The sequence below is a fragment of the Psychroflexus planctonicus genome (assembly GCF_014640195.1).
GTDB classification, from domain to species: Bacteria; Bacteroidota; Bacteroidia; order Flavobacteriales; family Flavobacteriaceae; genus Psychroflexus; species Psychroflexus planctonicus.
Genome location: NZ_BMGM01000009.1, coordinates 1 through 115,343, shown reverse-complemented (window position 1 = coordinate 115,343; position 115,343 = coordinate 1). Strand labels below are relative to the sequence as shown.

The window sequence follows — 115,343 nt, the reverse complement described above, 5'->3', positions numbered from 1 at the left end:
ATACCAATGGTTAATATTCCATCATTCGGAAATTGTATGTCAATAGCTAACCCAATGGTAGCATCGGCAACAGCAGCAGCTTTGGGTGTGTTGACACCACAGCCGTGTATACCTGTTCCAGCTGGTACTTGGTTACCAGGTGCAAAAAAAACAAGTATAGCTAATAAATAGTCCTGTTTTAACTGATAACAGCAAATTAATGTGTGCTTGGGCAGGTTCAATTTCAATTTTAAATCCTGGTCAATTAAAAATAGACTGTAATTAGCTTTAATTATTCTTACTTTATATAAATCATTTATTAACAGCAACTACAAATCTCATTTTCAATCATAAAACACAATAGGTATAAGAAATAAAAGTAAAGCCATTTTTTTATTGAATACAATTTACTGTTTTATCAACTTCTTATTCAGGCTTCTATCTTCAGTGTAGATTTTTAGGATATACATTCCAGCATCTAAATCGGTAATATTTATGCTTTCAAATTGAGAAGTTTGTGAAATTATCTTTTTTCCGTTCAGCGAGTAGACCTCAATTTTAGTGATTAGATGTTTCGTATTAATCTGAATTTTTTGGCTTGCGGGATTAGGAAAAATGTCAATTTCAAAAGAATCAAAATCAGAGGTATTTAACGGATAGTTTTTAAATACACCATACCCAAAAGGTGGAGTGGTTATGGTTAAAACCAAACCTTCTTCATCTGCTTCAATATTATAATCATTTAGCATTTGCAGATAATTGAAATATTCAGCTTCAAATGAATTATGTATAGCCACACCGCAATCTAAATCTGTGCTAGAAAAGGAAGTTGTCCAATTACTATAGGGTGAATTTGAATCTAAAGTTCCGTTGAATGAATTACAAGCAGCAGTGCCGCTGAATTCAAAATTTTCATCGATAGTTAAGGTTGGTGTAATTTCGGGAGTGATATCAGATACTATAAATGGCATTGGCGTGGCATCACTGGCCAAAACGCTATGCAAATACCAAGTTTGAAACAAATCAGAATCCGGTTCTTGAGCGAAACAATTTACAGAAAAAACTAATGAAATGAGAAGTACAAAATGCTTCATGCTTTTGGTTTTCAGTAAAGTTAGCTATTTTTTATTACCTGATAATCTGAAGCTGAATTTTTTCAAAAAGCTGTACAAGTTTCTTTTCTACTTCTGCGTAAGTCGGTTTTTCCTTACCGGTGAAGATGAAAAGCAAATCGATGTGATGAGGTGAAGTATTCAGTTGATGCTGATTTAACCGAAAAGCTTCCCGCATTAAGCGTTTTATGTGATTGCGATTGCTAGCTAAGGGAATGTTTCGTTTAGGAACGGCAATCAAAATCCGATGATGTGCTAAATGGTTTGGTAAAAACTTAGTTCGAAACGGAAAAGCCTTAGCCGATTTCCCATCTGCAAACAATTCGGCAATGCGTTTTTTATGAGTTAAACGCAGTTGCTTTGGAAATTTAAAATTGGCTTGGTGTTCGGTATTCAACATATAGCGAAAATACACAAATTCACCTGTTTATTCTGTTGAATTTTAATGTGTAATCACCTTTTTTACAACATTTCACTGAAAGAATATGTTAAAGTTTGATACTACATCGTTGTCGTAAAACCACTTACTTAAACGTTTAAGTAAAGTTTTTATAATTTTACATGAATTTAAAATATTGGTCTTATGAATAAATTTTTACTAAGTATAGGTTTTGTGTTTGCTTTTATGCTTTTTGGGTATGGGCAAACTTATGTTACTATTGCTGAAGATGATGCTAGTAATTATACTGGAGCTGGTGCACCTAATTTTGGATTAAATATTGGTGATAATGGTGGCTCGGGATTTAATCCATGGACTTGGAGTGATTCTGGCTCTAGTAAAAGTGCTTTTTTAGGTCACGGACCAAATGATTCGCATGGAGATATTGGTAATCCATCCTTTGGAATGTTTGCTCAGAATGATGGGTCATCTATTAATGCTTACAGAAGTTTTTCTGATTTACTGAACGAAGAAAGGTTGGAAGTAGAATTCACAATCAATTTTAGAGCAGGAGCTAAAGGTGTTGAAATCTTTCAAAATGGAATTGGAGTATTTCTTTTTCAAGCTGCTAGTTTTGGAGGAGACAAATATGAATACCGTGACCAAACTGGAACGTTTACCAATACCGGATGGCCATATCAAGCAAATTCAATTTTTAGGTTAACGGTTACCCAAGTATCAGCTACTAATGCCATAATATCAGTAGAAAGAACGAACTCTACAGGACATTCAGTAACTCTTACAAATGTGAATATTTCAGGACGAGTTGATGAAATTCGTTTCTTCAATGAGAATGCTGGTGGTGGAGAACAAAATTTTTACTTCAATAATTTAAGTATTGAACGTCCAACTTTTACCACCATAGCAGATGGAATTTTTTCGGATTCAACTATCTGGAATGATGGTATAGCTCCTGTAGGCAATGGTAATATTACAATTGCTCACGATATCAATTTAGATACAAATTTGAGCTTAAACGGAGAATTAAGTATAAATACAGGAAATACCCTATCGGTTAATGACAATGTTGTTCTCACTAACAACGGAAGCATCAACATTAATGGAGATTTAGTCTTTAAAAGTACAGCATCTGGTACAGCGCAATACGGAAATTCAACGGGTACAATTACCGGAGATGTAACGGTAGAACGATTTGTACCTGCAAAACGTGCGTTTAGAGTGCTAAGTTCTGCTGTAGGTGGTCAAAGTTTTGCAGACGCATGGCAACAAGATACGCACATCACAGGAACAAATGGAGCAACTAACGGTTTTGATGTTACAAGTACAAATACTCCATCTTTGTTTACTTTTGATAATAGTATTAATCCACAAACGAATGGTGCGGGATGGCAAGCCGTTACATCTACAACTAGTACAAATATCGTAGCAGGAACGCCTTATCGCTTATTTGTAAGAGGTGATCGCTCAGTAGCTTTAAACAGCAATACATCTCCCGCAACTGTTACAACTTTAAGTGCAGCAGGAGATATGCATACGGGAAGTTTTTCGCCAAGTTTAGCAACAGTAGCCAATAATTATAGTTTTGTGGGGAATCCTTACCAAGCTGTAGTAGATATCAATGCAACTACGCGTACTAATCTCACCGATTTTATCTATGTTTGGGATGCGTCTATAGCTGGAGATAATGGTAATGGAGGCTTTGTTACCGTTCCAATACCGGGAAGCGCAACTCCAAATCCGTTTAGTTCTGATGCTACTCAATATGTTGCTCCAGGCCAAGCTTTCTTTGTTCAAAATACTGCTTCAGGTAACGGAAGCATCACCTTTGAAGAAGCTCATAAAACTACGGCACAAACACAACAAACACCATTTAACGTAAATAATGAATTTTACATCAATTCACGTTTATATAAAACTTCAGCTCTAGCTAATAATGAGATAGAGAGTGATGCGATTGGTCTTCGTTTCAATACCAATTACACTACATTAGGAAGCGATGAAGATGCAGGCAAACTAGGAAACCCTGGAGAAAATTATGTTATATTGAATAATGGATTGAAAGCTTTAGACTTTCAAAACATGCCAACTAACGGTCATGTGGTGGAACTTGCGCTTGTCAATTACCAAGACAGTGCATACAGCTTAAGCTTTGATGTAAATCACCAACCAGAAGATTTGAAAGTTTACTTGAATGATGTTTATTTAGGAACACAAACTGAAATTACAGCGGGATTAATTTATGATTTTACAGTAGATGCGAGCATTTCAGAAAGTCTAGATGCATTCCGATTTAATATTAGTTTTGAACTAGTTTCTTTATCTGATGTAGATCTTGCCCAAAACAATTTCAGCATTTATCCGAATCCAGCTGAAGAGATGTTAAACATCAATTGGAACCAAGTTCCAAATGAAGAAACACAAATTACTATTTTCAACTTGGTGGGTAAAAAAGTAGCAGAATTTAGTCAAAGTGCTTCAGATGAAGTTACTTCTTTGCCTATTAATAGCCTAAATGCTAGTGTGTATTTATTGCAAATTCAAAATGAAGATGTAAATGTGACCAAGAAGTTTATTAAAAAATAAATTTCATTTCCTATTCATTAAGCATTGCTAAAATCAAAAAAGGCTCCTTTATTAGGGAGCCTTTTTTTATATAAAACTTTTCAATTTTGTTTATTCTAATGCTTTAATTCCTGGTAAGGTTTTTCCTTCTAGCATTTCTAACATCGCACCGCCACCTGTAGAAACGTAGCTTACGTCTTTATCAAAACCAAATTGCTTAGCTGCGGAAACACTATCTCCTCCACCTACTAAAGAAAATGCTCCTTTTTTAGTTGCTTCTACAATGGCTTTTCCTAAAGCAATAGTTCCTTGTGCAAAGTTTTCCATTTCAAAAACACCCAACGGTCCATTCCATAGAATAATTTTGGAAGCTTTGATCACTTCAGCAAACTGTTCACGGGATTTTTCACCAGCATCTAAACCCATCCAATCGTTTGGAATATTATAAATATCCTGCACCTTACGTTCGCCATCGTTACTGAATTCTTGCGTCATTACCGTATCAATGGGTAAATGCACTTCTACGTTTTGAGCTTTGGCTTTTTCAAGAATGCTCAATGCTAATTCTTGTTTGTCTTCTTCTACTAACGAAGTTCCTATATTTCCACCTTTGGCTTTAATGAAGGTAAAAGCCATTCCTCCACCGATAATCAAGTGGTCAATTTTGGGTAAAATATTTTCAATTACGGTAATTTTAGACGAAACTTTTGCTCCACCAATTACCGCAGTTACTGGTTTTTCTTTGGAGTTTAAAACTTTATCTAAGCTATCTATTTCTTTTTTCAATAAATAGCCCATGCATTTTTCTTTGGCGAATTTGGCAGCTATGGTGGTAGAAGCATGCGCGCGGTGCGCCGTTCCAAAAGCATCATTTACGTATACATCGCCCAAACTAGCAAGCGCTTTGGCAAAATCTTCGTCACCTGCTTTTTCCTCTTTATGAAAGCGTAAATTCTCTAACAATAAGACTTCGCCTGGCTTTAAATTCTCCGCCATTTTTTCGGCTTCTTCGCCAACACAATCTGAAGCAAATTTCACGCGAACACCAATAATTTCACTTACTGTAGTAACAATATGTTGTAATGAATATTTTTCTTCTCTTCCTTCAGGTCTTCCTAAATGCGACATCAAAACCGCAGAACCACCATCTTCCAAAACTTTTACAATACTTGGTTTAGCGGCATCAATTCGGCTGGTGTCGGTTACTTTTCGCTCTGCATTTAAAGGAACATTGAAGTCCACTCGAATAACGGCTTGCTTATTTTCGAAGTTTATTGAATCTATACTATTCATCTGCTTTGGTTTTATAATGAATTCAAAAATAAACAATAATTCAGAATAAGGAAGCCGATTTAAGATGAAGCCTTCTTTACTTTTTTGCATCTCATTTTCAATTGAAGTTTTACCTTATTCAACTCGTCTTATTTTTGAAGATAACCTATTTTTGTACAATGGATTTTTCACAAATACCCGGTTTACAACACATCAAAAAACACCTGCAATCTACTTTAGCAAATGGCAGAACAGCCCATGCACAATTGTTTGTAGGTAAACCTGGACACGGAACTTTAGCTACTGCAGCTGCTTTTTCACAAATGCTCATCACTAAAAACTTATCGGGGGATCAACTTACGAAGGCTGAACACCTTTGCCAACAGTTTTCTCACCCTGATATGCATTTCGTATATCCCATTAATTTATCTGAATTAGTGGAAAACAAAAAGCCGCTTTCAAAAGATTTTGCTATTTATTGGCGTGAGTTTTTACAAGAACAGATTTTTGAAGAATTGCATGATTGGTATAAAAAAGTTGGCATTGAAAAAAGACAAGGCATCATTAATGTTGCCGAAGCGGCCGATATCGGAAAACAACTTTCGTTGAAATCCTACGGAGGAAATGCTAAAGTAATGGTGATTTGGTATGCAGAAAAAATGAATACTTCGTCTGCAAATAAACTATTGAAGTTAATTGAAGAACCACCAGAAAATACCTATCTAATATTGGTATCGGAACATCCAGAAGATATTTTATTGACGATACGTTCGCGTTGTCAGATCTTAGAATTTCCACCTTTTAGTGAAGAAGCTATTGCAACCTACTTAGTTGAAAACTTAGATGCAAATTCTGCCGAAGCTCACCAAATTGCAGCTCAATCTGATGGTGACTTAGCTAAAGCCATCAAACGCATTTCCCATCAAACTGACGATCAAAAATTTGAAGCCTATTTTATAGCTTGGGTACGCAGCGCTTTTCAAGCAAAAAAGCAAAAATCTGCTGTAAAAGATTTAATGCATTGGGCAACGCAATTGGATAAAGAAAACCGAGAAACGCAAATCCGATTTATCGATTATTGCTTGCACTTTTTCCGTCAAGCTTTATTACAAAACTACAAAGCAGAATCTTTGGTTTACATGAAAACATACGATGAAAAGTTCAAGTTTGCCAATTTCGCTAAATTCATCAATGGTAATAATTTAGACAAGATCAATATTGCTTTACAAGATGCCAGTTACCATATTGAAAGAAACGCAAACGGCAAGTTGGTTTTTACGGATTTATCGTTGCAACTTACGCGGTTTATTCATCAGTAATATTTACTCATTAATATACTCAATTACTTCCAAGGTTATATCTTTCCCTCGTTTCGCATACAAAATATTTGCGCTATCGTTGGAACCAAAAATGTAGGTGTAACCGTTTTCTTCACCATATTTCTCTACTTTCTTGCGTACTTCTTTTACCAAAACATCTGCTGCATCTTGACTTTCTCGTTCCAATTTTTGGCTTTTTTGTTGCTGCTCTTTCTCGATTTTTTGACGTAAAGCAATGAGTCTATCTTCTTCTTTTTCGCGTTCTTCTATGCGCATTTTATCTGCGTTTTGTTGATAGCTTTGTATCTGCGATTGAAAATCCAATGCAATAGAATCCAACTCTTGGCTAAGTTTTTCATTTCTCTGCTCAAACTCAGCTTTTGCACTTTTCATTTTTTCGTAAGCCTGAATCAATTCTGTGTTATTTACGTACGCTGTTTTTTCCTGATCGCAGGAAGTAAAAATGAAACTCATTATTCCAATGAGTAAACCATACTTAAAGTTTATTGATTTCAAAATATTCATAATTAAAAACTATTTTATTTTTATTGAAATTGTTTTACGTAAGCGAATATATTTTATTTTCTATATAAACTACTACTGAAGAGTTAAAAAAGTCCCTAAATCGCTTTATTTGGCTGTTTTACCCTTTTTGAAGCACAAAAACTAAACCAGACCACTCTCCATTCTTTTCGGCTTTGTAATTTGATTTGAAACCTTGCCAAATCCATTTGAAACCTGAACTTCCTGTTTTGTATTTCTCAGATAACATGGAAACATAATAACTATCAAATTTTAGTGGATAGGTTTTTTTTAAGCTAAATCCATTATGCTCAGCTAGAATAGAAATGGATTTCCTGCTAAAATGATATAGATGTCTAGGAACATCAAATGCTGCCCAAAACTCTTTGTACTGCACTGCATCATATGATTTAAAGTTAGGCACTGCAATGAAAAGCTTTCCATTTTCAGTTAAGCTGTTGTTGATTTCTTTTAAAAATTCACTTGGTTGATGCAAATGTTCCAATACATGCCAAAGCGTAATGACATCAAATTTCTTTTCCTTGATCTCATTTAAATCTGAGTAGACTTCCAATTGATTATCTTTTGCAAGGTTTCGCGCCTTTTCATTGGGTTCAATTCCTATTGCTTTGAATCCTTTTTCATTTGCCCTTCTTACAAACCCTCCTACTCCACAACCAAAATCCAATAATTTCTTCTTAGAATTTACTTCCTTTTCAATCCAGTTGATTTTGGTTTTCAGCATGTAATTTCTTACCCAATTGTACACTAAATCTTTTACTGATTTTGATTTTTCTTGGTGAGAAATGTAATTATCACTCTCGTAATATTTTCCAATTTCCTTTAAATCAGGTTTTGGAAAAGTCTCATAACAATCCCATTTTTCATTCCATTTCAGCTGAAAAACTTCTTGGGTTTTGAAATGATCTTTAACGCTAAATGAATTCTTTTTCAATTCAATTCTTTTGATTGTTCCACGTGGAACATTAAATTTATCTTCCCATGTGAACCAACAAAACCGAAATATCACTCGGATTGACACCGCTTACGCGTGATGCTTGTGAGACGGTTCTAGGTTGAATTTTGCCAAGCTTTTCTCTAGCTTCAAAAGACATGGATTTCAGTTGAGAGTAATCAAAATTATTTGGAATTTTTACATTTTCCAAGCGATGTAATTTATCTGCATTCAACTTTTCCTTTTCAATATATCCTGCGTATTTCACCTGTATTTCTACTTGCTCCAATACTTCTTCGTCCACTTGGTTTTCTTCAGCAAAAGTTTTTACACTTTCCAATTGAAGCATGTCTTTCATCTCGATATTTGGGCGAGCAAAAATCTTGAATAGTTTCCCTTGTTGATTTACCGTAGCTGAATTTTTAGCTTCCAAAATTGGATTGATTTCAGTGGTAGTCACCGAAGTTTCTTTAAAAAATTCGACAAAAGCTTCAGATTTGGATTGTTTTTCTTCCAGTCGTCCCATTCGTTCAGCCGAAGCTAAACCGAGTTGATAGGATTTTTCTGTCAACCGAATATCAGCATTATCTTGACGTAGCAAGGTTCTGTATTCAGCTCTCGAAGTAAACATACGGTAAGGTTCTTCTGTTCCTTTGGTAATTAAGTCGTCAATTAATACTCCGATATATGCTTCACTTCTAGATAAAATGAATTCTTCCTTCTCTTGGTTTTTTAATGCCGCATTTATACCTGCCATCAAACCTTGTGAAGCTGCTTCTTCGTAACCCGTAGTTCCGTTGATTTGTCCCGCGAAATACAAGCCATCAACTAATTTAGTTTCTAAGGTATGTTTCAATTGTGTTGGTGGAAAATAATCGTATTCAATTGCGTATCCTGGTCTAAAAAACTTCACGTTTTCAAAACCTACCACCGAACGCAAAGCTTTAAACTGAACATCTTCTGGTAAGGAAGTCGAAAAGCCATTTACGTAAAATTCAACTGTTTTCCAACCTTCGGGTTCAATGAACATTTGGTGACGGTCTTTGTCTGCAAATCGGTCTATTTTATCTTCAATACTTGGGCAATATCTCGGGCCAATACTTTGGATTCTTCCATTAAACATCGGTGAACGATCAAATCCCTCTCGAAGTAAATCATGCACTTCTGGAGAAGTATACGTCATCCAACACGAGCGTTGCTTACTTAATTTTTGTGTTTGATTGGAATAAGAGAATTTTCCGGGTTGCTCATCACCGGGTTGTTCTACCATCTTTGAAAAATCCAACGAACGTCCATCTACTCGTGGTGGTGTTCCGGTTTTCATTCTTCCGGCTTCAAAACCTAATTCGATTAATTCAGCGGTAATTCCAGTTGAAGCTCTTTCTCCTGCTCTACCACCGCCAAAGTTTTTATCACCGATGTGAATCAATCCGTTTAAGAAAGTACCGTTGGTTAATACAACGGTTTTGGAATATATTTTTAGACCTAAAGAAGTTCTTACACCGATAATTTTGTTGTTTTCGACCAAAATTCCGCTAACCATTTCTTGATAAAAATCCAAGTTTGGAGTTTGTTCTAATCGATTTCTCCAGTGCTCGGCAAATAACATTCGGTCACTTTGCACACGCGGACTCCACATGGCTGGACCTTTTGATTTATTCAACATTTTAAATTGAATTGCCGATGTATCCGAAACCATCCCACTATATCCGCCCATGGCGTCGATTTCTCTTAGTATTTGTCCCTTTGCAATTCCGCCCATGGCTGGATTACAAGACATTTGAGCGATGTTCTGTAAGTTCATGGTCACCAATAAGGTTTTCTGCCCCATATTGGCGCTAGCGGCCGCTGCTTCGCTTCCAGCGTGTCCGGCGCCAACAACTATTACATCATATTGATCTGTAAACATGTTTTAGTTTTCTTTTTGTTCCACGTGGAACATTTCCATACATTCATCTTCTTTCTCCCGCATTGTTTGCTTTTCATCTTTGGTTTTATCAGAAAATCCGCAACAATGCAATATGCCATGAATCATCACACGCTTCAATTCTTGTTCAAATGGAAGCCCTAATTCGTTGGCATTTTCTTTAACACGATCTACACTAATGTGAATATCCGTTTGAATAATTTTACCAAAACTATGGTCAAAAGTGATGATATCGGTGTAAGTATCGTGAGCTAAATATTCGTGATTAATTTCGAGTAATTCTTCGTCTGAACAAAAATGATAATTGATTTCGGTATAGTCAAAACCCAGTTGACTAATCACCTTTTCGATCCATTGGATGTAACTTGTATTATCCGTTAAATCAAAATCCGTGGTCGATTCAAAATCAATTCTTTTGTTCATTGAAATACTGTTTAATCAGGTTTTTGTATTTGGGCTGCAAAGGTAATTGTTGTCGGTTTAATATTTCAATGGTATTGAAATATTCTTTTGCCCTATCCAATTCAGTTTCACCTTGATTTTCGAATTCTTTGGTGTTGGTAGTTGCTTCTCTTTTTTCTTCTTCACCTTGTTTTTGAGCGGCTTCTTTCAACTTCAATAATTGGTGATTGATGTTTTTCATCTGTTTCAATACATCGCTACTAAAACCTTTCATAAGCAATTCTTCTTCCATTTGCTCGATGCTTTTCTTTAGGTTGCCTGCATCCGACTCGATACCTAGTTCTTTAATGCGGTCTTCCAATTGTTGTTTTAAGGCTTGTTGTTTTTTGTAAATTTCATACAATTCGCCATTCATTTGTTCATTAGAACTTTCTCCTTCTCCTTGTTGTTTTCCGTTTTCTCCTTCTTGTGAATTATTTCCATTTGCACCATCTTGTCCTTGCTCACCATCTTGGCCGCTTTGACCTTCACCACGTTCATTTTGTCCGCCTTGAGATTCGCCACCTTCTTTTCCATCTTCGCCAGGACTGTCTCCTTGAGACTCGCCTTCTTTTCCTTTACCCGGACTTTTTCCCATGGCATTTTGCATTTCTTTTTCAAGCTCTTCATGAGATTTGATGATGTCCGAAAGTTGCTCGCCAGGATTGTCACCACTTTCGCCTTCACCGCTACTTCCGCTTCCGCCACCACCGCTCATTTGCTGCTGCATATTGTCTAAAGCGCCATCCAACATATTGGCCAAATCGTTGGCATTGGTCATCACGTATTGCTGATTGCTCTGCGCTAAATTGATTTTATTATCGGCTAAACGTTCTAAACTTAATTCTGTATTATATTGAATATCAGTTATTTTACTTGTTATTTTCTCAGTAATCATTTCATTTCTAAGCGCAAGCGAGAACAAACTATCGTCTATGTGTTTAAAGTTTTCTCTCAAGTCGGCTTGCTTTCGCAAGTTTTTCGCAAAGCTGGCGTCTGCATTGTTGTCTCGATCAAAAGCTTCGATTAAATTTTCTTGCTCAAAGGAAAAACGAATTAAATTCTGCAAAATTCGTTTTAAGGTTTCCGCATCTTCTGCTTGTTGAGCTTCTCCCCCAGCCATCATAGAAGCTCCCATTTTTTTGCTTAACTCCTTCATTTTTTCAGAAGCATCTTTTTGCTTTTGCTGTGGACTAGAATTGCTATCCGAACCTTTGCTGTCTTCTCCTTTTTCTTTCTCATCACCTTCTTCTTGCTCGCTATTTTCGGATTCTTCTTCGCCTTCGCTTTCTTCACTTCCTTCGCTACTTTCTCCTTCTTTTTTTTCTTCTTCTTTCTTTTTATCCAGCATTTCGCTGGCATCTTTCATGTCTTCTTTAATTTCTTCTTCGGTATATTCATCCCGAAACAACTCCATGGGTTTTTTCAAATTTTGGTTTTCTTTTTCCAACTCTTCTGAGTCTTCTTTAAGTTTATCAAATTCGTCATTCAACTTATCTTGCTCTTCGGTAGTTGCATTTTCTTCTTCGCTTAATTCTTCTTGCTTTTTGGCTAACTCGTTTAATTCTTCCGCTAATTGTTGGGTTTTTCGTTCTATATAATAGCGCTTGGTGAGTTCCAAAAGTTGCTCTAAAGTGCGTTCCTGTTTTTTGTTTTCGTTGGCGGCTTGCTTTAGCTTTTCGTTTAATTTTTCGTCTTCTAATTTGTCGCGGTACTTGTCCAACTCTTCCATGAGCTCTTCGTTTTGCTCTAAGCGTTCTTCATTTTCTTCTAAGCGTTCAATTAAATCTTCTTTTTTGGCATCCTTGCTTTCTGGTTCAAATTTTTCTAGATTTTCCTTCAGCTCTTTGCTGTAATCTTTCATCATTTGTCGCTGTTGTTCCTGGCGCTTCAAATAATTTTCAATTTTCTTTTTATCCGAAAAAGAAAGCTTGTTTTTTTCCTTTTGCATCTGTTCGATTTCATCTAAATCTTTGGCATCTTTCTTCTGTTCGTCCAAGGCTTTTTGCATGCCTTTGATGCTTTCGCTTTGCTGATTTAGCTTTTCTTTTTTGGCTTCTTGTTCGGTGTTTTTTCTAAAATTGAAATACTTCGACTTGGTTTTTTTACTTCCGTTCACACCGTCGTTGTCAAAAACTTCGAAATAATAGGTATAGGTTTCGCCTTCTTTTAAATTCAAATTTTGATTGGGGAAAACATAGAGAAATTCAGCATAATTGCTGCTGCTAATGGAAATGTTTTCCACTTGTTTCTCCTTGGGATTTTGTGAAGGATAATACACTAATTGCAACTTGGTTAAGCCATAATCGTCACTTGCTTTTCCTTGAAAATAAGTGGTTTTTTGTTGAACGCTATCTTTTTTGGAAGCGATGTCTAAATCGGGATATTCATCTTTGATTACGTCTAATTTGAAATTGAGCGACTCGTAATTTTTCCGTGCTTCATTTGAAGTAGAAAGTTGATAATTCAACGATTTTTTGACGTTTTGTTGAAGCTGAAAATTATCTCCAACTTGCTTTAGTTGATAGGTTGAATCTTTCATTTGAAGCGCGACCGCTTTGGTATTTGCCGTGCTCAACTTCCACTCTACCAAAGTTCCTTCGGGAATTTTTGCGTTGCCCGTTCCTTTGATTTTTTTAGATTCAAATTGCGTGTATTTTGGAAATTGTAAATCCAAACTCAAATCGATAATTTTGGGAACTTCAATTAAGTTGATTTGGTAGTTTGGTGAATTCACTTCATTTGCCTTCAACTGAAATTGCAAAGGTTTTTTGATGTTTTCGAATTCATATTCAAATTGACCCGCTTTGTTTTTTCGTAAAAAGTAGGATTGCCCTTCATATATAATTTGGGCTTCTTCTGGCATCACGTCGCCTTCGGTAAAGACCTTCAATTGGAAATCTTTGCCTTCTTCGGCTTCCAAATTGGAATTCATCACCACAAACCGAAACGGCGCAGGCGGTGTGTAAGCCGTTTTATAATCGACTACCCGTTGGTAACTTTCGTTGAAAAGACTCAGTTTTCCTGAAACCCAAATCACCAATAAAATAAGTACGGGAATCGCCAAATAGCGAGCGTATTTTACATTGCTCTTGAAATTGATGGCCAATTGAAACGGCACCGGCTGAATTTCCTTGGCTTTCTGCTCGATGCTGGCAATGATTAAATCCGAATCTGCTCCGCTGTCCTTGAGTTGTAAGATGTTGGTGAGTTTGTCGCTTACCTGCGGAAAATGCGCACCAATCATATTTGATGCCGTGTGAAAATCCAATCCTTTGGACAATTTGAAAAGCTTGAGCAGCGGGCGAATGATAAATTGAACAAACAAAGCCAACTCCACCACCACAAAAGTCCAAAACAATAAGCTTCTTCCTAGGGAAGTTAACCAGAAAAAATATTCCAATGCCACCACCAGAATAAAGTACAACAAGCCCAGGGCGAAGAACAAAATCCCGCCTTTAATGAGTTCATTGACGTAAAATTTACGGATAAACTTTTCTAACTTTTGAGTAACTTTTGAATAATTCTGCATGCAAATATTTGAAACTGCGTAAAATTACCAATTTAACCGCCACTAAAGATGAATTTTAGGATTTTGTTGGATTTGGCGGTTAATCCCGACTTAGAAAAACTCAAATTTGAGGTACGAAAATTCTAGTTTTTCTTAGTCGCAACAGGAAATAAATTTTTTTTGAAAGAATTTTTCGGGTTAACCGCCACTAAAGATGAATTTTAGGATTTTGTTGATTTTGGGTGATTGGTTGTGTGGATTTTGAGTTTTGACTTTCTTTATTGGTGAAGATGGTAGACTTCAGAGAAACTTCTTGAATACATCAAAATTCCTTTTCACTTCCAAAATATCCATTATATTTGTATCTAAATGAATACACTCTGAAGTGATAATTACGAAGAAAACATCTGAATTTGATAAGTGGATTAGAAAGCTGAAAGACATTCGGGCTAAATCTAAAATACTTTTCAGAATTCAAAAACTTGAAATGGATGAACACTTCGGAGATTGTAAACCTGTAGGAGAAGGAATTAGCGAAATGAGAATAAATTACGCTAAAGGTTACCGAGTTTATTTTAAGGAAAAGGACAACAAAATTGTTATTCTTCTAATCGGTGGAGATAAATCATCTCAACACAAGGATATCGAAAAAGCGAGGAAAATTTGGAACAAATTAAAAAATGATTAAAATGAAAACCACAAGATTTGACATAGCAGACTATTTGGACAGCGAAGAAATGATTGCTGAATATCTAAATACAGTTCTCGAAGATGGTGATAGTGCTGATTTAATAATAGCAATCGGACATATTGCAAAATCAATCGGCATGACCAAAATTGCAGAGAAAACAGGAATGAGCAGGCCAAGTCTCTATAAAGCATTATCCGACGGAGCAAAACCACAATTTGGTACAATAATGAAAGTATTGAAAGCTATTGGCGGACAAATTAATGTGAAACCAATGTCAGCATAAAAATGCAAATACAACCCAACAGCTCCACCAGCGAAAAAGATTCCCTTTATTTTGAACAGAACAAAGCTTTTTGTGCAGCCTTTGAAGATTTTGTTCTTGGAAAAAACGGCAAGGTAAAAGGAGATTTCAATGCATGGTCTTTTGCTGTAATTGGGAAAATAGAAAAACCCAAAGCTTGGACGTTGCAGTATAAAAAAGCAACTTTTAATTCAGGTAACATCTTTCTTTCTGCCAAGCATCAGAATTTACTAACTTCAGCCGAATGGAAGACAAAAAGCAACTTTGGTTTTGATTTTCGAATCAGAAGAAAATCGGCTAAAGATGTGTTTCGTTTTTCAGCTAAAGAATCGCATGAAGTTTTAGCCTTTTCTGATGCTTATTTTGTAGAAACCAATACACAAAATCTGGAAGCGATAAGTGAACTAATCAACATCTTGAAGCCGTTGTTTATATCAGATGAAGTTTACAAAATAGAAAACACCGACAGCGAACTTAAAATAGAATTGCTGACAGAAAAACACCATTTTGATGTTTTTGAGCAGTTGCTTGAAATGAAGTAATGTTGAAATAGCTACAAACAAAAACTTGTAAATTCTTTCAATTTCTGATGAAAAGTTCATGCAGTTGAGCCTTTGCTAATCGATAAAAGTAATGCACTTTTGTTTTAACTCACATAAAATTGAATACATGCCCAAATCAATAGATATCAACGAAGGAATTGTAAAAAAATTCGTCGCTTCTATTCGGCCTGAAGATCCAGAAATCCGAAAGCAAATTGACATTGGATATGTTTATATTGATAAAGTATTTAAATTATATACAGTCAGGCCTTCACATGATAATTCAGGACAAAAAATATACGAAGGATTTGCTAAAATTAGTTTCAATAAAACTAAAATTGAATGGAATTTGTATTGGATGCGTGCCAGTGGCCATTGGGAATTATACCAACCTTTTCCAACTTCTACACAATTGGATAAAATTATAGAAATCATTAAAGAAGATAAGCACGCTTGCTTCTTTGGCTAAAATAGAATAAAAATGGGTTTTGGAGCTGGACATATGCAGGACATGAACAATCGGATTAAACAAAACCGTGCAGCTCGGCCATCTAAACGCTCAAAGTTTAAAGAAAACAATCGCGAAGCTATTTTTTCTAAAGAAAAAGCTAGTGAAAAATTCATTCAAAAAGAGCAAATATCTGAAGAAGAATTAGCCGTACTAAAAAAACAGATTAGAGCAAAAGCTAAAAAGGAACATAATACCAATTTAACCATAAAATAACGTTATTAAACTCATTCATTTTTCCTTATATTTTCTTGTTCATCATTTCCGTAGCCCAGCTATGCAAATAATTGACAGCGTCATATAAGAAAAAAGCAATTTCGTTTTCTTAACGACATTGTATAATCAAATTGGTACAAAAAGGCATTTGTGATTTATGCGATTTTCATTTTTATGACGCTTGCAATTTTAACTTGGTTGTTTCTTACTTAGTATTAAAAAGCAAATGAACTTAAATTTTTTTCCAAAAAACATTCAATTTCTATTTTATTTAAAAATTTACTACATTTGGTAAATTGAATTTCTAAATGCCTAAAATTCAAATATTTCAGCTCATAATTTGGATAGAAATATCCGTTTACAAATGTTTATAAACGAAAATAAAGGAAAGTAAGTGGTTGTTAACCGAATCTAATTTATCTGCTGTTTCATCTTTGCAGTGTCGATTTGAGGTAAACATACCCACGGCAAAACGTAAAACTTTTTATTAACCATTAAATTTTTATATCATGAGCTTACGTAATCAAGTACAGTTAATCGGAAACTTAGGGAATGATCCAGAAATCATTAAATTAGAAAGCGGGAAAAAACTAGCTAAGTTTAGCATCGCAACGAACGAATCTTACCAAAACAAACAAGGCGAGCGCGTAACCGAAACCGAATGGCACAACATCGTGGCATGGGGAAAAACCGCAGACATTATTGAAAAATATGTAGGCAAAGGAAAAGAAGTTATTATAAAAGGAAAATTAACTACGCGTTCTTATGAAACTAAAGAAGGCGAAAAACGATACACCACAGAAATAGTTTGTGACGAACTGGTGATGTTGGGCGGAAAATAAATTTTGCCTTTATAATTTAGACTTTGCGTTCTTTGTGTTGCCGTGGTTTTGAACTGCCGCTAAAACACAAGGAGCGCAAATTCTTTTTTTAATTTGCCAACTCCACTATTCTTTTGATAGCTGCATTATAATCAATGCTGTCCATTACATTTTCATAGCCTTCAATCATTTTGTTACCGTAAATAGACATTGGTAGCAAGGGATATTTTTCTAAATCAGGCAAAAATTGATTTTCTTTTGGCTGTAAAAATGGAGCAAAGCCAGCAAACGGATGTGTTCCGCCCCAAAAAGTAAGTACAGGAACGCCATACATGGCTGCTAAATGTCCGTTACCACTATCCATAGAAAGCATAAGCTTTAAATTCGAAATCAGACTTAATTCTTCTTTAAACAAAAATTTTCCAGCGGCATTAATGGCATTTGGTAATTCATTTTCCAATTCGTTTAAATCGGCTGTTTCTTTATCGCCTCCGCCAAAAAGCACAATTTTGTAATCAGGCAATTTTTCATTTAATTCTTGAAGAATCCATTTGGTTTTTGCTAACGGAAGCCGTTTAGAACGATGCGCTGCAAAAGGAGCAAATCCGATAAGCTTTTCATTTTTATCTATGTTTAATGCTTCAACTACAGATTGGCTTATTGCTTTTTTGGGCTTTACATGTTCAGGCTTTAATTCAACTGGATAACCTAATTTTTCAAACACTTCTGCATAACGTTGATGCGAAGTTTTTAGTGGCTTAAAAACTTTATTTTGGGTTCGGGTAAGTGCTTTTTTGTCTCTTCTGCCCTTTCTTATTTGTTCATTTTTTAAACCCCGCATGCTGAGTACACGACGTAGAATTTTAGATCGAAGTACGTTATGTACATCGGCAATAACATCTATTCGGTTTGGAATTTCTGCAGCAAGGCGCAAAATACCTGGCAGACTTTTGTGTTTACCGCGTGTGTCTGCAATGTGAACTTCTACATCAGGAATGTCTTCAAAAAAAACAGAATACATTTCTTTAGTTAGTATATGCAAATGCAGATTGGAATACTTTTTAGTTAAAGCAATAATTACGGGAACAAGCATTGCAACATCTCCCATGGCAGAAAGCCGAATGGCTAAAATATGTTGCTTTGCTTCCATGTATGTTATTTTTTACTGCGTAAAACCGGATTCATTTCATCATCGTTATACATTTTCATCTGTTTGTAGACTTTCATGTATTTATCACCTTTTTCAATATCTTCAAGCAATTGATCTATGGCTGTAGATAAATCTTTGCGTTGTTCGAGTAAGATATTCAGTTTTGCTTTACAAGCCATTTGATGTTTTTGGCTGGCATCGCTTCGGTTGGCTTCTTCGTTCATGTGGTAAATCTTTAAAGCTAGAATAGATAAACGGTCAATTCCCCAAGCTGGGCTTTCGGTATTGATTTTGGCATCTGCTTTTGGATTTACTTCTTTGTATTTTTCTAAGAAATAACTATCAATATATTCAACTGTATCAGTTCGGTCTTGGTTAGAAGCATCTATTTTTCTTTTCAAAACCAAAGCTTCATCTGGATTTATTTTTGGGTCTCTAATTAAATCTTCATAATGCCATTGTACCGTATCTATCCAACATTTACGGTATAATAAATGTTCGATGGTCTGATTTTTAGCATTGTAAGGATTTTCAAAAGCTTGATCTACTTGATCAATTTCGTGGTATTTTTCAATTACTTCAATAAAAATTTGGTTCGCTTTTTCTGAAAACATAGAAAGAAATTTTGTTTAAAAACAAAGATAAACTAATTTGTTGTTTCCATGTATGGAATCCATTTTTAAGCCTAAAACTTGAAGTTTCTTTAACTATAATGCCAATTTAACCATAAAATGACGCAATTAAACTCATTCATTTTTCCTTATATTATCCTTGTTCATCATTTACGTAGCCCAGCTATGCAAATAATTCACAGCGTCATATAAGAAAAAAGCAATTTCGTTTTCTTAACGACATTGTATAATCAAATTGGCATAAAAAGACCAATTAAGCTAGCTACAAATAACAAAACGATAACAATTTCTTGAATAATTGGTTTTATTCTAATTTCTAGAGATGTGGAAGCAATCATGCTTAACGGAATAAACGCAATTCCTAACCCAGCGGCATGATTTTGACTTGAAAACATCCAACCCAAAAACACAAATACAAAAGCCAAAACCAATAATATTAAGCTTGCTTTTAAAGCGAGTTGCGCCTTACTGATTACTTTAGACACAGCAAAAAACACAAATAAAATTAGTGGAATTAGAATACTGAAAGTCAGTTTGTGATTTTGCCAGATTGCACTAAAATTATTCCAACCAAATTGAGAAGAATAAGTTTCATAGAAAAATATCCATTCATCGGTTTGCCATAGTTGAAAAGCGGTAAAAAACAAACCTCCGCAAACCCAAGCTACAATTGGAATAAAAAGATTTCTAGGACTGTACAAAGTATATTGAAGCACTCCTAAAAATGCCAAAACTATTAAAAGCGATAAATAAGGCTGAAACAGACTAGCTATAAAAAACCACAAAGAAGCATCGAATATTTTTTTCTTGGTATCGATTTGTGTTTTTAAACTGATGATTCTCCTTAAGCCTAAAACCACAAAAAAAGCAGGAATAAGGTAATTGAAATCTATATAAAATCTAGGAATAGCTGTACATAACAGCGAAAAAAATAATACAGAATACGCGTTTTGTTGCGAGATTTTATTGCGCTTTACAATAAAATTGATACCAAAAAACAAAAGCAAAAGCAAAATGTACTTACCTGCAACAGCAAACCCACTAGTAGAATTTGTTTGCAAAATCTTTACCCAAAAATGAATACTGATGTAAACCACCAAACTTAAAAACACAATGGGTTTTGATTTACCGAAAAACCTAGATAATAGCATTTTATTTTAATTGAATAAGAACAATAGTTTTTTTGTAAAATTCTTCATGAATAGCTCAATGTTAATTTTGAAGCGCAATTTATATCACATTTAAAAGTTCAATTGGTATTAATTCTTATTTTTGCAAGGTAATTATTAGTTTTAGAAATTATGAAAGATTTTTTTGAAGGAATAGCAAGTTTATTTGAAGATGTACTTTTTTTACCATTAGATGCGCTTAGAGAATTACAAGAAACTTCTTGGGCAGCGGCTAACGCTTTAAATTGGGTGTTTATGCTAATTGCTTTTGTAGCTTTTTTATATTGGATGAAGCAGCTAAAAAACTATTCTGATTCCAACGAAGAAAGAACAGACGTAAAAGCCCATTCTTACTTAGGAAAACAATAAAATTCTACTTATATAATTGAAAACAGACTTAGGCTAAATCTTTGCCTAAGTCTGTTCTGTAATATTTTCCTTCAAACTCAATTTTTTCTGCACTTGCATACGATTTCTGCAAAGCTTCACTATAATCTTTTCCAAAACTGGTAAGTGCTAAAACTCTCCCGCCGTTAGTAAGTAAATTTCCATTTTCGGCATATTTAGTCCCTGCGTGATAGACTTTAGTATCTTTAACTGAATTGATTCCTGTAATTACTTTTCCTTTTTCGTAAGCTTCTGGATAACCACCAGAAACCAACATTAAGGTAGCAGCTGTTCTTTCATCAATCTTTAAATTCACTTCGTTTAGCTTTTGCTCATCTAAACAAGTTAAAACTTCAACCAAATCGTTTTGAATTCTTGGTATCACCACCTCGGTTTCTGGGTCGCCCATTCGCACGTTGTACTCAATTACAAAAGCTTTATCACCTACTTTCATTAAACCGATAAACACAAAACCTTTGTAATCTATTTTTTCTTCCGCCAATCCACGAATAGTAGGTTGAACTATATCTTGGTCTACGTGTTTCATAAAGGCTTCATCTGCAAATGGAACTGGCGAAATAGCGCCCATTCCACCGGTATTTAATCCAGTGTCGCCTTCGCCAATGCGTTTGTAATCTTTGGCGTTGGGTAAAGTAAGGTAGTTTTTCCCGTCAGTGAGTACAAAAACGCTGAGTTCTATTCCTGAAAGAAACTCTTCAATAACTAATTTTTCTGAAGCTTTTCCAAATTTATTTTCGGTTAACATGGCTTCAATTTCACGTTTGGCTTCGGTTTTACCTTCGATAATTAAAACGCCTTTTCCTGCTGCTAAACCGTCTGCTTTTAAAACATAAGGAGATTGCATTTCATCTAAAAAAGCTTGAGCTTCTGTCACTTCATTTTTATTGAAACTTTTGTACTTAGCGGTTGGAATTTGGTGTTGTTCCATAAACTGCTTAGCGCGCTCTTTACTGCCTTCTAGCGCTGCACCTGCTTTAGACGGACCAACTACTTTTACGTGCTGTATGGCTTCATTTGCTTTTACAAAATCGGTAATTCCATTTACTAGCGGATCTTCTGGGCCGACCACAAGCATATCGATTTCCAATGCTAATAATTGCTGTTTTACTGCATCAAAATCGTTAACATTTAGTGGTATGTTGGTGGCCATGTCTTTTGTGCCTGCATTTCCGGGCGCTACATATAAATTTTTGCATAGCGGACTTTCAGCTAACTTTGTTGAGAGTGCGTGTTCTCTACCGCCACTTCCTAGTAAAAGAATATTCATTTTAAAAGCATTTTTCAGATTGCCCCAAAAGTAAATCTTTGTAAATTGGCAACGAATTATTTTTGAAGAAAATCTATATGAATCTGTTGAATTTCTCACTTCGCTTGAAAGGATTTCCTATGAAGGAAGCCCAAAAAGAGTTTCAACATATTTTATCAGTCTCAGATGAAGCTTACGCAAGTTATATTGAAGCTAAAAAAGCTGAAATTCTTCAATTTCATTTTGAAAATAATCCCACTTATAAAAAATTACTCGGCGGCAAACTTCCCAAAAACTGGGAAGATGTACCTGTCATGACCAAGCAAGATTCGCAACAACCGCTTCAACAGCGCTTAAGCAAAGACTTTGCTAAAAAAGATGTGTTTGTTAATAAAACTTCTGGCTCTAGCGGAAACCCCTTTATTTTTGCTAAAGATAAGTTTTGTCACGCCTTAACGTGGACGCATATTTTTTCTCGCTACAAACTGCATAACATTGTTCCTAATCAATCTTTTGAAGCCCGATTTTACGGAATTCCAAAAGATGTAATGGGTTACCAAAAAGAACGCTTAAAAGATAAAATGGCAGGGCGTTTCCGTTTCAATATTTACGATTTAAGCGATGCAATTTTGGCAGAATTTGTTGAAGAATTTAAACGTAAAAAGTTTGATTACATCAACGGTTACACTAGTTCTATTGTTCAATTTGCAAAATATGTTTTGAGTCAAAATATCGATATAAAGCAAATTTGTCCCACTTTAAAACTCTGCATTGTAACCAGCGAAATGCTTTTTGAAGAAGACACAAAAATTCTTGAAAAAGCCTTTCAAGTTCCAGTAGTAAATGAATACGGCGCAAGTGAATTAGATTTAATCGCTTTCCAAAATCCGCAAGATGAATGGGAAGTAAACAGCAAAACTTTATGGGTTGAAATTTTAGACAATGAAAATCAACCTGTTCCTTTAGGCGAAGAAGGAAATGTGGTAATTACTTCACTTTATAACAAAGCCCATCCGTTTATTCGGTACAAAATTGGCGACGTTGGTGTTTTAGATCAGTCCAGTACCGCTAAAAAACCCATTCTTAAAAAACTAATTGGTAGAACCAACGATTTTGCCATTTTACCCAGCGGAAAACGCGTACCGGGATTGACTTTTTACTACGTAACCAAATCGGTTATAGAAGATAAAGGTGTTGTAAAAGAAATAAAAGTGCTTCAAAAAACCACATCGCACTTTGAAGTACAATATGCTGCCGAAAGACAACTGAATCCAGAAGAAATCAAAGCAATTGAAAATGCAATGACCAAATATTTAGAGCCTGGTTTACAAATTGAATTTTCGCGACTTACTACTTTAGAACGTTCAAAAAGTGGTAAACTGAAACAATTTACTTCACTTCTTAGCTAGTCACCTTCACATCTGCGGCTTGCATAAATTCTTCTGCTTTTTCTACCATATTTTTGCTTCCACAGAAAAAGGGTGCGCGTTGGTGCAGTTCAGTAGGTTTAATATCTAGAATGCGTTGAAAACCATTGCTGGCTTTTCCACCGGCTTGTTCAGCTAAAAAAGCCATCGGGTTGCATTCGTATAACAAACGTAATTTACCATTTGATGCTTTAGCACTTTTTGGATACATATAAATTCCACCTTTAATCATGTTTCTGTGAAAGTCAGAAACTAAGGAACCGATGTATCTCGAGGTATAAGGTCGGTCTCCTTCTTCGGCTTGGCAGTATTTGATGTAATCTTTTACGCCTTGTGGAAAATGCACATAATTGCCTTCGTTAATGGAATAAATATTTCCATCTTCTGGAAATTGCATGTTGGGATGGCTCAAATAATAAGTGCCAATCGCTGGATTTAAAGTGAAGCCATTTACACCACAACCAGTAGTGTATACCAACATAGTTGAAGTTCCGTAAATAATGTAACCCGCAGCCACTTGTTTATTTCCAGGTTGCAAAAAATCTTCCATTTCCACCGGTGTGCCTTCTGGAGTTACTCTTCTGTAAATAGAAAAAATAGTTCCTACCGAAACATTTACATCTATATTGGAACTTCCGTCTAGCGGATCCATAAGAACAACGTATTTATTGTTGTGTTTTTCGTTGTGTCCTTGAATGGTGATGTAATTATCGTTTTCTTCGGAAGCAATACCACAAACAATTTCTCTATTGATTAAGGTTTGTATAAAGGTTTCATTTGCGTAGACATCTAATTTTTGCTGTTGCTCACCTTGAATGTTTTGTTCGCCTGCAGCTCCAGTAATATCTACCAATCCAGCTTTGTTTACTTCGTGGTTGACCACTTTAGCAGCTAAGCGAATAGAATTGATTAATCTAGATAATTCACCCGACGAATATTGAAAAGATTCCTGATTTTCAATTATAAATTCCCCTAAGGTTTGGTTAGTTTTTTCCATTTACGAAAACGATTTAGTTTCATGCAAAAATAGAAAAACCAATAGTTTATAAAACTTTTTAAATCCTTTAATTTTAGAAATTATGAATACAACAAAACAAACCCCAAAAAAGTTTTGAAAGCTTATATCAAGCTATGCCTTTTTTCGAAACGTATAATTTTTATAATTTTTTTCAGCATCTGTAAAAATATGCTCGATGTGTAGGTTGGCTTTACCTGCAAGCCATTCTACTACTCCATCGTCGTATTTTTGAGAAATTTCCGTGTGTATGCTTTCCCATTGTTTCAATTCTACATGAAGCTTGAGTTTTTTTAATTCAATTTCTTGTTGCACTAAGCTCACTAAGAAACTTTGGGCTGTTCCAGTTTCAGGATTGTAGGTTTCCCAATGTTTGAAGGTGGATAAATCGAAATTGGCTTGCAATTCTTTATTCATTCGTAAAAGCAAATTTTTGTTGAAAGCTTCCGTAATTCCATTTGGGTCGTTATAAGCATTCAATATTTTTTCGGGGTCTTTCTTTTGATCAAAGCCCATAAAAAGCAAATCGTTTTTGTTCATGCTTTTGCTGATTTTTCTCAGAAAGTCAATCGCTTCCGAATGCATCAAATTGCCAATATTAGAGCCCAAGACTAAAATTACCTTTTTCCGATTTGTATAGTTTTCAAACTGCTGAAGCACATCAAAATACATTCCTTGTTGCACTTGTATATCAACCTTAGGCAATTCCTTTTGAATGGATGTTTTCAGTTCATCCAAAGCGTTTTTACTGATGTCGATGGGTAAATAGGTAAAATCAGTTGGCAACTGACTAAGTTTTTTAAGTAAAATTTTGGTTTTTTTTCCATCACCTGCGCCCAATTCAATTAAGTCGAAACCATTTTTATCATCAAAAACAGCACAAATTTCATCGCAATTTTGTTGCAAAATTTCAAACTCACAATTGGTGAGGTAGTATTCTGGCATGGCCATAATTTGTTGAAAAAGTTCATCTCCACGTTTATCGTAAATAAACTTTGAAGCTATTTTTTTAGGATATTGGGTCAAGCCCTTTTTCACTTCTTTTTCAAATGCTGTTAATTCTTTTGTTGCGGGTGCTTCCATGTTATTTTGCTAATCTAATGCCAGTAAATTGCCATCGTAAGTGTGGGTGAAAAAAGTTTCGGTAGGTCGGTCTGCTGTGTTGAGGTGAAGTTACAATAGAATGACCCCGTAACACTTTTTGGTTCACCATAAATTTTCCGTTGTATTCGCCTAAAGCGCCTTCTGCTTTTTGGTAACCCGGATAAGGTTGGTAAGCCGATTCGGTCCATTCCCAACGAGCTCCATAGTTGAATTTTTTACATGCCACTTCCCATTCAAATTCGGTGGGCAGGCGCATTTTTTTCCATTGGGCAAAAGCAAAAGCTTCATAATAGGAAATATGCGTTACTGGCGAATGGGCTTCAATTTGTTGATAACCCGAAAGTTGGTAGCTGTAATATTCTCCTTCTTCTTTTTGCCAATACAACGGCAAGGAAATGTTGTTGTTTTGCAACCAATACCAAGCTTCTGCATGCCATAGCAATACATTTTGGTAACCGCCATCTTCAATAAATTCGATGTATTCTGCATTGCTTACCAAACGAGACGAAATAAAAAAATCATTTAAATATACTTGGTGTTGTGGGATTTCGTTGTCATAACAAAAAGTTTCATCAGCATGCCCGACGCTATACAAACCTTTTTCTACGCTAAGCCATTTTAAAGGCTCTTGTTGAATAGTTTCCTTAAACTTTTCATCATAAATAGGCTTTAAAGCTTGCGTTCCTAAGCTGTATTTTATGTCGGTGTACAGCAATTCTTGATGCTGCTTTTCATGATGAATACCCGTTTCTAAAATTTCTACTTCTTTGTCGGTCAATTCACTCTTTTGAAGATAATTCGACATGTGCTCATCTACATACTTTCGGTATTCCAATATCTTTTGAATCGTAGGCCTACTCAAATTCCCTCGTTCTGAACGAAGTATTTTTTGGCCCAAACTTTCATAGTAGCTATTGAATACAAATGAAAAATCAAGGTGAAATTCAGTATAACTTTCTTTTCTTTTCAAGAAAAAAGCTTCAAAAAACCAAGTAGTATGTCCTAAATGCCATTTGGGTGGCGAAACGAATTCAACAGGCTGCAAACCGTAATCTTCAATTGCTAAAGGCTTACAAATTTGAAGGCTATTTTTTCGCGTTTCTTGGAAAAGTTGAATAAGTTCATTTTTCATAGCCATAAATTTCGGATTTGTAAAAATAGAAGCATACTATTTTAACATTTAAAAATTTATGTGAAGTTTTTTTATTATTTTCTAAAAAGAAATGAAGCAATGTTATGATTCAAAATTCACAATAGATAAAATCCTTACTTTTGCAGCTTCAAACTTTTTACTATGGATTTTGAAATTCGCAGGGCGTTACCAGAAGATATTCCAGCCATTTTGCAACTTATTCAAGAATTAGCAGTCTATGAAAAAGAACCCGAAGCAGTTGAAATAAATGAAGCAACTCTACTACAATACGGTTTTAGTGAAGAAGCTTTTTTCAATTGTTATGTAGCTGAATTTAGAAAGGAAGTGATAGGCATGGCGCTGTTTTATCCCCGATTTTCTACTTGGAAAGGCAAAAGCATTCATTTAGAGGATTTAATTGTTACACAGAAAATGCGTGGTAAAGGAGTAGGAAGAGCTTTATTGGATAAAGTGGTAGCCTACGCGCATCAACAACAATTGAAAAGAGTAGAATGGGTGGTTTTAGATTGGAATACCCCAGCGGTAGAATTTTATAATTCCTATGGAGCCAACGTAATGCAAGAATGGAACACCGTTCATTTAGATGAACAAGGAATACAAAACGCAATAGAAAAAATAAATACATAAATAAACAATGCAGGTTTTTAAATTTGGTGGAGCGTCTGTAAAAGATGCAGAAGGAGTACAAAATGTTGCCCGTGTAATGCAACTCATGGGTGCAGAAAATAAAGTGATGGTGGTTTCTGCCATGGGAAAAACAACCAATGCTTTGGAGCATATCATCGATTTATATTTTGCCAAAGACAAAATGCTACACCAAGCTATTTCAGACTTAAAGGATTATCACTATAGTATTTTGAACAATCTTTTTGAAACCAAAGCTCATCCAGCCTATACCAAACTCAACTATTTTATGGACGAGTTGGAAGTTTTTCTCGATCGAAATAAATCGCCTAACTACGATTATGTGTATGATCAAATTGTATGCTTTGGCGAATTGATTTCAACTTCCTTGGTGAGTCAATACTTAAAAAGTGTCGGTATCAAAAATACCTGGTTAGATTGTCGAAATTTAATCGATACAGACGATACTTATCGCGATGCCAAAGTAAATTGGAAACGCACACAAACCAAAATCAAAGCTCATGTTGATGCAGGCGAATTGTTCATTACCCAAGGTTTTATCGGTTCAGATGAAAACAACTTTACCACTACGCTGGGAAGAGAAGGAAGTGATTACACGGCTGCCATTTTTGCCTATTGTTTAGATGCGGAAAATGTTTCTATTTGGAAAGATGTGCCTGGCGTTTTAAATGGCGACCCCAACGTGTTTAAAGACACGGTTTTATTGAATAAAATTTCCTATGAAGAAGCCATCGAGCTAGCCTTTTACGGAGCTTCCGTAATTCACCCGAAAACCTTGCAACCGCTTCAACAAAAAGAAATTCCGTTGTTTGTGAAGTCGTTTTACAATCCTGAAAATGCAGGAACAGCCGTACAAAGAGCCAGTTTAATCGAACCTTTGGTGCCGTGTTATATCGTGAAAAAGAATTTGGTATTGCTATCACTTTCTGCCTTAGATTTTTCCTTTTTTGTTGAAGAAAACATGAGCGAAATTTTTGCCTTGTTCCACAAATACCAAATCAAAGTCGACTTGATTCAGAATTCAGCCATTAGTTTTTCGGTTTGTGTAGACAACAAATTCAAAAACATAGACAAGCTGATTGAATTTTTGAAAGCGAAATTTAAAGTCACTTACAATAAAGGTGTTTCTTTGTACACCATCCGTCATTTCGACCAAGATGCTATTGATAGAATTGAAAAAGACAAAGAAATTTTATTGAAGCAAACCACCCGAGAAACCATTCAGTTTGTGGTGAATGAGTAGGTTTTTTGTTATATGTTATTTACTGTGGGTAAATTTCATTTTCAAATATAACCTAAAGATTAAATTATATCTGTAAAAAATTTGCCACTAATACACTAGTAATTATTAGTGGCATTTGTAAGTTCAAGTAATAAGTGCAACATGTAAGTTTTAAAAAAAATTAAACATTATCACTTGCAAACCACTCTGCAAAAGCCGTTTCGGTTTCTCTTAGTTTTAAGGAAAAGAGTTGCATTCCGTCGGGAAGTTTTGTTGAAATGCGTTCTGCAAAATCTTCAATCATTTTTTCGCTAGTGGGTTGATAATCTACTAAAACCACATCATTTCCAGAAGTTTTCAGTTGTTCAGCAAGTTCAATGTGCGGTGTATTTCTGTTCAAAATAATGGCATGATCCCAAACATCAACTACTTCTTTTTTTACAATTTGCTTTAAATCGCCAAAATCGATGACCATACCGCATTTTACATGGTCGGAATCATTTATAGGTTCGCCGAATACAGTCACATCTAGCTTATAACTGTGTCCGTGAATATTTTTGCATTTCCCATCATAACCATATAAAGCATGAGCGGTTTCAAAAGTAAATTGTTTGGTAATTCTAATTTTTGACATACAGTAATTTTGAGAATACAAAGATAGTAGTTTCAAATTGTGCACAAGAATATGATGCTTTTAAAAAATGAAGATTAGAAAAATTGATTGTGCTACTTTGGAAATAATGAGTTAAAAAAGCTCTGCGAAGTCTGAGACTTCGCAGCACGATTATATAAACTAAAGAAAAGATATGTTGAATATTTTGATTACCGCTGATAAAGCGAAGTTACAAACTTCGCTTAGCTGAGGTTTCAAATTGTGTAAAAGAAAATGAAGCTTTTAAAAAATGAAGATTAGAAAAATTGATTGAGCTGCATTGGAAATAATAAGTTTAAAAAAGCTCTGCGAAGTCTCAGACTTTTCAGCAATATCATTAAAACTAAAAATATGTTGAATAATTTGATTACTGTTAATAAAGCGAAGTTGCAAACTTCGCTTAGCTGAGTTTCATTAATTGTTGGGACTAACAAGTCATTTTTAATAGCAAAATCAATTAAACTCTTTGTTTCTTTTGCTTTGTTTTTGTGTTTTTCTTTAGCCATTGGGCTTGCTCTCTGGCTTGTTCTAAGGTGGTTGGCAACTGCTTGGATAACTGAATCATAGCTATGGCTGCTCTTTCCTGAAAGGATATTTTGTAATTCATTTCTTATTATTTTAGTGTTCATTATTGAGTAAAGCTATTATACATTATCAAAAACTTAAAAAAAGTTTTTTTTGCTTTAAACTAATAAAATTACAATTTTTTCTTCAAACGCTTCTTCTTATTCGAAAGATACACCCCGACCAAAATAATTCCACCGGCAGCCAATTGAAGCAAACTAAACTCTTCTCCATCCAATAATCCCCAAAACAAAGCGACTACTGGAATTAAATAGGTAACCGATGTAGAAAAAACAGGGTCAGATAATTGGATTAAACGGTTGAAAATAATCTTTGCCAGAGCCGTTCCTAAAATGGCAAGAACCGCCACGTACAATAAAGAAACTTGCACTTCTTCTTTCGCTAAAAAGGCTTCATTAAAGAAATCAGTAGCCACTAAAATTCCCATGGCTGGGAAAAACAAAATCACAAACGAACCTGTAGCAATACCCAAAGCAGAAATTCCACCGAGATAGGATTTGATGATGTTGGCATTAAACGCATACATCAATGAAGCGATGACCGGCAACACACCGTACCAATAATTTTGGTCTGGATTTAAAGATGCGCCTGCTAAAATCAACGCAATAGAACCCACTAATCCAACTACTACACCAATAAATTGTTTTTTAATGAATGCAGTTCCGAAGAAAAATAAACCTACAATTAAGGCTAATAAGGGAACAGTTGAATTTAGAATGGCAGCCACAGCCGAATCGATTTCCGTTTCTGCGTAAGCGAATAAAAAAGTAGGTAGGAGGGAACCAATTAATCCAGAAATGCCAATCCATTTCCATTGAGAAGATTTAATCTGTTTAATTTTTTTGAAGCCGATAATGATGAGCACAATTGCACACAAAGCCACTCGAAATGATCCCAATTGCAAAGGAGATAAACCAACTAATCCACGCTTAATCAAGATAAAAGAACTGCCCCAAAGCAAAGCCAAAGCAATAAGATAAAACCATTTTAATTGTTGATTTCCCAAATCTGATTTTTCTGCAAAAGTGAAGTTTTAATTATAAATGCAAACTTGAATTGCAACTTAATTAACAAAGCTTATTTCCAACTCAAAGTTTCCATGATATGGCGAATATCTTTTTTTAGGTATTCGGCTGCAGGTAGTATAGAATCATAGTTTGGTGCTGCTTCAAAATAAATAGAACCCGTTAGAAAATGTTGGATGCTATCGGTTAGATAAAACTGCGCTTGAGACGCCGCATCGCCTTCTACTTCGTAAAAAGTTCCGTATGTATTCTGCTTTGGATTTTGGTACTGGCTGGCTTCAATTTTTTCTGCTTTTATACTATGTTTTAAGGGTAATTTTTGAGCATCTCTTAAATAATCATCTAGATTGTTTTCAATAGAATTGTAGGTGATAAAAATAGTCGCTTTTTGTTTTGGATAATAAACGTTTGTCCAACACTCTTTTGGAGATTTTGGTTTTTTTAATCTCGCTGAAGAATTCATTTCAAATTGAAAAGGGCAATTTTCTATATCTAAAAATTTATATGAAGCTTGATCGTAAGTTAGTGCTAATTGTGCATCAGGTTTTGGTTGAAATTCTTTGTTGTTGCAAGCTAAAATTAGGCCTACAAAAAGTAAAGAAAGGTAAATGGGTTTAATTTGCATTACGGATTCACTTTTACTTTTATTTGTTTAATTCGTTTTTGGTCAAGTGCTTCAATAGTAAAGGTGTATTTTTCAAAATTTAAAATCTGATTTACTTTGGGGAAGCTCTTTGCAACTTCTAATACAAAACCTGCAATGGTTTCAGCTTCACCTTTGTAATCTTCAAAAAGACTTTCTTGTTCTTCTTCTAGTTTTAAGATATTGTAAAAATCTTTCAAAGTAGTTTTGCCTTCAAATACATATGTAGACTGGTCTAATTTTGAAAAAATAATGTCTTCATCATCAAATTCATCGCTAATATCGCCAACAATTTCTTCAATAATATCTTCTAAGCTAATCAAACCACTTGTTCCGCCGTACTCGTCAACTACAATGGCAGAGTGTATTTTTTTCTCTTTAAATTCATTCAGCAAGTCATCTAACTTTTTGTTTTCGGGTACAAAATAAGCTTCTCTAATAATGTCTTGCCATTTGTAATCTGTTTTGTGTATATGTTTCAGTAAATCTTTAATGTATAAAAGACCTTCAATTTCGTCTATGCTATCTTTGTACACTGGTACTCGGGAGTAGCCATTTTCCGTAATTTTATCAATAACATCAGTAAATTTTTCTTCTATATCCAATGCAAAAATGTCAAGTCGAGGTCGCATTACTTGCTTGGCATCTGTATTTCCAAAGGAAACAATGCCTTGTAAAATTTTCTTTTCGTCTTTAGAAGTATCTTCTTCTCGTGTAAGTTCTAGGGCTTGCGAAAGCTGATCGATACTTAAATTACTTTTTTGCTTTCCAAAGTTTCTTTCTAAAAAACGAGTGGTGTTGCGCATAGGAATACTCAACGGACTAATTAGTTTATCAAGAAACGATAACGGAAACGCCATAAATTGTGCAAATTTTACGCTGTTTCGGTTAGCATAAACCTTGGGTAAAATTTCGCCGAAAAACAAGATTAAAAAAGTAACTACAATTACGTCTATCCAAAAAACCAAACTAAAACCAAAGAGTAAGTAATCATTATTGCCATGAAGCAAGCTGCTTAACGAGCTGTACAAAAGCACAATAGCAATGTTTATAAAATTATTAGCAACCAAAATAGTTGCCAAGAGTTTTTTGGGCCGGTCTAGTAGATGAACCAATATTCTTTCTTTCTCAGAAAGTTCATCGGCTTGACTAAAGTCAGTGGGTTTTAAAGAAAACAAAGCTACTTCTGAGCCAGAAATTAGCGCAGAAGAAATCAATAAGATAATAAAAAGTATAATTCCAAAAACTTGCGAAAAGTCAATAACTAAAAGCAAATGATATGGTATGGGGTCAGGTTCCAATGGAGTAATATTTATTAAAAAGGAAGATCGTCTTCTTCTTCGTCATTTTGTAATGATGAAGATGTATTTTGCGAAGCAGGCTGAGATGTGTTTTGCGGTTGAGCAGTTTGATTATTTGCAGGAGCAGCCACGCCAGATTGATCTTTAGGCGTTAAAAAAGTAAATTCTGTACAATGCACTTCGGTGCTGTATCTATCCATTCCTTTATCGTCTTGCCATTTGCGCGTTTTTATTCTCCCTTCAATATAAACTTTATCTCCTTTTTTCAAGTATTTCTCGCAGATTTCGGCAGCTTTATTACGCACAACAACATTATGCCACTCGGTATTGCTCACGCGTTCGCCAGTAGATTTATTCACATAATCTTCGTTAGTAGCAAGCGGAAAGCGACCAATACAGGCGTTTTCATCAAAATAATGCATCTTAACATCATCTCCTGTATGTCCTATTAACATTACTTTGTTTAGTGTACCAGCCATAATATAATTTTAGGTAAAAGTAAGAAAAAGTTTTCAGCTGTTAAAGCAAGTAACTTTTTATAAAGTTAGCTACTAAAACAGGAACAGGAAATTTTTCTAAATCCTTTAAATTAATTAATTTTTGATTTTTTTGAATTGCTTTCTGTTGAATTTCTTGCGTATTTACCAAGTAAAAATCAGCTATTAATTTTCTATGCGAAAGCAAATGAACAATGGGTTTTGGGTTGGCTTTTTCAATGGAAGAAATATTCATTTTATAGTTTGTTTCCAACTCTTGTTGAAGCTTTTGTTGGCTGGGTTTTTGGGTAGATTCTAAAACTGGAAATTCATATAAATTCTCCCAAATACCTTTTCCTATTCTTTGTTGAATAAGGCTTTGTTGGCTTTCATCCTGAAAGATAAAATAAGCTAAATAACGCGTTTGTACTTTTGTTTTTTTAATTTTTACAGGTAGTAAATCTACTTTTCCTTGCTGAAAAGCAACACAATCTTTTTGCAGTGGACACAAATGGCAATACGGATTTTTAGGTTTGCATTGCAAGGCACCAAACTCCATAATAGCTTGATTGTGTAAAGCTGGATTTTTAGGATCTAAAACTTGGTTGGCCTTTTCTTTTATAAGTGTTTGTCCCGTTTTTTCATTTACAGGCAAGTCTATTCCAAAATAACGAGAAAGCACGCGATTTACATTTCCGTCTACCACGGCAACCGCTTCATTAAATGCAAAAGAAGCAATAGCACTTGCAGTGTAATCTCCAATTCCTTTTAAACCAAGTAATTCTTTTTTAGTTGTTGGGAATTTTCCATTTAAGTCATTACTAACGTATTTTGCCGTAGCATGTAAGTTTCTAGCACGAGAATAATAACCTAAGCCTTGCCAAAGTTTAAGCACTTTTTCTTCGCTTGCAGCAGCTAATTTTTCTACTTTAGGAAAAGCTTCTGTAAAGGCTAAATAGTAAGGTAAACCTTGAGCTACTCGGGTTTGCTGTAACATGATCTCACTTAACCAAATAGGATACGGATCTTTGGTTTTTCGCCAAGGTAAATCGCGCTTATGCAGTTTGTACCACGCTATAATTTGGGCAGAAAAAGACATTTTTGGGTGTTTTTTGATGCAATGATAAATCTTATTTATCTACTATTTAGCAAATTGAGTTGAAATATTGAATTATTATTACGTATATTTGCGCTCGCAAAATAAAAATAAACCCCTTAAAATTATAGATTATGACAAAAGCAGATCTTGTGCAAAATATATCTGAGAAATTAGGTTTAGAAAAAAACGACGTACAGGCCACTCTTGAGCACTTTATGGAAGAAGTAAAAGGCTCTTTAGAAAAAGGTGATAATGTTTACTTGAGAGGCTTTGGTAGCTTTATTGTAAAAACAAGAGCAGCTAAAACAGGAAGAAACATTTCTAAAAACACGACCATTAAAATACCAGCACACAATATTCCAGCTTTTAAGCCAGCTAAGGTTTTCTTAGAAGGCGTAAAAGAAAATGTTGAAGTAAAAGAATAAGTATTAATCTCTAAAATAAATTTATATGCCAAGCGGTAAAAAGAGAAAAAGACATAAGGTAGCCACACACAAACGTAAAAAGCGAAGTAGAGCTAACCGTCACAAAAAGAAAAAGTAGTTGGTTTCAACTACTTTTTTGCATTCCATAAGTTCATTGACATAGAAATTTTTGAAATAAAATTTCACCGGTTTCAACTAAATAAATTAGTTGATTAAATGTTTAATCCATTCCGATATATCGGAATAAAAATCTTATAAGCATGAAAAAGGAATTAATAGTTAGATCAAGTTCCAATGCTGTGGATTTTGCTTTATTGAAAGATGGAAGACTTGTAGAACTACACAGAGAAACCGAAGACAACAAATTTGCAGTTGGCGATATATTTTTAGCCAAAATTAGAAAGGCATTGCCTGGTCTAAATGCAGCTTTTGTTGATGTAGGTTACGAAAAAGATGGTTTTTTACATTACCATGATTTAGGTCCGCAAGTAAAAACAATGCTAAAATACATCAAAGGTGTAGGCGCGAATAAAATCAAAGACTTTTCGCTTAAAAATCACACTTTTGAAGACGATATTGAAAAAAATGGTAGCATAGCAGATGTGCTTCACTCCAATCAATCTATATTGGTTCAAGTTGTAAAAGAACCTATTTCTACTAAAGGTCCTAGATTAAGCTCAGAGCTTTCTTTAGCAGGTAGATATATTGTTTTAGTCCCTTTTTCTGATCGTATTTCAGTTTCTCAAAAAATTGAAAGCAAAGAAGAAAAAAGCAGACTAAAACGTCTTGTTAAAAGCATCAAACCAAAAGGATTTAGCGTAATAATTAGAACGGTAGCCGAAGGAAGAAAAGTTGCAGAAATAGACCGAGATCTTCAAAATTTGATGAATCGCTGGGAAAAACTCTGTAAAAAAATTCCGAAAGCAAAACCGCCTTACAAAGTATTAGGAGAACTTAATAAAGCATCTTCTATACTACGCGATATTTTTAACGACACATTTACATCTATTTGTGTAGACGAAGAAGATGTACACGACCAAATTAAAGATTACGTTAAAGATATCTCTCCAGACAGAGAATCCATTGTAAAACAATACAATTCTAAAATTCCCATTTTTGAAAAATACAATATAGAACGTCAAATCAAGACTTCTTTTGGTAGAACAGTTACCATGAAAAAAGGAGCTTACTTAGTTATAGAGCATACAGAAGCTATGCACGTGATTGATGTAAACAGCGGCAACCGAAGCAATAAAGCAAAAAACCAAGAAGATACTGCACTCGAAGTGAATATGATCAGTGCCAATGAAATTGCAAGACAACTACGCCTTCGCGATATGGGAGGCATTATTGTGGTAGATTTTATTGATATGCACAAATCCGAAAATCGTAAAAAACTCTTTGATTATTTACGTGATGAAATGAGCGACGATCGGGCAAAACACAAGATTTTACCTCCAAGTAAATTTGGCTTAGTTCAAATTACAAGGCAGCGTGTACGTCCAGAGATTGATATCAAAACAAGAGAAAAAAATCCAAATGAAGATGGTGAGATTGAAGCGCCAATAGTTGTGGTTAACAGAATAAATGTAGATTTACTAAAAATCATAAAAAAGAACCACAAAAATATAACGCTTACAACGCATCCATTTATCGCAGCTTATTTAACACGCGGATTTCCTTCACCCCGAAGTAAATGGTTTTTTGACCATAAAAAGTGGGTCAAAATTCAACCGAGAGATGCATATACGTATCTAGAATACCATTTCCATGATGCTTCTGGAAATATAATAAAAATATAAAAAAACCCTGTTCCAATTTTTGGAACAGGGTTTTTTTGTGCCCTAAATTGGTGTTATTTTAGTCTCATGAATTTCTCTGAACATAAAAACATAAAATCCTATACGGTAAAAGAAGCTTTAGCTGCTCTGATGAAGTATTGTGCTTACCAAGACCGTTGCCACAAAGAAGTAGAGGAGAAGCTGCAAAAAATGAACATGATTCCTGCGGCACAAGAGCAAATTATCATTCAACTTATTCAAGATGGATTTTTGAATGAAGAACGCTTTACTCGAAGTTTTGTACGTGGAAAATTTAATTTTAAACACTGGGGAAAGCAAAAAATTAGAATGCACCTGAAACAGAAAAACATCCCTGAACATCTCATAAAAATTGGAATGCAAGAAATAAATCAAGAAGAATATACAGCTACATTGAAGCAATTAGCCACTAAAAAGTGGAAGAGTTTAGGAACTGCGAAAGACGCTAAAACCAAACAAAAAGTAATACAACATTTACTATACAAAGGTTATGAATCGGAGTTGGTATATGAAATTGTGAATGGGTTGATTCAGTTTTAAGGTTATTTCGTGAAAAACCTGCAAGGTCTCGAAGACCTTGTAGGTTTGATTAATGATTTTACTCAACTCTGCAAGGGTTTTAAACCCTTGTAGAATTTCAATTAACTATTAATTTTTCTCAAATTAAGCTGTATAGTATAAAAAAAGTAAAAATAGTATAATGATGATAATTACACTTACTAACCAATTATTGCGCTTGTTTTTCTTTTTTTGTTTTTCAGCCTGGTTTAAATAAGCCTTTAGTTTTTTTCCAGGAGCATGTAAAGAAGATTGTTCATGCCACAATAAATCAAATTTTAGGTGACTTAATTTAGTTAAATAATCTAGGTCTTTATAGTAAGGGAATTGTGTACGTGAAACATCTGCAATTACTTGCTTAGTATTTGATTTTGTGTCAATAATTTCAGCTTTTGTCCAGTATTCATATCCATTGCTAAAATTATAATGAAAAACCAAATTGCCATTCAGTTTAGCGATTATTTTATGCCTGTATTTGGCTTCATATTTTATATAATATGATTCAATACTATGTTCAATACAGTTAACATTCTTTTCTTTTAATAGCTTAAGCAGTTCATCTGCCTTATTAAACACAAAAACAAAACTATGTTGATCTTTATGAGCTAAAATGTAAAAAGTAAAAGATTTTTTATTTGTGAAACAATGCAAGTTAAACTGATTGTAAGTAAATTTTTGATCAACTTGCTCATCATCAAATAAAATTGGCTGTTGATGGATTTTAAATAAATAGAAATTTTTCATAATGGAACACAGTTAATTAATTCGTCTACAAATTTTCTTCTATCACCTTAGCAATTTTAGCAGCTGATAATCCTACCAAATCGTATAATTCATCTGGACTTCCGTGTTCAATAAATACATCTGGAATACCTAGATTAATCACTTTTCCATGGTAGAATTCTTTTTGTGCAAACGCACTTACATCTTCACCAAAACCGCCTTTAATACTTCCATCTTCAACGGTGATAATGCATTTGTATTCATTAAAAAGACTTTCAAAAAATCCAGTTTGAAAAGGCTTGATAAACCGAACAGCATAATGTGCTACTGCTTTTTCATTTTTACCTAAGGCTTCAATGGCTTTTTCTACATTGCCACGCATAGTGCCTAAACTTATGATAGCAATTCGGTTTCCTTTTTTCAACTGTTGAAATTTCCCCAATTCAATCGCTTCAAAATCTTGTTGCCAATCGATGATGCTTCCTCGACCACGTGGATAACGGATGGCAATGGGTTGGCTAACTCCTTTGGAAACGGTGTAGAGTAAATTCCGCAATTCAATTTCATTAGAAGGTGCAGCAATCATAATATTCGGAATGCTTTTCAACAAAGCAATATCAAAAACGCCGTGATGCGTTGCGCCGTCATTTCCGACCAATCCAGCACGATCAATGCAAAAAATAACCGGCAAATTTTGAATAGCTACATCATGAATAACTTGGTCCATAGCGCGTTGCAAAAACGTACTATAAATAGCACAAAAAACCACGTAATTTTGCGTAGCCAAACCGGCAGCAAAAGTTACCGCATGTTGTTCGGCAATGCCAACATCAAAAGCCCTTTCAGGAAAACGCTGCATCATGTATTTCAGCGAACTTCCCGTTGGCATGGCAGGTGTAATGCCAATTATTTTTGGATTTTTTTCGGCCAATTCTACCAAGGTCAAGCCAAACACATCTTGGTATTTGGGCGGTAAATTTTCATTTGACTTGGCAATGATTTCTCCTGTAGATTTGTCAAATTTCCCTGGGGAATGATAGGTAACTTGGTCTTCTTCGGCTTTTTGTAGACCTTTTCCTTTTTTGGTAATGACGTGCAAAAACCGAGGTCCTTTTTGTTGTTTTAATTCGTTTAAAGCTTCAACTAAAGCAGGTAAATCGTGTCCGTCAATCGGTCCTTTGTAGTTGAAATTTAAAGCTTCAATCATATTGCTTTGCCGTGGTTTAAAACCGACTTTAGCTTTGGTTAAGTAGTTTTTTAAAGCACCTACACTCGGGTCTATTCCTATGGCATTATCGTTTAGAATCACCAACAAATTGGCATTGGTAACTCCAGCGTGGTTCAAGCCTTCAAAAGCCATTCCTGCAGCAATAGAAGCGTCACCGATTACAGCTATGTGTTGGCGTTCAAAATTTCTGTCCAATTGTGCGGCAATCGCCATGCCCAAAGCAGCTGAAATAGAAGTGGAGCTATGTCCAACGCCAAAGGCATCATAAATGCTTTCTGCCCGTTTGGGAAAACCCGAAATTCCATTAAGTTTTCGGTTGGTGTGAAACAAATCTCTTCTTCCAGTCAAAATTTTATGTCCGTAAGCTTGGTGGCCCACATCCCAAATCAGTTGATCATCTGGAGTGTTGAATACATAATGCAAAGCGACAGTAAGTTCAACCACACCCAAGCTTGCGCCCAAATGCCCTTCTTTGGTTGCCACTATATCGATGATGAATTCGCGGAGTTCTTTTGCTAAACTTAAAAGCTCGGCTTGGCTGCATTGCTTTACATCTGCAGGCGAATGGATTTTCGATAAAATTCTAGACTTCATTCCCACAAAGGTAAAGCTTGAATTTGTATTTTTAGCTTCTGTTAAGTATAAGGCAAGAAAAATCTAACACTTTTGAAGCATAAAGCTGATTTTTAATTGAATCATCTTGCGATTTACATTTGAAATATGAATCTAACCGAAATAAATAAAAGTGAAGTTTTGAGAAAAATTAATGACTATACTTTAGCATTAACAGTCGCTCAAAGTCACCCCAAACAAAGAGAAACCATTCAAAATTAATTATGAACTTAATTAAAAACTAAGCCTATTTAACTGTAAATAAGGAACTAAAGATAAAGTAAATATTAATTTAGCAACAAGTTGTGTGCAACTTTGAAAAAAAAACTGAGCGAAGTGTAGTTAATTTGGAATTTGATATACTAACTAAATAAACAGTTAATTTAAAACAGGATATCAAATGGAAAATTTAAGTCAAAATCAATCGAAAATTTTTAAGGGAGCGGGTTGGATATTAGGTACATTACTCGCAATAGTTACTGATCTCGTAGTTTATTCCTTATCTGACAGTCTACCCGCTGCTGTGTCAGCTGCCTTACCAGTTCTATTTTTTGCAGGATTTAGTTTAGAGAAAAAATTTCAGGCAGAGAATAAGCAAAATGACACTAAGAAAACTAAAATGATGATTAGTTCTTTATTATTTGGCTTTATCATTTTCGTTGCAATTTATATTGTACTACATCCTTAATACTTCTTTTTAACTGCGTGCAAAATCAAAGAGAAATAGAAAAAGAATTTATAGAACAAATCCTGAAACATCAAGGGGTTTTGCATAAGATTTGCTTTGTCTATTCAAATAGCAACGCAGATAAGGAAGACCTATATCAAGAAATTGTTTTGCAATTATGGAAGTCGTACCCATCATTCCGAAAAGAAGCAAAATTTTCAACTTGGATGTATCGGGTTGCTCTAAATACTGCAATCACCTTAAACAAGAAGGCTGCCTTATTTGAGAATCACAAAACACAACTAAGTGATGAGTATGCAATTGCTGAAGTTATTGACTATTCCGAAGACATTAAAATTCTTTATAAAGCAATTTCAAAACTTAGCAAAATAGAAAAGGCGATTATTATGCTATGGCTTGAAGAAAAAGCATATAGTGAGATTGCTGAAATTGTTGGAATATCGGAAAAGTATGTAAGCGTAAAATTAGTAAGAAGCAAAAAGAAGCTCGCAAAAATAATCAAAAAGATAAGCTGATGGAAGATTTAGATTTAAATAAATATCAATTAGCTTGGAAAAAGGAAAAATCATTTCAAGTAGAAAAACTTTCTGAAATCGAAATTCACAATTTTATGAAGTCTGCTTCAAAAATTTCGGGTCAATACAGAAGGTCTTTACTTTTCGATATAGCTTTTAAAACTATTTTACTCATTTCATTTATTGTATTAATTATTCTTCTAAAAAATCAATCAATTGCCATTATTGCTATTACATTTTTCATTTTCATAGCCGCCTTTGGTATTATTTGGCAGTCAAAAGTTTACAAAAGAGTTGATAAAATAAGTTTTACAAAAGAACATCTAAAAGATTTACTAAGAGCATATATTGACTTTTACAATGGGGAGTATGTTAAATCTATATTTGTGAGTGCCTTGTCGAGTACTTTATTTTTTCTTAGCGGCTCTCTTTTTTATCTGTACTCCAAATACAGGCAAATCCCGTCATTTGAATTAGACGATTTTATTGTTTTAACCATAGGAATTATTTTGAGTTATGGCGTTAGTGCTTTTGCTCAAATAAAACAAAATAATCATCAAATTAAGCAATTGGAAATTTGTTTAGTTGAAATTGAAGAAAATACAATAGACGCATCAAGCATTAAAAAATATAAAACTAAAAGGATAAAAAATATAGTAACGATTGGAATTGCATTGATTATTGGAGTGATTATTTTTTTGTATCTGACTTTTGGATTAAATATTTAAAAGGAATTTGAAATGAAATCACTAAAAAAACATTGGACAATTTCACGTACTCTTCTTTTTGTAATAATCGGATTAAAGAATACAGTTTTTATAAGACCCGAAGATATTGGGACTTGGAAGAATTATGTCGGTTATGGCGTTCTTTTAGTTGCAATAGTAGATATATTTTTTCTTGTCAAACAATATTTAAAAAGAAATAACAATGAAAAATAAATACTTATTTACTTTGCTTAAAGTATTGGCGATTGTAATTCCTTTTTATTTTATGTTTTATGGACCCCTTCACGATAATCCAGAAAATCCTAAAATGAAGATATTATGGAAATATGTATTTTCTGGTTTTTTTGCATATGCCCTAATAATAATTATGATTAAATATTTAAAATGATTTTTAGACAATGAAAAGCAGCACACAACAATGTATATAAAAAATAGGCGAAATAGTAGTAAATTCAAGGTTTTTGGCTCGTATCAAATTTTGTGCTTAACCGAAAGTCTCGTGCTTCGAAATCGCCTACTTTTCATATACTAAACGTTAAACCACATACTAAAATAAAAATTCGCCTTAAGATTACATTAAAAAATATTTTGGAAAAAGTAACTTTAAAGTTACCTTTGCCGAGTGGAAAAAGTTAGGCAAGTAATACAGTATAAAGATTATTTCGAGAAGTTTTTGCTTGCTCAACCGAAAAAAGTACAAGATAAGATATTTAAGGTCATTGAAATAATTGAAACTTATCAACACGTGCCGAAGACATATCTGGCACCGATGAAAACTCACAAAGGATTATTTGAAGCTCGAATAAAATTAGGTTCGAATATTTGGCGAGTTTTTTGCTTTTTCGACAAAGGAAAGCTAGTCATTCTTTTAAACGGATTTGTAAAAAAGACGCAGAAAACTCCGAAAAAAGAAATCGACAAAGCAGTACGGTTAAGGAAAGAATATTACGAACAAAAAAACAAAGAAAATGGAAACTAAAAGTTGGAAAGACATAAAAGACAGTGTTTACGGAAAAAAAGGAACTGAACGCAGAGATGAATTAGATAGGGATTTTGAATCTTTTAAAATAGGTTTACTTTTACGAAATGCCCGAGAAGAAAAAAAATTGACTCAAGAGCAACTCGGTGTTTTAATTGACAAAAAGAGAACTTATATATCAAGAGTTGAAAATAACGGGAGTAATCTGACTTTAAAAACCTTATTTGATATCGTTGAAAAAGGTCTTGGTGGGAAAGTTAATATTTCAATCAAACTTTAGAAAGTACATGATATAAAAGCGCATAACAATAACCTGCCTTTGCCAGTAGGCAGGTCGAAAGCTTGCGCATTTTAAGTCGCCACTTTCGTCATGCGTGGACCGTTAATTTATATAAAAGATTTGATAGCAGAATTAGACGACACCTATTTTATGCGAAAAGCATACGAACAAGCCCAAATTGCATTTGAGTTGGGTGAAGTTCCCGTGGGTGCAGTGATTGTGAGCAAACAACAAATTATAGCACGCAGCCACAACTTAACTGAACGGCTAAACGACGTTACCGCCCATGCCGAAATGCAAGCCATCACCTCGGCTGCCAACTTTTTAGGCGGTAAATACCTAAAAAATTGCACCTTGTATGTAAGCTTAGAACCTTGCCAAATGTGCGCTGGCGCCTTGTATTGGAGCCAAATTAGCAAAGTGGTTTTTGCTGCTGAAGACCACAAACGCGGTTACCGTGCTTTTGGCGCTTCTTTGCACCCCAAAACCCAAGTTGTGTACGGAATTTTGCAAGAAGAATGCAGTAGTTTATTGAAAGAATTTTTTAAAGAAAAAAGAAAATAACATAAATGAAATACCTACTCAAAATCAGTTGCTTACTCTTATTCATGACTTGCTTTTACGCTTGTGAAAAAACCGCTTCAAAAGAAGAGAAGCAGTTGAAAGACATCCAACTGAATTTAGAAAGTCAACTTTCTTTCGGGCATTTTTATCCGCAACGTGAATTGGCAACTTCAGTTAAAGCTGAAGAAGTTCAGTTGAAAAATATTCCTACTGAATTTACCGATTACGAAATCAAAAGTTTCACTTTCAATTTAGCAAAAGCCTATTACCAAGATTATAAAAATGGCAACATTTCTGCTGAAGAATTCAATATGCTTCAACAGATTTACAAAATTGACACCACTCAACTTTCCACAAAAAACACGGCTTCCAAAGTGTATTTAGCTATAGGTGAAACACAAAATGGAAATCGTGGAGTAGTGGTAGACACCAACTTAGACTTGGACTTGGAAGGCGAAGAAGTTCAGGAATTTGAATATCCCATTCAGTTTATCGACGAAGATGACGAAGCATTTTACGAAGAAAATAAGGTTCAATTTTTACCAAAAGCCAAAGTGCAATATGGTGAAAATGAAGACGAACAATTTGTTTTGTTATTAGATCCTTATGAAGGCGATATGACTAGCAATTCGAATGCAGAAAAATATTTTTTGAGTCTGAGTATTCCGAAATTAAAAACGCAGGAATTTCAAGTAAAAGACAAAACTTTTGTGTTGGAAGCCAAATCGAATTTCACGCAAGTGGAAACCAACCCTGAGCAACTTCAATTTTTGGTGTTTGAGAAAAAAGATTCGACAGACGTGGAAACCAATTTACTTCGTTTCAACTTGAACGATACCATTAATTTGAATCGGTATGACTTCAAACTTTCGTATACCGATGAAGAATTTTCACTGGAAAATTTAGGTTTCAACGAAAAGCCAACTGGAGTAAACGAAGGTTTTTACCTGCCTGAGATCAAAACGGATTACATCGACGGTAAGCCTTATTCAGCTGAAGCATACAAAGGCAAGTTTCAACTTTTATACTTCTGGACCACGTGGAGTTTACCCAGTTTGGAAGATGTCGACAAATTAAAGACACTTCAGGAAGAACACGAAAAATTAGCTATTGTTGGCGTTGCCATAGATGCCAATCAAGGAGCTGTAGAACGCATGATTGCTAGGCAAGAAATGAGCTGGAAAACCTTATACGCTGCTACTGAAACCAAGGAATCTGAAAAACCCGCATTGCAATTTAAAGTCATGAGTTTCCCAACCTACATCTTGGTCAATGAAGAACAAAAAATTGTAAAACGAACGCATCATTTGAAGGAAGTTGTGGAGGTTTTGAATAATTTGAATTAGCCTAAATGCTAATCTAAAATTGCTCTTAATTCACTTTCTTTTTTGAATTATAATCAATGATTTCTGAAATTGATTTGTAGTGTAGTTACATTTCACGCAGAATTCGCGAAGTTTTCCGCAAAGGTCACAAAGAAAACACGCCTAAAAATCACTTATTATGTCTCCCATCTTTTTATTAGTTTCTTTTTTTAAATTGTCAAATTTTCAATTTAATTTGCGAGAGCATACTTAACAAAGCTCTTCGTGTTCTTTGCGTCTCTGCGGTGATAAATTTTTGAGTAAAGTTTTTTTAAATTCTCATCTCTCAATAAGACTTAACCACCACCCGCCAAGCTCCATCCCGATAAGTGGAATGAAATGGAATCTTGAACGCTCGGCATGTTTTTTCCCATTTTTGCACAAAGGATGCATAATTGTTGGCATCGGCGATGATTAGTTTAGGCTGAATGTCTTTGATTAATCGCTCTAAATTCAGCTTAGGGGAATGTGATAAATACACATAAGCATTTTTTACTTTTCTTGGATAGATGGCAGTGCTATCGATAAGTAGCAAGGTTTCATTTTGATTGAAATGATAAAACGGCTGGGGTGCTTCAACAGAAAAATCCTTGATATTGTATAACGGAAAATAATTTTTAATGCTGTACAATTCAGTTGGGTTTTGCAAGGAGTCCGAAAAATACAAAGTGAATTCATTTCCTTTTTTTAGTCCAAAAACACTTTTTCGCATTTCGTTAAAAATGATGATTTCAGCTGAGCTTCGTTGTTTTTCAATCGCAAAGGAATACGCCCAAGTCAAACCGATGAAAGCGATAAAAAAGCCTACAGCAGATAAATAATGCTTATTTCTGACGAAAAATAGCAAACACCAAATTATCAAAATCAAGCACAAAAACATGTTGAAGTTGAAGAAAATATCTTTATAAACAAATTCTTCTTGTGTAGCAATCCACTCTACAAAACCTTGAAGCAAATCCAATAAAAAAGAGTAGGAGCGAACTAAAAATTCGGGTAAAATATGAAACAACGCTAGTAAAATGACTAGAATTCCACCGCCTAACAAAATGCCGAGAAAAGGAATAATCACCAAATTAGCGACAATAAATAATCCGGGAAACTGATGAAAGTAAAATAAGGAAAAAGGCAAAACGCCCAATTGTGCGGTAAGCGTAACGGTAAAGACAGACCAGATGGTTTTATCTAAAAACGTTTTTGGCAAGTATAATTTGTACAATTTAGGTTGCAACATCACAATAGAAAACACTGCGGCATAGCTCAGCTGAAAACCGACTTCTAATATAAAATGCGGTTTTACGATTAAAATAGGAAACAACGAAAGACACAGAATGTTGATGGTATTGGTTTTTCGTTTCATGTTGATGGCAATGGCAAACAAACTAAACATGCTCACCGCTCGCGTAACCGAAGGAGAAAATCCTGCGATTAAAGCAAATCCCCACAACAAAATCACAATAATAATGGTTTTGAAAATCCGCCCATTTTTGATGTAATCCATGGGTTTAAAAACCCATTGCAATAAGAGCAAAACAATTCCTACATGTAAACCCGAAACCGCCAAAATATGCACTACACCTGCTTTGGAAAAATTGGTGTAGGTTTCGCGGTCAATTTGCTTTTTTTGTCCGAGTAGCAAAGCTTGAATCAATCCCAATTGCTGTTCATTAAAACCTGCTTTAGCCAAATCAATTTGAATTTGATCTCTTAGGTCAGCCGCTTTAGCGATTAAATTAGAAGCATTTTTATTTTCTTGTGCCGCATACACTTTTGGTCTCGCTTGGTACATGACCAAACGGTTTTCCATAAATACTTTATAGTTAAAATCTTGCGGATTTTTTGGATCTTCAAATGCTCGTAATTCAGTTTGAAAAATCAAATTATCACCAACAGCAAATTCATTTTCTTCAGCTTCTTTTGGGATTTGAACAAGCACTTTTCCCTGAGTTGCTAAACTGTCAATATTATGCACATTAACGATGTATTTATGGTAGTAGTTGCTTGATTTTAGTATTTCAACCACTTCAGCTGAAATCCATTGTTCGCTGTTTTCTTTTGCAAAATGAATTAAGTGATTTTCTTGATTTTCGGGCTGTTGAATAGAACTGGAAAACATTCCAATACAAATGAAAACAAGTGGAGCTAAAATGGAAAATCCATAATTTACTTTGAAACTTTTGCGGTAGATGAGATGAAAAAGAATCAGTAATACAACACCAATCCCGATACTCAAAAGAAGTGTTTCAATAGGAATTGAAAATTGTAAACCTAGGTAAATTCCCAACAGGAAAAATAAACTAAGCCGTATGACTACAAAGTTTAAAAGTTTCATTAGCAGATGGTTGTAAGTCTAAAAGTAGTATATTTTTAGAAAACCATCAAACTTTGCTGAAAAGTCTAATGAATTATTCGCCTTGCTTTTCTAAAATTCTTTCGCCAATAAGCTTCACCTAATGAAGAAATAATAACGCCTCTGCTAGTCGAGCTATGTATAAATTCTGGATAATCTTTGTTATTGCTTACCACAATGCCAACATGGGTTATTTTTCGTCCACGTCCTGTTTTAAAGAAAACTAAATCGCCTGGTTTTAGCTTTTTCATCTTCGTTCTTTTTCCCTCCTTAGACATAGCTTTTGCTGTTCTAGGCAAGCTATATTGATTAGGAAATGACTGCATTACCAAGCCAGAGCAATCCATTCCGCTTCTGCTTGTCCCGCCATAGGCGTAAGGTGTACCTAAATACTGTTTGGCTTGTGCAACTACGTTTTCACTTTGCTGTTTTCTAAGTTTCTTAGCGCCACCACAAGAAGTAAGAACACCGCTGAGAACGACAATAAAAAGAAGATAGAAAAGTGATTTTAAACGCATGTTTTTTAATTCTGCTTCAAATGTATGTTTTTTAGCCTAAGCAAAAAAGAAAATCTTACTCAGCCAAAACGCCTTTGTCTTTTAGTAAAGGGATTTCGGTTAAACTTTATCAGATTCAAATCTAAGTTATTGTTATACAAGAATTTTGTAAATTTACATATTGTAAAAATGAATATATGGAATCTGTAGACTTAAGAAATAGTGTTTTAGAATTTATTAAAACCAAAGCAGATACAAAATTTTTAAAATTAGTAGAAGCTTTAGCAACAACTTACCAAGAAAATGCTTCTATTAATCGTGAAAGCTTAGATGAATATAACGTAGATATCAACAACGCTATTCAAGAAATTGAAAATGGAGATTTTTACACGCAAGAGGATGCTAAAAAAATAGCAAATCAATGGTAAGAAAAGTAGTTTGGCGAAAAATAGCCTTACAACAGTTGCATAAACAATATGAGCATATTAAAAAAGATTCACTTCAAGCTGCTCAAAAAGTAAGAGATGATATTTTTGAAATGACTGATTCACTTTCAACAAACCCTGAAATCTATCCACTTGATCAATACCGTAAAAATAATAAAGGGGATATTAGGGCCTTTGAAAAATATAGTTTACGTGTGGCCTACCAAATTACAAATGTTGAAGTAAGGATATTAAGAGTTAGACACACCAGCAGACTTCCTTTGCTTTATTAACCTGAATTCGATTATTCTCACTTTGTCAAAACTGTTTTAAATAGTAAGATACAAAACTTTTTTATGACGTAATATCTGGATATTGTGGAGTAAAAAAGTAAAGTAGATTGCTGTTTAAAACTGAACAGTATATTTCGTTCAATAAGAACATCCATTTACTGCGTTAATTTTTATCGCGATAGCCAAGGCTATCCCTCAAAAAATTGCCTTGTAACTGAATACTCTTATTAATTTTGACTTTGTGATTATAACCGAACTCAGGTTATTAGCTATTTGGAGCCCACTATTCAAAAAAATCTTACTCAGCCAAAACGCCTTTGTCTTTTAGTAAAGGGATTTCGGTTAAATTTTTTTCTTGAATTTGCTTCGGTTTAAAGATGAAAGTTTTATCTAAAAGCTGATTTCCTTGAAAAAAACTAACTTGAAATTGATTTTCTAAAGCTAATACTTCTTCTTGAATAAATTCTAGTTTAGCGTAAGACTTTGCGGGTAAAACATCCAATTTTTTACGCAAAATGGAAGTTGATTTTTTACTGCTTTTTCCTTTTGAAACCACCAAAATAGTTTCGATAGCTTCTTGCTGATTATTGATGAGGTATACATTCCATTCCTTCACTTTAAAAGCAGGATTGTAAGCATAAACAGCCGCTACAAATACATCTTTGACTTCTGGAATACTAATGTCTTTTTTCAAAACCTAAATTACCGATTTAAATTGCTTTAAAAAGTGCAAATCATTTTCGTAAAACATTCTAATATCGCCGATTTGATATAATAGCATGGCGATGCGTTCAATTCCCATTCCAAAGGCAAATCCAGAATAAGTAGCCGGATCGATGTTGCAATTTTTCAGCACATTCGGGTCTACCATTCCGCAACCCATAATTTCTAACCATCCTGTTCCTTTGGTAATTCGGTAATCGGTTTCAGTTTCTAAACCCCAGTAAATATCTACTTCTGCACTGGGTTCTGTAAATGGAAAATACGAAGGACGCAAACGAATTCTAGACTTGCCAAAAAGTTGTTTAGTGAAGTACAACAAGGTTTGTTTTAAGTCTGCAAACGAAACATTTTTATCGATGTACAATCCTTCAACTTGATGAAAAATACAATGCGAACGTGCCGAAATGTCTTCGTTTCTAAAAACACGACCAGGCGAAATAGTTCGAATAGGCGGTTTGTTATTTTCCATATAACGTACTTGCACGCTAGACGTATGCGTTCTCAGTAAAATATCTTCTGGATTGGTTTGAATAAAAAAGGTATCCTGCATATCGCGAGCAGGATGATATTCTGGTAAATTTAAAGCCGTGAAATTGTGCCAGTCGTCTTCAATTTCAGGTCCTTCTGAAACATTAAAACCAATGTTAGCGAATATTTCAATAATTTGGTTTTTTACAATAGAAATGGGATGTCTCGCACCAATTTCAGATGGTTGTGCAGGTCGAGTTAAATCGCCATAAATTCCAGCTTCATCTAATTGACTTTCAATTTGCTGCTTTAATTCGTCAACTTTAGCTTGTGCTGTTTGTTTTAGCTGATTGATAGTTTGACCAAATTCTTTTTTCTGTTCGTTGGGAACGTTTTTAAATTCAGCAAAAAAACCGTTTAAAATTCCTTTTTTGCCTAAGAACTTAATTCGGAAAGCTTCTACTTCATCTAACTTTTCAGAAGTAAATGCTTCTGCTTCTTTAATGTAGTTTTTAATCTGGTCTATCATAGCTTTTTTAATGGGCTGCAAATTTATAAAAATTTAGTTCTGTGCTTCAGTAATAACAAACAATTAATCGCTTGTTTATTCTTCAATAATTTCTTGTCTTTGATAGGTTCTGCGTTCGTCAATTCCCGCTTCGGGATTTTCAATAACAATAGTCATTTCGGTTTGTTCTGCAGAAAATTGAGCTACAAAAGGAAAGTTTGTACCGCTGGTGTTAGTAAAGTATTGGTTGTTCGAATTTTTACCCCAAACGCCTTCAGAAAAATTTGCTATTGTGCATTCTTCTTCACCCGAAACAGGTTCATAAATTTCTGCTCGAAAGCTAAAATCTTCATTAAAAAAGTAAGCTTCTAAGTTGTCGCACTCTTGTAAAGGAATTTCAGTGTCGTTTTCTTGTATTTGAATTAAACGCCATTCGCCAATAATTACATCATCATTAGCCGCAGGAGAATCATCGTCGCTGCTGCAAGATAATACCGTTAGGCATCCAAAAATTAAACCGAAAATTAGTTTAAAAAACTTCATTTTAAATATATTTTTTTTCTTGAAAATACTGTACGATGGCTTCTTTCATGAGTACGCTTTGTTCGCCAGCTTTTAAGTTGGGAAGTTGTTCAACAATGCTGTAATGCGGCCAACCTTCATCGTCAATAAAATCGAAATTATAATATCCAAAAGGTTCTAGTAAACGGCAAATAGCGATGTGCATTAAATTAATTTTATCATCTTTTTTAAAGCGTTTTTGTGGTTTTCCGTATTCTTGAACGCCAATTAGGTAGATAATAGCATCTAAGTCTAAGCGTTCGCCATCGCCAAAGTCGGTTGAAATTTTGTTTTCAACTTGCTCCCAAAGTATTTTTAATTGTTCGTCTCTTGCCATACTGCAAAGGTAAGTTTTCTGGCTTCAATTACCGAATGAAATATTTTTAGAAAATTTTCTATATTAAGCCTTCTTATCGTTCTTTGATTTTTTGACTTTGAAATCTTAATTCCTAATCTCGATTTAATTCAGCATGAGTGAATAAACAATTGATGTTTAAATTTTCCATCAGGGGCTTATAGTTTTTTAAAAAATATTTTAGTACGCGACAAAAAAATCATTAAAGCATGTACCATGCTGATTTTCAATCTTATGATTTAAATCTCACAGGTCTCAAAGACCTGTGAGATTTTGCTGATCAAACATTTAGAATTAGATTCTAGTTTTCTGATATGTACAATTAAAAAATTCCTAGCTATGTTTATCTTTACCGCCTATGAATGAGATAGACATTGGCATTGCCATTATTTTAGCAATTGGCTTAGTGCGCGGATTAATGAAAGGTTTTATTTTAGAACTCACTTCTTTATTATCGGTTGTACTGGGAATTGTAGGTGCATTTTCGTTTGCAGACGTAGTTGAAAGCTATGTTATTCAATATTTAGATTGGGATGCAAAATATGTACAATTAACCGCTTTTGTGCTTACTTTTTTAGCTATTGTTATTTTGGTTTCCCTGATTGGGAAAGCACTTACCAAATTGGTAAATGCCATTGCCTTAGGAATGTTAAACCGATTAGCTGGCGGACTTTTTGGTCTACTAAAAATGGCATTAATTGTTTTGGTTTTGGTGTTGATCGTAAATACCATTAATAAAAAAACTGGCTTTTTAGACAATAAATCTGTTTTTGAAGATTCGGTAACCTTTGTTTTTTTCAATGATTTGGTTGAAGCTTATTTGCCTGACTTAGTAAGTTATGCTAAAGAAAATGATATGCTTCCAGACGAAGAAGAAAACTAAGAATTAGCTTTTACTAATCTTACAATCACACTTTCTATACTGGTTTTTGAAGCAATTTCAATTTGAGTTGAGATTTGCCTTGCTGCTGAAGCTGTTGTTTTCCCGATACAAATAATGCGTTCGCCTTGAAATGAGTTGCAAGTATAATAACTTTCGACACCACTTGGACTGAAAAATAAAACCGCATCGAATGATCGATTGAATGATTTTGGATTGTGAATGGTTTTGTATAAATGATGCTCTGTAAAATCAACTTTCTTTTTTTTCAACAAATCAGGCAATTCATCATTTCTAATTTTTCCACAGAAAAAATCGAATTTTAAATCTCCGTATGTAGTTGAAATGAGCTCGGCTAAATCATTTCCGTAATTGGCTACTTCAACAACAGGATAATCAGCTTCCTTTAATTTTAAAGCTGTTTTTTCTCCTACACAAAATGCATTTTTTAAATCAATTTGTAGTGCTTTTAGAATAGCAACTGTCTTTTGGCTGGTTACAATGGCATTTTCAAAATGGCTTTTTTTGAAGTCATCAAGATTGGGAAGTTGCTGGGTTTGTATGGCGTTGTACGCTACCAAGCCCCAACCCGATTGTAGGATTAAGTTTTGTTGTGCTTCGCTTAAGCATTTTGTAGAAAGCACTGTTGGCATTATTTCAATACTTTTTTGATTTCTTTCATCAATTTTTTTCCGCCATTAGCTAAAATTTCGTTGGCGCAGTTTTTTCCGAGTTGAGCAGCTTCAGTTGGAGTTACCATTTTTTCAACTTCAATTTTTTGTTTTCCATCCAAACTAAATAAAGCGCCTTTAAAGTGAATCTTTTCATCTTTAAATTCAGCTAAAGCTCCAATTGGGGCGGTACAACCACCTTCTAAAGTTTGTAAAAATTCGCGTTCAATATGCACGCAAGTTTCGGTTTCGGCATGATTTAAATTGGCTAAAGCTGCTTTGCAATAATCGTTGTTTTCCATACAAACTACCAACATCGCGCCTTGCGCAGGTGCGGGAATCATCCAATCCAACACTAAATTATTCTCAGGTTTTAAATTGATTCGCTCTAAACCAGCAGCGGCAAATATGGCTCCGTTCCAGTTGTTGTCTTGTAGTTTTTGCATTCGGGTATTTACGTTACCGCGCAAATTTACCACTTGGTGACTCGGATATTTATTTAGCCATTGTGCTTTTCGGCGTAAACTTCCTGTGGCAATAGTGGCCTGTTCTTGGTTCAAGAAATCTTCGCCTTTATGAATCAATAAATCACTCACATCAGCTCGTGGTAAAACAGCAGCTTCAACTACTCCTTTCGGTAGATGCGTTGGTACATCTTTCATAGAGTGAACAGCAATATCAATTTCGCCTTTAATTAAAGCTACATCTAAGGTTTTGGTAAAAATCCCGGTGATTCCCATTTCGTACAACGGCTCGTCTAAGTTTAAATCGCCAGTAGATTTTACGGGAAGCAAGACCGTTGAATAGCCAAAACTTTGTAATTCTTTAGCTACTTTTTTAGCTTGCCATAGCGCCAATTCACTATCTCTGGTACCAATTTTAATTTGTTTATTGCTCACTTGTAAAGTATTATCAATTTTGATTCAAAAATACAGTTTTGTTAGCGTATTTTCTATAATTTTGAAAACACTTGTTGAAAAGCTTACAAATGAATAAGGATAAACTGCTTGCTGAAATTACATTTAAAACTACATTAAGTGGTGGTCCTGGCGGTCAACATGTAAATAAAACTGAAACCAAAGTCTTGGTGAATTGGGATATTGAAAATTCTCAAGCAGTTTCTGATGATGAAAAAAATCGGATTGCATCCAAACTTTCTTCTAAAATCAACAAGGAAGGTGAACTGCAGGTTGCTTCAGCTAAAACACGAAGCCAACATCAAAACAAACAAATAGCTATTGATGTATTAGTAGAATTAGTTGAAAAAGCCCTTATGCCAAAGAAGAAAAGAAAAAAAAGCAAACCATCATTTCAATCTAAATTGAAGCGTTTGAAGAAGAAAAAAATACATTCAGAAAAGAAGAAACTCAGAAAAAATCCCCGCCTATAATGTTATTTTGTAACGCATAAAACACGATTTACATCTTATACACTTTCGTTCATCACCCTTTGGATTCACTAGTGTTTTCAGTAATTTCGGATGAATTTAAAAGGTATATATTATGTTACTTATTAAGAAATATTCTTATTTAATTTTATTTTTTGGGCTTTTTGCCGCTTGTAGTAGCGATGACGATTCAGATTTAAACAACGATCATCCTGGTGGGGATGATGATGTAAGCGAAACTACATTTGATATTTCTTCATCTGATCGAGAATTTGGAAATGCATATTTAAATTTAGAGAAAACAGAAGGCGGAGTTGATTACTATCGTTTGCAAATTTTACCACCTGGAGTAAGCTTCGATAGTGAATCTGCTGTTTTTACCGGTGGCAGTACTGGTGACTATTTGAGTTTTGATTTTAAAGTATCTTCTAGTGAAGAATTTTTAGTTAGTGGAGATTATACAGTTGGTTATCAGTTTGATGCATTTACAGTAGAAGGCGTGGCTTACAGCAATGTAGAAATAGACTTAAGCAGTTCAGATGCAGATCCTATGGTTTTAACTCCAGAAGGATCGGAAGGCATAAGTTTAACAATAGATGAGAATAGCTTTAGCATGGATGTAGATATTATGGCTATTGAAACTTCTAACTCAGGCGTAGAAGATGTTCCAATAACGGGAACTTATTCTTCTAGTTATGAATTTATAGTTTTTGATTAAAACAGAAGCTAAAACTTTGCTGTAAATATTTTTGCAACTTAAAGTATATACTCTACTTTTGCACCCTCAATCTCAATAAGGGGTGTTTTATACTGATTTTCGGTATTAGACTGAGATTATACCCAATGAACCTGGGCGGATAATGCTGCCAAGGGAAAACTAAAAGCTGCAGCTTTAGATTGTATTACTCCTGTTTATCATCGTGGTATGCAGGATTTTTAATTTTTAATAACAACCAGAATAATGGCCCCTTTTATTCGTAAAATATTTACGAATGAAAACCTTATTTAAACTGGGCTTGTTACTTTTATTTGCCGTACAAGCCAACGCACAAATTTACCAAGTAAGCGGTAAAGTTACTGACCAAGATGTTCCGCTCTCCGATGTTAGCGTTCATGCCAAAGGAAGTTCAACAGGAACCTACACCAATGCTGAAGGAGAATATCAACTTGAACTTTCTAAAGGAAAACACATTTTAGTTTTTTCATTTGGAAACAAAAAGGAAGTTCAACTAGAATTAACGGAAGATACCACACTAAATGTTGATTTAGCCGATGCCATGGAATCTTTAGAAGAAGTAATGGTAAGAGCAGTTCGAGTAAATGCAGACTCACCGATTACCCACTCCAACATTACAAAAGAAGAAATTAAAGAACGTAATTTGGGTCAAGATATCCCCATTTTGCTCAATTTTTTACCTTCGGTAGTTTCTACTTCCGATGCTGGAAATGGAGTAGGTTACACCGGAATTCGCGTTCGCGGAAGTGATGCTTCCCGAGTAAACGTTACCTTAAACGGAATTCCGTACAACGACCAAGAAAGTCAAGGTACGTTTTGGGTGAATTTACCCGACTTTGCATCTTCAACAGAAAATTTACAATTACAACGTGGTGTAGGAACTTCAACTAACGGCTCAGGTGCTTTTGGAGCGAGTTTAAACATTTTGACTGATGGAATTTCAGAAGAAGCTTATGGAGAAGTAGGCAATTCATATGGTTCTTTCAACACTAGGAGACACAATGTGAAATTCAGTACAGGTTTGCTTCAGGATAAAATTGAAATATCAGGAAGATTATCTAATATTGAGTCGGATGGATACATCGACCGTGCTTTTTCAGATCTAAAATCCTATTTCTTACAAGGTGCATACCGAGATGAAAATACCTTGATTAAAGCAGTAGTTTTCGGTGGTCATAACATTACCTATCAATCTTGGTTTGGTATTGATGCGGAGACTTTAGCAACCGACAGAACTTTTAATCCAGCTGGACAATACACTGACGAAAATGGAGAAACTCAGTTTTACGACAATGAAATTGATGATTACAAACAAGACCACTACCAATTGCATTGGAATCAGAAATTTGATAAAAATTGGTCGTCTAATTTGGGCTTGAATTATACTTACGGTCGCGGTTATTTTGAACAATACCAAGAAGATGCAGATATGGCTTTTCACAATATTGGACCAATACTTGTTGGAAATGAATTTGGAAATGTATTCATAGATGAAACCGACTTGATTCGCAGACGTTGGCTAGATAACGATTATTACGTAGTAAACGGAAATGTAAACTATACCGACAATGCCTGGGACATTACTGCTGGGGGTTTCTACAGTTACTACACCAACGATCATTTTGGTGAAGTAATTTGGGCTAGGTTTGCGGGTCTTTCAGAAATACGAGATGAATACTACCGTGGAAATGGAACCAAAACAGAAGTTACTGTTTTTACCAAAGCTACACATCGAATCAATAATCAATGGAGTGTTTACGGAGATGTGCAAGGAAGATTCATCAATTACAAAACCACAGGGCTTACTTCAGATTTAGAGAACTTGTTGGTCGATCAGGATTTTAATTTCTTCAACCCCAAAGCAGGAGCAACTTTTCAAGCAGACCAAAATAATCAGTTGTATGTTTCTTATGGAAAAGCGCAGCGCGAACCTAGAAGAACCGATTTTGAAGAAGGCATTACCGATGCAGAAAAGTTAGACGATTATGAATTGGGTTGGCGTTTTGCAACTCCAAATGTAAGTGTAAACACCAATTTGTATTATATGGATTACCAAGACCAAATGGTCTTAACTGGACAACTCGATGATGTTGGTGCACCCATACGAGAAACTTCTGGCGAAAGCTACCGATTAGGTCTAGAAATTGATGCTGAAATAAAGTTCAGTAAAAAATTTAGCACCCGACCAAACTTAGCTTTAAGCCGAAACAAAAATGAAAACTTTTCTGCTGAAATTGATGGTGAGTTAGTAGATTTAGGAACCACAAACATTTCGTTTTCCCCTGAAATTATTGCGGGCAACATGTTGATGTTTCATCCTACTGAGCAATTTCAAATCGGTTTGCTTACCAAATATGTTGGCGAACAATACATGGGTAATATAGATAGTGAAGTTTCTAAATTAGATGCTTTTTTCACTAACGATTTGAATATTGTTTATGAACTAAAAAATGTAGGTTTCTTCAAATCCATTTTATTCAATGGTTTAATCAATAACATTTTTGATGAAAAATTTGTTTCCAACGGATACTTTTTCACTTATGAAGATGATTTTTCTAATCCAGGAACAGTAACTACTGTTGAAGGTGCAGGATATTATCCACAAGCTGGAATTAACTTTTTAATAGGAGCTACTTTTCGATTTTAAAAAATCAATTTAAATTTTAGTCTTCGGTAAATTGAAGCGATTTCAATATCGCTTCAATTTCGAAGATTTGATCGCGTTTGGAATACGAAGGTCTAAATACAAAACCTTCAGCCATAAGATAGCGATCATTTGCTTCGTCTTTGATAGCATAAGTTAAAAAAGGACCAGCCATAAAAGCACCTTTTACTTCCCAAGTGCCTTTAATTTCGTAAGCTTTTCTGCCTCTAAATTTTATTTCATTAATATAGGGAGCAAAGGCTTCTTCAGTAATCATATGTTGACCTTCTGAAGGTCCAGGAATGTGTTGTTCTCCAATAGAATCTCTGATGTTGATGACGTTGCAAATTACGTCTTTATCGTTTTCAATTGCATGTATAGGAACTTCGTAAATGGTGAGTTCCATGCTTCCATGCTTGATGTCTTTTCGCATCCAAACAAAGTCTTTTTCTTCTTTCGCATAACGGTAAGCGGTCGGAAATTGAAGTTTTACTCCTAAATTGGAAGTTAAGGGCGCATCATCTTTTAGCGACTTGCTAATTCTTCTTAGTTGCTCTTTGATTTCTGTTTTTTGAAATTTTCTGATAAACAAATCGCCATTTTCTTCTAAATGCTCAATAATTCCCATTTTTGATTTTCCAGAAACAACAATTCCAGTTTGTGGCTTTGCAAAAGAATCGATTAAAAAAGTATGTGATGGTTGAGAATTATTTAGTTCAATTTTTATGAAGGTTCTGTTTTTTCTTGCAAAACCAGTAAATGCATTTGGAGGTATTTGATTGATGTTAAAAAGCGGTTCTTGCTGAGGTAAACCGTCTACATTAGCAGCAAATATTTTTCTGAGTTTTTCACCAATCATTCCATTCCAATCTTCATTTTCAATGACGATATTTATAGAGTTTAAATTTCCAGAAGAATCGCTAGCAGAGCTTGTTTTTTGATTCTTAGATTTTTCACCACAAGAAAATAAGAAAATTGAGCTTAAAACTAAAAACAGTAATGGTCTCATGTTGTTTGAATTTATTTTAATCTAAGTAATAAACCAATTATCGTTCCAAACTTACTTTTTAAACAGATGTTTTAAGTGTTTATTAGATTTTAATGCTATTAGGTTATCTTTTGTAACGGGCTTTACTAAATAATCTACAACGCTTTTATATTCAAAAGCGTTTTCCTTATCTCGTAAATCTATAGATGAAGTTACAACAATTACATGTACGTTTTGAGATGGTTTATTTTCACCAATTTCGTCTAGAAATTCCCAGCCACTGATATAAGGCATATTTATATCTAGAAAAATAACTACTTCATCTTTCAAGGTATTGTTGCTTTTGAAATAGTCTAAGGCTTTGGATGCATCTTCAAATTTTAATGACACATCAGAGAAGCCACTCATTTGCATCATTTTTTCTTGGATGAACAAGACCATTTTATCATCGTCGATTACCATTACATCAAAATCCATTTACTATATTTTAACCTACTAATATAAAAAAAATGTAAATCAAGATGAATTTACTTTAGTTACTGCCAGAATTTAAGCCGATTTCGCTTAGCCATTGTATCTGTTTGGTAGCCATAACCATATCCATAATTATATGCATAAGCACCGGAGTTTTGCACACCATTAAAAATAATCCCAATGTTGAGTAACTTTTTACTGTCGCTAATTTCTTTTAAATGTTCTAATAGCTGTATATCGGTATAGTTAGCTCTAATAGTATACAAAGTTATATCTGCATATTTTGAAATAAGCAAAGTATCGGTTACAAGAATTGTTGGTGCAGTATCAACAATAATGTAATCGTATTCTTTTTCTACTTCTTTAATGAATTCTTCAAAACGATTTCCAACTAAAAGTTCGGAAGGGTTTGGAGGAATATCACCAGATAATACCACATCTAAATTAAAATCTTTTAGAGGCTTGTGTATAATTAATTCTTCTATAGTTGTGTTTTCATCGTATAAATATTTACTTAATCCAGCACGGTTTTTGTTGACATTTAGGAAGCTATGGATTTGAGGGTTTCTTAAATCTGCTCCAATTAATAAACATTTAGACCTAGTGGTGCTTATGGTAGCAGCGAGATTAACCGAAGCAAATGTTTTTCCTTCTCCCTTCATTGTAGAAGTTACAAAAATAACTTTGGAGCCTTCATTGTTTAGCCCCATGAAATTCAAATTAGTTCTTAAAATTCTAAAGGATTCAGCTAATGAATCTGTCGAGTTTTTACGAATTAAATTCTCTTGATTTTTATTGAGTAGTGGAATTTCTCCTGCGATAGGAATATTTGGCAGAAAAGATTTAATTTCATCTTTGTCATTAATTTTTGTGTTTAGCAAGAATTTAATGTACAAAACACCAAAGGGTAAAATGAGAGATAATAGAAAACTACCAAGCAGTACTATCTGAGATTTTGGACTAACTGGAGTTGGGTTTGTGTATGCGTAATCTACTACTTTTGCAATATCAGACATAACTGCAGAAGACAAAGCTGCTTCTTCTCTTTTTTGAAGCAAGAAAACGTAAAGGCGTTCTTTTACAAGTTGTTGCCTTGTAATTTCTCTAATTCTTTTTTCTTTTTCTGGAAGTACATTTATGTTAGAACGAGTTTCACTTTCTTTTCGGTCTATTCTTCTTTTAGAAATTTCTAGTCCAGTTTGGTAAGCATCAATAGAACGAAGTATACTTTGTTTTAGGTTAAGCAAGGTTTTATTTATTTCCTGAATAACCATGGATTGCTCTGTTGAAGAAACTAAAATACGCTGGCGTTTTAAAACTAAGTCATTGTATTTTTCAAGCCCAGCATTTAACTCACCATCATCCAACCCAAAATTAGCAGGAAGAAGCTCAAAATCGTTCATTTTATCTAAACGTTCTTTAAGTGCTTCAACTAGTAAGAGTTGATTCTCCACTCTAAATGCTTCAGCTTCAGCTTCAGTGTTTTTAGTAAATAGTTCTGTAGCTGTAGCTTCAATAGTAACAATATTACTTCCTTTTTTAAAGTCGACTAAATTGGTCTCAACTGTATCTAATTCTTCATATAAAAACTCTAATCTTTCTAAAGCAAAGTCTTCAGTTTGCTCTGCAATTTTTCGGTTATCGTCTACACCATCTTTGTTAAACTGAAATATGAGATTATTGATAATGGCTTCGTTTCGATTTTTGTTTTCGCCATTCATACTAACTCTCAAAATTTCACTACGTTCGCCTACATTTTCTACGTTAACTTTAGCCGAAAGGGCTGATACTGCTCGATCTAATCCTGTGTGACTAAATTTGAATAATTTTTCTTTTGAAGTTTCTTCTAAATCTCTATTTTCTTTAGTTAGCACTCTAAAGCTGTAATCTTCAAACTCAATTAAATCACCAAACTGAAAAGTTCCTTTAAAATCAGATTCAGGTTCAAATATTTTAAACTCAGTATCATTTAAGATGGTTAGTTCAAATTGAGGCGTACTTTTATTTGTATCTAAATTCCATATTATTTCAAAAGGAGTTTCTTCGTCCCAAATTAAAAAGGATTTTATAGTTCCTTGACTGTAAAAAGCTGTTTGTAGGCCTAAATTTTGAATAACATTTTCAGCTAATCTTCTTGATTTTAAAATTTCAGCTTCGTTATCTAAATTTACTTTACTTAGGTCTATTAAAGGGGAAGAACCCTGAAAGCCAGTCATATCAATTCCGCCTTGGTCTTTTAAAACCTTTATTTTTGCATTGGTCTGGTAAACATTTGGTGTGTAGCGTAAATAAATAAAAGCCGAAGTAATAAAAATAATGGCTGACAAAATAAATACAGGCCAGTAGCGTAGATATTTAATCAATATTTTTTTGATGTCTTCTGCATCATTCCTTTCAAGCTGTTGTGTATTTTGTGATTGATTTTCCATCATGAGGTTAGCGACTTAAAATTACAACGGTACTTAGAATAATCGAGAAAACTGAAATAACCGTTCCAACATTTCCTATGAATCCAGCAGATTTAACTCGAGGATCATTCGGTTCAACGTAAATAATGTCGTTTTGTTTTACGTAATAAAACGGGGTATCCATCCAGTCAGTTTGTGTTAAATCAATTCGTTTAACCACGCGTTCGTCTCCATCGTGTCTAATAATAGTTACATTGTCCCTTCTTCCATTTATAGTTAAATCTCCGGCCATGCCAAGCGCTTGTGGTAGTGTAATGTTTTCTTCAATAATTTCGTAGGTTCCCGGCATTCTAACTTCACCTTGAACGGTAAATTTATAATTTAATAAAGTAACTTTTATGTTTGGATTCTTTACTTCATCTTTTACAGCTTCTTTAATAATATCTTGGGCTTCAGTTGTGGTTTTACCTTTTAAGTAAATTTTCCCTATTTGAGGATATTCAATATAACCTTCTGCATCTACAATATAGCCTGTTAAACGCATGGCTTGAATTTGTTGCATCTGCATTCTTCCTTCTCCACTTTCAAAAGAAAAAGGTGCGACAGACTCAGGATTTAGTGAAGTAAGTTTAATATTGAGAATATCGTTAACTTGAATTTTTTGATGTGAATTAATTTCTGGTAAAGGAGAAAACTCTTTATCATCAATATCTTGGTAGTAGGCAATTTCTTTTCGGGTTGCGCAACCTACTAAACTCAAAGCGAGTAGGATTAGAAATAATTTTTTCATACGGCAAATATACTGTATTCTATGAAATGCAAAATTTAAAGCTTTATTTTTTATAAATAAGTCTAACTTTAACATCATAGCTCAAAATTATGCCTTAATTTTTAGTAAAACAGCTTTTTATATGGCGTTTTTAAAACTTCATTTTTATACTTTTGCGCCATGGCAAACAATCAAGACAAATTCAAACAAGTAATTGCTCATGCAAAAGAGTATGGGTATATTTTCTCTTCAAGTGAAATCTACGATGGCTTAAGTGCTGTTTACGACTACGGACAAAATGGAGCAGAACTCAAAAATAACATCAAAACCTATTGGTGGAAAAGCATGGTGCAACTCCATGAAGAAATTGTAGGCTTAGATGCAGCTATTTTGATGCATCCTAAAACTTGGAAGGCTTCAGGTCACGTAGATGCATTTAACGACCCATTAATCGATAACAAAGATTCCAAAAAACGCTATCGAGCAGATGTGTTAATTGAAGACTATTGCGAAAAGTTGGAGCAGAAAGCGCAGAAGGAAATCACCAAAGCTAAAAAACGTTTTGGCGATGATTTTGACGAAGAGCAATTTGTAAATACGCATCCTAGAGTGGTGAAATACCGCAGCCAGCAAAAAGAAATCATGCAACGTATGGCCAAATCTTTGGATGCTGAAAACCTTGCCGATGTAAAAAGCTTAATTGAAGAATTGGAAATTGCTTGCCCTGAAAGTGGTTCTAGGAAATGGACAGACGTAAAGCAATTTAATTTGATGTTTGGCACTAAGCTTGGCGCTTCAGCCGATTCTGCTTCAGATTTGTATTTGCGTCCAGAAACCGCACAAGGTATTTTCGTGAATTTTGCTAATGTGCAAAAAACAGGAAGAATGAAAATTCCTTTTGGTATAGCTCAAATAGGAAAAGCTTTTCGTAATGAAATTGTTGCCCGACAATTCATTTTCCGCCAACGGGAATTTGAACAAATGGAAATGCAATATTTTGTTCGACCAGGCGATGAACTCAAATGGTTTGAATACTGGAAAGAACAACGCCAAAAGTGGCATCAGTCTCTTGGACTTGGGGAAGAAAACTACCGTTTTCACGATCATGAAAAATTAGCACATTACGCGAACGCAGCAACCGATATTGAATTCAACTTCCCATTTGGTTTCAAAGAACTGGAAGGAATACATTCTAGAACGGATTTCGACTTGAAAGCCCATGAAAAAATGTCGGGTAAAAAGCTTCAATTTTTCGATCCTGAACTCAACAAAAACTATGTTCCGTACGTAATTGAAACATCCATAGGATTAGACAGAATGTTCTTAGCGGTTTTTGCAACGGCACTACAAGATGAAGAGTTGGAAGATGGTTCAAGCAGAACAGTACTCAAAATTCCTTCTATTTTAGCACCAGTTAAAGCGGCGGTTTTTCCTTTATTAAAAAGAGATGGTTTACCTGAAATTGCCCATGAAATTGTAGATCAATTAAAGTGGGATTTCAATGTAACTTATGATGAGAAAGATGCAGTTGGAAGACGTTACCGCCGTCAAGATGCAGCGGGAACACCTTTTTGCATTACCGTTGACCACGAAACCAAAGAAGATGGTTGCGTGACCATCAGACACCGCGACACCATGGAGCAAAAGCGAGTAAAAATTGAAGAACTCAATGCTATTATTGCTAAAGAAGTAAGCTTTAAAAATTGGATGGGGTAGGTTTTTGAAATACTATCATATTAGCTCTCCGAAGTTTGCAACTTCGGATTTGTAGTTTGTTTTTCAAATCCAGTGTTTTTTTTAATCTGAAGCAAACATATTAACAAGTTAGCGTGGATTTCAAATCCGCGACATGGGCTAACTACACTATAAAAGTGAAATTTCAAACTTCATCCAGCAAGGCTTTTTTTTGAAGTTTATATCTACAGATTTTTGTTTTTTAGTAGTTTATGTGCGAAGTTTTAAACTTCGCATAGTTTGAAATTAAGATTTTTCTATGTCACATGTTTCATTATAATATTCCACTATTTCGTAAATGTGTCTCTTTTTGAATTCTTTATTTTCAATTTTTACTTACTAAATCAGGACAATCATTAAAGAAACTTGGTCCTTTTACTTTTAAACTATTATCTGCAAAGTGATCTGAAGATAATAAAATCACTTCATCATCTTGTTCACGCTTTACATAATGGGCAACTAAGGTTTGCTGATACATTCCTATATTTTGCCCCATAGCATTATGGTTCACTGTCCATGTGTTTATGTAAAGACTAACTGGACCAACTATTTCTTCTTCTAAAAGTAAATATTCTTTTGTTCCTTTAACTTTAAAAGATTTAAATTTTACTACATCATTCTGACTGATTCTCTTTTCTACATAATCAATATCTGAATAATAAATTTTTTTTGGTTCTTCATTCTTACTTTCTTTGACCAATAAATATTCCTTATCCTGTTTCATAAGAACTGGCTTTTTAGAACCATTTTGTGTTTTTACAAAAGCAATTTCATAAGCTGTTCCACATGAATAAAAAGAAATTAAAAATAAAAAGCTCAATAAAAGTATAAATCGCTGCATCTTTTATGATTTAAATTAGAGAACAATAATACTTTATTGCTAGATATTTAAAACCTACAAATATTTATATTTTAAAATTATTTACTTTCAAAATAAATATTTGGTGATTTTATTTTTATCGCTTAGGTGCATATTTATGAACCTCGAATTTAAAACCCCAGAATAAACTTAGCAATCGTAAAGAAAATAAGCAAGCCAAAAATATCATTGCTTGTAGTAATAAACGGACCAGTGGCTAAAGCAGGGTCAATTTTGTAGCGATCTAAAACAATGGGAACTACTGTCCCGATAAACGAAGCAATTAAAATCACACTGATCAAAGAAAGCGAAACCGTAAGCCCGATAATGTAAGGATGTCCCAATAAAAAATGCGAACTCAAAAACAAGATAATCGCTAAAATAATTCCGTTGAGTAAACTCAAGCCTAATTCTTTAAAAAGTCGCTGAAAAACTGAACCGCTCAAGGTTCCATTGGCTAAACCTTGTACAATAATGGCAGAAGATTGTACGCCTACGTTTCCCGCCATGGCAGCAATCAAAGGAATAAAAAAGAACAAAACGCCAAATTGATCCATTGCAGACTCAAAAGTACCGGCTACTTTCACAGCTACAAAACCACCGAGTAAGGCTAAAATTAACCAAGGTAAACGCGCTCGAATCATTTGTGGAATAGAAGCACTGGTATCGATATCTTCCGAAATACCTGCCGCCATTTGGTAATCTTTATCGGCTTCTTCCCGTACAAAATCCAAAATATCATCAATGGTAATTCTTCCTACTAATCGATTCATTTCATCCACTACAGGAATGGCTTCCAAATCGTATTTTTGCATTACTCTAGCTACTTCCTCTGCTTCTGTATGTACATTTACAAAGTCTACCTTGTCAATATACACATCTTCAATATGGGCATTGCTGGGTGCGGTAATCAAATCTTTTAAGGAAAGTCTTCCTTTTAATTTGCCCTTATTATCTACCACATAAATAGAATGTACGCGGGTAACATTTTCAGCTTGTGCACGCATCTCTGCCATGCAGCCGGTAATGCTCCAATTTTCGTTTACTTTAATCAGTTCTTTCGCCATTAAACCACCTGCGGAATCTTCATCATAGCGTAAAAGTTCTTTAATGTCTTTGGCAAGTTGCTCATCTTGCAGGTTGTTGATTACCTGCTCTTTTACTTCTTCGGTTAATTCTGAAATGATATCGGCCGCATCATCCGTGTCCATTTCACGAATTTCATTGGCAATTTCCTTCGCATTAAGGTTGTTCAGAATTTTCTCCCGATCGTTTTCGTCCAGTTCCATCAAGACTTCCGCGGTCTTGTCGCTGTCCAACAATTTGATGATGTAAGTAGCTTCGTCTAAATTGAGCTCATCCAGAATTTCTGCAATATCCGCGTGGTGCAAATCTTCAAAATGCAAAAGCAGTTCTTGATTGTTTTGTTCTTCAATCAAAAACTCAATCTTCTCGATTAATTCTTTAGTGAGTTGAAATGGCATCGGCTTCAATTTTTTGCGTTAAGCTAACAAATTCGCTTACTGAAAGCTGCTCTGGACGTTGCGCAAAGATAGCATCTTCTTTCAATTCAACTGATAAATCGAATTTTTTTAAGCTATTCCGCAAGGTTTTTCTACGTTGGTTAAAGGCGGTTTTTACCACATCTTTAAACTGTTTTTCATCGCAATCTAAGCTAAAATTGGCTTTTCGCTTCAAACGTAACACCCCGCTTTCCACTTTAGGTGGTGGATTAAAAGCGCCTGGTTGTACCGTGAACAAATATTCCGCTTCGTAGTAAGCTTGACTCAAAACCGACAAAATTCCATATACTTTGGAGCCTGGACCCGCACAAATGCGTTGCGCCACTTCCTTTTGAAACATGCCTGAAAATTCAGGGACAAAATTCCGCAACTCTAGCATTTTAAAAACAATTTGCGACGAAATATTGTACGGATAATTCCCAATAATAGCAAATTGCCCATCGCCCAATTCTGTAAGTACATCCATTTTTAAAAAGTCGGCTTCCTTCACTTCAAAATTCTCAGATGTAATTTCTGCTTCGTGGGTTTCTTTAAAAGTAGTATTCAAATATGCAATCGATTCGCGGTCTACATCCACAGCAATTACGCGCTTGTATTTGCCAATCAAAAATTGCGTAAGCACACCCATTCCTGGACCGATTTCCAACACGGTTTCGTAGGATTTTTCGGTAAGTGTATCCGCGATGTTTTGAGCAATGGCCAAATCCTTCAAAAAATGCTGTCCCAAATGTTTTTTGGCACGTACATTTTCACCAGATACTTCTGTTTTATGATATTTCTTACTCATGCTGCTCGTCTATGATTTCCAATTCCGTTCTAAAAGCCACAAACTTTCCTTCAAAAACCTTGCTCTGCTTGCGCAATTCGGCTGCATCTTCTTGGTAGTAGGCATCCAAGGTGGCTTTGTTTCGCGTGGTATACTGCACCGAATAGGTTACGCCGCCCATGGGTTCTTCTACATTCACCCGAGAAAGTAAAGCTTTGGTAAATTTCCCAGTATTCAACATGGCTGGAATATGCTCTTTTTGCATCCAATCTAGCCATTGTTGTTCAACCCCTTCCTGAATATTGATGGTTACATTATATATGTACATAGTTTATTGTTTTGGGCGCAACCCCGATGAATAATCGGGGTCGGGCAATTCGCTTTTACGCTTCAAAATGCGCCTTGTTTTTATAGCTTTTTGCCGGGCTTCTAAAGTCGCCCACAAAAAGCTTAAAAACTACAGCACATTTTTGCAGGGTAACCGCTACTTTCCCTTGCGCAACTGCAAAACTAACCAAAAGCTTCAGAAGTAAGGATAAACTTATGTCAATTAGTGAAATGTGTATTCATTTTTAAAAATAATCTTCATATAAAACATAATTCGAATTTCAACTCGTACATAAAACCCAGAAAAAGAATTTATTACGAAAATTCTATATTTGTTTTTATATAAATTATTAGTTGTAGCAAATACTGAAAAAATCGGTTTTCAAAATAAAATCACTTGCCTAAAAGTAAATAATAATTTACTTTTGAATTATATTTGAAAAGAGAAACTCAATGAAATGTTCCAAACTTTATAAGATTTTGACTAAAGACGGTTGGTATCCAGTTTCTCAAAAAGGTTCACATGTGAAAACCTGCCCGTCCGTCAGGCGGGTGCATCACGAAACAAAAAAAGGGATAATTATATTTCCGAATCATGGAAGCCAAGAAATGGGTAAAGGATTGGAAAAGAAAATACTTAAAGACGCTAAAATTAAATTATAAGATAATGGTAAATAAGAAAATTATAATGACTGTTGAGAAAATTGAAACAGGTTTTTCTGCATATGCAGTAGATTATCCAATTTTTACAACAGGAAAATCAATTCCTGAATTGATTAATAGTGCATATGAAGCGACTGAATTTTACTTTGAAGATAAAAAGGTAAAAGTAGATGCGAATGATATTCGATTTGAAATTGACTTTAAACAATTCTTCAAATATTATAAAGTAATAAATTCAAAATTCCTTGCTGAGAAAATCGGAATGAACGCTACCTTGCTTTCTCAATATGTTTCTGGGACTAAAAAACCATCACCGAAACAAACCGAGAAAATACTTAGCGGAATTCACCAAATTGGACAAGAATTATCTGGAATTAATTTACTGCAAACCGCATAACAGAATATGGGAGGAATTGCTAGAACAGCTTATAAGTTGATGGTAGATTTTGTGCTGATCCGAAAATGAAAAAGAGCGAAAGATTGAAACAACAGAATGACAATGCAATTCAACAGATAAATTCTCTGATTAGCAACACTCAAATAAAACAACTTGGCAGGAAACAATAATAAATTGACTAACCAATGAAAACACCACCCAACCTAAAAAAAGGAGACTGCATTGCCATTGTAGCAACGGCAAGAAAAGTAAATTTAAACGATTTACAAGATGCGATACAATTGGCAGAAAGTTGGGGTTTGCAAGTGGAAATTGGAAGTAGCATTGGCTTGTCAAACAATCAGTTGGCGGGAACGGATGCAGAACGAGCAGCCGATTTTCAAAAGCAAATTAACAACCCAAAAATAAAAGCCATTTGGTGTGCCAAAGGCGGTTATGGAAGTGTACGAATTTTAGATTTAATCGATTTTTCTCCTTTGCAACATCAACCAAAATGGATTGTTGGCTATTCGGATGTAACTGCTATTCATGCGCATTTACAAAATCTTGGTATCGCGAGTTTACATGCGCAAATGCCAGTTGGGATTGCGAGTAAATCGAATGCAAGTGCTTCCACTTTACGCGGAGTTTTGTTTGGAGAGCAACAGGTGTATACTTTCCGAAATCATTCGTATAATGTTACTGGGGAAGTTGCTGCTCCCTTAATTGGTGGAAATTTATCGGTATTGTATTCGCTTTGCGGTTCAAAAAGTTTTCCGCAGCAAAAAAAGGTAATTTTACTCTTTGAAGATTTGGATGAATACTTGTACCACATCGATAGAATGATGCAAAATTTAAAACGAAATGGTCTTTTCTCCAATTTATCAGGCATCATCATTGGTGGAATGACGGAAATGAATGATAACGAAATTCCTTTTGGTTCAACCGCAGAACAAATTATTCAGGAATATGTTGGCCACTTAGCTATTCCGGTTGCTTATGGCGCACCTTTTGGGCATCAATTTGAAAATTTAGCGCTTCCGTTAGGGAAAACCATTCACCTGAAAGTGGATAAAGACAAAAGTGAAATTCAATTTTAAAAACTTCAGCTATGGCAGAACACAACGAATTGGGCAAAAAAGGAGAAGATTTAGCCACTAACTTTTTATTGAAAAAAGGCTATCAGATTTTAGAAAACAACTATCGATTTTTGAAAGCGGAAGTAGACATTATAGCTTTAAAAGGAGATACTTTAGTTGCCGTAGAAGTAAAAACCAGAAGCACGCCCGAGTTTGGCGACCCGCAAGATTTTTTAAAACCACAACAAATTAAACGCCTAGTAAAAGCCGTTGACCACTATGTAAACGAGTGTGATTTGGATGTAGAAGTTCGTTTTGATGTGGTGGCGATTATCAAAAACAAAATGGGTACGCGCATTGAACACTTGGAAGATGCCTTTTTGTATTTCGATTAATTAGGGTCTGCTGAAAAAGTCAGAAATGAATTAAATTCTAGGCACAGCAAGGTGGATAGTACTATAGTACAGCAACTTTGCTGTAACGAAGAAGTTGATTTATTTCTGGCTAACAAATCTCAGCTTTATATTTATAGATTCAAGTGCAAAGTATTCTTAATTTTTCTTCACAAAAGCTTGCACTTTAAAAACCTTATGTCTTCACAAGCATTTATAAGTCAAATAATTTGTGTTTTTCAGTAGACCCTAATCAAGAAAGCCCAACCTAAAGTCGGGCTTTCTAAAATAGATGAAGGTTGATGCTTACTCTCCCACCATAATAGGTGATTTTCCATCGGTGATAATCACTTTAGCGTTATTGGATTGGCTCAATTCTCTAAATGCTTCAATGGATTGGTATTGTATCAATAAAGGACTTAAGCCTTCGTTTATAATGGCCTGTGCGTCGCGAATACCTTCTGCTTCGGCTCGTTTTCTATCGGCTTCTTTGATTTCACGTTGTACAATGAATTCCATTTCTTGAAATTGTTGCTCTGCTCTCAATTTGTCTTCTATAGCAGAAGATAAGCGTTGAGGTAAGTTGATGCTCTTCATTAAAACCGTTTGTATTTCAAATCCTTTTTCGCCTAAAACTCTATTCATTTTATCTTGTATAGAACGCTCAATCTCGTTTCGTTTTAAACTGTGCATGTCTTTTGCAAAATACTCTGCTGAAATATTAGCAGCCGATGAGCGTAAGGTATTTATTAAGACATTACGTTCATAATCTTTGCCAATATCGCTAATTATTTTAGGGACTTGGTCGCGCTCTAAATTGTACAATACCGAAACTTCTGCGGTAATGGTAAGTCCTTCTTTAGAAGGTAACAACAAAACTTGTTCAATATTCGTGGTTCGGATAGGAACTTTTACATAAGTGGTTGTAAATGGATTAAAAAATCGAATACCTTGGTCTACTACTTTATCGTTTAATTTTCCTAAACGTTGCTTTACGCCAACTTCTCCCGGCCTAATTACGGCACAACTTGTTACAAGAATTGCAGATAGTGCAATTCCAAGAAATGTTTTTGGTTTCATATCAATTGTTTTTAAGATTTAATTGTCGATAAAACAAAAAATATACCAATAAAGTAACAATATGCTATTTTAAGGTTTTTTTGTGAAGTGATTATTCAACTTTTGTTCAATTTTTTCAACTATTCAATAAGAGCATATCAAGTTGAAAAATTATTCAAATTCTTTTAGTCTTATTTTAAAGTTGAATAGATATTACATTTTGGCTTTGAATAGAAATCCAAGTAAAGATTTTTTGAAACCCAATGAGTTTCAATTGTAGATGATGCTGGAAATGTTAATCAAAATTTCGAGGATTTCAGCAAAATTAGAGACTACCGAATCGGAGATGAAATTTGGTTGGTGGAGAAAAAGCGCTTCACTAGAATAGATGCTTCGTCTTTTGAAATTCTTGAAGATATTGAATTCAAAAGGAAAGAAAATGTATTTTTTAGTCCTTCAGGCAATTACTTTATAAAATTAAACCAAGATGGCAATGCAATTTCAATGTATTATATGTAAAAGCTTCAATATTGTACAAGAACACCAATAAAAAGCCAGTTTAAACAACTGCTTTTTTTGAACTTTTGCCTTTAAAAACTAATAGAGAGCTCATCTATTTCAATAATTTTTGAAACAAATTTTTGGAGAAATTAATTAGGATACATTATATCCTTTTCAGTCTCGTATTTGTTTTCCTTTTTTATTACTATATTCACTTAACAATTAAAATAATCTAATAAATTGCATTATTTTATAACCAAGTGAGAATGAAAGACAACTTTAAAACATTTTACTTTACTACTATTATATTTTTATGTTTAGTAATTTTCATCTGTAGTATTCAAGGTCTTTTTGCACAAGAATTACCACCTGTTTCTAAATATTCAACAGAAATTTATGGAGCAGATAATCAAAATTGGTCGATTACTCAAACGCAGGATAAAGACATTTTTTTTGCAAACAGCAAAGGACTTTTAAAATTTGACGGAGAAAAATGGGACTTATACAGTTCTCCAAATAAAACCATTCTACGTTCGGTTTTTGCTGAAAACAATAGAGTTTATAGCGGTGCTTATATGGAATTTGGGTATTGGGAAAAGAAAGCGAATAACCAATATGAATATTCTTCTTTATCTGAAGATTTAGAGTTAATTGAAGATGAACAATTTTGGAAGATAGATAAAATTGACCAATACATTGTTTTTCAATCTTTAGATGCTATTTATTTATACGACTCAACTTCAAATACGTTTGATGTAATTTCTTCAGAACAAGGAATTAGTAAAATGATGATTATAGATAATTTGCTGTATTATCATAAAATAAACGAAGGGATTTTTAAACTTGTTAACGGAGAAGAAGTACCTGTAAATACAACTGATTTTTTCAAAAATAGTTTAGTTGTTAATATGTACAAGTTACAGAATGAGCTTTATGTACAAACCCAATTTAATGGCATAATTAACCTGGAAACCAATGATAATTACCTGCCTAAAAACTTTTTAGAAACTTGGCCGAATTTATCGGTTTACAATAGTATACAAGTAGACAACGGAGACATTTACTTGGGTACCATTTCTCATGGCTTAATGAAACTTTCTGAAGGAGAAATCCAATTTCATTTAAACCAACAAAACACTTTAAGTAATAACACCGTTTTAAGCTTATTTGAAGATACAGAACAAAATATTTGGCTTGGTTTAGACAATGGTATTAACTCTGTTAATGTTGCATCTAACATAAAAATATTCAATGATGGAAATGGTGATTTAGGAACTGTTTATGCTTCTATAAACCATAAAGACACAATTTATTTAGGAACAAACCAAGGCTTGTTTTTCCAAGATAAAGAAAGCGGAACATTCAAATTTATTGAAGGAACAAAGGGACAAGTCTGGTCTTTATTCGAATTTGAAAATAGCCTATTCTGTGGTCACAACTTAGGCACTTTTGTTATCAATAATAATCAGGCAAAGCTTTTAAACAAAAAAATGCAGGGAACTTGGTTATTTAAAGCTATAGATGAAAATACCATTGTTTCAGGAAATTACAATGGATTGCATTTGTATAAAAAGGTAAATGAAGAATGGCTTTATCAAAATAAGATTAAGGGATTTAATATTTCAACAAAATATTTTGAGTTTTTAGATCAAAACAGCATTTTGGTAAATCATGAATACAAAGGTATTTACAAGCTTCAGTTAAACGATAGCCTGACTGAAGTGCTTTCTTTTGAAAAAGATGTATCGGTGCCAAAAGGTCTTTTTTCATCAATTATTACCTACCAAGATAAGGTCTTATACGCTTATAAAAAAGGAATTTACGCATATAATACCACCAAAGAAAAATTTCAAAAAGACAGTACACTATCCAGTATTTATGAAAATAACGAATATACATCAGGAAGGCTGGTAAAGACTTCTGATGGAAAAGTGTGGGCTTTTTCTAAATCAGATATTGCTATTCTTTCTCCAAGTTCTTTAAAAGATAAGTATATTTTAGATAATATTCCCATAAATCACGACAGCAGACACCAGATTTCAGGATACGAAAATGTTAGCCTAGTAGGACCAAACACATACTTACTAGGTAGTAGCAATGGTTATTTAAAATTGAAACTAAATAGTTTTGAGCGACCCAAACCAGAAGTGTTTTTTACAGATATTTTTTCGAAATCTAAAGACAATGAAAATATTGAATCGGTTGATGAGGAACCAAGAACCTTTAAAAAATCAAAAAATTACCTAGACTTTCATTTCACCACGTATAATTACAATTCCATTTTTAAAAATGAATACCAGTATAAGCTTGAAAATTATAATAATTGGAGCAATTGGTCAACCAATAGCAATATAAGTTTCAAAAATTTACCTTACGGAGATTACACTTTTAAAGTCCGCTCTAGAATAGGGAAAGATAATGTTAGCGAAACTATTAGCTATGCTTTCACTATTCAAAAGCCAGCTTATCTAACCAATGAAATGATTGGTTTTTATGCTTTGATATTATTAATTATAATTCTTATTGTTCACTTTGTATATAAACAATACTATAAGCAACAGAAAAAAAAGCTACAAGAAAAGGCGAATCAAGAATTAGAGCTTAAAGAACTTGAAGCTCAAAGAAAAATAATGCGAATCAATAACGATAAACTCAAACAAGATATTGAAAATAAAAATCGTGAATTAGCCATATCTACGATGAGTTTAATTAAGAAAAATGAGTTTTTAGCTGCCATTAAAACAGACTTGAAACAAGTAAATGTTAAAGATCAGAAACTTGAAAAGGTTTTAAAAACTATTAATAAAAACCTTAATAATTCAGACGATTGGAGTTTCTTTGAAGAAGCCTTTAATAATGCAGATAAAGATTTCCTGAAGAAAATTAAATCTAAACATCCTTCATTAACTCCAAACGATTTACGTCTTTGTGCATACCTAAGATTAAACCTTACATCTAAAGAAATAGCTCCTTTGTTTAATATTTCAACAAGAAGCGTAGAAGTTAAACGCTATCGTTTGCGTAAAAAAATGGATTTACCACGAGAAGCAAGTTTAACCAATTACATTTTGGAGATATAATTTAACATTTAACAGGCTAAAAACTATACATCAGTACTACATCGTTAAAGGAAAAAATTTTTATTTAAAAATAATTTTAAGGTTATTTTTGTATTAAAACATTAATAAACAAACACTTAAAAACTATACACGGTCTTTTTTTATAATAACTATCACGTTGTAGATTTTTTGTATTACTGTTAATTGATATTATAATAACAAAGTAATCTACTTTTACTTAAAATCGTAATAATTATGCTCAAAAATTATTTATTCATTGTTTTTTGCATCATGAGTTTAAGTATGTCTGCTCAAACCATAGATATCAGTGGTACTGTTATAGATGGAGGTAGCCAGATTCCACTTCCAGATGCTAATGTACAAGTAGAGGGCACCGAGAAAGGTGCATCTACAGATTTTGATGGTGTTTTTACACTTACTGGAGTTCCTTCAGATGGTACTTTAGTAGTGTCTTACTTGGGTTTTGTAACCCAGAAAATACCGATAGATGGTAAAACCACTTTTGAAGTTGTTCTTCAGCCAGATACTGAAGCACTAGAAGATGTGGTTGTAATTGGTTATGGGCAGTCTTCTAAACGGAATATCTCAGGTTCTGTTTCTAAAGTAGGTGCAGCTGATATTAAAAAGTTAGATCCCATTAATGCCGCTCAATCTTTACAAGGTACTGCGGCCGGTGTAAATGTAACTCCACAAGGGGGTTCTCCTGGTGCAGAAGCGAATATCCGTATACGTGGTGTAGCTACAAATGGAGACGCAAGCCCATTGATTATTTTAGACGGTTTTCAGTATGATGGTGGTTTAAATTCAATTAACCCACAGGATATTGAAAATATTACTGTGCTAAAAGATGCACAAGCTGCAATTTATGGTACTATTGCTTCAAATGGGGTTATTTTAGTAACCACAAAATCAGGAAAACGCAATCAAAGTGCAAAATTTGAATACCAAACCTATTATGGTTTTCAAGAAACAACCCGTGAACTTCCTTTATTAAATGCTACTGAATATGCATTATTACTTAACGAAAGTTATGCAAACTCAGGTCAAACATCACCAATTCAAAATTTATCAGGTTTAGGTCGTGGTACAGATTGGCAAGATGAGATATTTGAAGTTGCTCCAATTATGAACCATAACTTATCCATTCGAGGTGGTTCAGAAAAGACATCTTACAGCTTTAGCGGATCACTACTTGATCAAGACGGTATTGTTGGTGGTGATAAGTCGAGTTTTGTACGTAAAACAGCATCTTTATCTATTGATACAGATTTAAATGACAAACTGAATTTTAAAACAAAATTATTCTACACAAATCAGGAAAGCAAAGGATTAAACACCTTTGGTTTGGGTTCAGTTTTATTTAATGCCATAAACATGGCGCCAACCATTGGAGCTGGAGTAGATAATTTAGATGGTGAAATTGATTTGGGTAATGAAGTAGTAAACCCCATAACTCAAATTAGAAATACATACAACGAAAGTGTAAATAATCGCTTGAGCGGAACAGTGCAGGCAACATACGATTATGCAGACAATTTAAATATACAAGCTAGACTGGGTTTTAATAGAAATGGAACAGAATTTAGAGAATTCATACCCGTTTTTAATTATGGTCCCGGAAAAGTATTTAACCGCTTAGAAGACAATTTAGTTAATCAAAATAAAATTATAAACAACGATTATACTTTCGATTTATTCAATACCTACTCAAATACATTTGAAGATATACATGATGTAACTTTTTTACTAGGTATGACGGTTTATAAATCTTTTGGCGAAGGACTTTTTGGCTCTAGAACAGGCGTGCCATCAAATTCTTTCGATTTTGCTGACATTGGAACTGCAACAGGAGCTGGAGAGAATAATACGGCAGGTTCTTATGCATACGATGTGAGAAGACTTTCTTATTTTGGAAGATTAGAGTACACTTTAGACGATAAGTATTTGTTTTCAGCAATGTTAAGAAGAGATAGCTCTACGCGTTTTGGACCGAATAACAGAGTTGGATATTTCCCATCTATCACTTCAGGGTGGATTATTTCAGATGAAAACTTCTTTCCACAATCAGACAATATTGATTTTCTAAAACTTAGAGCTAGTTATGGAATTATGGGTAATGATAGAATAGGAGATTTTCTATATTTATCCTTATTAACTGGTCAAGCTACTTATGCTAATGGAGAAGATGGTTTAGTAAATGGTATTGCTCAGGGGCCAATTCCTAATCCAAATGCGCAATGGGAAGAAGCTGTTAAAACAGACTTTGGTCTAGACTTGAGATTATTCAATAATAAAGTGAACTTTACTTTTGATTATTACAGAAATGATACAGACAAATTATTAATTTCAAATATTCCAGTTTCAGGTATTTTTGGTTCATCCGCACCTGGAGCATCATCACCAACTATAAATGCTGGAAAAGTAAGAAATCAAGGTTTAGAGTTTGAATTGAATTATTCAGATAATATAACAGACGACTTTTCTTTTGGTGCAGGCTTTAATATTGCCACCATACAAAATGAAGTTTTATCTATTCGTGGAGCAGATTTTGTTGAAGGTGGAGCATTTGGTGTAGGTCAACCATTGCCATCAAGAATGGAAGTTGGCCAGCCAATAGGGTATTTTTACGGTTTGCGTACTGATGGTATTTTCCAAAGCCAAGCAGAAGTTGATGCACATCCATCTCAAGCAGGTTTAGGAGCAACCGCACAACCCGGAGATATTCGATATGTAGATAGCAATGGCGATGGAGTAATAAATGCAGATGACCGAGTTAAAGTGGGTAACCCAATTCCAGATTTTACATTTGGTTTCAACTTAAGTTTGAACTATAAAAACTTCGACATGAATACGTATGTATTCGGAAACCTTGGAAACGATATAGTTAGAAACTATGAACGTGATCAGCCTAATGTGAATCAATTAGGATATCGTCTAGACCGTTGGACAGGTCCAGGAACAAGCAGTACTGTGCCTAGAGCTACAACTTCGGCTACCGCTAACAAGGTTTTCTCAGACTTCTTTGTAGAAGATGGTTCTTTTGCTAGAATTCAAACTATTGCTTTAGGCTACACCTTCGAAGAAAACCTGCTTCAAAAAATTGGACTCAAGCAGCTAAGAATATACGGAAAGATAGATAACGTATACACATTCACAGATTACACAGGCTACGATCCAACTGCTTCAAGTGGAGCGCCAATTGGTAGTGGTATAGATTTCGGGTTTTATCCGTTACCTAGAACTTACATTGTAGGACTAAATGCTAATTTCTAAGAAAATGGAACAGTTGAATCACAAAAAATATTTTAAAATGAAAAATATATTAACCTTAATTATTGCATTCTTCATATTATCATCTTGCTCAGATGATTTTGTTGAAGTGACACCACCATTTGCAGTAAATGACGAAACCTTTTTTCAAGGTGAAGAAGATTATGTCAATGCCTTGATTGCTTCGTATGATATCCTGCAGTCTACTTATGTAAATGTAATGACAAGCGAAATTGCATCAGATAATGTAAACGCTGGTGGAGAAAGTCCAACAGACGTTATTGGGTGGCAACAGATAGATCAAATGGCACACACGCCAATCAATCAGCAATTAAGAGATGTTTGGAATTATAATTTTGCTGGAGTTCAGCGAGCAGGTTTTATTATTCAAAACCAAGATCGTGCAGATTTTGAAGGCAAAACCCAAATTATAGCAGAAGCTAGATTGTTAAGAGCTTATTTTAATTTTCAATTGGTGAAGTTTTTTGGCGGAATACCAATCAAGCCACAAGGACAATTTCAATTAGGAGAAGAATTAACCATACCGCGCTCATCTGTAGAAGATGTATATGCTTATATTGAAGACGATTTGCTTTTTGCTGTAGAAAATATGGATATGGCTTCGCAAGATCCTTATCGTTTTAATCGTTTAGCAGCTCATGCACTTTTAGGAAAAGTATATTTGTATGAAGAAAAATTTACAGAAGCAGCAGAACAGCTTTCACAAGTAATTGATTCTGGAGCGTTTCATTTATATGGTACTCAAGGTGAAGAAGACTACGAAGACCTATTTGAATTTATAGCCGAAAACGGTCCAGAATCTGTGCTTGAAATTCAATATACTGGCGTTCAAGGTGCAGGATTTGACTGTTTGCAATGTAGTGAAGGAAATGTAATGGTAGGATTCAGTGGTGTTAGAGGCTATAACGGTCCTGTTTTTGAAAGTGGTTTTGGTTTTGTACTACCTACCGAAGAAATGTATAATGCATTTACTCCAAACGACTTGAGAAGAGATGTAAGTATTTTAGATATTGAAGCATGGGCTGCAGAAACCGGAGCAAGCTTTAACGTTGGTAACCAAGATTCAGAAACTGGACACACTGGTTATTACAATAGAAAATATATTCCTAGAATTAATGATAATCAGCCAGATGTGAACCTAACACAGCCCAATAATTATAGAGCAATTCGCTACGCAGATGTTCTTTTAATGGCAGCTGAAGCGCTAAATCGTGGTGGCTTAGATGACGAATTAGCATTAGATTACGTAAACCAAGTAAGAAATAGAGCTGGACTTAGCGATGTTCAAGCTAATGGATCGCAATTACTAGACATAATTTATAACGAAAGAAAGTTAGAATTGGTTGGTGAAGGACACCGATTCTTTGATTTGGTTAGAACAGGAAGAGCTTCTCAAAGCATAGAAGGCTTTTCAACAGATAAACACGAAGTATTCCCAATTCCTTTAGAAGAAATTCAATTTTCACAAGGAAGATGGGAACAAAATCAAGGCTATTAATTTAATACCTAATTACAAATGAAATTAATTCAAAAAATAAGCTTTTTATTAGTCGGTTTACTAATTCTAAACGGCTGTGAAGAAGATGATGGCTTGACCGATGTAAACATGGCAAGCCCGCAAAATGTAGATGCTGAGTTTTCTATTAAAAGAGATAACTCAGGCGAAGTTACCATTATCCCAATTGCAGAAGGTGCAGATTCCTTTGTATTGGATTTTGGTGACGGAAGTGAAGTTTCTGAAGAAATTGAAAACGGCGAAAGATTAACTCATGTGTATCCAGAAGGAATCTACGATGTGACCATTACAGCAAAAAATTTCGCAGGAGATGAAGCTGTAGCAACAAAAAACCTAGTAGTTTCTTTTGATCCGCCTGAAAATTTAGAAGTAAATGTCGAAATTAGTAGTTCCGACCCGCTAAGTGTCAGCGTTTCTGCAACAGCAGATAATGCAATTGGTTTCGATATGACATTTGGAGAAATTGAAGATGAAGAACCCATTTTTGTTTTAGCTGGCGAAGTTGGTACTTACACTTATAGTAGTGTAGGCACATTTTTAATCACTGTTGAAGCACTAAGTGGTGGTGAAGCCACAACCGTTTACACAGAAGAAGTTACAATTACAGATCCATTTTTGCTACCTATTACTTTCGAATCTGAAACCGTTAATTATAACTTTAATAATTTTGGTGGAGGCGAAGGTGATGGCGTTGCCATAGTCGATAATCTTAATCCAAATGAAATAAACGACTCAGACAAAGTAGGTTCGTATACCAAAGTTTCTGGCTCAGAAACTTGGGCGGGAACTTCAGCTTTATTGAATGAAAATATCGATTTTTCATCAACAACATCTATTGCAGTAGACGTTTGGTCTCCGCAAGCTGGAATACCTGTTTTATTTAAAATTGAACAAGAAGGCAATCCAGATGTGTTTGTAGAAGCTACGCAAAATACAACAGTAGCTAATCAATGGGAAACATTAACTTTTACTTTGCCAGAAGCCAACCAAAATGATTTTTCAATCCTAGCACTCTTCTTCAACTTTGATACATCGGGTACAGGCGAGACTTATTATTTCGATAATATTAGACTTACAAACCCTGTTTTACTGGGCTTACCTTTAGATTTCGAAGAAGATCCAACTAGTTATTCATTTACAGAATTTGGAGGCGCTCCTACAGAAGTAGTTGCAAATCCAGACGCGTCTGGAATAAACAATAGTGCAAGTGTTGCCAAAACTTCAAAAGCAAATGGCTCTGAAACTTGGGCGGGATCGTTTATTGATATCGATATACCAATAGATTTATCCATAAGTAGTACACTAAAGCTAAAAGTGTGGTCACCAACCGAAAACAATCAGGTTATTCTAAAACTAGAAAATCCAGATACAGGTGCAGAAGCAGAAGTTACTCAAACTTTGGCCACAGCTAATGAATGGGTTGAGGTTGAATTTGATTTTTCTGAAGCAGATGTTAATGAAGAATGGACGCGCATTGTATATTTTTTCAATTTTGGAATTCAAGGAAGCGGTTTAGATTATTATTTCGATGATCTTGCTTACGTAACCAGTGCAGATAACGACTTGATTGGTACTTGGAAGTTAGCCGAAGAAGGTGGAGCTTTAGGCGTTGGACCAAGTGTTGGAGATGTAAGTTGGTTTGCTTGTGATGCAGCTTGTGTTGCAGAAAGAGCTTGCTATTATGACGATACTTATGTTTTCAGTGCAAACGGAGATTTCTCAAACAACTTCGGTACCAATAATGAAACTTGGGTTGAAGAATGGCAAACGGGTTCACCAGACAGTTGTGGAGAACCTGTTGCTCCGCATGACGGATCAAACCCAGCAACTTATGTTTTCGACGCTCAAAACAACACCATTACACTAAATGGAGAAGGTGCATTTATTGGTTTAGCAAAAGCAGTAAATGAAGGCGAATTGCCAAATGTAGCTGTACCAAATGAAGTTACCTACACAGTTTCTTTTGAAAGTCCTACCGAGATGGATGTGTATATTGAATCTGGAAGCGGTGTTTTTTGGCAGTATAAACTTGTTAAACAATAATTGAAGTTTCTTATATTAAGAGAATATATGAACAATATAATTTAAAGAACAGAGATGATGATAAAGAAAATATTTTTTTCAACATTAATGCTTGTCTTTCTTACAAGCTGCGTTGATGACGACTATAATTTTGGTGAAATTCAAGCACCAACAAATTTGCAGATTTCTGCTGAAGTAGTTGGAGCAACAGAAGAAGAACCTTTTGGAGATGGTAGCGGTCGTGTAAATTTTGTAGCAACAGCAGATAATGCAATCAATTTTATTTACGACTTTGGAGATAACCGCCAAGTCAATCAGTCTGGTGGTGAGCTAACTCACGATTACAATGTGGTTGGTGTAAATGAGTACATAGTTACAGTTACAGCAACTGGAACTGGAGGTGCAAAAACTACAGCTACTACTCGTGTAGAAGTATTAAGTAATTTTGATGATCCAGTAACTAAATCTCTATTAACAGGAGACGACACAAAAACTTGGTTTGTTGCATCAGGAGAGCCAGGTCACTTAGGTGTTGGACCACTTGATTCTTTTTCGCCAGATTTCTTTGCTGCTTCACCAAATCAGCTTGCAAGCTGTTTGTATGACGACTCGATAACAATAGCTTTAGATGAAAACAATAACATTACATTTAATCACGATAATGCAGATGTTTCTTTTGTGAATGCAGAATTTGTTTCTCAGCTCGGTGGAGGCGGTCCAGACGATCAATGTTTGCCTGTAGATACTTCAGGAGAAAAATTTGTAAACCTGTCGGCTGCGAGTTCAAATGTTCCTTCAGATTTAAGCACAGGAACACAAATGAATATTTCTGATGGTGGCTTCCTTAGCTATTACATAAATACCAGTAGTTATGAAGTATTAGAAATTACAGAAGATTACTTATATGTGAGAGGTATTTCTGGTTCATCTGGCGGACCTTTGGCTTGGTATCTAAAATTTACTACAGGAAATGACGGTGGTGGAGATGAATCTGAATTAGATACTCAATTTGAAGACCTAGTTTGGTCTGACGAGTTTGATTTAGATGGTGCTCCCGATCCCAGCATTTGGAATTTCGAAATTGGCAACGGTAATGGCGGTTGGGGAAATCAAGAATCTCAATACTATACAGATGAAAATGCTATCGTAGAAGATGGAATGCTGAAAATTACAGCAAAAGCTGAATCTACTAACGGGTTTGATTATTCATCATCAAGATTAAATACATTAGATAACTTCGATTTTGAATATGGTAGAATTGAAGTTAGAGCAAAATTACCTGAAGGCGGTGGAACTTGGCCGGCAATTTGGATGATGGGAGCAAACTTCCCAGAAGTAGGTTGGCCAGAATGTGGTGAAATAGATATTATGGAACACCGAGGTAACGATCAAGACCAAATTCATGGGACATTACATTTTCCAGATAATTCAGGAGGAAACGCTGTTGGACAAACAACAATAGTTGAAGGCGTTTCAAACGAGTTTAAAAATTATACTGTAGAATGGGATGACGAGCAAATTCAATTTGCTGTAGATAACCAAGTATATCATACTTTCCAAAATTCATCAGAAATTCCATTCAATTCTCCTTTCTTTATCATTTTAAATGTAGCAATGGGAGGTACTTTTGGAGGAGATATTGACCCAGCTTTCCAAGAAAGCACAATGGAAGTTGATTACGTTAGAGTTTATCAATAAGCAACATCTTTCTTAGTTTTCTTTTAATTTATAAAAAGCATCATAGTCATTTTTAACTATGATGCTTTTTCATTACACAGTTTTTTAGCGATGTTATTTTCAATATCTATTTGCACTTAACATTAATTATGACGCACAAGTATGCATAGTTTTACCAAAAAAAGATAAATTAGTTGTAGTATAAAAATGACAGCTGTAAAACTTAATATGTTCAAAACTAGACTAAAATTACTTTATTGTAATTACTTTGTTCATGTATAATTAGCTGATTGTATAGCTGCTTAATTCACCATATTTAATATAACGATTGCGTAAATTCAATTAGTTTCATAAAAAAGAAAGAAATATTTTTTACAAATTAGATAATGAAACTTAAAAATGAGCTATTTTTTCTATACAATACCTATACAATTCTAATGAACCTTTATGAAACTACATTTAGAAAATCACACTTCACCTACTTGTTTTATTGATACCTTTTAAAAAAAACTACCGTAAATCAAGTAAACCTTGAATTTTAACTACATTGTATGTTATTTGTAGGGTGTTTCTTTTAAAGCTTTTTTAACTTAATCATTTAAGTTTGAGAATAATGAATTTATAAAATTCGATCAAATGAAAAAATTTATAATCGCAAGTGCATTTTTATTGAGTGTATCCTTCGGCTTTTCGCAAGGTCATGATGTAAAAGTTGTTTCAAACGACCAAGGCTTGAAACTGCAAGTTGATGGCAAAGATTTTATGGTAAATGGTATGAATTGGGATTATTTTCCAATAGGTACAAATTTCAATTATAGTTTGTGGGACCAGCCTGATGACATCATCCAATCTGCTTTGGATTCGGAGATGGGATTGCTCAAAAATATGGGGGTAAACACCATACGTGTATATACAGGTATCCAACCTAAATGGATTGAATATATCTACGAGAATTATGGCATCTACACTATGTTAAACCATTCTTTCGGAAGATATGGACTTACAATAGACGGTGTTTGGACCCCCGTTACTAAATACGATGATCCAGCTACTAAAAAATTATTAATGTCTGAAGTTACCGAATTAGTAAATACGTACAAAGGAACTCCAGGCTTGCTTTTATACTTATTAGGGAATGAAAATAACTATGGACTATTTTGGGCTGGTGCAGAAACAGAAGATTTTCCAGATGAAGAAGACCAAATTAATGCTGTGGGTGAAAACAGAGCTAGACCCATGTATAAACTGATGAATGAAGCATCAAAGAAAATGAAATCTATAGATGACTCTTCTCCAGTAGCTATATGTAATGGAGATGTTTTGTTTTTAGAGATTGTAGCTCAGGAATGTCCAGATGTTGATATTTATGGAACAAATATGTACCGTGGTGCTTCCTTTGGCGATGCTTTTCAAAAAGTGAAGGATGTATATGGTAAGCCAATTTTATTTACAGAATTCGGTGCAGATGCTTTTAATGCTAGAGACAATCAAGAAGACCAGCAATCACAAGCGTATTACATGCTAAACAATTGGAAAGATATTTATCAAAATGCCGCTGGTTTAGGATTAGCCGAAAACTCAATCGGTGGCTTTACTTTTCAATTTAGCGACGGTTGGTGGAAATATGGCCAAACTACCAATCTAGATGTACACGATACCAATGCCTCTTGGGCTAATGGTGGATACGATAGAGATTTAGTTGAAGGAGAAAACAATATGAACGAGGAATGGTTTGGAATTTGTGCTAAAGGACCAACCAATGCAAGTGGTTTATATGATTTATATCCAAGAGCTGCCTATTACGCTTTAAAAGATGCACACGATTTTAACCCGTATGCTGGAGAAAAAGATTTGTCAGATTTGCAAATGCATTTCAACGAAATTGAAATCATGGGTGCCGTACTTAAAGCCCGTGGCGATAAAGCAGCCTTAGGTGGTGGAGATTCAGAAAAATTAAGCATCAGTAGATTGTCAGCTCAGTTTTCAACTTTTTACACAGATGGACATTTAATTACCACACCGCAAACACCCGACCCTGATAGCAATGCATTTCCTAATCAATTAGGTTTTGACCATATGGAATCCTATTTTGTAGGTGTAGAAGCAAAACCTGCTCCCAACATGCGAGCAGAAGTACAATTCAATATTGTAGGCAATGTGGCCGAAAATCCTATTGATGAAATCTTTTATGAAAACCGATCTAGAAATCTCATCGTGGATACTCCAGAAGGTGAAACGGTGTTAAATGATATCAACCGATTAAACGTGTATCAAGCTGAATACGAATGGAATGCTAAACATTTCGATTTACGTGGTTTTTACAGAACTACACATTACCACTGGCAATATGAAGGCGATTTCTTTGGGTTGTACCCAGAAGCCAACTATGGACCCAACTTAGACATTTATGGTGGTGAAATTCTTGGTTTTGAAGTAGATGGAAAAGGTATTGCTGAAGGCTTAAAGGCTGCATTTGGTCCACAACTTTGGTGGGGAGCAAACCCAACCACTTTATTGAAATACAATACCAACGTTGGTAAATGGAATATTACAGGTGTATACAACAGAGATATTCAAACTGAATTGCGTTTCGACGAAAATGGAAGACGTGTACTAGACCAAAACCAAGTTCGAAGTGGTATTATTCCACCATGGCCAAGTGAAAAAATGGCTGTTGCAGTAGAGCGCGCTTTTGGAAAATTTGAAATTACAATAGGAGGCCTTTGGGCTGGAAGACCGCTTAACGGAAGCTCCTATCAAGATTTTACAGAAACCGATGGAAATTATACCGTTTTTGAAGATAAAATCAAATCCGAAGACAACTGGGGTGGAAAAGCAAAATTAACTTACGAAGGTGGAAAATTCAACTGGTATGCGCAAGGAGCCATTATGGGATTAGTTGCTAACGGAAATGCAGATGCAACCCAAACCTTTACCGGCTGGAAATTGAAAGATTCAGGAAGTGGTAATCAATCAAACTTTTTAACCGGATTTACTTACAACATTGGCAACTGGCAAATCGCACCAAACTTTATGTGGCGTAAACCGTTAGTAGACCCAATGCCTAATGATGTGAATGCACCTGGAAGACTACGTAATTTTATAGACGATCCATTTGCTGTAAGAGAAGGTAGTAGAGAAACAACCGCTGGAGAACTTTTACTTACCTACGACCCAACACCGGGAACATGGATGTACGAATGGGATAACGACCGTTCTGAAGATGCTGCTTTTGCTATGAGTGCTGGCTTTGTTTATAGACATTTGCCCACAACAATGGATGGACATATCGGTTTCGAGGCAGATCGTACTTTTTTCGCCTTTCCAACTTCTGCACCAGCTGAAGATTTATGGGAAGCCAACACCAGAATAGTTTCTAAATTGAGTCCAGATTTAGGTTTTATAGGAAACTTCTACTACGGTAATGGACAAGCCAACGGTGCCGATACGAGATTAATTACCCGTTATGGCGGCGATATAAGAATGATTTACAAAAAAATAAAAGTGCAAACCCATGTAAAAGTAAACGATTGGGGTCCTTTTGATTACCATAGAGACTTCAACTTAACTTTTCCATTGCAACTCATGTTAGACGTTTCAACCACCATTGGAAAACCAGATTGGTTTATCCTACCTAACACGAGAATTGGTATCCGTGGAACTTGGCGTTCGCTAAACGAAAATTCACCAAGGTACGCACCAGCAACACCACCTGAAAATGTGTTTCCACCGCAGCCAACCCTTAACCCAATTGGTTTTGCTGATGGTTCGGAATGGGAAATCAGAACATATATTCAATTTAACTTAGGAAAATAAAATACCATGAAAAATAAAAAATATAATTCATTTAATTTTACTTGGTGCTTAGCAACTGCATTTTTGATGATGCTAAGCTGTGAAAGAGATATTTCAGATGATGCCGTTTTGGCAACTTTTCCAAATACAGGGGAAATTTTTACAGACAATCCTGTTGATATGGGAGAAGACTTTTATTTTCCTTATGATGATGCTTTTCCAGAGGCTTGGTCTGTTGACGAAGAAGAAAGCTACGAAGGAAGTGCATCCATGCGTATCGATGTACCTAATGCCAACAATCCAATAAGTGGATACGCCGGAGGAATACTTAGAATAGACGGAGCAGGCAGGGATCTTTCTGGTTATGATGCACTTACTTTTTGGGCAAAAGCTAGCGAAGGTGTAATTATAGATGAGCTTGGTTTTGGTGAAGATTTTGGTGATAATAAATACCTAACATCCATCACTGGTCTTAGCTTATCAACAAATTGGCAAAAGGTAATTATTCCTATACCTGATGCTACAAAACTTACACAGGAAAGAGGTATGCTAAGGTTTGTAGGTACTCCAAAAGAAGTAATAGATAATGATGATGGTATACTAAACGGTTATGGCTATACATTTTGGATAGATGAATTACAATTCGAAAATTTAGGAACCATTGCTCAACCTCGACCTGCTATTGAAAATGGTCAAGATGTAGTGACGCAATCGTTTATTGGAGGGAATGTAAATGTTGAAGGACTTACACAAACCTACAATACCACAGAAGGTGATGTAACAACATCTGTGGCACCAAGCTATTTTGTGTTTTCTTCATCAGATGAATCTGTAGCTACCGTAAATGAAAACGGTTCAGTTAATATAGTTGGTCAAGGAACTGCACAGATTACTGCAACTTTGGCTGGAGATGATGCACAAGGCTCTTTAACAATAGAATCTGCAGGGGATTTTATTCCAGCACCAACACCTACACAAGATCCCGAGAACGTAATATCTCTTTTTAGTAATTTCTACGAAAATGAACCGGTAGATTTTTATAATGGATTTTATGCTCCTTATCAAACTACAACATCCAATGACTTTTCGATTAATGGAGATGATGTTCTCTACTATTTAAATTTCAACTTTGTGGGGATAGAATTTAACCAAAACGTTCCAACTATTGACGGGAGCTCGGTTACGCATTTGCATTTTGATATCTTTATTCCAAATCAACCACCTGCAAATACAGGTTTAAGAATTGATTTAGTAGACTTTGGACCCGATAATTCTTTTGGAGGTGGAGATGATACCACAGAAGCTCAGGGCTTCACCAACGGGTTTGTTGCAGGAGAGTGGATTTCCATAGATTTTGATATTACGGGCTTAAATCCAAGATCAAATTTGGGACAGATTATATTGGCAGATGTAGCAGGGACTTCACCACCTTCTGAATTTTATGTGGATAACATTTATTTCTATTCAGAAGACTAGGATAAATTTAAAAGCCAATTTGCAAAATCTATTATTTTACTGAAAATAACACAAAATAAAGAAGATGAAGAAGATAAACAGATTAACAAAAACAATGCTTTTCATTAGCATGATTACATTCAGCTTTTATAGCTGTGACACAGACGAAACTCAAACCGTAACGACTTTTGATAATTTGGTTTTTGAAGAAAACTTTGAAGGCGACCAATTGGACATGAATATATGGGATTATGAAATTGGTACCGGAGTAGACGGTTGGGGAAACCGTGAACTTCAATATTATACCGATAGACCTGAAAATATAAAAGTAGAAGACGGAATCTTAACCATTACAGCTAGACAAGAATCTTTTCAAGGTTCAGGTTATACTTCTGCTAGAATTTTAACCAAAGACAAATACAGTCAAAAATACGGGCGAATTGAAGCACGTATGAAAATGCCTTGGGGTCGTGGTCTATGGCCTGCATTTTGGATGCTTGGTGAAAACATCGACGAAGTAGGTTGGCCACAAACTGGCGAAATTGACATCATGGAATACCGTGGTCAAGATCCTACCATCGTGCACGGAAGCGTTCACGGACCAGGTTACTCTGCTGGAGAAGCGGTAACCAAAACCTATAATCTAGAGAATGATAGATTTGATACCGATTTTCATGTTTTTGGAATTGAATGGGGCGAAAATTACATCAATTATTATGTTGATGACTTTTTGTACAACCGAATCACTCCCGAAGATGTAACTGGAGAATGGGTATTTAACAAACCTTTTTACATGTTAATCAACATGGCAGTTGGTGGTACTTTTGTAGGTTCACCAACTCCACAAACGGTTTTTCCACAAACTTTAGAAGTAGATTATATTCGAATTTACGAGAAATAAAAAAAGAAAACAGAGCGGTGTATAATTTAATATATGCCGCTTTTGCAGCTAAAAGCATAAGATTAAAAGATAAAAAAAACAATGAGTCAAGACACAACTATGGGTAATCAAACATCTAAAAAATCTGAATTAGAACAAGTAAGATTAAATGGTGAAAAATTTTTAAAAATCACGAATAGTGATGCAATGCGACCATTCTTTATGAGCATTGTAAGCGATTCTAACCATTGGATGTTTATTTCAAGCAACGGCGGACTTACTGCTGGAAGAAGAAATGCACAATATGCATTGTTCCCATATTACACAGACGATAAAATAACAGAATCTGCTCACTACACTGGAAGCAAAAGTATTTTCAAAATTCATCATGAAAATGAAACCAAGATTTGGGAGCCTTTTTCCAATCGTTTTGTAGAACAATATGAGATAACTAGAAACCTTTACAAAAATATATATGGGGATAAAGTACTTTTTGAAGAAGTAAACCATACCCTAAAATTAAAATTTACCTATCGCTGGTCTACCAGTGACGAGTTTGGATTTGTAAAAGAATCAAAACTAGAAAATTTAAGTACAGATCCAGTTGAAGTTGAAATGCTTGACGGCTTACAAAATGTACTTCCAGCTGAAGTGGACAGTGCGTTGCAAACCCAAAGTAGCAACTTAGTTGATGCCTATAAACGAAGCGAACTAGACCAAAAAACAGGTTTAGGGATTTTTGCGCTCAGCGCCGTTCCAGTAGATAAAGCTGAACCCAGTGAAGCTTTAAAAGCCAATGTAGTTTGGTCTTTGGGTATTGAAAATCCAGCCTATTTACTTTCTTCTTTACAGCTTGAGAAATTTAGAACAGGCCAAACCATTAATCAAGAAACCGATGTAAAAGCGGAAAAGGGAGCTTATTTTATACATAAAAAGCTTCAACTGAAAGCCGAAGCCAATGCAACTTGGCACATTGTAGCGGATGTGAATTACAACCATGCTGCAGTTGTAAAACTTCAACACAAACTAAATCAAAATCAACTTTTAGAACGTATTGAAAAAGACATTCAATTAGGAACTGAAAAGCTCATTCAGCTCAATGCTGCGGCAGACGGCCTTCAGCGTTCTAACGATAATTTGAGAGACATTCGTCATTACTCCAACACCATGTTTAACATCATGCGTGGCGGAATTTTTGATAAGAATTACCAAATTGAAAAATGGGATTTTACATCCTACGTAAATAAAGCCAACAAACCTTTAGCTGAAGAATTGGCTAAGGTATTAAATGAGTTACCTGAGCAGTTTAGCTTACATCACATCAAAACTGTAGCCGAAACGCAAAATAATGAAGACTTTTCAAGACTCGCCTTTGAATATTTACCGCTGAAATTCAGCCGTAGACATGGCGACCCTAGTAGACCATGGAATCAATTTTCAATCAATACCAAAGACGAAAATGGAGCTAAAATTCTGGATTACGAAGGAAACTGGCGAGATATTTTTCAAAACTGGGAAAGCTTAGCACATTCGTATCCCGAGTTTATTGAAAGCATGATTTACAAATTTTTAAACGCCACCACATTCGATGGCTACAATCCATACCGTGTAACCAAAGACGGTTTTGATTGGGAAACCATCGAACCAGACGATCCTTGGTCGTATATAGGTTATTGGGGCGATCACCAAATCATTTATCTACTCAAGTTCTTAGAATTTTGCCAGGATTACAAACCCGAGCATTTAGCAAAATTATTCAACAAGTCGGAATTTGTATATGCCAACGTTCCTTATAAAATTAAGCCGTATCAGGATATTTTAAAAGATCCAAAAGACACTATAGACTTCGATCACGATGCAGATGTGCAAATTCGAAAAAACCGTAAGACATTTGGTGCAGACGGAGCTTTGTTGCAAAACCAAAAAGGAGAAATTATTCACGTTAATTTCATTGAAAAAATATTAGCTACCGCTTTAGCAAAACTCAGCAACTTTATTCCTGAAGCGGGAATTTGGATGAACACCCAACGACCTGAATGGAACGATGCCAATAACGCCTTGGTGGGTAACGGAGTTTCCATGGTTACCTTGGCTTACCTACGCAGATTTCTCTCCTTTTTTGATGAACTATTTGAAGGTCTTGACCAAGCGGAAAGCTATTCTGTTTCAAATGAATTGGCAGGTATGTTCAGCAAAATGAAAGATACCTTCACCAAATTTAGCGAACTAACCCAAGGGAAATTTAATGATAAACAACGCAAGCAAGTTTTAGACGAACTCGGCGAAGCAGCCAGTTTGTTCAGAACTCAAGTCTATAACAATGGTTTTTCAGGTGAAAAATTGAGTCTTTCGGTAAAGAAAATCCAAGAATTCACCAAGACCAGTTTATCTTATTTAGAACATGCAATTGAAGCCAATAAGCGCAAAGACAATCTTTACCACGCCTACAATTTAATGACGGTTAAAGAAGATGAAGTAAGTATAGATTACTTATCTGAAATGCTGGAAGGTCAAGTTGCGGTGTTGAGTTCAGGTTATTTAAACGCAGACCAATCCTTGGCTTTATTAGATGCCTTAAAACAAAGTGCCTTATTCAGACCCGATCAATACAGCTATTTACTGTACCCAAATAAAGAATTGAAAGGCTTTTTAAAGCGCAATACCGTTTCAGAAGCAGCAGTAAAATCTTCTCAATTGTTACAAAAATTGGTAGAAGATGGTCATACTGGAATCATTGAAAAAGATGTGGAAAACCACTATCATTTCAATGGAAATTTCAACAATGCCAAGAAATTAAAAGAAGCCTTATTAGCTTTAAATAATCAAGCTTACTCGAGTTTGGCTAAAAAAGAAATGGACAGCATACTTCAAATTTATGAAGAAGTATTCAATCACAAATCTTTTACCGGTCGTTCAGGTACTTTTTATGGTTATGAAGGTTTAGGTTCTATTTATTGGCACATGGTTTCAAAATTGCAATTAGCGGTTTTAGAAACCTGTATAAATGCCATTCATGCAAATTCTTCAGCAGAAGTAGTAGGTCGGCTTTTAGAACACTATTACGAAATCAACGAAGGCATTGGCGTTCACAAATCGCCTAAATTATATGGTGCATTTCCAACCGATCCGTATTCGCATACGCCACAAGGAAAAGGAGCACAACAACCAGGAATGACGGGGCAAGTAAAAGAAGATATTTTAAGCCGTTTTGGAGAATTGGGTGTTCACATTAAAAATGGACAGCTTCAGTTTAATCCGCATTTATTAAGAAAAACAGAATTTTTAGATGAACAACATATTTTTAGATATGTAGATGTATCCAATCAAAAACATGAGCTTCAAATAAATGAAAATACATTGGGCTTTACCTTTTGCCAAGTTCCTATAATTTATACTGTTTCTAACCAAAGTGAAGTAGTCGTTGAGTTTAATAATTCAGCTTCAGAAAAAATTGATGGACTTCACTTAACAAAAGAAATCAGCCATCAGTTATTCAACAGAACAGGAGATATAAAAATTATTCACGTTCAAGTAGCATCATCCATTTTAAAATAATTTGATATGAAGCCAATATTAAAAACCTTATTAGTGATCAGTTTAGTAATCATGGCTTCTTGTGAAACTACTCAAAAAGAGCAAATACATATGCAAAATACTCGCAATTTAACCGCAAAGGAAATTCTAAGTAAACCAGATTATTTAGCCATTTCCTACGGAGGATACCGAAAAAAGACACGCGATTCGCAGCCTAGTTTAGAAGAGCTGAAACAGGATTTAAAAATCATGTATGCTATGGATATTCGTGTTTTACGAACTTACAATGTTCGTTTGCCTCATGCAGCCAACGTTTTAAAAGCCATTAAAGAATTAAAAACAGAAGATGAAAATTTTGAAATGTACGTGATGCTTGGCGCTTGGATAGATTGCAAAAATGCATGGACAGAATTACCGTTAAATCACAACGAAGAAAGTGTTCACAACGCTTCCGAAATTGAACGCGCTGTAGAATTGGCTAACATGTATCCAGACATTGTAAAAATTATTGCAGTAGGTAATGAAGCCATGGTGAAATGGGCAACTGCTTATTTTGTCCAGCCTCATATAATTTTAAAATGGGTCAAGTATTTACAAGATTTAAAACAAGATGGAAAGCTAGATAAAGACGTTTGGATAACCAGTTCAGATAATTTTGCTTCGTGGGGCGGAGGAGAAAGTGAATACCACACTCCTGAGTTAGAAGAATTGGTTAAAAGTGTAGATTATTTATCAATCCACACTTATCCCATGCACGATACCCATTACAATCCTGTATTTTGGGGAGTTTTACCAAAAGAAAAAAAATTAAGCAACACAGAAAAGTTAGATAAAGTGATGAGCCGCTCACTGAGTTATGCTATTTCTCAATATGATAGTGTTGCAAGCTATATGAAAAGTTTAAAAGTAAAAAAACCTATACACATTGGTGAAACAGGTTGGGCAAGCTTTTCGGACGGGCATTATGGCGCTGATGGCTCTAGAGCTACAGACGAATACAAACAAGCTTTGTACTACCAAAAAATGCGAGAATGGGCAACCAAAAACAAAATAAAATGTTTCTACTTTGAAGCTTTTGACGAACCTTGGAAAGATGCTCATAATCCAAATGGTTCAGAAAACTACTTTGGTTTGTTTACTGTAGATGGAAAAGCAAAATACGCACTATGGGAAGCTGTAGACAATGCAACTTTTAAAGGCCTCAAGCGAGGTCAAAATGAAATCACCAAAACCTATGGTGGAGAAATGAAGGATCTTCTTCTGGATGTGCACATGCCTCCAGTTAAAAATGAAATTATGCTTAATCATTAATTTAATTATGAAAAAACAGCTTTATGAAGTCTTTAAAAATAATAATCGCTAATTTTTTAGTACTGATGATGATTAGTTCTTGTGAAGAAAAGCAAAAAGAAAAGCAGCCAGAAGCCAAACTGGAAGTAGAAGTTATTGAAACATCTAGAAGTGGCAATAAATTAGCTAAAATTGAAAAATTTAGCAAGGCAGATTCTGTTGCTAAAATTAGCTTAAACCCAGATAAAACCTTTCAAACCTTTACTGGATTTGGTGGAGCTTTTACTGAATCTTCGGCTTATTTGTTAAACCAATTGAGTCCAGAAAATAGAAAAAAAATCATCGATGCTTATTTTGCTGATAGTGGAGCAAAGTATTCCTTGATGAGAACACATATGAATTCTTGTGATTTTTCATTGAGCCAATACTCTTATGCGCCAGTAGAAGGAGACAAAGACTTGGAGCATTTTTCTATTGAAGAAGATAAACCTGATTTAATTCCTATGATTAAAGATGCGATGGCAGCATCTAACGAAGGTTTCAAATTATTTGCATCACCTTGGACAGCTCCACCATGGATGAAAACCAACAACGATTGGGTTGGCGGTAAATTAAAACCCGAATATTACGACACTTGGGCGTTATTCTTTTCAAAATATGTAGATGCGTATAAAGCTGAAGGAATCGACCTTTGGGGTTTTACGGTTGAAAATGAACCCCATGGAAACGGAAATAACTGGGAAAGTATGCATTATACACCCGAAGAAATGACCGAATTTGTGAGAGATCACTTAGGACCAAAGCTGGAAGAAGATGGAAAAGGAGATTTGAAGATTTTAGGTTATGACCAGAACAGAGCTGGCTTAAAAGAATGGGTTGATGTAATGTATAAAAATGAAGCCAACGCTAAATATTTTGATGGAACTGCTGTACACTGGTACGAAAGCACTTACAAAATTTTTGCAGAAGATTTGCAATATGCACACAATAAAGCACCAGATAAATACTTGATAGAAACAGAAGCTTGTGTAGATGCACAAGTTCCTGTATGGCAAGAAGACGATTGGTACTGGAGAAAAGAAGCAACCGATTGGGGTTGGGATTGGGCACCAGAAGACCAAAAATACTTACATCCTAAATATAGACCTGTTTACCGTTATGCTAGAGATATTATTGGTTGCATGAACAATATGGTAGACGGTTGGGTAGATTGGAACATGGTTCTTAATCGTCAAGGTGGACCCAATTGGTTCGAAAATTGGTGTGTTGCGCCTGTAATTGTAGATCCAGACCAAGATGAAGTGTATTTTACTCCGTTGTATTACACGATGGCACACTTTAGTAAATACATTAGACCAGGTGCAAAACGCATCGATTTTGAATCTACTGATAAAGATTTACAAGTTACAGCAGCTACCAATCCGGATGGAAACCACGTAGTAATTGTATTTAATCCATCTGAAGAAGAAAAAGTATTCGATATGCAGTTAGGTAAAATAACTAAAACCATTTCTATTAGTCCGCAAGCATTGCAAACCATCAATATTGTTAACTAAAAAAGTAAATCATGTCTGATAAAATCACACCTGCTGAAGCAAAAGTACCCATAGGACAAAAGGCAGCTTTTGGTGCTGGGCATTTTATTTTAAACGTGTTACCAGGAACGCTAGGTGTTTTTATTCAGTTTTTTTTACTAACCGCTTGGGGTGTAGATCCTTTATGGGCGGGCTTATTAGGTGGTTTACCTAGAATTTTTGATGCCATTACCGACCCAATCATGGGTTTTATAACCGATAATACAAAATCGAGATGGGGACGAAGAAGGCCTTATATATTTTTCGGATCCATTTTAAGCGGTATACTTTTCTTTTTAATGTGGCAACTTGATGATAATGCTTCAGAGTCTTATATTATCTGGCATGTCATGATTCTACAGTTGCTTTTTTTAATTGGAAATACCATGTTCGCTACACCTTTAGTTGGTTTGGGTTATGAAATGACGCCAGATTACCACGAGCGTACAAGGTTAATGGCATTTTCGAACACCATGGGTCAAATTGCCTGGATGATCGTTCCTTGGCTTTATGTAATTATTCCAGATTCTGATACGTTTAGCACCAAACCTGAAGGAGTAAGAACAATGGCGCTCATCGTAGGATGTTTGACAATTGTTTTTGGAATTTTGCCATCTCTTTTCTGTAAGGGTATGGACGCAGGTGAAATGGAAGACAGAGAACGAATTAGTTTTAAGACGCTTGCAAAAAATTTAAAAAAGCTTTGGGAAGGCATCGTACAAGTTTCAAAGAACAAGCCATTCATGAAACTTTGTGGAGCCACTTTTTTAGTATTTAATGGCTTTCAATTGGTCGCTGCTTTTGGGGTTTTTATCATTGTGTTTTATATGTACAATGGAAGTTATGATATGGCAGGAACTTGGCCAGCTTGGTTCAATACCATCAATGCAATTATTACTGCATTTATTGTTATTCCAATTATTTCTAAAATTGCTACCCGAATTGGCAAACGTAACGCCTTTTTATTGTCTACCTTTTTATCTATAGTTGGATATGTGCTCAAATGGTGGGGTTTTGATGTAGAACTGAATGCGCAATTCAATGAAACAGCTCTAGGACAATCACTAACTGAAGGACTAGGCACAATTTTCAATTTCCTAAATCCCCACTTAGAAAGTATCGGCGCTAGTTGGTTTACCATTAATGTTGAAGATGGTGTGCCGTGGCTTATTTTCTTACCTATTCCACTTTTTGCTTTTGGTATGGGAGGTTTGTTCACACTGATGATGTCCATGACTGCAGATGTTTGCGATTTAGATGAATTGGAAAATGGCCTTCCACGAAAAGAAGGAACTTTTGGAGCTATCTACTGGTTAATGGTTAAGCTCGGCCAATCTATTGCACTTGTTTTAAGTGGTGTCATTTTAAGTATTGTTGGATTTGTACCGGATGCAGATGTGCAAACCATCGAAACTATGTACAATCTCAGAATTGCTGATATTGTTGTCCCTGCTGGAACAGCAGCTATAGCTTTTATAATCATGTGGAGCTACAACTTAGATGAAGATCGCGTTACTGAAATAGGAGCAGAGTTAAAAAGAAGAAAAGTCAAGCCTAAAGTCATAACTTCTAGCGGTTATTTAGCACATAAAAACTTTTCATTTTCCGAGCTAAATCTTCAGCCTGACTTGAAATATGATTTAGATTTTTCAAATCAAGCTGCTAGCGAAATTAAAAATTTATTTCATTCAACATTGAAAAAAGGACTACATGGTATTTGTTTTAGTCCTTATGAAGAAGGGCAAGATTTAGATGATGAACTTTCTGAAGAACAAATCTCCAGAAGAATGCGAATTATTCAGCCTTATACCAAATGGGTTAGATCTTTTTCTTGTACAAAAGGAAATGAATACATTCCGAAAATAGCTAAACAAAATAATTTACAAACGGTTGTAGGAGCTTGGATTAGCAATGATCAAGATAAGAACGAAGCCGAAATAAACGAATTGGTTAGACTTGCAAAAGCTGGTTTGGTAGATATTGCAGTTGTAGGTAATGAAGTTTTACTAAGAAACGAACTTTCTGAAGCTGAAGTACTAACATACATTCAAAAAGTAAAAGACTTACTTCCACCTGGAATTCCTGTAACCTATGTCGATTCGTATTATATATTCGATCAATATCCATCCTTGATTAAAGCTTGTGATGTTATTCTAATCAATTGTTATCCGTTTTGGGAAGGTGCAGATATAGACGTATCTAATGCATATTTACGCTATATGTACCATTTAATCAAGCAGCAAGCTGAAGGGAAACCTGTAATTATTTCTGAAACAGGTTGGCCAAGTGATGGAGAAAGTACAGAAAATGCAGACCCATCGAATAAAAATGCCATGAAGTATTTCATTAATGTTAATCATTGGGCTAACCAAGAAGATGTAGAGTTTTTCTATTTCTCATCATTTGATGAATCTTGGAAAATTCACCATGAAGGAGATGTGGGTCAACGTTGGGGAATTTGGGATAAAACTGAAAAATTAAAATATAAATAATTAACCATGTCATTTAGAAAAGATCAATTACTAACCGATAAACAAGAAGCTTTTTTAGCTTCTATTCATCATCAAAGCTTCATTCCAGAAGATGTGAACTATGATGACTTACAGGCCATTTTTAAAAAGTTACTATCTAGTGGGATGCACGGAATTTGTTTTAGCATGTACGAAGATGGCCAAGAACCAGGAGACCATATCACACTTGAACAAGTAAGAAGGCGTATGAAAATTCTTAAGCCATACACCAAATGGGTGCGATCATTTTCTTGTATTGAAGGAAATGAGTTTGTTCCACAAGCGGCTAAAGAAGAAGGAATAAAAACATTAGTTGGTGCATGGATTGGAGACGATCCTGAAAAAAACAGACAAGAATTAGATGCTCTAATTGAATTAGCCAATAAAGGATTAGTTGATATTGCAGCCGTAGGAAACGAAGTCTTGTATAGAAACGATATTCCTTTAGAAGAATTAAAAGAACATATTCGAGAAGTTCGTGCTGCCATTCCTAAAGACATTCCAGTAGGTTATGTAGATGCCTATTACGAGTTTACTGTGCATCCAGACCTGACGGATTTATGCGATGTGGTTTTAGCCAATTGTTATCCTTTTTGGGAAAGTTGCCATATCGATTATTCTTTAACGCACATGCAGCAAATGTTTGGTCAAGCTTTAAGCGCTTCAAAAGGTAAAAAAGTAATTATTACGGAAACAGGCTGGCCATGCAAAGGTGAAAGTTTAGGAGGAGCACAACCATCTGATATCAATTTTCTAAAATACTTTATCAATACTCAAAACTGGTGTAAACAAGCTGGAATAGAAAGTTTTTATTTTTCATCTTTCGATGAGTCTTGGAAAGTTGGAGACGAAGGAGAAGTTGGTGCTTATTGGGGTGTTTGGGATAAAAATGAAAAGTTGAAATATTAAACACTGTGTATAGGCAGTTTAAGCAAACTATACATAAACAATACAACTAAACGATGTAAGCTTCAAGACGATAGAAATAACAAAGACTCTACATCGATGTAGTTAAAAATAAATAAAATATAAGTGTATGATATTTGTATTGGCTAAATTGTGACATGGATAAAATTAAACAACTATATTTAATAAATTCAAAAATTAATAACTTTAAATTTAAGATTATGATAAGAATTACAACTATTTTAATGATGCTTGCATTCACATTTGTTGGTTACTCCCAACAAGAAGTAGTGCAGGATTTTGAATCTTCACCATCCGTTGCAGGATTTGAAGGATTAGCTTCGGCTCAAATTATTGCTGACCCAACAACGGGTAATAATGGTAATGTATTTGAATTGGTAACCAACACTGGAGGAAACCCATGGCAAGGTGCTGAAGTAAACTTAGCAGATGAAAGTGTTTTGGACTTAACATCTGATATTACAATTTCTGTTGATGTGTATTCTACTGTTGCTTTTTCACCAATGGTGAAAGTTGAAAGTTCTCAAGGAGCTGCAGCAGCAGCAAATACCCAAGACCACACAGGAAGCGGTTGGGAAACCTTAACTTACAACTTCAACACAGGTTCTGATGGAACAGCAACAGCAGATGGTATTTATACTAAAGTTGTGTTTTTCCCTAACAGAGCATCAGATGACGCAGGTTGGAATACACCACCTATCGATGCAACTGTTTTGTTTGATAATATTGTAGGTGTTAAAACTGCTCTAGGAGACGAGCCAGTTGGAAACCCACCAAGCACAGCCGCTCCAACACCTCCAGCAAGAGAAGCAAGTTCTGTAATTTCATTATTTAGCAATGCTTACACTAATATTAATGTTACCGAATGGTCTGCTCCTTGGGATAGTGCTGAAATTGAAGATGTAGTAATAGATGGAGATGATACTAAGAAAATTACATTTGGAGGATTCTTAGGTGTCGATTTTGCAGCAAATGCATTTGATGCAACTGATATGACACATTTTCATATGGATTATTGGACAGATGAAACTGATTTAGACGGGAAAGTATTTAATCCAAAATGGTCTAATCATATGGATGGTAATGGAGAAACAAATGCTTATGACTTAAATAATCCAATACCTTCAGGTTCAACAGGTCAATGGGTTTCTCTTGATATACCTCTTACAGACTTTACGCCTGTTAATGGTGCAGACAGAAGCGCTTTTGCACAATTCTTAATTACATCTAACTTAGTTGGCGATGCGTATGTTGATAATATTTATCTTCATGACAATACAACTTTAAGTAGCGATACATTTAATCAAGCTGAATTTAAAACCTATCCAAACCCAACTTCTGATGTTTGGAATGTTCAAACTACTGAAAATATTCAAACTATTGAAATTTTCAATACGGTTGGAAAATTAGTAAAAGAAGTAACTGTAAACGGAAACCAAGCTGAAATTAACTCAGCTGATTTATCAACTGGGATCTACTTTGCAAGAATTTCTAACGAATTTGACCAAACAAAAACCATTAAGTTGATAAAAAAATAAACTAAATTTTAGTGTTTTAAGAGTATGTTTGAATTATTTTTGAACATACTCTTTTTTTATGACTACACTTAAGCAACTTGCCAAATTATTAAATGTTTCGGTTTCTACCGTTTCAAAAGCTTTAAGCGATGCGGACGACATTGGTGAAGAAACCAAAAAACGCGTAAAAGAACTTGCCGAAACACTCAATTACAAACCCAATAAGCTTGCGCTCGGACTAAAAAGCAATGTTACCAATACATTGGGCGTAGTAATACCCGATATTCTCAATCCGTTTTTTGCCGAAGTATTGTACGGAATTCAAAAACAAGCCAATAAAAAAGGCTATGACACCTTGGTTTGTATCTCAAACGAATCTACTCAAACGGAAATCAATGCTTTAGAACTATTAAAGCAAGGTAGAATAGATGGGTTTATTATTTCTCCGGCTTCAGAAACCATTCAGACCAATAACTTTTCTCATTTAGATGCAGCCAAAAACGAACGCATTAAATTTGTAATGTTCGATCGGGTAGACAACAAAATTGAAACGGACAAAGTAAGTATAGATGACCAAAAAGCGGTTTTTGATGCTACTGAATGGTTAATTAGTAAAGGGAAGTCCAAAATAGCTTACTTGAGTAATATCGAAAACTTAAACATTAGCTCAGACCGAAGAAATGGCTTTCATGAAGCTTTAGCAAAACATAAGATTGACCCCAATCCTAATTTCGAATTAAATTTAACCAATATTGAAACGGCCCACAAAACCATAGAAAGCTTCATCAAAACCCATGACTTTGATGCAGCTATTTCAGTGGATAACAATTCAGCTATCATGTTTCAAAGCTTGCTAAAATCTTTCCGTCCAGAACTTGTTGATCAAATTACTTGCATAGGTTTTGCCAATGCAAAAACTTCAAAATTAGCTTATCCACCTTTGAGCTATATCAACCAAAATGCAACGAAAATAGGGGAAAAAGCGGTAGATTTAATGATCGAGCGTATTAAAGATAAAAGTGATAACCCAAGCTACAAACAAATAAAAATAGCTACAGATGTAGTTGAAGTGTAATTGAAAAACCTTCAGACATGAAATTTATTAAAGAATTTAAAGAATTTGCAATTAAAGGAAACATGTTCGACATGGCTATCGGAATTATTATTGGTAGTGCTTTTAGTCAAGTAGTTTCTTCTTTAGTGAAAGACATCATCATGCCACCTTTAGGTTACCTAACCGGTAAAATTAATTTTGATAGTTACCAAATTGTATTGCAAGAACCCAGTGTGAATAAAGCAGGAGAAAAAATAGAGCTAGTCGCTATCAACTATGGCACATTCATTCAAACCTTATTCGATTTTGTAATTGTTGGATTTTCAATATTTTTTGTCATTAGGCTCTTTAATAGGTTGAGAACAAAAGCAGAAGATGAAACCAATGTAGTTGAAACTACACCTAAAAACCTAGAACTTCTTGCTGAAATTCGCGATTTATTAAAAGAACAAAACACCAAATAATACCGGTTCAAATAATGAATTCCATAACGGTTTTTTCGTTATAAAAGTACCTTAGCCCTAGTATTAAACCTTTCAATAGTTTTTTAGTCAAACTCATATCAATTTAACTATTAAATGTCGTTGGGAGAGCGAAATTGCTTTTTTTATATATGACGCTGTGAATAATTTGCATAGCTGGGCTACGGAAATCGTGAACAAGGAAATATATGGAAAAATGAATGAGCTATATAGCGTCATTTGATGATTAAATTGGTATTACATTCAAATTTATTGTTTCACTAAAAATAAAACGATGCTAAAAAAGTATTTTTATCTCTGTTTTGCTTTTACCATAGCACTATCTATCAGTTCTTGTAGTGTATTTCAATCGAAAAAAAGCAACTCAAAACAAGCGCAAGCGCAAAAAAAAGGAAGTAAAAAGGGCGGTATAAAACCTTATTCAAAGGTAATTACTAAAGATGCCAAATCAGACGATGGACTATTTACGGTTCATTTGGTAGATAATAAATACTTTTTTGAAATCCCCGACTCTTTATTTAATCGAGAAATGCTTATGGTTACTCGTATTGCCAAAACAGCTAGCGGAATTGGTTTTGGCGGCGGTAAGCAAAACGAGCAAGTTTTACGTTGGGAACAAAAAGGAGATAAAGTACATCTAAGAGTAGTTTCCTACAATGTTGTGGCAGCAGATTCCTTGCCCGTTCACGAAGCGGTAGTGAATTCCAATTTTGAACCCATTTTATATTCGTTTGATGTAAAAGCTAGAAAAAAAGATTCCATTAACAACAACACGGTTGTAGATGTAACCGATTTGTTTCAAAAGGACGTAAAAGCTATTGGCTTCCAAGACCGAAGAAGACAACAATATAAAGTACAGCGTTTAGATGATTCTCGCTCGTATATCGATACCGTTCGTTCGTATCCAAAAAACATTGAAGTTCGTCATGTAAAAACCTACAATGCCGGAAATCCACCTTCCAATTCTAGTACCAGCTCCATTTCTTTAGAATTTAGTAATTCTATGATTTTATTAGACAAAGAACCTTACCGCAGACGTTATTTCGACCAACGCGTGGGCTGGTTTGGTCGTGGTCAAGTAGACTACGGAATGGAAGCTCAAAAATCAGAAACCGTTCGTTATTTAGACCGTTGGAGATTAGAAGTGAAAGATGAAGACATCGAGAAATTCAAAAATGGGGAGTTAGTTGAACCGAAAAAACCCATTGTTTATTACATAGACCGAGCTACACCAGAAAAATGGGTGCCGTACATCAAACAAGGAATTGAAGATTGGCAAGTTGCTTTTGAAGCAGCTGGATTCAAAAACGCAATTATCGCTAAAGATCCACCAAGCAAAGAAGAAGACCCAGATTGGAGTCCAGAAGATGCACGTTACTCTGTAGTACGTTATTTGGCATCACCCATACCAAATGCCAACGGACCTCACGTTAGCGACCCGAGAAGTGGAGAAATTATTGAGTCGGATATCAATTGGTATCACAATGTAATGACCTTGCTCAGAAATTGGTTTTTTGTGCAAACCGCGGCCATTAATCCACAAGCACAAGGTGTAGAATTTGAAGACGAAGTAATGGGAAGATTAATTCGTTTTGTTTCTTCACATGAAGTGGGACACACTTTAGGTTTACCACACAATATGGCAAGTTCTTCGGCGTATCCTGTCGAAAAACTACGCGATCCTGAATTTACCAAAGAATTTGGAACAGCACCTTCCATTATGGATTACGCTCGTTTCAATTACATCGCTCAACCTGAAGATGGCGATGTCGCTTTAATGCCCGAAATTGGACCTTATGATAAATATGCCATCATGTGGGGTTACAAACCTATTTTAGATAAAACACCTAAGGAAGAAAAAGAAATTCTAGACCAATGGATTTTAGAAAAAGCAGACGACCCTATTTATCGATTTGGAAAACAACAAAGCGGTGGTGTAATCGATCCATCTGCTCAAACTGAAGATTTAGGAGACGATGCGATGTTAGCTTCTGAATATGGAATTAAAAACCTAAAAAGAATCGTTCCCAACTTAATTGAATGGACAGAAGAAAAAGGAAAAAATTACGATGATTTAGAAGAATTGTACAAGCAAGTTTTAGGTCAGTTTAATCGCTATATGGGACACACAACAGCTAATATTGGCGGTGTATACGAATACTATCATACTTACGACCAAGACATAGCCAACTACGTGCATGTAGATAAAGCACATCAGCAAAAGGCGATGCGTTTTTTACAAGAACAATTGTTCAGCACACCCGAATGGATGATAGATGCAGAAATCTTAAACAAATTTGAATTTGATGGCTATTTAGAACGTATTCGTGGTTACCAAGAAAGAACCTTAAACAACTTATTAGATTTCGGAAGATTTGCCAGAATGATGGAAAACGAAGAACTAAACGGAAACGAGGCTTATGCCATAGATGAAATGATGCTCGATTTACGTCAAGGATTGTTCAGCGAATTAAGTCGTGGTCAAGAAATTTCAAGAATAAGAAGAAACTTACAACGTGCTTACATCGCAAGAATGCATCATTTAATGACAGAAGAGCAATCCAGCGTTCCTGCTCGCTACCGTAGATACATCAACCAAAGTAGTATTGATGTTGAAAAAAGTGATATTCGTCCTTTAGTCCGTGCAGAGTTGAAACAATTAAAAAGAGACCTTCAACGCGGTTTAAATAGAACAAGCGATAAAATGTCCAGATATCATATTGAAGATGCTATTGCACGAATAGACGATATTTTAGATCCTAAGGGGTAAGTTGAAGCTAATGTATTTTATAATGTTTAGCATTTACCTTTAATTGCTTGAAGTTCGAGCGAAGTCGAGAACAACATACATCTCGACTTCGCTCGATTTTGAAACACTCTCGGTTCGAGTTCAGGGAAATTTTGAAAATTTATTTAAAGTTGAGCAATGAAAAATGTTAATTTAAACTACTGCATTAATCTTTTCCCTTCCATTGATGGAAGGGCAAGGGATGGGTGTAAACTAACACAAAAACACCCTTTGCCTTTCGGCATTTCCCTGCAGGGAAATAATTTTTAACTAAACTTGTTCACTAAAAGTAAAATCAACTAAAAACGTTTGAGTTGAAGCTCAAACCAAAACAAGCCACGCTAAGTTAGTGTGGCTTGTTTTTTTCTTCAATCCAAAGTGACATGTATTTTGTGCTTTGCAACTGATTTTGATGTAAAATCTGACCGTAGAAATGCTGCTGCCGGTGTTTTGTTAAGTCGCTTTCAATTTGATGCAGCTTTCCTTCAAATAAGTTAGTAAAACTGTCTTTTGAGAAGCGTTTTTTCAAAATTTCAACTGCATTTCGTTGTGCTTTATTCCAACGTTTTTCTAAAGTATATAACAAAATAGCTTGTTTGGCAATTTCTTTTGGTGTGTTGGCAATTTCTCCTGCCCAAGGCAAATCGCCAGGCATTCCTTCTACGCCTATACTGGTAGTTACACTTGGCGTTCCTGTAAGCAAAGCGTCTAATAATTTTCCTTTCAATCCTGCGCCAAACCGAAGTGGAGCTAAAAGCACCTTTGCATTTTGAATGACTTCTAGTGCATTTTTTGCTCTTCCTTTTACTAAAAAGCCTTGTTTTTCATTATTCAACTGCTTCACTTTTTGTTTAGCATAAGCACCATAAATGTGCAATTCTGCTTCAGGAAGTTCTTGTTTGATCAAAGGCCAGATTTGCTCTTTCAAAAACAAGACCTGATCCCAATTGGGTGCATGCAAAAAGTTTCCGATGCTCACAAAATGGCTTCTGCTAGAAAATGAATTGAAACTAGCACTATTCGGGATTTTACTTTCACTTAAAAGAAAAGGCAGATAAAATAGTTGAGAAGGCTTCACATCAAAATGACGTTGCAAAATATGCATTTCAGCTTCAGAAATCATCAAACTTACATCACAGCGCAAAATAGAAGCAATTTCGCGTTTCGCACTTTCCGTAAAAAGCAAATTTGGTTTAAAGTTGATGTTTTGTTTTACGGCTTCATGTCTGGCTTTTCTAAGAAAATGTAAATCTTCTGTATCTAAAATAGTAATGGTATGCGGACATATTTGATGCACCCGCCAGCCCAATTGTTCTTCCATGATAAAACGGTCGAATAACACATGTGTAGGTTCAAATGCTTTTAGAAATTCGTCAAAGCTTTTATGATTGATCTGGATAGCCACTTCTTTCACCTTTTGCCTTTCCAATGCTTCACTATGTGAAGTCTTTTGAGCTGCACAAGCAAAGGAAATTTCAAAACCCCAATCCAAGAATACATCGATGAGTTGAAGCATTCGGCTACCTGCTGCAGAAGACGAAGGCTCTGGCCAAACCATTCCTAAAATAAGTAGTTTTTTCATGGTGTAATGATATGCATTTTAGTTCGACAGCTTCTAAAAAATTGTACATTTGATGTATGACTGCAGCAAAAGCAAATTTACGTCCCGAACTTTGGGTAGACAAATATTCAGATTATTTGTTCAATTATACCATATCGCGTGTAAACGATCGGGATTTGGCTAAAGATTTAGTAGCTGAAACTTTTTTAGCAGGATTAAAATCGAAAGACAAATTTAAAGGTGATGCTACGGAAAAAACCTGGTTGGTTGCTATTTTGAAACATAAGATTATCGATTTTTATCGGAAAAAGAATTCCAAAAAAGGAAAAGCAGAAGTAAGAATGAACTATGTAAATAGTGACGATCAACAGGGCAATTGGCTTGAAGAACGAGTACAAAATGACGACCCTAATGCAGATCAAAATTTAGAAAACTCCGAATTAGGATCAGCCATTTACGATTGCATTGAGCTCCTAAACCCGCAACACGCGGCGGTTTTTAAAATGAAGAACATCCTTGAATACGATAATGAAGTTATTTGTAATGAACTGGGAATTACCACGTCTAATTTATGGGTAAGCATTCACCGAGCTAAAAAACAATTGGCAGATTGCTTAGGCTCAAATTGGTTTTAATAAGATGAAAAACGAAGAAAACATACCCAGATCTTGCTTAAAAGTAGGTCATTATATAGATAAAAATCAATACAACGAAACTAGCTTTTGGGAACGTTTACGTATACAATTGCACATCATCAATTGCCAGCGGTGTAAGCAGTACAACAAAATAAACGAAAAATTAACCAACTTATTAAAAAAACCAAAACTGAGTGCTTTAGAGAAAGACGAGAAAGAAGAACTCAAAAACAGATTAAAATTCTAAGATTTACTTGCTGCTAAAATTAAATCTGCAGTTCGTTCACTAGCACCTACTCCGCCTAATTTTTTATGAAGCAAATCGTAATCATTCAAAATCCGATTTCTATTCTCAATTTCTAAAATGGCTTCTAATTCCTGTTGAAGTCGCTTTTCGTTAAAGTCATTTTGAATTAACTCGGTTACCACTTCGCGATCCATAATTAAATTTACAAGCGAAATATACTTCAACTGAACAATGCGTTTGGCAATATGATACGAAATGAAATTTCCTTTATAACAAACCACTTCGGGTACTTGAAACAAAGCCGTTTCTAAAGTAGCCGTACCCGATGTTACCAAAGCAGCATGCGAAATACTCAGCAAATCGTAGGTTTCATTTTTCACCAAAACCACTTGCGTATTTTTGATGAACTGCATGTAAAATTCGTCTTCTTGGCTTGGTGCACCTGCAATTACAAACTGGTAATCCGGAAAATGCTTCAACATGGTTAACATGCTTTGTAGCATTTTGGCAATTTCTTGTTTTCGGCTACCGGGTAACAATGCGATGATGGGTAAATTGCTTAATTGGTGTTTTTTTCTGAATGCTTCTTCATTTACTTCAGCTCTATTTTCAATAGCATCTAACAACGGATGCCCAACAAAATGCACCGGAAATTGATGTTTTTCTTCATAAAAATCCTTTTCAAAAGGAAGAATTACGTACATGTGGTCAACATCGCGTTTGATGTCTTTAATTCGGTTTTCTTTCCAAGCCCAAATTTGGGGTGAAATGTAGTAATGCGTGGTAATTCCGTTGATTTTTGCCCATTTAGCAATCCGCATATTGAAGCCGGGATAATCGATAAAAATGATGGCATCCGGTTGAAATTTAGCAATATCTGCTTTGCAAAACTTGATGTTTTTCAGAATGGTTTTCAGGTTGGTAATTACTTCCCAAAACCCCATAAAAGCCAAATCGCGGTAGTGCTTTACTAAATTTGCTCCGGCCGCTTCCATTAAATCTCCACCCCAAGCTCTAATTTCAGCATGAGCATCCTTTTTGCGAAGTGCTTTTATTAAGTTCGCCGCATGCAAATCTCCAGATGCTTCACCAGCAATGATGTAGTATTTCATTTTGCTTTTTTCAATATAAGGAACAAAGTTAAAATTAAAAGCGAAGCTAAACTTCTATTTTGCTTTTTGCTTTGTATTTTCTTCTTTTGAAAGATTCACCTTTACAACAAAACCAAGGCTTTCTAGGATTACCCAGCATTTGTTACCCGAAACGTATTTTACATTTCCTTCTTGGCCTTCAAAACCCAATTCGCTTAAGTCTATTTTTTGACCGGGCTTAATGGCTTCCACTTCAGCACTCACCACATTGGGTTTTTCTAAAGAATCCCGCAAGGCTTCTACTTCTCTTTCGCTGACTATGGCAGGTTTTTTAGCCCAAAATAGAAAACGTAATGCCCCGTTAAACTCAAACACAATTTGACGATTAGAAGGTTTTGCTTTTACCAAAATCATAGACGGCAATACAGGAACTTGTACTTTTTTCTTTCGGTCACTCCATTGCCTTACTTCTGTTTTGGTCGGGCAATAAGCTTCAATCCCAGCTGTATTGAGCTGTTTGGCTAAATTTCTAGATGTATTCGGTTTGGTATACAGTACCAACCATTGTTCATCTTCTTTTTCAATAATTTTCAAGGTAGTTAGTTTTACACAAAAATAGGTATTCATCTTTTTTTTTCCATGTTTTTTGTAGTTTTCCTGAAAGCGGGAAAGAAGTCCTTTGATACTGTGGAACTAACGACAAGCAGATTCCGCATCTACGTGCGGAATGACAGTTTCTGATGTGTGTTGTTGTTTTATTCCGCATCTGCGTGCGGAATGACAGGTTTTTGGGTGTTTTTTTCATTTTGTCATTCCGACAGAGCAGCTTTTTCAGCTTCGACGAGGAATCTCATAACTATGGAATTGCTAAGTTAGTACTTAAAACATCACAGAAAAAAACTACCTATTACTACTTCAATTCAAGAAAAAACAACATATTTAAAAAAACAATTTAGCATTGAAATTTCAATTTAAAGAATTCAGTATACAACAAGATAAAACCGCTATGAAAGTTGGCACAGATGGTGTTTTGCTTGGTGCTTGGGCTTCATTAAAACACCAACCAGATGCTATTTTAGACATTGGTGCAGGAACAGGAATCATTGCTTTGCAAATGGCACAACGAAGTACAGCCGAATTGATTGATGCTATCGAACTAGACGATGATGCATTTGAGCAATGTGTAGATAATTTTGAAAACAGCCCGTGGAGCGACCGACTGTTTTGCTATCATGCCAGCTTTCAGGAGTTTGTGGAAGAAATAGACGAAACCTACCAAAGTATCGTTTCCAATCCACCTTTTTTTAATCAGAAAAATGAAACGAGACCAAGCAATGCAAGAAATACGGCTCGGTTTACAGACACGCTTCCATTTGAAGATTTGCTGTCTGGAGTGAAGCAATTATTGACAAAAGATGGTGTTTTTTCCTGCATACTTCCCGAAGAATATCACCAAGAATTTATTGATTTAGCAAAAACTAGCAACTTGTTTTTAAACCGAGTTTGCTTTGTAAAAGGAAATCCAACTTCACCCGTAAAAAGATGCTTAATGGAATTTTCATTTCAACAAAAAGAACTGCAAACAGAACACTTAATCATAGAATTGGAACGACATCAATACACCAAAGATTATATCGCGCTAACCAAGGATTTTTATCTAAAAATGTAAAAAAAGCTTTTTGGTTGTTCAGTTAGAAATTTTCAGTATTTTGTTGACACTAATGTTGATTGCCGATAAAGGCAGGTGCAAGAATAATATATGCTTTAATAATAGTGCATTCGTGGTTAAATATGATATAAATATAATCTTCTATGGAAAAAAACAGATGCGATTGGTGCAAAGGAAATGATTTGTACATCAAGTATCACGATGAAGAATGGGGCGTGCCCAAAACCAAGGACCAAGAATTGTTTGAATTGCTGGTTTTAGAAAGCTTTCAAGCTGGTTTAAGTTGGTTAACCATATTGAAGAAAAGAGAAAACTTCAGAAATGCTTTTAAACACTTTCAAGTTGAAGAAGTAGCTGCTTTTATGGAGAAAGATGTTTCCAGTTTGCTTCAAAATGAAGGAATTATTCGGCATCGTGGTAAAATTGAAGCGACCATCAATAACACGAAAGCTTTTATGGAAATTCAAAAAGAGCACAAAAGTTTTTCTGCTTTTTTATGGAAGTATGTCAATCATCAACCCATTCAAAATCAGTTTCAAAACCTTGCTGATCTTCCAGCTCAAACAAAAATCAGTCAACAACTCAGTAAAGATTTAAGAAAATTAGGCTTCAAGTTTATGGGGCCAACTACAACCTATGCTTTTATGCAAGCTGCTGGTTTGGTGAATGATCATTTGGTGGGGTGTTTTCGCTATAAGGAAGTGAAAGAATTACATCAAACTTTCAAATAACTCAAAAAGGCTTCTCTACTAATTTCCTCTGCACCTAAACTCGCTAAATGGTCGGTGTACATCTGGCAATCGATGAGTTTTATTCCTTTTTCTCGTAATTGCTGCACCCACCAAATAAATGCATATTTGGAAGCATTACTCACTTTGGTAAACATGCTTTCGCCACAAAATATGTTTTGTTCTTCAACATAAATGCCATACAAACCACCAACTAAAGCACCATCTTTCCAAACTTCTACAGACTTTGCATAACCTAAACCATGAAGTTTAATATAGGCTTTTTTCATTTCGTTGGTAATCCAAGTTCCGACTTGTCCATTTCTGGGAACGTTAGCACAATTGTCGATTACAGCTTCAAAATTTTGATCGACACTAACTTCAAAAGCTTGTTTTTTAAACAATTGTTTCATGCTTTTTGAAATTTTCAATTTTTCTGGAAACAGCACCATTCTTGGGTCGGGACTCCACCATAAAATGGGTTCACCTTCATTATACCACGGAAATATTCCTTTTTGGTAAGCAGTTAATAAACGCTTTGGGTCTAAATCACCACCAATGGCTAACAAACCTTCAACATTAGCTTGGCTTGGATGTGGAAAATGAAATGAAGAAGGATTTAAAAACATGCTAATTGAAAAGTCTAATTTTTGATTGAAACCTACTCAACATGATTCAATTTTAATTGAATGAATGTTATTGTTCTTGAAAAAAGAAAAATAATTAAAATCTATAATTTTAATTTATGGCATCACCGCGTAATTTCCTAAATGCTTTTTGTGCATCAACAAAATAAATGCTATCGGGATGATCAAAAATAATTTTCTCGTAGTATTTTTTTGCTTTGTCAGGTTCATTCAATTGATTTTGATACAGTTTTGCAATGGCAAATAAGGCATCGTCTGCCAGCACATCTAAAGGATAAAATTCAATGATTTGTTGGTAAGCATCAGCAGCAGCTTCAAAATTATTCAACTTTTCATGAATTTTAGCTTTTCTAAACAAAGCTTCGTCTTCAATAGGTTCGCCGTTAAAATCAGTTAACACTTCATCTAAAATTGTAAGTGCCATTTCATTTTGCTCTTGGAATTCTAATAAATCAGCTTTTGCTACTTTTTGCAAGGCGGTTTGAATAGAGTCTTGATAAGAATTATCTTTTATATGTCTTGCCAGTGACATTGCATCGTTGGCGATGAATTGTGAAGTTGCTTTTTTAAGCACATCCAATTGGGTAACCGCCCAGTCAAAATCGCCTTTATAATAGCTGGTTTTTGCTACTTTAAATTTTGCTTCTTGAGCCATGTCTGTGTTCTTGACTAGCTTTTCAACTTGAGAATAATAAATTAAAGCCTGATTAAATTGTTCTTCTAACACAAAAATATCTGCTAAAAGTATTTTTGTAGTGGCTTGCGTAAATGTATTAATAGACTGAGATAGCAATTGATTGATGCTTTGTTTAGCTTCTTCTTTTTCTTGCAATTGAAAAGCTAAAAAGCGAGCTTGCAATAATTGTAAAGCAGCTGTATTTGGTTTTCTTTCGTAGGTAGTTAAAAAGTTTTCAAAATCAGTTTTTATAGCTTCATATCGATTTGCATTTGCAAAAGCAACTTTTTGTTCCATTAATTCCTGAATGGCACGAAGCTGAATCCGTTGGTTTTGAGCTTCATCGATTACATAATTTAATATAGGTTCAGAAACCGCTACATTAAGAGTATTGTCTCCAGCTACTTGAGCAAGTTCTATAATGCGATCGAATTTTGGGTTTTCCGATCGTTTGTAAATGGCTTTTTCTTGAGCAAAAGCTTTATTGAAATCGCCTTCTTGCACAAACAGCCAACTTAAAAGTTGATTGTATAATACATTGGGTTTTTTCTGAAGCTCTTTTAATAATAATCTTTTAAATACAATATTGGCTTCACTTTGTGGGTCTTCAGTTATATATTCATTGAAGTTTCGGCTAACTACGTTGAAGTAATTGGGACTTTCTAAAATAAGATAGATGTAATTTTGAAACATCTTTTCTAAATTTCCCTGTTCGCCGTAAATTCGAGCCAATTGAATTTTATAATTTATCCTTGGTTGCAACTCATTGGCTTTTTCGTAAACCATGGCAGCTTCATCTAGCAAATTGTATTCTTGAAATGCCTGACCAACCGAATAAGCAAAATTTGGATTTTCGCTGATGCTTTCTATTGCTATTTGGTATCGTTTTTCAGCTAAATCATTTTTATCTTGGCGTTGGTATATTTGTCCCAATTCTACGTCTATATTGGGATATCTGTTGGTGCTCTTCAAATAATTCAATAAAACTTCTTCAGCTTCATCAAGCTGTTCTAATTCTGTAAGTGCTTTGGTGTAGGCTAGAAGGTATTTTTGGGAACGTGGCTGTTTTTCATATAAACTTTTAAAAATGCTTTTGGCTTTTTCATATTCACCTTGGTCAAGGTAATTTTCACCTAAGCTAAATGATTGTCCAAATGAAATGGAGCAACAGAAAAAAAGTATATAAAAAAAGTTTTTCATAAAGCTAAAATACAAATTTAGCCTGTTTAAACTATTCATTTTAAAGCGACTTTAGCGATTCTTTTAAAAATATGGTAAGCTTTAAAACTTGCTTTACTTTCAAGTGTTAAAAATGTATCTTTGCCCCTTTAAAAATTTAGCCATGCAATTATCTGAACAAGAACAAGTACGACGTAAAAAATTAAGTGACCTCCGCAATATGGGAATTAACCCGTATCCAGCAGATTTATTTCCTGTTCAACATACTTCTAAACAGCTTAAAGCTGAATATGAAGAAGGTAAAAACGTACTAATTGCTGGCCGATTGATGTCCAGAAGAATACAGGGGAAGGCTTCTTTTGCTGAAGTACAAGATGCCGAAGGAAGAATTCAAGTATACTTTAATCGTGATGAAATTTGTACTGGTGAAGACAAAACCTTGTACAATGATGTATACAAGAAACTACTTGATATCGGCGATTTTGTGGGTATTGAAGGGGAACTTTTTACAACCCAAGTAGGCGAAAAAACTGTTTTAGTAAAAAACTTTAAACTGTTGAGTAAGGCATTGAAGCCTTTGCCCATTCCTAAAAAAGACAAAGAAGGCAACGAATACGACGGGTTTACCGATGCCGAAATGCGTTACCGCCAACGTTATGCAGACTTAGCGGTGAATCCGCATGTAAAAGAAATCTTTGTAAAACGAAACAAGTTGTTTACCGCCATGCGAAACTTTTTTAATCAAGAAGGATACATGGAAGTAGAAACTCCTGTTTTGCAATCCATTCCAGGTGGAGCAGCGGCACGACCTTTTGTAACGCATCACAATGCCTTAGACATTCCGTTGTACTTGCGTATTGCCAACGAATTATACTTGAAACGCTTAATTGTAGGTGGTTTTGATGGTGTATACGAATTCTCTAAAAACTTCCGTAACGAAGGAATGGACCGCACCCACAATCCAGAATTTACGGCTATGGAAATTTATGTAGCCTACAAAGATTACAATTGGATGATGGAGTTTACCGAGCAATTGCTAGAACATTGCGCGATACAAGTAAATGGAACCACCAAAGCAACTTTTAAAGAACACGAAGTAGATTTTAAAGCGCCTTACAAACGCATTAGCATGACGGACGCCATAAAAGAATTTACCGGATTTGATATTACCGGTAAAACCGAAGAAGAGTTGCGAAAAGCGGCTACAGAAATGGACATTGAAGTAGATGAAACCATGGGTAAAGGCAAGCTAATTGATGAGATTTTTGGTGAAAAATGTGAAGGTAACTTTATACAACCCACCTTTATTACAGATTATCCAAAGGAAATGAGTCCGTTGTGTAAAGAACATCGAGATAATCCAGAACTCACTGAACGTTTTGAGTTGATGGTTTGTGGTAAGGAAATCGCCAATGCCTATTCTGAATTAAATGATCCAATTGACCAACGGGAACGTTTTGAAGAGCAACTGAAACTCGCCAAAAAAGGAGACGATGAAGCAACTGAATTCATTGACTATGACTTTTTACGCGCCTTGGAGTACGGAATGCCCCCAACATCAGGATTAGGAATTGGTATGGACCGATTGATCATGTTTTTAACTAACAATCCTGCTATTCAAGAAGTCTTATTCTTCCCACAAATGCGCCCTGAAAAGAAAAAAGTAGAATTAACCGATGAAGAAAAAGTTGTGGTAGAAGTATTGAAAAAACAGTCGCCACAAGAATTAGATGCGGTAAAAGCAGCTTCTGGTTTAAGCAATAAAAAATGGGATAAAGCTACCAAAGGTCTTCGTAAAAAAGATGTTGCCAAAGTGGATAAAACCGATGATGGTTTGTTTATTGGTCTGATTTAATGAACATCCTGCTTCCGCGATATCTGTCAGTTGTTACTCGGATTTTAAATCCGAGTGAAACTATTTAATTAAAACAAAAACAAAAAACTGAGACTCCGCATAATTTTTTTTCAAAATTATGCGGAGTCTCATTATTATAAAACCCTAAAGTTTGTGTTTGTTTAGATTTCGGATGGTGAAGATGTGAAGTTACAAACTCCTATGTTTGTTTTATCTTTAAAAAGTAGTGGTGAGAGATGAGAGCCTATTGCAAACTTAATAGCTTTTTCAAAGTATATTCATGCGAAGATCATAGCCTCATCTCTTTCTTTCTCTTAGAGTTTAAACAGAATGTAATGCACATAAGCTTCTAGTTTTTGTAGCAACAATATCCAACCAGGAGAAAAAACGAAGGGAGACATCCACTTTTATTTATTAACCTGTAAAACTTAATTATGAAATTATTAAAGCAAATTGTGGGTATTGATGTTGCCCAAGTTGAACTGGTTTGTTGTTATGCAGTATTATCAGATGATTTAAAAACATTTATTAGAACTTTTGCAACCTTTAAAAATAACAGCAAAGGATTTTCAAAGCTTCTCAAATGGCTTAAAGAACTGCAGACTAATGAATCTGATTTAATTTTTGTAATGGAAGCAACTGGTGTATATCATGAGAATTTGGCACATTGGCTCCATAATAAATCTTTTAGTGTTAGTATAGTTCTTCCTAATAAGATTAGTAATTATGCTAGAT

Annotated in this window: 106 protein-coding genes (1 of these 106 running past the window's edge); 60 read left to right on the top strand and 46 right to left on the bottom strand. The window is 34.9% G+C overall.

The features are described 5' to 3' along the window. On the top strand, positions 1–171 hold the 3' portion of the coding sequence (locus IEV72_RS10705) for a DUF4280 domain-containing protein (RefSeq protein WP_229731890.1). The gene continues 132 nt to the left of window position 1, outside the view; 171 of the gene's 303 nt are visible here — the last part of the coding sequence; the start codon falls outside the window, past its left edge; it ends in the stop codon at positions 169–171. After that, positions 164–265, top strand: coding sequence for a PAAR-like protein (locus IEV72_RS13785; RefSeq protein WP_444544425.1), 102 nt, complete (start codon positions 164–166; stop codon positions 263–265). Before IEV72_RS10705 ends, IEV72_RS13785 begins: the two co-directional genes overlap by 8 nt. A gap of 121 nt (positions 266–386) precedes the next feature. Here the strand turns inward: IEV72_RS13785 and IEV72_RS10700 are convergent, their stop codons facing one another. Both IEV72_RS10700 and rnpA read right to left on the bottom strand, forming a co-directional pair. Continuing rightward, on the bottom strand, positions 387–1,073 hold the full coding sequence (locus IEV72_RS10700) for a T9SS type A sorting domain-containing protein (protein WP_188459102.1): 687 nt from the start codon (positions 1,071–1,073) through the stop codon (positions 387–389). Positions 1,074–1,107: 34 nt separating this feature from the next. Further along, complete coding sequence (rnpA, locus tag IEV72_RS10695; protein ID WP_188459101.1) at positions 1,108–1,491, bottom strand: ribonuclease P protein component; 384 nt, start codon at positions 1,489–1,491, stop codon at positions 1,108–1,110. Positions 1,492–1,674: 183 nt separating this feature from the next. On the opposite strand from rnpA, the gene IEV72_RS10690 reads away from it, so the two are divergent. Continuing rightward, positions 1,675–4,074 (top strand): T9SS type A sorting domain-containing protein, encoded by a 2,400-nt coding sequence (locus IEV72_RS10690; protein ID WP_188459100.1) that lies wholly within the window; start codon positions 1,675–1,677, stop codon positions 4,072–4,074. Between the two features lie 90 nt (positions 4,075–4,164). Here the strand turns inward: IEV72_RS10690 and IEV72_RS10685 are convergent, their stop codons facing one another. Next, on the bottom strand, positions 4,165–5,346 hold the full coding sequence (locus tag IEV72_RS10685) for a phosphoglycerate kinase (protein WP_188459139.1): 1,182 nt from the start codon (positions 5,344–5,346) through the stop codon (positions 4,165–4,167). Positions 5,347–5,504: 158 nt separating this feature from the next. Between IEV72_RS10685 and IEV72_RS10680 the strand changes: the two genes are divergently transcribed. After that, complete coding sequence (locus IEV72_RS10680) at positions 5,505–6,644, top strand: DNA polymerase III subunit (protein ID WP_188459099.1); 1,140 nt, start codon at positions 5,505–5,507, stop codon at positions 6,642–6,644. Between the two features lie 3 nt (positions 6,645–6,647). On the opposite strand, the gene IEV72_RS10675 is transcribed toward IEV72_RS10680, so the two are convergent. The 5 genes from IEV72_RS10675 to IEV72_RS10655 all read right to left on the bottom strand — a co-directional run bounded on the left by IEV72_RS10675 (position 6,648) and on the right by IEV72_RS10655 (position 14,021). After that, the gene (locus IEV72_RS10675; protein WP_229731889.1) at positions 6,648–7,160 is read right to left on the bottom strand and encodes an OmpH/Skp family outer membrane protein; all 513 of its coding nucleotides are present in this window, start codon (positions 7,158–7,160) and stop codon (positions 6,648–6,650) included. Between the two features lie 127 nt (positions 7,161–7,287). Continuing rightward, the gene (locus IEV72_RS10670; protein WP_188459098.1) at positions 7,288–8,121 is read right to left on the bottom strand and encodes a class I SAM-dependent methyltransferase; all 834 of its coding nucleotides are present in this window, start codon (positions 8,119–8,121) and stop codon (positions 7,288–7,290) included. Between the two features lie 37 nt (positions 8,122–8,158). Further along, positions 8,159–10,030 (bottom strand): tRNA uridine-5-carboxymethylaminomethyl(34) synthesis enzyme MnmG, encoded by a 1,872-nt coding sequence (gene mnmG / locus IEV72_RS10665; protein WP_188459097.1) that lies wholly within the window; start codon positions 10,028–10,030, stop codon positions 8,159–8,161. 3 nt (positions 10,031–10,033) lie between these two features. Next, positions 10,034–10,471 carry an rRNA maturation RNase YbeY gene (ybeY, locus tag IEV72_RS10660; RefSeq protein WP_188459096.1) on the bottom strand — a complete coding sequence of 146 codons (438 nt, stop codon included), beginning with the start codon at positions 10,469–10,471 and terminating at the stop codon, positions 10,034–10,036. Next, positions 10,455–14,021, bottom strand: a complete 3,567-nt coding sequence (locus IEV72_RS10655; protein WP_188459095.1) for a coiled-coil domain-containing protein — start codon at positions 14,019–14,021, stop codon at positions 10,455–10,457. Before IEV72_RS10655 ends, ybeY begins: the two co-directional genes overlap by 17 nt. A gap of 364 nt (positions 14,022–14,385) precedes the next feature. Here IEV72_RS10655 and IEV72_RS10650 point away from each other — a divergent pair, with 364 nt between their 5' ends. The 6 genes from IEV72_RS10650 (at position 14,386) to IEV72_RS10625 (ending at position 17,100) form a co-directional block, all read left to right on the top strand. Beyond that, complete coding sequence (locus tag IEV72_RS10650; protein WP_188459094.1) at positions 14,386–14,688, top strand: type II toxin-antitoxin system RelE/ParE family toxin; 303 nt, start codon at positions 14,386–14,388, stop codon at positions 14,686–14,688. A 1-nt stretch (position 14,689) separates the two neighbouring features. Continuing rightward, positions 14,690–14,974: an addiction module antidote protein gene (locus tag IEV72_RS10645; protein ID WP_188459093.1), complete on the top strand. Its 285-nt coding sequence runs from the start codon at positions 14,690–14,692 to the stop codon at positions 14,972–14,974. A 2-nt stretch (positions 14,975–14,976) separates the two neighbouring features. Continuing rightward, complete coding sequence (locus IEV72_RS10640; RefSeq protein WP_188459092.1) at positions 14,977–15,534, top strand: hypothetical protein; 558 nt, start codon at positions 14,977–14,979, stop codon at positions 15,532–15,534. A gap of 127 nt (positions 15,535–15,661) precedes the next feature. Beyond that, complete coding sequence (locus IEV72_RS10635; protein ID WP_188459091.1) at positions 15,662–16,003, top strand: DUF3024 domain-containing protein; 342 nt, start codon at positions 15,662–15,664, stop codon at positions 16,001–16,003. 12 nt (positions 16,004–16,015) lie between these two features. Then, complete coding sequence (locus IEV72_RS10630; RefSeq protein WP_188459090.1) at positions 16,016–16,258, top strand: hypothetical protein; 243 nt, start codon at positions 16,016–16,018, stop codon at positions 16,256–16,258. Between the two features lie 506 nt (positions 16,259–16,764). Beyond that, a complete protein-coding gene (locus tag IEV72_RS10625) occupies positions 16,765–17,100 on the top strand; it encodes a single-stranded DNA-binding protein (protein WP_188459137.1) in 336 nt (111 codons plus the stop codon). Positions 17,101–17,188: 88 nt separating this feature from the next. Here the strand turns inward: IEV72_RS10625 and IEV72_RS10620 are convergent, their stop codons facing one another. From IEV72_RS10620 to IEV72_RS10610, 3 genes are all read right to left on the bottom strand, one after another. Continuing rightward, the gene (locus IEV72_RS10620; protein WP_188459089.1) at positions 17,189–18,229 is read right to left on the bottom strand and encodes a glycosyltransferase family 9 protein; all 1,041 of its coding nucleotides are present in this window, start codon (positions 18,227–18,229) and stop codon (positions 17,189–17,191) included. A 5-nt stretch (positions 18,230–18,234) separates the two neighbouring features. Next, positions 18,235–18,843 (bottom strand): DUF4254 domain-containing protein, encoded by a 609-nt coding sequence (locus IEV72_RS10615; protein WP_188459088.1) that lies wholly within the window; start codon positions 18,841–18,843, stop codon positions 18,235–18,237. Positions 18,844–19,091: 248 nt separating this feature from the next. After that, on the bottom strand, positions 19,092–20,012 hold the full coding sequence (locus IEV72_RS10610; protein WP_188459087.1) for an LTA synthase family protein: 921 nt from the start codon (positions 20,010–20,012) through the stop codon (positions 19,092–19,094). A gap of 150 nt (positions 20,013–20,162) precedes the next feature. Between IEV72_RS10610 and IEV72_RS10605 the strand changes: the two genes are divergently transcribed. Then, on the top strand, positions 20,163–20,399 hold the full coding sequence (locus IEV72_RS10605) for a DUF6341 family protein (protein ID WP_188459086.1): 237 nt from the start codon (positions 20,163–20,165) through the stop codon (positions 20,397–20,399). 28 nt (positions 20,400–20,427) lie between these two features. Here the strand turns inward: IEV72_RS10605 and purD are convergent, their stop codons facing one another. Then, on the bottom strand, positions 20,428–21,705 hold the full coding sequence (purD, locus tag IEV72_RS10600) for a phosphoribosylamine--glycine ligase (RefSeq protein WP_188459085.1): 1,278 nt from the start codon (positions 21,703–21,705) through the stop codon (positions 20,428–20,430). A 62-nt stretch (positions 21,706–21,767) separates the two neighbouring features. On the opposite strand from purD, the gene IEV72_RS10595 reads away from it, so the two are divergent. Further along, positions 21,768–23,093 (top strand): phenylacetate--CoA ligase family protein, encoded by a 1,326-nt coding sequence (locus IEV72_RS10595; RefSeq protein WP_308420175.1) that lies wholly within the window; start codon positions 21,768–21,770, stop codon positions 23,091–23,093. Here the strand turns inward: IEV72_RS10595 and fbp are convergent. From fbp to egtB, 3 genes are all read right to left on the bottom strand, one after another. Further along, on the bottom strand, positions 23,086–24,108 hold the full coding sequence (gene fbp / locus IEV72_RS10590) for a class 1 fructose-bisphosphatase (RefSeq protein WP_188459084.1): 1,023 nt from the start codon (positions 24,106–24,108) through the stop codon (positions 23,086–23,088). The two genes, IEV72_RS10595 and fbp, sit on opposite strands and share 8 nt — an antisense overlap. Positions 24,109–24,240: 132 nt before the next feature. Continuing rightward, the gene (locus IEV72_RS10585; RefSeq protein WP_188459083.1) at positions 24,241–25,209 is read right to left on the bottom strand and encodes an L-histidine N(alpha)-methyltransferase; all 969 of its coding nucleotides are present in this window, start codon (positions 25,207–25,209) and stop codon (positions 24,241–24,243) included. A gap of 1 nt (position 25,210) precedes the next feature. Beyond that, complete coding sequence (gene egtB, locus IEV72_RS10580) at positions 25,211–26,362, bottom strand: ergothioneine biosynthesis protein EgtB (RefSeq protein ID WP_308420174.1); 1,152 nt, start codon at positions 26,360–26,362, stop codon at positions 25,211–25,213. 162 nt (positions 26,363–26,524) lie between these two features. On the opposite strand from egtB, the gene IEV72_RS10575 reads away from it, so the two are divergent. Together IEV72_RS10575 and IEV72_RS10570 are read left to right on the top strand one after the other, a co-directional pair. Next, a complete protein-coding gene (locus IEV72_RS10575) occupies positions 26,525–27,010 on the top strand; it encodes a GNAT family N-acetyltransferase (RefSeq protein WP_188459081.1) in 486 nt (161 codons plus the stop codon). A gap of 7 nt (positions 27,011–27,017) precedes the next feature. After that, positions 27,018–28,271: an aspartate kinase gene (locus IEV72_RS10570; RefSeq protein WP_188459080.1), complete on the top strand. Its 1,254-nt coding sequence runs from the start codon at positions 27,018–27,020 to the stop codon at positions 28,269–28,271. 160 nt (positions 28,272–28,431) lie between these two features. On the opposite strand, the gene IEV72_RS10565 is transcribed toward IEV72_RS10570, so the two are convergent. From IEV72_RS10565 to mutY, 7 genes are all read right to left on the bottom strand, one after another. After that, positions 28,432–28,884 (bottom strand): 6-pyruvoyl trahydropterin synthase family protein, encoded by a 453-nt coding sequence (locus IEV72_RS10565; RefSeq protein WP_188459079.1) that lies wholly within the window; start codon positions 28,882–28,884, stop codon positions 28,432–28,434. 275 nt (positions 28,885–29,159) lie between these two features. Beyond that, the gene (locus IEV72_RS10560) at positions 29,160–29,531 is read right to left on the bottom strand and encodes a hypothetical protein (protein WP_188459078.1); all 372 of its coding nucleotides are present in this window, start codon (positions 29,529–29,531) and stop codon (positions 29,160–29,162) included. A gap of 68 nt (positions 29,532–29,599) precedes the next feature. Continuing rightward, the gene (locus IEV72_RS10555) at positions 29,600–30,493 is read right to left on the bottom strand and encodes a DMT family transporter (RefSeq protein ID WP_188459077.1); all 894 of its coding nucleotides are present in this window, start codon (positions 30,491–30,493) and stop codon (positions 29,600–29,602) included. Between the two features lie 71 nt (positions 30,494–30,564). Beyond that, positions 30,565–31,137 (bottom strand): gliding motility lipoprotein GldD, encoded by a 573-nt coding sequence (gene gldD, locus IEV72_RS10550; RefSeq protein WP_188459076.1) that lies wholly within the window; start codon positions 31,135–31,137, stop codon positions 30,565–30,567. Further along, positions 31,137–32,456 carry a gliding motility-associated protein GldE gene (locus IEV72_RS10545; protein WP_188459075.1) on the bottom strand — a complete coding sequence of 440 codons (1,320 nt, stop codon included), beginning with the start codon at positions 32,454–32,456 and terminating at the stop codon, positions 31,137–31,139. The genes gldD and IEV72_RS10545 overlap by 1 nt, the downstream gene beginning before the upstream one ends. A gap of 14 nt (positions 32,457–32,470) precedes the next feature. Continuing rightward, on the bottom strand, positions 32,471–32,935 hold the full coding sequence (locus tag IEV72_RS10540) for a single-stranded DNA-binding protein (protein WP_188459074.1): 465 nt from the start codon (positions 32,933–32,935) through the stop codon (positions 32,471–32,473). 40 nt (positions 32,936–32,975) lie between these two features. Continuing rightward, positions 32,976–34,031 (bottom strand): A/G-specific adenine glycosylase, encoded by a 1,056-nt coding sequence (mutY, locus tag IEV72_RS10535; protein ID WP_188459073.1) that lies wholly within the window; start codon positions 34,029–34,031, stop codon positions 32,976–32,978. Between the two features lie 131 nt (positions 34,032–34,162). Between mutY and IEV72_RS10530 the strand changes: the two genes are divergently transcribed. The 3 genes from IEV72_RS10530 to IEV72_RS10520 all read left to right on the top strand — a co-directional run bounded on the left by IEV72_RS10530 (position 34,163) and on the right by IEV72_RS10520 (position 36,816). Then, positions 34,163–34,456: an HU family DNA-binding protein gene (locus IEV72_RS10530; protein WP_188459072.1), complete on the top strand. Its 294-nt coding sequence runs from the start codon at positions 34,163–34,165 to the stop codon at positions 34,454–34,456. Between the two features lie 260 nt (positions 34,457–34,716). Continuing rightward, positions 34,717–36,258: an Rne/Rng family ribonuclease gene (locus tag IEV72_RS10525; RefSeq protein ID WP_188459071.1), complete on the top strand. Its 1,542-nt coding sequence runs from the start codon at positions 34,717–34,719 to the stop codon at positions 36,256–36,258. A 66-nt stretch (positions 36,259–36,324) separates the two neighbouring features. After that, positions 36,325–36,816 carry a regulatory protein RecX gene (locus IEV72_RS10520; RefSeq protein WP_188459070.1) on the top strand — a complete coding sequence of 164 codons (492 nt, stop codon included), beginning with the start codon at positions 36,325–36,327 and terminating at the stop codon, positions 36,814–36,816. A 123-nt stretch (positions 36,817–36,939) separates the two neighbouring features. On the opposite strand, the gene IEV72_RS10515 is transcribed toward IEV72_RS10520, so the two are convergent. Continuing rightward, entirely contained in the window at positions 36,940–37,578 is a 639-nt protein-coding gene (locus IEV72_RS10515; protein WP_188459069.1) for a hypothetical protein, read from the bottom strand. Positions 37,579–37,603: 25 nt separating this feature from the next. Further along, the gene (locus tag IEV72_RS10510; protein WP_188459068.1) at positions 37,604–39,379 is read right to left on the bottom strand and encodes a 1-deoxy-D-xylulose-5-phosphate synthase; all 1,776 of its coding nucleotides are present in this window, start codon (positions 39,377–39,379) and stop codon (positions 37,604–37,606) included. A 418-nt stretch (positions 39,380–39,797) separates the two neighbouring features. On the opposite strand from IEV72_RS10510, the gene IEV72_RS10505 reads away from it, so the two are divergent. From IEV72_RS10505 to IEV72_RS10470, 8 genes are all read left to right on the top strand, one after another. Beyond that, the gene (locus IEV72_RS10505; protein WP_188459067.1) at positions 39,798–40,085 is read left to right on the top strand and encodes a hypothetical protein; all 288 of its coding nucleotides are present in this window, start codon (positions 39,798–39,800) and stop codon (positions 40,083–40,085) included. A gap of 17 nt (positions 40,086–40,102) precedes the next feature. After that, complete coding sequence (locus IEV72_RS10500) at positions 40,103–40,600, top strand: RNA polymerase sigma factor (RefSeq protein WP_229731888.1); 498 nt, start codon at positions 40,103–40,105, stop codon at positions 40,598–40,600. Next, positions 40,600–41,328: a hypothetical protein gene (locus tag IEV72_RS10495; protein ID WP_188459066.1), complete on the top strand. Its 729-nt coding sequence runs from the start codon at positions 40,600–40,602 to the stop codon at positions 41,326–41,328. Before IEV72_RS10500 ends, IEV72_RS10495 begins: the two co-directional genes overlap by 1 nt. Positions 41,329–41,340: 12 nt before the next feature. After that, positions 41,341–41,541: a hypothetical protein gene (locus tag IEV72_RS10490; protein ID WP_188459065.1), complete on the top strand. Its 201-nt coding sequence runs from the start codon at positions 41,341–41,343 to the stop codon at positions 41,539–41,541. Between the two features lie 409 nt (positions 41,542–41,950). Beyond that, positions 41,951–42,307 (top strand): type II toxin-antitoxin system RelE/ParE family toxin, encoded by a 357-nt coding sequence (locus tag IEV72_RS10485; protein ID WP_188459064.1) that lies wholly within the window; start codon positions 41,951–41,953, stop codon positions 42,305–42,307. After that, entirely contained in the window at positions 42,297–42,587 is a 291-nt protein-coding gene (locus tag IEV72_RS10480) for a helix-turn-helix domain-containing protein (RefSeq protein WP_166399363.1), read from the top strand. Before IEV72_RS10485 ends, IEV72_RS10480 begins: the two co-directional genes overlap by 11 nt. Positions 42,588–42,677: 90 nt before the next feature. Then, positions 42,678–43,151 (top strand): nucleoside deaminase, encoded by a 474-nt coding sequence (locus tag IEV72_RS10475; RefSeq protein WP_373284005.1) that lies wholly within the window; start codon positions 42,678–42,680, stop codon positions 43,149–43,151. A 5-nt stretch (positions 43,152–43,156) separates the two neighbouring features. Beyond that, the gene (locus tag IEV72_RS10470; protein ID WP_188459063.1) at positions 43,157–44,497 is read left to right on the top strand and encodes a TlpA family protein disulfide reductase; all 1,341 of its coding nucleotides are present in this window, start codon (positions 43,157–43,159) and stop codon (positions 44,495–44,497) included. 304 nt (positions 44,498–44,801) lie between these two features. Here IEV72_RS10470 and IEV72_RS10465 read toward each other — a convergent pair whose 3' ends face one another. Together IEV72_RS10465 and IEV72_RS10460 are read right to left on the bottom strand one after the other, a co-directional pair. Continuing rightward, the gene (locus IEV72_RS10465; RefSeq protein WP_188459062.1) at positions 44,802–46,844 is read right to left on the bottom strand and encodes a ComEC/Rec2 family competence protein; all 2,043 of its coding nucleotides are present in this window, start codon (positions 46,842–46,844) and stop codon (positions 44,802–44,804) included. Positions 46,845–46,909: 65 nt separating this feature from the next. After that, complete coding sequence (locus tag IEV72_RS10460) at positions 46,910–47,380, bottom strand: C40 family peptidase (protein ID WP_188459061.1); 471 nt, start codon at positions 47,378–47,380, stop codon at positions 46,910–46,912. Positions 47,381–47,556: 176 nt separating this feature from the next. On the opposite strand from IEV72_RS10460, the gene IEV72_RS10455 reads away from it, so the two are divergent. Both IEV72_RS10455 and IEV72_RS10450 read left to right on the top strand, forming a co-directional pair. Beyond that, on the top strand, positions 47,557–47,787 hold the full coding sequence (locus IEV72_RS10455; RefSeq protein ID WP_188459060.1) for a hypothetical protein: 231 nt from the start codon (positions 47,557–47,559) through the stop codon (positions 47,785–47,787). Beyond that, entirely contained in the window at positions 47,781–48,077 is a 297-nt protein-coding gene (locus IEV72_RS10450; protein WP_188459059.1) for a type II toxin-antitoxin system RelE/ParE family toxin, read from the top strand. Before IEV72_RS10455 ends, IEV72_RS10450 begins: the two co-directional genes overlap by 7 nt. Before the next feature lie 298 nt (positions 48,078–48,375). Here IEV72_RS10450 and IEV72_RS10445 read toward each other — a convergent pair whose 3' ends face one another. From IEV72_RS10445 to IEV72_RS10430, 4 genes are all read right to left on the bottom strand, one after another. Continuing rightward, the gene (locus IEV72_RS10445; protein ID WP_188459058.1) at positions 48,376–48,771 is read right to left on the bottom strand and encodes a hypothetical protein; all 396 of its coding nucleotides are present in this window, start codon (positions 48,769–48,771) and stop codon (positions 48,376–48,378) included. Between the two features lie 3 nt (positions 48,772–48,774). Continuing rightward, entirely contained in the window at positions 48,775–49,797 is a 1,023-nt protein-coding gene (gene pheS, locus IEV72_RS10440) for a phenylalanine--tRNA ligase subunit alpha (RefSeq protein ID WP_188459133.1), read from the bottom strand. A 75-nt stretch (positions 49,798–49,872) separates the two neighbouring features. Continuing rightward, positions 49,873–50,319: a lipocalin-like domain-containing protein gene (locus tag IEV72_RS10435; protein ID WP_188459057.1), complete on the bottom strand. Its 447-nt coding sequence runs from the start codon at positions 50,317–50,319 to the stop codon at positions 49,873–49,875. 1 nt (position 50,320) lies between these two features. Beyond that, on the bottom strand, positions 50,321–50,674 hold the full coding sequence (locus IEV72_RS10430; protein WP_188459056.1) for a hypothetical protein: 354 nt from the start codon (positions 50,672–50,674) through the stop codon (positions 50,321–50,323). Positions 50,675–51,050: 376 nt separating this feature from the next. On the opposite strand from IEV72_RS10430, the gene IEV72_RS10425 reads away from it, so the two are divergent. Next, positions 51,051–51,575 (top strand): CvpA family protein, encoded by a 525-nt coding sequence (locus IEV72_RS10425; RefSeq protein WP_188459055.1) that lies wholly within the window; start codon positions 51,051–51,053, stop codon positions 51,573–51,575. On the opposite strand, the gene IEV72_RS10420 is transcribed toward IEV72_RS10425, so the two are convergent. Next, a complete protein-coding gene (locus IEV72_RS10420) occupies positions 51,572–52,225 on the bottom strand; it encodes a uroporphyrinogen-III synthase (protein ID WP_188459054.1) in 654 nt (217 codons plus the stop codon). The two genes, IEV72_RS10425 and IEV72_RS10420, sit on opposite strands and share 4 nt — an antisense overlap. Then, positions 52,225–53,142 carry a hydroxymethylbilane synthase gene (hemC, locus tag IEV72_RS10415; protein WP_188459053.1) on the bottom strand — a complete coding sequence of 306 codons (918 nt, stop codon included), beginning with the start codon at positions 53,140–53,142 and terminating at the stop codon, positions 52,225–52,227. The genes IEV72_RS10420 and hemC overlap by 1 nt, the downstream gene beginning before the upstream one ends. 89 nt (positions 53,143–53,231) lie before the next feature. On the opposite strand from hemC, the gene arfB reads away from it, so the two are divergent. The 3 genes from arfB to IEV72_RS10400 all read left to right on the top strand — a co-directional run bounded on the left by arfB (position 53,232) and on the right by IEV72_RS10400 (position 57,013). Continuing rightward, complete coding sequence (gene arfB, locus IEV72_RS10410; protein ID WP_188459052.1) at positions 53,232–53,633, top strand: alternative ribosome rescue aminoacyl-tRNA hydrolase ArfB; 402 nt, start codon at positions 53,232–53,234, stop codon at positions 53,631–53,633. Positions 53,634–53,745: 112 nt separating this feature from the next. Then, the gene (locus IEV72_RS10405) at positions 53,746–54,348 is read left to right on the top strand and encodes a hypothetical protein (RefSeq protein WP_188459051.1); all 603 of its coding nucleotides are present in this window, start codon (positions 53,746–53,748) and stop codon (positions 54,346–54,348) included. Between the two features lie 274 nt (positions 54,349–54,622). Continuing rightward, complete coding sequence (locus IEV72_RS10400) at positions 54,623–57,013, top strand: TonB-dependent receptor (RefSeq protein ID WP_188459050.1); 2,391 nt, start codon at positions 54,623–54,625, stop codon at positions 57,011–57,013. Between the two features lie 16 nt (positions 57,014–57,029). On the opposite strand, the gene IEV72_RS10395 is transcribed toward IEV72_RS10400, so the two are convergent. From IEV72_RS10395 to IEV72_RS10380, 4 genes are read right to left on the bottom strand one after another with little or no spacing between them, the layout of a single operon-like run. Then, on the bottom strand, positions 57,030–58,019 hold the full coding sequence (locus IEV72_RS10395) for a DUF4837 family protein (protein WP_188459049.1): 990 nt from the start codon (positions 58,017–58,019) through the stop codon (positions 57,030–57,032). A gap of 51 nt (positions 58,020–58,070) precedes the next feature. Beyond that, the gene (locus tag IEV72_RS10390; RefSeq protein WP_188459048.1) at positions 58,071–58,475 is read right to left on the bottom strand and encodes a response regulator; all 405 of its coding nucleotides are present in this window, start codon (positions 58,473–58,475) and stop codon (positions 58,071–58,073) included. A gap of 59 nt (positions 58,476–58,534) precedes the next feature. Beyond that, complete coding sequence (locus IEV72_RS10385; RefSeq protein ID WP_188459047.1) at positions 58,535–60,901, bottom strand: GumC family protein; 2,367 nt, start codon at positions 60,899–60,901, stop codon at positions 58,535–58,537. 7 nt (positions 60,902–60,908) lie between these two features. Further along, the gene (locus IEV72_RS10380) at positions 60,909–61,670 is read right to left on the bottom strand and encodes a polysaccharide biosynthesis/export family protein (RefSeq protein ID WP_188459046.1); all 762 of its coding nucleotides are present in this window, start codon (positions 61,668–61,670) and stop codon (positions 60,909–60,911) included. A 159-nt stretch (positions 61,671–61,829) separates the two neighbouring features. On the opposite strand from IEV72_RS10380, the gene IEV72_RS10375 reads away from it, so the two are divergent. Then, positions 61,830–63,365, top strand: coding sequence for a glycine--tRNA ligase (locus IEV72_RS10375; protein ID WP_188459045.1), 1,536 nt, complete (start codon positions 61,830–61,832; stop codon positions 63,363–63,365). 343 nt (positions 63,366–63,708) lie between these two features. Here the strand turns inward: IEV72_RS10375 and IEV72_RS10370 are convergent, their stop codons facing one another. From IEV72_RS10370 to IEV72_RS10355, 4 genes are all read right to left on the bottom strand, one after another. Next, on the bottom strand, positions 63,709–64,224 hold the full coding sequence (locus tag IEV72_RS10370; protein WP_188459044.1) for a hypothetical protein: 516 nt from the start codon (positions 64,222–64,224) through the stop codon (positions 63,709–63,711). Positions 64,225–64,373: 149 nt separating this feature from the next. Then, entirely contained in the window at positions 64,374–65,726 is a 1,353-nt protein-coding gene (gene mgtE, locus IEV72_RS10365; protein ID WP_188459043.1) for a magnesium transporter, read from the bottom strand. Beyond that, complete coding sequence (gene rsmA / locus IEV72_RS10360; RefSeq protein ID WP_188459042.1) at positions 65,707–66,552, bottom strand: 16S rRNA (adenine(1518)-N(6)/adenine(1519)-N(6))-dimethyltransferase RsmA; 846 nt, start codon at positions 66,550–66,552, stop codon at positions 65,707–65,709. Before rsmA ends, mgtE begins: the two co-directional genes overlap by 20 nt. After that, the gene (locus IEV72_RS10355; protein ID WP_188459041.1) at positions 66,545–66,859 is read right to left on the bottom strand and encodes a DUF4286 family protein; all 315 of its coding nucleotides are present in this window, start codon (positions 66,857–66,859) and stop codon (positions 66,545–66,547) included. The genes rsmA and IEV72_RS10355 overlap by 8 nt, the downstream gene beginning before the upstream one ends. Before the next feature lie 452 nt (positions 66,860–67,311). Here IEV72_RS10355 and IEV72_RS10350 point away from each other — a divergent pair, with 452 nt between their 5' ends. The 4 genes from IEV72_RS10350 (at position 67,312) to IEV72_RS10335 (ending at position 69,371) form a co-directional block, all read left to right on the top strand. After that, positions 67,312–67,521, top strand: coding sequence for a type II toxin-antitoxin system HicA family toxin (locus tag IEV72_RS10350; protein ID WP_188459040.1), 210 nt, complete (start codon positions 67,312–67,314; stop codon positions 67,519–67,521). Positions 67,522–67,525: 4 nt separating this feature from the next. Beyond that, complete coding sequence (locus IEV72_RS10345; protein WP_229731886.1) at positions 67,526–67,918, top strand: helix-turn-helix domain-containing protein; 393 nt, start codon at positions 67,526–67,528, stop codon at positions 67,916–67,918. A 185-nt stretch (positions 67,919–68,103) separates the two neighbouring features. Beyond that, positions 68,104–68,997 (top strand): S66 peptidase family protein, encoded by an 894-nt coding sequence (locus IEV72_RS10340; RefSeq protein ID WP_188459039.1) that lies wholly within the window; start codon positions 68,104–68,106, stop codon positions 68,995–68,997. A gap of 11 nt (positions 68,998–69,008) precedes the next feature. Next, entirely contained in the window at positions 69,009–69,371 is a 363-nt protein-coding gene (locus IEV72_RS10335) for a YraN family protein (RefSeq protein WP_188459038.1), read from the top strand. Between the two features lie 303 nt (positions 69,372–69,674). Here IEV72_RS10335 and IEV72_RS10330 read toward each other — a convergent pair whose 3' ends face one another. After that, a complete protein-coding gene (locus IEV72_RS10330) occupies positions 69,675–70,448 on the bottom strand; it encodes a prohibitin family protein (protein WP_188459037.1) in 774 nt (257 codons plus the stop codon). A gap of 339 nt (positions 70,449–70,787) precedes the next feature. Between IEV72_RS10330 and IEV72_RS10325 the strand changes: the two genes are divergently transcribed. From IEV72_RS10325 to IEV72_RS10240, 18 genes are all read left to right on the top strand, one after another. Continuing rightward, positions 70,788–70,946: a hypothetical protein gene (locus tag IEV72_RS10325; RefSeq protein ID WP_188459036.1), complete on the top strand. Its 159-nt coding sequence runs from the start codon at positions 70,788–70,790 to the stop codon at positions 70,944–70,946. Between the two features lie 248 nt (positions 70,947–71,194). Further along, positions 71,195–74,008, top strand: a complete 2,814-nt coding sequence (locus IEV72_RS10320; RefSeq protein ID WP_188459035.1) for a helix-turn-helix and ligand-binding sensor domain-containing protein — start codon at positions 71,195–71,197, stop codon at positions 74,006–74,008. A 234-nt stretch (positions 74,009–74,242) separates the two neighbouring features. Beyond that, positions 74,243–77,281: a SusC/RagA family TonB-linked outer membrane protein gene (locus tag IEV72_RS10315; RefSeq protein WP_188459034.1), complete on the top strand. Its 3,039-nt coding sequence runs from the start codon at positions 74,243–74,245 to the stop codon at positions 77,279–77,281. Between the two features lie 37 nt (positions 77,282–77,318). Next, positions 77,319–78,797: a RagB/SusD family nutrient uptake outer membrane protein gene (locus tag IEV72_RS10310; RefSeq protein ID WP_229731885.1), complete on the top strand. Its 1,479-nt coding sequence runs from the start codon at positions 77,319–77,321 to the stop codon at positions 78,795–78,797. An 18-nt stretch (positions 78,798–78,815) separates the two neighbouring features. Continuing rightward, a complete protein-coding gene (locus tag IEV72_RS10305; RefSeq protein ID WP_188459032.1) occupies positions 78,816–80,858 on the top strand; it encodes a carbohydrate binding domain-containing protein in 2,043 nt (680 codons plus the stop codon). A 57-nt stretch (positions 80,859–80,915) separates the two neighbouring features. Further along, positions 80,916–82,535 carry a glycoside hydrolase family 16 protein gene (locus IEV72_RS10300; RefSeq protein ID WP_229731884.1) on the top strand — a complete coding sequence of 540 codons (1,620 nt, stop codon included), beginning with the start codon at positions 80,916–80,918 and terminating at the stop codon, positions 82,533–82,535. 615 nt (positions 82,536–83,150) lie between these two features. Next, complete coding sequence (locus tag IEV72_RS10295) at positions 83,151–86,330, top strand: glycoside hydrolase family 2 TIM barrel-domain containing protein (protein ID WP_188459030.1); 3,180 nt, start codon at positions 83,151–83,153, stop codon at positions 86,328–86,330. A gap of 6 nt (positions 86,331–86,336) precedes the next feature. After that, the gene (locus IEV72_RS10290) at positions 86,337–87,785 is read left to right on the top strand and encodes an Ig-like domain-containing protein (RefSeq protein WP_188459029.1); all 1,449 of its coding nucleotides are present in this window, start codon (positions 86,337–86,339) and stop codon (positions 87,783–87,785) included. A 64-nt stretch (positions 87,786–87,849) separates the two neighbouring features. Continuing rightward, positions 87,850–88,665, top strand: coding sequence for a glycoside hydrolase family 16 protein (locus IEV72_RS10285; RefSeq protein ID WP_188459028.1), 816 nt, complete (start codon positions 87,850–87,852; stop codon positions 88,663–88,665). A gap of 81 nt (positions 88,666–88,746) precedes the next feature. Beyond that, on the top strand, positions 88,747–92,199 hold the full coding sequence (locus IEV72_RS10280) for a 1,3-beta-D-glucan phosphorylase, GH149 family (protein ID WP_188459027.1): 3,453 nt from the start codon (positions 88,747–88,749) through the stop codon (positions 92,197–92,199). 6 nt (positions 92,200–92,205) lie between these two features. Further along, entirely contained in the window at positions 92,206–93,489 is a 1,284-nt protein-coding gene (locus IEV72_RS10275; protein WP_188459026.1) for a glycosyl hydrolase family 17 protein, read from the top strand. Positions 93,490–93,512: 23 nt separating this feature from the next. Next, positions 93,513–95,024 carry a glycoside hydrolase family 30 protein gene (locus tag IEV72_RS10270; RefSeq protein WP_188459025.1) on the top strand — a complete coding sequence of 504 codons (1,512 nt, stop codon included), beginning with the start codon at positions 93,513–93,515 and terminating at the stop codon, positions 95,022–95,024. 11 nt (positions 95,025–95,035) lie between these two features. Then, entirely contained in the window at positions 95,036–97,534 is a 2,499-nt protein-coding gene (locus tag IEV72_RS10265) for an MFS transporter (protein ID WP_188459024.1), read from the top strand. 6 nt (positions 97,535–97,540) lie between these two features. Next, positions 97,541–98,461, top strand: coding sequence for a glycoside hydrolase family 17 protein (locus IEV72_RS10260; RefSeq protein ID WP_188459023.1), 921 nt, complete (start codon positions 97,541–97,543; stop codon positions 98,459–98,461). A 218-nt stretch (positions 98,462–98,679) separates the two neighbouring features. Beyond that, a complete protein-coding gene (locus IEV72_RS10255) occupies positions 98,680–100,017 on the top strand; it encodes a T9SS type A sorting domain-containing protein (protein WP_188459022.1) in 1,338 nt (445 codons plus the stop codon). Positions 100,018–100,075: 58 nt separating this feature from the next. Continuing rightward, positions 100,076–101,071, top strand: coding sequence for a LacI family DNA-binding transcriptional regulator (locus tag IEV72_RS10250; protein ID WP_188459021.1), 996 nt, complete (start codon positions 100,076–100,078; stop codon positions 101,069–101,071). 17 nt (positions 101,072–101,088) lie between these two features. Further along, a complete protein-coding gene (gene mscL, locus IEV72_RS10245; RefSeq protein WP_188459020.1) occupies positions 101,089–101,514 on the top strand; it encodes a large-conductance mechanosensitive channel protein MscL in 426 nt (141 codons plus the stop codon). 292 nt (positions 101,515–101,806) lie between these two features. Further along, the gene (locus IEV72_RS10240; RefSeq protein ID WP_188459019.1) at positions 101,807–104,302 is read left to right on the top strand and encodes a zinc-dependent metalloprotease; all 2,496 of its coding nucleotides are present in this window, start codon (positions 101,807–101,809) and stop codon (positions 104,300–104,302) included. A gap of 364 nt (positions 104,303–104,666) precedes the next feature. Here IEV72_RS10240 and IEV72_RS10235 read toward each other — a convergent pair whose 3' ends face one another. Then, complete coding sequence (locus tag IEV72_RS10235) at positions 104,667–105,902, bottom strand: glycosyltransferase (protein WP_188459018.1); 1,236 nt, start codon at positions 105,900–105,902, stop codon at positions 104,667–104,669. Between the two features lie 56 nt (positions 105,903–105,958). On the opposite strand from IEV72_RS10235, the gene IEV72_RS10230 reads away from it, so the two are divergent. Together IEV72_RS10230 and IEV72_RS10225 are read left to right on the top strand one after the other, a co-directional pair. Beyond that, positions 105,959–106,516 carry a sigma-70 family RNA polymerase sigma factor gene (locus IEV72_RS10230; protein WP_188459017.1) on the top strand — a complete coding sequence of 186 codons (558 nt, stop codon included), beginning with the start codon at positions 105,959–105,961 and terminating at the stop codon, positions 106,514–106,516. 4 nt (positions 106,517–106,520) lie between these two features. Continuing rightward, positions 106,521–106,763 (top strand): hypothetical protein, encoded by a 243-nt coding sequence (locus tag IEV72_RS10225; RefSeq protein ID WP_188459016.1) that lies wholly within the window; start codon positions 106,521–106,523, stop codon positions 106,761–106,763. On the opposite strand, the gene lpxB is transcribed toward IEV72_RS10225, so the two are convergent. After that, the gene (gene lpxB, locus IEV72_RS10220) at positions 106,760–107,875 is read right to left on the bottom strand and encodes a lipid-A-disaccharide synthase (protein WP_188459015.1); all 1,116 of its coding nucleotides are present in this window, start codon (positions 107,873–107,875) and stop codon (positions 106,760–106,762) included. The genes IEV72_RS10225 and lpxB overlap by 4 nt on opposite strands. 54 nt (positions 107,876–107,929) lie before the next feature. After that, positions 107,930–108,481, bottom strand: a complete 552-nt coding sequence (locus tag IEV72_RS10215) for a UpxY family transcription antiterminator (RefSeq protein ID WP_229731883.1) — start codon at positions 108,479–108,481, stop codon at positions 107,930–107,932. A gap of 331 nt (positions 108,482–108,812) precedes the next feature. Here IEV72_RS10215 and IEV72_RS10210 point away from each other — a divergent pair, with 331 nt between their 5' ends. Further along, a complete protein-coding gene (locus tag IEV72_RS10210) occupies positions 108,813–109,523 on the top strand; it encodes a tRNA1(Val) (adenine(37)-N6)-methyltransferase (protein ID WP_308420173.1) in 711 nt (236 codons plus the stop codon). A 143-nt stretch (positions 109,524–109,666) separates the two neighbouring features. Further along, the gene (locus IEV72_RS10205) at positions 109,667–110,254 is read left to right on the top strand and encodes a DNA-3-methyladenine glycosylase I (protein ID WP_188459014.1); all 588 of its coding nucleotides are present in this window, start codon (positions 109,667–109,669) and stop codon (positions 110,252–110,254) included. Here IEV72_RS10205 and aat read toward each other — a convergent pair. Both aat and IEV72_RS10195 read right to left on the bottom strand, forming a co-directional pair. Then, on the bottom strand, positions 110,239–110,880 hold the full coding sequence (aat, locus tag IEV72_RS10200; RefSeq protein WP_188459013.1) for a leucyl/phenylalanyl-tRNA--protein transferase: 642 nt from the start codon (positions 110,878–110,880) through the stop codon (positions 110,239–110,241). The genes IEV72_RS10205 and aat overlap by 16 nt on opposite strands. 109 nt (positions 110,881–110,989) lie before the next feature. Next, positions 110,990–112,774: a tetratricopeptide repeat protein gene (locus tag IEV72_RS10195; RefSeq protein WP_188459012.1), complete on the bottom strand. Its 1,785-nt coding sequence runs from the start codon at positions 112,772–112,774 to the stop codon at positions 110,990–110,992. Between the two features lie 142 nt (positions 112,775–112,916). Between IEV72_RS10195 and lysS the strand changes: the two genes are divergently transcribed. Both lysS and IEV72_RS10185 read left to right on the top strand, forming a co-directional pair. Continuing rightward, positions 112,917–114,608, top strand: a complete 1,692-nt coding sequence (gene lysS, locus IEV72_RS10190; protein WP_188459011.1) for a lysine--tRNA ligase — start codon at positions 112,917–112,919, stop codon at positions 114,606–114,608. Positions 114,609–115,042: 434 nt separating this feature from the next. Beyond that, the coding region (locus IEV72_RS10185; RefSeq protein WP_188459010.1) for an IS110 family transposase at positions 115,043–115,343 on the top strand (301 nt) is incomplete at its 3' end.

What these genes read in the sequence shown, in the direction of transcription:
- IEV72_RS10615 (WP_188459088.1), bottom strand. Translation starts at nt 18,843, where the DNA reads ATGTTTTCAGAAAAAGCGAACCAAATTTTTATTGAAGTAATTGAAAAA.
- IEV72_RS10305 (WP_188459032.1), top strand. Translation starts at nt 78,816, where the DNA reads ATGAAATTAATTCAAAAAATAAGCTTTTTATTAGTCGGTTTACTAATT.
- IEV72_RS10400 (WP_188459050.1), top strand. Translation starts at nt 54,623, where the DNA reads ATGAAAACCTTATTTAAACTGGGCTTGTTACTTTTATTTGCCGTACAA.
- lpxB (WP_188459015.1), bottom strand. Translation starts at nt 107,875, where the DNA reads ATGAAATACTACATCATTGCTGGTGAAGCATCTGGAGATTTGCATGCG.
- IEV72_RS10430 (WP_188459056.1), bottom strand. Translation starts at nt 50,674, where the DNA reads ATGGCAAGAGACGAACAATTAAAAATACTTTGGGAGCAAGTTGAAAAC.
- IEV72_RS10700 (WP_188459102.1), bottom strand. Translation starts at nt 1,073, where the DNA reads ATGAAGCATTTTGTACTTCTCATTTCATTAGTTTTTTCTGTAAATTGT.
- IEV72_RS10655 (WP_188459095.1), bottom strand. Translation starts at nt 14,021, where the DNA reads ATGCAGAATTATTCAAAAGTTACTCAAAAGTTAGAAAAGTTTATCCGT.
- IEV72_RS10510 (WP_188459068.1), bottom strand. Translation starts at nt 39,379, where the DNA reads ATGAAGTCTAGAATTTTATCGAAAATCCATTCGCCTGCAGATGTAAAG.
- IEV72_RS10405 (WP_188459051.1), top strand. Translation starts at nt 53,746, where the DNA reads ATGTTACTTATTAAGAAATATTCTTATTTAATTTTATTTTTTGGGCTT.
- lysS (WP_188459011.1), top strand. Translation starts at nt 112,917, where the DNA reads ATGCAATTATCTGAACAAGAACAAGTACGACGTAAAAAATTAAGTGAC.
- pheS (WP_188459133.1), bottom strand. Translation starts at nt 49,797, where the DNA reads ATGATAGACCAGATTAAAAACTACATTAAAGAAGCAGAAGCATTTACT.
- IEV72_RS10295 (WP_188459030.1), top strand. Translation starts at nt 83,151, where the DNA reads ATGAAAAAATTTATAATCGCAAGTGCATTTTTATTGAGTGTATCCTTC.
- IEV72_RS10515 (WP_188459069.1), bottom strand. Translation starts at nt 37,578, where the DNA reads ATGAAAAATTTCTATTTATTTAAAATCCATCAACAGCCAATTTTATTT.
- egtB (WP_308420174.1), bottom strand. Translation starts at nt 26,362, where the DNA reads ATGAAAAATGAACTTATTCAACTTTTCCAAGAAACGCGAAAAAATAGC.
- arfB (WP_188459052.1), top strand. Translation starts at nt 53,232, where the DNA reads ATGAATAAGGATAAACTGCTTGCTGAAATTACATTTAAAACTACATTA.
- IEV72_RS10480 (WP_166399363.1), top strand. Translation starts at nt 42,297, where the DNA reads ATGGAAACTAAAAGTTGGAAAGACATAAAAGACAGTGTTTACGGAAAA.
- IEV72_RS10390 (WP_188459048.1), bottom strand. Translation starts at nt 58,475, where the DNA reads ATGGATTTTGATGTAATGGTAATCGACGATGATAAAATGGTCTTGTTC.
- IEV72_RS10475 (WP_373284005.1), top strand. Translation starts at nt 42,678, where the DNA reads ATGCGTGGACCGTTAATTTATATAAAAGATTTGATAGCAGAATTAGAC.
- IEV72_RS10575 (WP_188459081.1), top strand. Translation starts at nt 26,525, where the DNA reads ATGGATTTTGAAATTCGCAGGGCGTTACCAGAAGATATTCCAGCCATT.
- IEV72_RS10495 (WP_188459066.1), top strand. Translation starts at nt 40,600, where the DNA reads ATGGAAGATTTAGATTTAAATAAATATCAATTAGCTTGGAAAAAGGAA.
- IEV72_RS10205 (WP_188459014.1), top strand. Translation starts at nt 109,667, where the DNA reads ATGGAAAAAAACAGATGCGATTGGTGCAAAGGAAATGATTTGTACATC.
- IEV72_RS10690 (WP_188459100.1), top strand. Translation starts at nt 1,675, where the DNA reads ATGAATAAATTTTTACTAAGTATAGGTTTTGTGTTTGCTTTTATGCTT.
- IEV72_RS10355 (WP_188459041.1), bottom strand. Translation starts at nt 66,859, where the DNA reads ATGTACATATATAATGTAACCATCAATATTCAGGAAGGGGTTGAACAA.
- IEV72_RS10565 (WP_188459079.1), bottom strand. Translation starts at nt 28,884, where the DNA reads ATGTCAAAAATTAGAATTACCAAACAATTTACTTTTGAAACCGCTCAT.
- IEV72_RS10290 (WP_188459029.1), top strand. Translation starts at nt 86,337, where the DNA reads ATGAAAAATAAAAAATATAATTCATTTAATTTTACTTGGTGCTTAGCA.
- IEV72_RS10370 (WP_188459044.1), bottom strand. Translation starts at nt 64,224, where the DNA reads ATGCAGCGATTTATACTTTTATTGAGCTTTTTATTTTTAATTTCTTTT.
- IEV72_RS10560 (WP_188459078.1), bottom strand. Translation starts at nt 29,531, where the DNA reads ATGAACACTAAAATAATAAGAAATGAATTACAAAATATCCTTTCAGGA.
- IEV72_RS10470 (WP_188459063.1), top strand. Translation starts at nt 43,157, where the DNA reads ATGAAATACCTACTCAAAATCAGTTGCTTACTCTTATTCATGACTTGC.
- IEV72_RS10300 (WP_229731884.1), top strand. Translation starts at nt 80,916, where the DNA reads ATGATAAAGAAAATATTTTTTTCAACATTAATGCTTGTCTTTCTTACA.
- IEV72_RS10320 (WP_188459035.1), top strand. Translation starts at nt 71,195, where the DNA reads ATGAAAGACAACTTTAAAACATTTTACTTTACTACTATTATATTTTTA.
- IEV72_RS10605 (WP_188459086.1), top strand. Translation starts at nt 20,163, where the DNA reads ATGAAAGATTTTTTTGAAGGAATAGCAAGTTTATTTGAAGATGTACTT.
- IEV72_RS10425 (WP_188459055.1), top strand. Translation starts at nt 51,051, where the DNA reads ATGAATGAGATAGACATTGGCATTGCCATTATTTTAGCAATTGGCTTA.
- IEV72_RS10645 (WP_188459093.1), top strand. Translation starts at nt 14,690, where the DNA reads ATGAAAACCACAAGATTTGACATAGCAGACTATTTGGACAGCGAAGAA.
- IEV72_RS10195 (WP_188459012.1), bottom strand. Translation starts at nt 112,774, where the DNA reads ATGAAAAACTTTTTTTATATACTTTTTTTCTGTTGCTCCATTTCATTT.
- mgtE (WP_188459043.1), bottom strand. Translation starts at nt 65,726, where the DNA reads ATGCCATTTCAACTCACTAAAGAATTAATCGAGAAGATTGAGTTTTTG.
- IEV72_RS10225 (WP_188459016.1), top strand. Translation starts at nt 106,521, where the DNA reads ATGAAAAACGAAGAAAACATACCCAGATCTTGCTTAAAAGTAGGTCAT.
- IEV72_RS10385 (WP_188459047.1), bottom strand. Translation starts at nt 60,901, where the DNA reads ATGGAAAATCAATCACAAAATACACAACAGCTTGAAAGGAATGATGCA.
- IEV72_RS10540 (WP_188459074.1), bottom strand. Translation starts at nt 32,935, where the DNA reads ATGGCTGGTACACTAAACAAAGTAATGTTAATAGGACATACAGGAGAT.
- IEV72_RS10260 (WP_188459023.1), top strand. Translation starts at nt 97,541, where the DNA reads ATGTCATTTAGAAAAGATCAATTACTAACCGATAAACAAGAAGCTTTT.
- IEV72_RS10585 (WP_188459083.1), bottom strand. Translation starts at nt 25,209, where the DNA reads ATGGAAGCACCCGCAACAAAAGAATTAACAGCATTTGAAAAAGAAGTG.
- IEV72_RS10685 (WP_188459139.1), bottom strand. Translation starts at nt 5,346, where the DNA reads ATGAATAGTATAGATTCAATAAACTTCGAAAATAAGCAAGCCGTTATT.
- aat (WP_188459013.1), bottom strand. Translation starts at nt 110,880, where the DNA reads ATGTTTTTAAATCCTTCTTCATTTCATTTTCCACATCCAAGCCAAGCT.
- IEV72_RS10240 (WP_188459019.1), top strand. Translation starts at nt 101,807, where the DNA reads ATGCTAAAAAAGTATTTTTATCTCTGTTTTGCTTTTACCATAGCACTA.
- ybeY (WP_188459096.1), bottom strand. Translation starts at nt 10,471, where the DNA reads ATGAACAAAAGAATTGATTTTGAATCGACCACGGATTTTGATTTAACG.
- IEV72_RS10310 (WP_229731885.1), top strand. Translation starts at nt 77,319, where the DNA reads ATGAAAAATATATTAACCTTAATTATTGCATTCTTCATATTATCATCT.
- gldD (WP_188459076.1), bottom strand. Translation starts at nt 31,137, where the DNA reads ATGCAAATTAAACCCATTTACCTTTCTTTACTTTTTGTAGGCCTAATT.
- IEV72_RS10315 (WP_188459034.1), top strand. Translation starts at nt 74,243, where the DNA reads ATGCTCAAAAATTATTTATTCATTGTTTTTTGCATCATGAGTTTAAGT.
- fbp (WP_188459084.1), bottom strand. Translation starts at nt 24,108, where the DNA reads ATGGAAAAAACTAACCAAACCTTAGGGGAATTTATAATTGAAAATCAG.
- IEV72_RS10215 (WP_229731883.1), bottom strand. Translation starts at nt 108,481, where the DNA reads ATGAATACCTATTTTTGTGTAAAACTAACTACCTTGAAAATTATTGAA.
- mscL (WP_188459020.1), top strand. Translation starts at nt 101,089, where the DNA reads ATGAAATTTATTAAAGAATTTAAAGAATTTGCAATTAAAGGAAACATG.
- rnpA (WP_188459101.1), bottom strand. Translation starts at nt 1,491, where the DNA reads ATGTTGAATACCGAACACCAAGCCAATTTTAAATTTCCAAAGCAACTG.
- IEV72_RS10420 (WP_188459054.1), bottom strand. Translation starts at nt 52,225, where the DNA reads ATGCCAACAGTGCTTTCTACAAAATGCTTAAGCGAAGCACAACAAAAC.
- IEV72_RS10265 (WP_188459024.1), top strand. Translation starts at nt 95,036, where the DNA reads ATGTCTGATAAAATCACACCTGCTGAAGCAAAAGTACCCATAGGACAA.
- IEV72_RS10620 (WP_188459089.1), bottom strand. Translation starts at nt 18,229, where the DNA reads ATGGAAGCAAAGCAACATATTTTAGCCATTCGGCTTTCTGCCATGGGA.
- IEV72_RS10520 (WP_188459070.1), top strand. Translation starts at nt 36,325, where the DNA reads ATGAATTTCTCTGAACATAAAAACATAAAATCCTATACGGTAAAAGAA.
- IEV72_RS10610 (WP_188459087.1), bottom strand. Translation starts at nt 20,012, where the DNA reads ATGCTATTATCTAGGTTTTTCGGTAAATCAAAACCCATTGTGTTTTTA.
- IEV72_RS10680 (WP_188459099.1), top strand. Translation starts at nt 5,505, where the DNA reads ATGGATTTTTCACAAATACCCGGTTTACAACACATCAAAAAACACCTG.
- IEV72_RS10460 (WP_188459061.1), bottom strand. Translation starts at nt 47,380, where the DNA reads ATGCGTTTAAAATCACTTTTCTATCTTCTTTTTATTGTCGTTCTCAGC.
- IEV72_RS10285 (WP_188459028.1), top strand. Translation starts at nt 87,850, where the DNA reads ATGAAGAAGATAAACAGATTAACAAAAACAATGCTTTTCATTAGCATG.
- IEV72_RS10330 (WP_188459037.1), bottom strand. Translation starts at nt 70,448, where the DNA reads ATGAAACCAAAAACATTTCTTGGAATTGCACTATCTGCAATTCTTGTA.
- IEV72_RS10270 (WP_188459025.1), top strand. Translation starts at nt 93,513, where the DNA reads ATGAAGTCTTTAAAAATAATAATCGCTAATTTTTTAGTACTGATGATG.
- IEV72_RS10375 (WP_188459045.1), top strand. Translation starts at nt 61,830, where the DNA reads ATGGCAAACAATCAAGACAAATTCAAACAAGTAATTGCTCATGCAAAA.
- IEV72_RS10350 (WP_188459040.1), top strand. Translation starts at nt 67,312, where the DNA reads ATGAAATGTTCCAAACTTTATAAGATTTTGACTAAAGACGGTTGGTAT.
- IEV72_RS10570 (WP_188459080.1), top strand. Translation starts at nt 27,018, where the DNA reads ATGCAGGTTTTTAAATTTGGTGGAGCGTCTGTAAAAGATGCAGAAGGA.
- IEV72_RS10275 (WP_188459026.1), top strand. Translation starts at nt 92,206, where the DNA reads ATGAAGCCAATATTAAAAACCTTATTAGTGATCAGTTTAGTAATCATG.
- IEV72_RS10505 (WP_188459067.1), top strand. Translation starts at nt 39,798, where the DNA reads ATGGAAAATTTAAGTCAAAATCAATCGAAAATTTTTAAGGGAGCGGGT.
- mnmG (WP_188459097.1), bottom strand. Translation starts at nt 10,030, where the DNA reads ATGTTTACAGATCAATATGATGTAATAGTTGTTGGCGCCGGACACGCT.
- IEV72_RS10640 (WP_188459092.1), top strand. Translation starts at nt 14,977, where the DNA reads ATGCAAATACAACCCAACAGCTCCACCAGCGAAAAAGATTCCCTTTAT.
- IEV72_RS10340 (WP_188459039.1), top strand. Translation starts at nt 68,104, where the DNA reads ATGAAAACACCACCCAACCTAAAAAAAGGAGACTGCATTGCCATTGTA.
- IEV72_RS10450 (WP_188459059.1), top strand. Translation starts at nt 47,781, where the DNA reads ATGGTAAGAAAAGTAGTTTGGCGAAAAATAGCCTTACAACAGTTGCAT.
- IEV72_RS10465 (WP_188459062.1), bottom strand. Translation starts at nt 46,844, where the DNA reads ATGAAACTTTTAAACTTTGTAGTCATACGGCTTAGTTTATTTTTCCTG.
- IEV72_RS10395 (WP_188459049.1), bottom strand. Translation starts at nt 58,019, where the DNA reads ATGAGACCATTACTGTTTTTAGTTTTAAGCTCAATTTTCTTATTTTCT.
- IEV72_RS10280 (WP_188459027.1), top strand. Translation starts at nt 88,747, where the DNA reads ATGAGTCAAGACACAACTATGGGTAATCAAACATCTAAAAAATCTGAA.
- IEV72_RS10250 (WP_188459021.1), top strand. Translation starts at nt 100,076, where the DNA reads ATGACTACACTTAAGCAACTTGCCAAATTATTAAATGTTTCGGTTTCT.
- IEV72_RS10345 (WP_229731886.1), top strand. Translation starts at nt 67,526, where the DNA reads ATGGTAAATAAGAAAATTATAATGACTGTTGAGAAAATTGAAACAGGT.
- IEV72_RS10435 (WP_188459057.1), bottom strand. Translation starts at nt 50,319, where the DNA reads ATGAAGTTTTTTAAACTAATTTTCGGTTTAATTTTTGGATGCCTAACG.
- IEV72_RS10335 (WP_188459038.1), top strand. Translation starts at nt 69,009, where the DNA reads ATGGCAGAACACAACGAATTGGGCAAAAAAGGAGAAGATTTAGCCACT.
- IEV72_RS10255 (WP_188459022.1), top strand. Translation starts at nt 98,680, where the DNA reads ATGATAAGAATTACAACTATTTTAATGATGCTTGCATTCACATTTGTT.
- IEV72_RS10630 (WP_188459090.1), top strand. Translation starts at nt 16,016, where the DNA reads ATGGGTTTTGGAGCTGGACATATGCAGGACATGAACAATCGGATTAAA.
- mutY (WP_188459073.1), bottom strand. Translation starts at nt 34,031, where the DNA reads ATGTCTTTTTCTGCCCAAATTATAGCGTGGTACAAACTGCATAAGCGC.
- IEV72_RS10455 (WP_188459060.1), top strand. Translation starts at nt 47,557, where the DNA reads ATGGAATCTGTAGACTTAAGAAATAGTGTTTTAGAATTTATTAAAACC.
- rsmA (WP_188459042.1), bottom strand. Translation starts at nt 66,552, where the DNA reads ATGAGTAAGAAATATCATAAAACAGAAGTATCTGGTGAAAATGTACGT.
- IEV72_RS10635 (WP_188459091.1), top strand. Translation starts at nt 15,662, where the DNA reads ATGCCCAAATCAATAGATATCAACGAAGGAATTGTAAAAAAATTCGTC.
- IEV72_RS10380 (WP_188459046.1), bottom strand. Translation starts at nt 61,670, where the DNA reads ATGAAAAAATTATTTCTAATCCTACTCGCTTTGAGTTTAGTAGGTTGC.
- IEV72_RS10235 (WP_188459018.1), bottom strand. Translation starts at nt 105,902, where the DNA reads ATGAAAAAACTACTTATTTTAGGAATGGTTTGGCCAGAGCCTTCGTCT.
- purD (WP_188459085.1), bottom strand. Translation starts at nt 21,705, where the DNA reads ATGAATATTCTTTTACTAGGAAGTGGCGGTAGAGAACACGCACTCTCA.
- IEV72_RS10230 (WP_188459017.1), top strand. Translation starts at nt 105,959, where the DNA reads ATGACTGCAGCAAAAGCAAATTTACGTCCCGAACTTTGGGTAGACAAA.
- IEV72_RS10525 (WP_188459071.1), top strand. Translation starts at nt 34,717, where the DNA reads ATGAAAAAGGAATTAATAGTTAGATCAAGTTCCAATGCTGTGGATTTT.
- IEV72_RS10490 (WP_188459065.1), top strand. Translation starts at nt 41,341, where the DNA reads ATGAAATCACTAAAAAAACATTGGACAATTTCACGTACTCTTCTTTTT.
- IEV72_RS10530 (WP_188459072.1), top strand. Translation starts at nt 34,163, where the DNA reads ATGACAAAAGCAGATCTTGTGCAAAATATATCTGAGAAATTAGGTTTA.